Annotated in this window: 100 protein-coding genes and 2 tRNA genes (2 of these 102 cut by a window edge); 31 read left to right on the forward strand and 71 right to left on the reverse strand. The window is 55.5% G+C overall.

Annotated elements, in window-relative coordinates:
• The 12 genes from nlpD to cysG all read right to left on the reverse strand — a co-directional run.
• On the reverse strand, window positions 1–261 hold the 5' portion of the coding sequence (gene nlpD / locus IM294_RS04625) for a murein hydrolase activator NlpD (RefSeq protein ID WP_041908436.1). 864 nt of this gene lie to the left of the window's left edge; the window shows 261 of its 1125 coding nt (coding positions 1–261); its start codon is at window positions 259–261; its stop codon lies off the left edge, out of view.
• Between the two features lie 116 nt (window positions 262–377).
• Entirely contained in the window at window positions 378–1004 is a 627-nt protein-coding gene (locus IM294_RS04630; RefSeq protein ID WP_028014237.1) for a protein-L-isoaspartate(D-aspartate) O-methyltransferase, read from the reverse strand.
• Window positions 998–1759: a 5'/3'-nucleotidase SurE gene (gene surE / locus IM294_RS04635; protein ID WP_028014238.1), complete on the reverse strand. Its 762-nt coding sequence runs from the start codon at window positions 1757–1759 to the stop codon at window positions 998–1000. Before surE ends, IM294_RS04630 begins: the two co-directional genes overlap by 7 nt.
• Window positions 1740–2789, reverse strand: coding sequence for a tRNA pseudouridine(13) synthase TruD (gene truD / locus IM294_RS04640; RefSeq protein ID WP_048956588.1), 1050 nt, complete (start codon window positions 2787–2789; stop codon window positions 1740–1742). The genes surE and truD overlap by 20 nt, the downstream gene beginning before the upstream one ends.
• On the reverse strand, window positions 2786–3265 hold the full coding sequence (gene ispF / locus IM294_RS04645; protein WP_126817272.1) for a 2-C-methyl-D-erythritol 2,4-cyclodiphosphate synthase: 480 nt from the start codon (window positions 3263–3265) through the stop codon (window positions 2786–2788). Before ispF ends, truD begins: the two co-directional genes overlap by 4 nt.
• The gene (gene ispD, locus IM294_RS04650; protein WP_028014240.1) at window positions 3265–3975 is read right to left on the reverse strand and encodes a 2-C-methyl-D-erythritol 4-phosphate cytidylyltransferase; all 711 of its coding nucleotides are present in this window, start codon (window positions 3973–3975) and stop codon (window positions 3265–3267) included. Before ispD ends, ispF begins: the two co-directional genes overlap by 1 nt.
• Window positions 3976–3994: 19 nt before the next feature.
• The gene (gene ftsB, locus IM294_RS04655) at window positions 3995–4306 is read right to left on the reverse strand and encodes a cell division protein FtsB (RefSeq protein ID WP_003862095.1); all 312 of its coding nucleotides are present in this window, start codon (window positions 4304–4306) and stop codon (window positions 3995–3997) included.
• Window positions 4307–4385: 79 nt separating this feature from the next.
• Complete coding sequence (locus IM294_RS04660) at window positions 4386–4712, reverse strand: DUF3561 family protein (RefSeq protein WP_028014241.1); 327 nt, start codon at window positions 4710–4712, stop codon at window positions 4386–4388.
• A 58-nt stretch (window positions 4713–4770) separates the two neighbouring features.
• Window positions 4771–5376: an adenylyl-sulfate kinase gene (gene cysC / locus IM294_RS04665; protein WP_028014242.1), complete on the reverse strand. Its 606-nt coding sequence runs from the start codon at window positions 5374–5376 to the stop codon at window positions 4771–4773.
• Window positions 5376–6800, reverse strand: coding sequence for a sulfate adenylyltransferase subunit CysN (cysN, locus tag IM294_RS04670; RefSeq protein ID WP_126817270.1), 1425 nt, complete (start codon window positions 6798–6800; stop codon window positions 5376–5378). Before cysN ends, cysC begins: the two co-directional genes overlap by 1 nt.
• A gap of 9 nt (window positions 6801–6809) precedes the next feature.
• On the reverse strand, window positions 6810–7718 hold the full coding sequence (cysD, locus tag IM294_RS04675) for a sulfate adenylyltransferase subunit CysD (RefSeq protein WP_008499613.1): 909 nt from the start codon (window positions 7716–7718) through the stop codon (window positions 6810–6812).
• A 9-nt stretch (window positions 7719–7727) separates the two neighbouring features.
• The gene (gene cysG / locus IM294_RS04680; RefSeq protein ID WP_162269371.1) at window positions 7728–9077 is read right to left on the reverse strand and encodes a siroheme synthase CysG; all 1350 of its coding nucleotides are present in this window, start codon (window positions 9075–9077) and stop codon (window positions 7728–7730) included.
• Between the two features lie 246 nt (window positions 9078–9323).
• On the opposite strand from cysG, the gene IM294_RS04685 reads away from it, so the two are divergent.
• Window positions 9324–10367 (forward strand): aminopeptidase, encoded by a 1044-nt coding sequence (locus tag IM294_RS04685; RefSeq protein WP_028014245.1) that lies wholly within the window; start codon window positions 9324–9326, stop codon window positions 10365–10367.
• A 71-nt stretch (window positions 10368–10438) separates the two neighbouring features.
• On the opposite strand, the gene cysH is transcribed toward IM294_RS04685, so the two are convergent.
• From cysH to cysJ, 3 genes are read right to left on the reverse strand one after another with little or no spacing between them, the layout of a single operon-like run.
• A complete protein-coding gene (gene cysH / locus IM294_RS04690; protein ID WP_008499616.1) occupies window positions 10439–11173 on the reverse strand; it encodes a phosphoadenosine phosphosulfate reductase in 735 nt (244 codons plus the stop codon).
• A 15-nt stretch (window positions 11174–11188) separates the two neighbouring features.
• Window positions 11189–12901 carry an assimilatory sulfite reductase (NADPH) hemoprotein subunit gene (gene cysI / locus IM294_RS04695; RefSeq protein WP_045261277.1) on the reverse strand — a complete coding sequence of 571 codons (1713 nt, stop codon included), beginning with the start codon at window positions 12899–12901 and terminating at the stop codon, window positions 11189–11191.
• A complete protein-coding gene (cysJ, locus tag IM294_RS04700) occupies window positions 12901–14706 on the reverse strand; it encodes an NADPH-dependent assimilatory sulfite reductase flavoprotein subunit (RefSeq protein ID WP_041908421.1) in 1806 nt (601 codons plus the stop codon). The genes cysI and cysJ overlap by 1 nt, the downstream gene beginning before the upstream one ends.
• Window positions 14707–15012: 306 nt before the next feature.
• Between cysJ and queD the strand changes: the two genes are divergently transcribed.
• Window positions 15013–15375, forward strand: a complete 363-nt coding sequence (gene queD / locus IM294_RS04705; RefSeq protein WP_003862700.1) for a 6-carboxytetrahydropterin synthase QueD — start codon at window positions 15013–15015, stop codon at window positions 15373–15375.
• 29 nt (window positions 15376–15404) lie between these two features.
• Here the strand turns inward: queD and queE are convergent, their stop codons facing one another.
• Genes queE through IM294_RS04720 form a run of 3 tightly spaced genes read right to left on the reverse strand, consistent with a single transcriptional unit; the run spans window position 15405 to window position 18397 of the window.
• Entirely contained in the window at window positions 15405–16076 is a 672-nt protein-coding gene (queE, locus tag IM294_RS04710; protein WP_028014249.1) for a 7-carboxy-7-deazaguanine synthase QueE, read from the reverse strand.
• 54 nt (window positions 16077–16130) lie between these two features.
• Window positions 16131–16838, reverse strand: coding sequence for an N-acetylmannosamine-6-phosphate 2-epimerase (locus tag IM294_RS04715; RefSeq protein WP_045261276.1), 708 nt, complete (start codon window positions 16836–16838; stop codon window positions 16131–16133).
• Window positions 16838–18397 (reverse strand): maltose/glucose-specific PTS transporter subunit IIC, encoded by a 1560-nt coding sequence (locus tag IM294_RS04720; RefSeq protein ID WP_069732761.1) that lies wholly within the window; start codon window positions 18395–18397, stop codon window positions 16838–16840. Before IM294_RS04720 ends, IM294_RS04715 begins: the two co-directional genes overlap by 1 nt.
• A 165-nt stretch (window positions 18398–18562) precedes the next feature.
• Between IM294_RS04720 and IM294_RS04725 the strand changes: the two genes are divergently transcribed.
• Both IM294_RS04725 and IM294_RS04730 read left to right on the forward strand, forming a co-directional pair.
• Window positions 18563–19387, forward strand: coding sequence for a MurR/RpiR family transcriptional regulator (locus tag IM294_RS04725; protein ID WP_028014252.1), 825 nt, complete (start codon window positions 18563–18565; stop codon window positions 19385–19387).
• 347 nt (window positions 19388–19734) lie between these two features.
• A complete protein-coding gene (locus IM294_RS04730) occupies window positions 19735–20844 on the forward strand; it encodes an SDR family oxidoreductase (RefSeq protein WP_126817268.1) in 1110 nt (369 codons plus the stop codon).
• Between the two features lie 53 nt (window positions 20845–20897).
• Here the strand turns inward: IM294_RS04730 and eno are convergent, their stop codons facing one another.
• The 5 genes from eno to rlmD all read right to left on the reverse strand — a co-directional run bounded on the left by eno (window position 20898) and on the right by rlmD (window position 28578).
• Window positions 20898–22196 (reverse strand): phosphopyruvate hydratase, encoded by a 1299-nt coding sequence (eno, locus tag IM294_RS04735; protein WP_006811784.1) that lies wholly within the window; start codon window positions 22194–22196, stop codon window positions 20898–20900.
• 81 nt (window positions 22197–22277) lie between these two features.
• Complete coding sequence (gene pyrG, locus IM294_RS04740; RefSeq protein WP_028014254.1) at window positions 22278–23915, reverse strand: glutamine hydrolyzing CTP synthase; 1638 nt, start codon at window positions 23913–23915, stop codon at window positions 22278–22280.
• A 223-nt stretch (window positions 23916–24138) separates the two neighbouring features.
• On the reverse strand, window positions 24139–24930 hold the full coding sequence (gene mazG, locus IM294_RS04745; protein WP_045261274.1) for a nucleoside triphosphate pyrophosphohydrolase: 792 nt from the start codon (window positions 24928–24930) through the stop codon (window positions 24139–24141).
• 66 nt (window positions 24931–24996) lie between these two features.
• Complete coding sequence (gene relA / locus IM294_RS04750) at window positions 24997–27228, reverse strand: GTP diphosphokinase (RefSeq protein WP_028014256.1); 2232 nt, start codon at window positions 27226–27228, stop codon at window positions 24997–24999.
• 51 nt (window positions 27229–27279) lie between these two features.
• Window positions 27280–28578: a 23S rRNA (uracil(1939)-C(5))-methyltransferase RlmD gene (gene rlmD, locus IM294_RS04755; protein ID WP_100170803.1), complete on the reverse strand. Its 1299-nt coding sequence runs from the start codon at window positions 28576–28578 to the stop codon at window positions 27280–27282.
• A gap of 57 nt (window positions 28579–28635) precedes the next feature.
• Here rlmD and barA point away from each other — a divergent pair, with 57 nt between their 5' ends.
• Complete coding sequence (barA, locus tag IM294_RS04760) at window positions 28636–31395, forward strand: two-component sensor histidine kinase BarA (protein WP_041908411.1); 2760 nt, start codon at window positions 28636–28638, stop codon at window positions 31393–31395.
• Between the two features lie 89 nt (window positions 31396–31484).
• On the opposite strand, the gene IM294_RS04765 is transcribed toward barA, so the two are convergent.
• The 9 genes from IM294_RS04765 to syd form a co-directional block, all read right to left on the reverse strand.
• Window positions 31485–32624: a glycerate kinase gene (locus IM294_RS04765; RefSeq protein WP_028014259.1), complete on the reverse strand. Its 1140-nt coding sequence runs from the start codon at window positions 32622–32624 to the stop codon at window positions 31485–31487.
• Between the two features lie 77 nt (window positions 32625–32701).
• The gene (gene gudD, locus IM294_RS04770; protein WP_126817266.1) at window positions 32702–34039 is read right to left on the reverse strand and encodes a glucarate dehydratase; all 1338 of its coding nucleotides are present in this window, start codon (window positions 34037–34039) and stop codon (window positions 32702–32704) included.
• Between the two features lie 15 nt (window positions 34040–34054).
• On the reverse strand, window positions 34055–35395 hold the full coding sequence (locus IM294_RS04775; protein ID WP_126817390.1) for an enolase C-terminal domain-like protein: 1341 nt from the start codon (window positions 35393–35395) through the stop codon (window positions 34055–34057).
• The gene (gene gudP, locus IM294_RS04780; protein ID WP_126817264.1) at window positions 35395–36750 is read right to left on the reverse strand and encodes a galactarate/glucarate/glycerate transporter GudP; all 1356 of its coding nucleotides are present in this window, start codon (window positions 36748–36750) and stop codon (window positions 35395–35397) included. Before gudP ends, IM294_RS04775 begins: the two co-directional genes overlap by 1 nt.
• 292 nt (window positions 36751–37042) lie before the next feature.
• Complete coding sequence (locus IM294_RS04785) at window positions 37043–37492, reverse strand: flavodoxin (RefSeq protein WP_028014263.1); 450 nt, start codon at window positions 37490–37492, stop codon at window positions 37043–37045.
• Window positions 37493–37516: 24 nt separating this feature from the next.
• Window positions 37517–38293 carry a tRNA pseudouridine(65) synthase TruC gene (gene truC / locus IM294_RS04790; protein WP_126817262.1) on the reverse strand — a complete coding sequence of 259 codons (777 nt, stop codon included), beginning with the start codon at window positions 38291–38293 and terminating at the stop codon, window positions 37517–37519.
• Complete coding sequence (locus tag IM294_RS04795) at window positions 38290–38619, reverse strand: YqcC family protein (protein WP_028014265.1); 330 nt, start codon at window positions 38617–38619, stop codon at window positions 38290–38292. Before IM294_RS04795 ends, truC begins: the two co-directional genes overlap by 4 nt.
• Window positions 38620–38845: 226 nt before the next feature.
• A complete protein-coding gene (locus IM294_RS04800; protein WP_045261317.1) occupies window positions 38846–39028 on the reverse strand; it encodes a hypothetical protein in 183 nt (60 codons plus the stop codon).
• Window positions 39029–39255: 227 nt separating this feature from the next.
• Complete coding sequence (gene syd, locus IM294_RS04805; protein WP_126817260.1) at window positions 39256–39801, reverse strand: SecY-interacting protein; 546 nt, start codon at window positions 39799–39801, stop codon at window positions 39256–39258.
• Between the two features lie 69 nt (window positions 39802–39870).
• On the opposite strand from syd, the gene queF reads away from it, so the two are divergent.
• From queF to xni, 5 genes are all read left to right on the forward strand, one after another.
• A complete protein-coding gene (gene queF / locus IM294_RS04810) occupies window positions 39871–40713 on the forward strand; it encodes an NADPH-dependent 7-cyano-7-deazaguanine reductase QueF (protein WP_126817258.1) in 843 nt (280 codons plus the stop codon).
• A 114-nt stretch (window positions 40714–40827) separates the two neighbouring features.
• Window positions 40828–42192, forward strand: coding sequence for a nucleotide 5'-monophosphate nucleosidase PpnN (ppnN, locus tag IM294_RS04815; RefSeq protein ID WP_023309027.1), 1365 nt, complete (start codon window positions 40828–40830; stop codon window positions 42190–42192).
• 514 nt (window positions 42193–42706) lie between these two features.
• Window positions 42707–44002: an HAAAP family serine/threonine permease gene (locus tag IM294_RS04820; protein WP_126344950.1), complete on the forward strand. Its 1296-nt coding sequence runs from the start codon at window positions 42707–42709 to the stop codon at window positions 44000–44002.
• A gap of 65 nt (window positions 44003–44067) precedes the next feature.
• A complete protein-coding gene (gene sdaB / locus IM294_RS04825) occupies window positions 44068–45435 on the forward strand; it encodes an L-serine ammonia-lyase II (RefSeq protein ID WP_028014269.1) in 1368 nt (455 codons plus the stop codon).
• A 112-nt stretch (window positions 45436–45547) separates the two neighbouring features.
• Window positions 45548–46303, forward strand: coding sequence for a flap endonuclease Xni (gene xni, locus IM294_RS04830; protein WP_126817256.1), 756 nt, complete (start codon window positions 45548–45550; stop codon window positions 46301–46303).
• A 62-nt stretch (window positions 46304–46365) separates the two neighbouring features.
• Here the strand turns inward: xni and rlmM are convergent, their stop codons facing one another.
• The 4 genes from rlmM to IM294_RS04850 form a co-directional block, all read right to left on the reverse strand.
• On the reverse strand, window positions 46366–47466 hold the full coding sequence (rlmM, locus tag IM294_RS04835; protein ID WP_126817254.1) for a 23S rRNA (cytidine(2498)-2'-O)-methyltransferase RlmM: 1101 nt from the start codon (window positions 47464–47466) through the stop codon (window positions 46366–46368).
• Window positions 47459–47854: a DUF423 domain-containing protein gene (locus IM294_RS04840; protein WP_028014272.1), complete on the reverse strand. Its 396-nt coding sequence runs from the start codon at window positions 47852–47854 to the stop codon at window positions 47459–47461. The genes rlmM and IM294_RS04840 overlap by 8 nt, the downstream gene beginning before the upstream one ends.
• A gap of 39 nt (window positions 47855–47893) precedes the next feature.
• Entirely contained in the window at window positions 47894–48811 is a 918-nt protein-coding gene (gene gcvA / locus IM294_RS04845; RefSeq protein ID WP_014885066.1) for a glycine cleavage system transcriptional regulator GcvA, read from the reverse strand.
• A 349-nt stretch (window positions 48812–49160) separates the two neighbouring features.
• Window positions 49161–49388 carry a YgdI/YgdR family lipoprotein gene (locus tag IM294_RS04850; RefSeq protein ID WP_008499648.1) on the reverse strand — a complete coding sequence of 76 codons (228 nt, stop codon included), beginning with the start codon at window positions 49386–49388 and terminating at the stop codon, window positions 49161–49163.
• A gap of 192 nt (window positions 49389–49580) precedes the next feature.
• Here IM294_RS04850 and csdA point away from each other — a divergent pair, with 192 nt between their 5' ends.
• Window positions 49581–50786, forward strand: coding sequence for a cysteine desulfurase CsdA (gene csdA, locus IM294_RS04855; RefSeq protein ID WP_126817252.1), 1206 nt, complete (start codon window positions 49581–49583; stop codon window positions 50784–50786).
• The gene (gene csdE, locus IM294_RS04860) at window positions 50786–51232 is read left to right on the forward strand and encodes a cysteine desulfurase sulfur acceptor subunit CsdE (RefSeq protein WP_047364461.1); all 447 of its coding nucleotides are present in this window, start codon (window positions 50786–50788) and stop codon (window positions 51230–51232) included. The genes csdA and csdE overlap by 1 nt, the downstream gene beginning before the upstream one ends.
• On the opposite strand, the gene tcdA is transcribed toward csdE, so the two are convergent.
• Together tcdA and mltA are read right to left on the reverse strand one after the other, a co-directional pair.
• Entirely contained in the window at window positions 51223–52029 is an 807-nt protein-coding gene (tcdA, locus tag IM294_RS04865; protein ID WP_006811804.1) for a tRNA cyclic N6-threonylcarbamoyladenosine(37) synthase TcdA, read from the reverse strand. The genes csdE and tcdA overlap by 10 nt on opposite strands.
• 75 nt (window positions 52030–52104) lie before the next feature.
• On the reverse strand, window positions 52105–53202 hold the full coding sequence (mltA, locus tag IM294_RS04870; protein WP_028014275.1) for a murein transglycosylase A: 1098 nt from the start codon (window positions 53200–53202) through the stop codon (window positions 52105–52107).
• A gap of 209 nt (window positions 53203–53411) precedes the next feature.
• Here mltA and IM294_RS04875 point away from each other — a divergent pair.
• A tRNA-Met gene (locus IM294_RS04875) sits at window positions 53412–53488 on the forward strand.
• Window positions 53489–53576: 88 nt separating this feature from the next.
• Here the strand turns inward: IM294_RS04875 and amiC are convergent.
• The gene (amiC, locus tag IM294_RS04880; protein WP_014885071.1) at window positions 53577–54830 is read right to left on the reverse strand and encodes an N-acetylmuramoyl-L-alanine amidase AmiC; all 1254 of its coding nucleotides are present in this window, start codon (window positions 54828–54830) and stop codon (window positions 53577–53579) included.
• 226 nt (window positions 54831–55056) lie between these two features.
• Between amiC and argA the strand changes: the two genes are divergently transcribed.
• Window positions 55057–56388, forward strand: a complete 1332-nt coding sequence (gene argA, locus IM294_RS04885) for an amino-acid N-acetyltransferase (RefSeq protein ID WP_014885072.1) — start codon at window positions 55057–55059, stop codon at window positions 56386–56388.
• A 21-nt stretch (window positions 56389–56409) separates the two neighbouring features.
• Here argA and recD read toward each other — a convergent pair whose 3' ends face one another.
• The 12 genes from recD to rppH all read right to left on the reverse strand — a co-directional run bounded on the left by recD (window position 56410) and on the right by rppH (window position 74863).
• Entirely contained in the window at window positions 56410–58230 is a 1821-nt protein-coding gene (gene recD / locus IM294_RS04890) for an exodeoxyribonuclease V subunit alpha (RefSeq protein ID WP_126817250.1), read from the reverse strand.
• Window positions 58227–61769: an exodeoxyribonuclease V subunit beta gene (gene recB / locus IM294_RS04895; RefSeq protein ID WP_126817248.1), complete on the reverse strand. Its 3543-nt coding sequence runs from the start codon at window positions 61767–61769 to the stop codon at window positions 58227–58229. The genes recD and recB overlap by 4 nt, the downstream gene beginning before the upstream one ends.
• Complete coding sequence (ptrA, locus tag IM294_RS04900) at window positions 61766–64648, reverse strand: pitrilysin (protein WP_126817246.1); 2883 nt, start codon at window positions 64646–64648, stop codon at window positions 61766–61768. Before ptrA ends, recB begins: the two co-directional genes overlap by 4 nt.
• 263 nt (window positions 64649–64911) lie before the next feature.
• Complete coding sequence (gene recC, locus IM294_RS04905) at window positions 64912–68286, reverse strand: exodeoxyribonuclease V subunit gamma (RefSeq protein ID WP_062935758.1); 3375 nt, start codon at window positions 68284–68286, stop codon at window positions 64912–64914.
• 12 nt (window positions 68287–68298) lie between these two features.
• A complete protein-coding gene (locus IM294_RS04910; protein ID WP_048960720.1) occupies window positions 68299–68622 on the reverse strand; it encodes a prepilin-type N-terminal cleavage/methylation domain-containing protein in 324 nt (107 codons plus the stop codon).
• Window positions 68607–69008 carry a DUF2509 family protein gene (locus IM294_RS04915; RefSeq protein ID WP_047367465.1) on the reverse strand — a complete coding sequence of 134 codons (402 nt, stop codon included), beginning with the start codon at window positions 69006–69008 and terminating at the stop codon, window positions 68607–68609. The genes IM294_RS04910 and IM294_RS04915 overlap by 16 nt, the downstream gene beginning before the upstream one ends.
• Window positions 69005–69565 (reverse strand): prepilin peptidase-dependent protein, encoded by a 561-nt coding sequence (locus IM294_RS04920; protein ID WP_126817244.1) that lies wholly within the window; start codon window positions 69563–69565, stop codon window positions 69005–69007. Before IM294_RS04920 ends, IM294_RS04915 begins: the two co-directional genes overlap by 4 nt.
• The gene (locus IM294_RS04925) at window positions 69556–70020 is read right to left on the reverse strand and encodes a prepilin peptidase-dependent protein (RefSeq protein ID WP_126817242.1); all 465 of its coding nucleotides are present in this window, start codon (window positions 70018–70020) and stop codon (window positions 69556–69558) included. The genes IM294_RS04920 and IM294_RS04925 overlap by 10 nt, the downstream gene beginning before the upstream one ends.
• A gap of 184 nt (window positions 70021–70204) precedes the next feature.
• Entirely contained in the window at window positions 70205–70999 is a 795-nt protein-coding gene (gene thyA / locus IM294_RS04930) for a thymidylate synthase (protein ID WP_013098550.1), read from the reverse strand.
• A gap of 6 nt (window positions 71000–71005) precedes the next feature.
• The gene (lgt, locus tag IM294_RS04935; RefSeq protein WP_028014284.1) at window positions 71006–71881 is read right to left on the reverse strand and encodes a prolipoprotein diacylglyceryl transferase; all 876 of its coding nucleotides are present in this window, start codon (window positions 71879–71881) and stop codon (window positions 71006–71008) included.
• 192 nt (window positions 71882–72073) lie between these two features.
• Complete coding sequence (ptsP, locus tag IM294_RS04940) at window positions 72074–74320, reverse strand: phosphoenolpyruvate--protein phosphotransferase (protein ID WP_028014285.1); 2247 nt, start codon at window positions 74318–74320, stop codon at window positions 72074–72076.
• Window positions 74321–74332: 12 nt separating this feature from the next.
• Window positions 74333–74863, reverse strand: coding sequence for an RNA pyrophosphohydrolase (gene rppH, locus IM294_RS04945; RefSeq protein WP_013098553.1), 531 nt, complete (start codon window positions 74861–74863; stop codon window positions 74333–74335).
• A gap of 683 nt (window positions 74864–75546) precedes the next feature.
• On the opposite strand from rppH, the gene mutH reads away from it, so the two are divergent.
• The 3 genes from mutH (at window position 75547) to IM294_RS04960 (ending at window position 77758) form a co-directional block, all read left to right on the forward strand.
• Entirely contained in the window at window positions 75547–76239 is a 693-nt protein-coding gene (gene mutH / locus IM294_RS04950) for a DNA mismatch repair endonuclease MutH (protein WP_028014286.1), read from the forward strand.
• 128 nt (window positions 76240–76367) lie between these two features.
• Window positions 76368–76586, forward strand: coding sequence for a YgdI/YgdR family lipoprotein (locus tag IM294_RS04955; RefSeq protein ID WP_014885085.1), 219 nt, complete (start codon window positions 76368–76370; stop codon window positions 76584–76586).
• A gap of 131 nt (window positions 76587–76717) precedes the next feature.
• Window positions 76718–77758, forward strand: coding sequence for an NADP(H)-dependent aldo-keto reductase (locus tag IM294_RS04960; protein WP_028014287.1), 1041 nt, complete (start codon window positions 76718–76720; stop codon window positions 77756–77758).
• Between the two features lie 45 nt (window positions 77759–77803).
• Here the strand turns inward: IM294_RS04960 and lplT are convergent, their stop codons facing one another.
• Together lplT and aas are read right to left on the reverse strand one after the other, a co-directional pair.
• On the reverse strand, window positions 77804–78997 hold the full coding sequence (gene lplT, locus IM294_RS04965; protein ID WP_059358098.1) for a lysophospholipid transporter LplT: 1194 nt from the start codon (window positions 78995–78997) through the stop codon (window positions 77804–77806).
• Entirely contained in the window at window positions 78990–81149 is a 2160-nt protein-coding gene (gene aas / locus IM294_RS04970) for a bifunctional acyl-ACP--phospholipid O-acyltransferase/long-chain-fatty-acid--ACP ligase (protein WP_126817240.1), read from the reverse strand. Before aas ends, lplT begins: the two co-directional genes overlap by 8 nt.
• Before the next feature lie 624 nt (window positions 81150–81773).
• Here aas and galR point away from each other — a divergent pair.
• Window positions 81774–82790 carry an HTH-type transcriptional regulator GalR gene (gene galR / locus IM294_RS04975; RefSeq protein WP_028014290.1) on the forward strand — a complete coding sequence of 339 codons (1017 nt, stop codon included), beginning with the start codon at window positions 81774–81776 and terminating at the stop codon, window positions 82788–82790.
• Here the strand turns inward: galR and IM294_RS04980 are convergent.
• On the reverse strand, window positions 82751–83236 hold the full coding sequence (locus IM294_RS04980) for a GNAT family N-acetyltransferase (protein WP_041908378.1): 486 nt from the start codon (window positions 83234–83236) through the stop codon (window positions 82751–82753). The two genes, galR and IM294_RS04980, sit on opposite strands and share 40 nt — an antisense overlap.
• Window positions 83237–83455: 219 nt before the next feature.
• On the opposite strand from IM294_RS04980, the gene IM294_RS04985 reads away from it, so the two are divergent.
• The gene (locus IM294_RS04985) at window positions 83456–84493 is read left to right on the forward strand and encodes a LacI family DNA-binding transcriptional regulator (protein ID WP_028014292.1); all 1038 of its coding nucleotides are present in this window, start codon (window positions 83456–83458) and stop codon (window positions 84491–84493) included.
• Here IM294_RS04985 and lysA read toward each other — a convergent pair.
• Window positions 84463–85725: a diaminopimelate decarboxylase gene (lysA, locus tag IM294_RS04990; RefSeq protein WP_126817238.1), complete on the reverse strand. Its 1263-nt coding sequence runs from the start codon at window positions 85723–85725 to the stop codon at window positions 84463–84465. The two genes, IM294_RS04985 and lysA, sit on opposite strands and share 31 nt — an antisense overlap.
• Before the next feature lie 122 nt (window positions 85726–85847).
• Here lysA and IM294_RS04995 point away from each other — a divergent pair, with 122 nt between their 5' ends.
• A complete protein-coding gene (locus IM294_RS04995; protein ID WP_045260912.1) occupies window positions 85848–86774 on the forward strand; it encodes a LysR family transcriptional regulator in 927 nt (308 codons plus the stop codon).
• Here the strand turns inward: IM294_RS04995 and IM294_RS05000 are convergent.
• On the reverse strand, window positions 86769–87461 hold the full coding sequence (locus tag IM294_RS05000; protein WP_028014295.1) for an aspartate/glutamate racemase: 693 nt from the start codon (window positions 87459–87461) through the stop codon (window positions 86769–86771). The two genes, IM294_RS04995 and IM294_RS05000, sit on opposite strands and share 6 nt — an antisense overlap.
• A 133-nt stretch (window positions 87462–87594) precedes the next feature.
• On the opposite strand from IM294_RS05000, the gene IM294_RS05005 reads away from it, so the two are divergent.
• Entirely contained in the window at window positions 87595–87918 is a 324-nt protein-coding gene (locus IM294_RS05005; RefSeq protein WP_061097192.1) for a cupin domain-containing protein, read from the forward strand.
• A gap of 37 nt (window positions 87919–87955) precedes the next feature.
• Here IM294_RS05005 and wzz(fepE) read toward each other — a convergent pair whose 3' ends face one another.
• The 6 genes from wzz(fepE) to IM294_RS05035 all read right to left on the reverse strand — a co-directional run bounded on the left by wzz(fepE) (window position 87956) and on the right by IM294_RS05035 (window position 95031).
• Complete coding sequence (gene wzz(fepE) / locus IM294_RS05010) at window positions 87956–89080, reverse strand: LPS O-antigen length regulator Wzz(fepE) (protein WP_126817236.1); 1125 nt, start codon at window positions 89078–89080, stop codon at window positions 87956–87958.
• A gap of 186 nt (window positions 89081–89266) precedes the next feature.
• Window positions 89267–90682 (reverse strand): sugar porter family MFS transporter, encoded by a 1416-nt coding sequence (locus IM294_RS05015; RefSeq protein ID WP_028014298.1) that lies wholly within the window; start codon window positions 90680–90682, stop codon window positions 89267–89269.
• 313 nt (window positions 90683–90995) lie between these two features.
• On the reverse strand, window positions 90996–91757 hold the full coding sequence (gene kduD / locus IM294_RS05020; protein ID WP_003862835.1) for a 2-dehydro-3-deoxy-D-gluconate 5-dehydrogenase KduD: 762 nt from the start codon (window positions 91755–91757) through the stop codon (window positions 90996–90998).
• A 63-nt stretch (window positions 91758–91820) separates the two neighbouring features.
• On the reverse strand, window positions 91821–92657 hold the full coding sequence (kduI, locus tag IM294_RS05025) for a 5-dehydro-4-deoxy-D-glucuronate isomerase (protein WP_045260916.1): 837 nt from the start codon (window positions 92655–92657) through the stop codon (window positions 91821–91823).
• Window positions 92658–92892: 235 nt separating this feature from the next.
• Window positions 92893–94071, reverse strand: coding sequence for an acetyl-CoA C-acetyltransferase (locus IM294_RS05030; protein WP_028014300.1), 1179 nt, complete (start codon window positions 94069–94071; stop codon window positions 92893–92895).
• A 93-nt stretch (window positions 94072–94164) separates the two neighbouring features.
• Window positions 94165–95031, reverse strand: a complete 867-nt coding sequence (locus IM294_RS05035) for a LysR family transcriptional regulator (protein WP_045629969.1) — start codon at window positions 95029–95031, stop codon at window positions 94165–94167.
• 104 nt (window positions 95032–95135) lie between these two features.
• On the opposite strand from IM294_RS05035, the gene IM294_RS05040 reads away from it, so the two are divergent.
• Complete coding sequence (locus tag IM294_RS05040; protein ID WP_041908370.1) at window positions 95136–95597, forward strand: multidrug/biocide efflux PACE transporter; 462 nt, start codon at window positions 95136–95138, stop codon at window positions 95595–95597.
• A gap of 119 nt (window positions 95598–95716) precedes the next feature.
• Window positions 95717–96946, forward strand: coding sequence for an amino acid permease (locus IM294_RS05045; protein WP_049136424.1), 1230 nt, complete (start codon window positions 95717–95719; stop codon window positions 96944–96946).
• A gap of 36 nt (window positions 96947–96982) precedes the next feature.
• On the opposite strand, the gene IM294_RS05050 is transcribed toward IM294_RS05045, so the two are convergent.
• On the reverse strand, window positions 96983–97255 hold the full coding sequence (locus IM294_RS05050) for a GNAT family N-acetyltransferase (RefSeq protein ID WP_028014304.1): 273 nt from the start codon (window positions 97253–97255) through the stop codon (window positions 96983–96985).
• 10 nt (window positions 97256–97265) lie between these two features.
• Window positions 97266–97496, reverse strand: coding sequence for a 4Fe-4S mono-cluster protein YjdI (yjdI, locus tag IM294_RS05055; protein ID WP_008499689.1), 231 nt, complete (start codon window positions 97494–97496; stop codon window positions 97266–97268).
• Between the two features lie 178 nt (window positions 97497–97674).
• Between yjdI and IM294_RS05060 the strand changes: the two genes are divergently transcribed.
• The 5 genes from IM294_RS05060 to IM294_RS05080 all read left to right on the forward strand — a co-directional run bounded on the left by IM294_RS05060 (window position 97675) and on the right by IM294_RS05080 (window position 104163).
• Complete coding sequence (locus tag IM294_RS05060) at window positions 97675–99315, forward strand: sensor histidine kinase (RefSeq protein WP_126817234.1); 1641 nt, start codon at window positions 97675–97677, stop codon at window positions 99313–99315.
• Window positions 99299–99994, forward strand: a complete 696-nt coding sequence (locus tag IM294_RS05065) for a response regulator (RefSeq protein WP_126817232.1) — start codon at window positions 99299–99301, stop codon at window positions 99992–99994. The genes IM294_RS05060 and IM294_RS05065 overlap by 17 nt, the downstream gene beginning before the upstream one ends.
• A gap of 168 nt (window positions 99995–100162) precedes the next feature.
• The gene (locus tag IM294_RS05070; RefSeq protein ID WP_028014307.1) at window positions 100163–101251 is read left to right on the forward strand and encodes an ABC transporter substrate-binding protein; all 1089 of its coding nucleotides are present in this window, start codon (window positions 100163–100165) and stop codon (window positions 101249–101251) included.
• A gap of 79 nt (window positions 101252–101330) precedes the next feature.
• Window positions 101331–103100 carry an iron ABC transporter permease gene (locus tag IM294_RS05075; protein ID WP_126817230.1) on the forward strand — a complete coding sequence of 590 codons (1770 nt, stop codon included), beginning with the start codon at window positions 101331–101333 and terminating at the stop codon, window positions 103098–103100.
• Complete coding sequence (locus IM294_RS05080) at window positions 103093–104163, forward strand: ABC transporter ATP-binding protein (RefSeq protein ID WP_041908363.1); 1071 nt, start codon at window positions 103093–103095, stop codon at window positions 104161–104163. Before IM294_RS05075 ends, IM294_RS05080 begins: the two co-directional genes overlap by 8 nt.
• A gap of 211 nt (window positions 104164–104374) precedes the next feature.
• Here the strand turns inward: IM294_RS05080 and IM294_RS05085 are convergent, their stop codons facing one another.
• From IM294_RS05085 to IM294_RS05095, 3 genes are all read right to left on the reverse strand, one after another.
• Window positions 104375–107089 carry an autotransporter outer membrane beta-barrel domain-containing protein gene (locus tag IM294_RS05085; protein ID WP_126817227.1) on the reverse strand — a complete coding sequence of 905 codons (2715 nt, stop codon included), beginning with the start codon at window positions 107087–107089 and terminating at the stop codon, window positions 104375–104377.
• Window positions 107090–107152: 63 nt separating this feature from the next.
• Window positions 107153–107788, reverse strand: a complete 636-nt coding sequence (locus IM294_RS22225) for a helix-turn-helix transcriptional regulator (protein WP_126817225.1) — start codon at window positions 107786–107788, stop codon at window positions 107153–107155.
• Between the two features lie 77 nt (window positions 107789–107865).
• Window positions 107866–108252: a helix-turn-helix domain-containing protein gene (locus IM294_RS05095; protein ID WP_185860333.1), complete on the reverse strand. Its 387-nt coding sequence runs from the start codon at window positions 108250–108252 to the stop codon at window positions 107866–107868.
• Between the two features lie 594 nt (window positions 108253–108846).
• Between IM294_RS05095 and IM294_RS05100 the strand changes: the two genes are divergently transcribed.
• Window positions 108847–109689: a winged helix-turn-helix domain-containing protein gene (locus IM294_RS05100; RefSeq protein ID WP_126817221.1), complete on the forward strand. Its 843-nt coding sequence runs from the start codon at window positions 108847–108849 to the stop codon at window positions 109687–109689.
• Between the two features lie 229 nt (window positions 109690–109918).
• Window positions 109919–110893, forward strand: coding sequence for a diguanylate cyclase (locus IM294_RS05105; protein WP_126817219.1), 975 nt, complete (start codon window positions 109919–109921; stop codon window positions 110891–110893).
• Window positions 110894–111518: 625 nt separating this feature from the next.
• Here IM294_RS05105 and IM294_RS05110 read toward each other — a convergent pair.
• Together IM294_RS05110 and actS are read right to left on the reverse strand one after the other, a co-directional pair.
• A tRNA-Gly gene (locus IM294_RS05110) sits at window positions 111519–111592 on the reverse strand.
• Window positions 111593–111672: 80 nt separating this feature from the next.
• Entirely contained in the window at window positions 111673–112416 is a 744-nt protein-coding gene (gene actS / locus IM294_RS05115) for an amidase activator ActS (protein WP_041908359.1), read from the reverse strand.
• A 163-nt stretch (window positions 112417–112579) separates the two neighbouring features.
• Here actS and idi point away from each other — a divergent pair, with 163 nt between their 5' ends.
• Window positions 112580–113122, forward strand: coding sequence for an isopentenyl-diphosphate Delta-isomerase (gene idi / locus IM294_RS05120; RefSeq protein WP_028014315.1), 543 nt, complete (start codon window positions 112580–112582; stop codon window positions 113120–113122).
• A 38-nt stretch (window positions 113123–113160) separates the two neighbouring features.
• On the opposite strand, the gene lysS is transcribed toward idi, so the two are convergent.
• Both lysS and prfB read right to left on the reverse strand, forming a co-directional pair.
• Window positions 113161–114678, reverse strand: coding sequence for a lysine--tRNA ligase (lysS, locus tag IM294_RS05125; RefSeq protein WP_014885130.1), 1518 nt, complete (start codon window positions 114676–114678; stop codon window positions 113161–113163).
• A gap of 9 nt (window positions 114679–114687) precedes the next feature.
• Window positions 114688–115343, reverse strand: a protein-coding gene (prfB, locus tag IM294_RS05130; RefSeq protein ID WP_100170824.1) for a peptide chain release factor 2 (it continues 443 nt past the right edge of the window). Within the gene, window positions 114688–115343 belong to an annotated coding region that runs on past the window's edge; the region does not span the whole gene.

Raw genomic sequence — 115343 nt, forward strand, 5'->3', positions numbered from 1 at the left:
AACTGGCTGAATCTGCGTTGGCTGTGTAACAGGATGTTGCACAGGCTGAATTTGTGGTGTTTGCTGCGGCGCAGCAGTACCCATTTTAGGCGGAGGCGTGATTAACATTCCGCTGGACGTGTTACCGGAGCCGCTGTTTCCCCCGACGGAACTGACGGGCGCAGGCGCGTTGTTGGAACTTGTACAGCCTGCCAGCCAGAGCGAAACCAGTGATAATGCCGCAACACGGCTGATGGTGAATTTAGGGCTTCCCGCGCTCATTTATCCCCCAGGAATGTGTTAACTACCAGTGACTTAAAATTTACCGTGATGACACGAATCTTTCGCGCCACACCATACGCTGAATTTGCCTTAATAACCCTGGATAAATCCGAGTCTCAGGCCAACTCCCCCTTTACCAGAGGCACAAAGCGCACGGCTTCCACGGTGTCGATAATATACTCGCCGCCGCGCCGACGAACGCGCTTCAATAGCTGCTGCTCGTCCCCGACGGGCAGAACAAGAATGCCCCCCTCATCCAGCTGCGACAAGAGCGCAGCGGGAATTTCAGGCGGAGCCGCCGTCACGATGATAGCGTCAAACGGGGCGCGAGCCTGCCAACCCTGCCATCCATCACCGTGTCGTGTCGAAACATTATGTAAATCAAGTTGTTTCAGGCGACGACGCGCCTGCCATTGCAAACCTTTGATCCGCTCTACGGAACAGACATGGTGTACCAGATGCGCCAGGATGGCGGTCTGATACCCCGACCCGGTGCCAATCTCCAGCACGCGTGAGTCGGGCGTGAGCTCCAGCAGCTCCGTCATCCGCGCCACCATATAAGGCTGCGAAATCGTCTGGCCTTGCCCGATGGGCAGCGCTACGTTTTCCCACGCTTTGTGTTCAAACGCCTCGTCTACAAATTTCTCACGCGGGACCTGAGCGAGCGCTTCAAGCACGTGCTCGTCGCGGATCCCCTGTGCGCGAAGTTGTTCCAGAAGAGTTTGTACACGTTTGCTTACCATTGCGCGTTCACTCCTGCGCGATCCAGCCAGCCCGACACCACATCATGCGCGCTATACGCGGTTAAATCTACGTGCAGCGGAGTGACCGAGACATAGCCTTCATCCACGGCGGCAAAGTCGGTGTCCGGACCCGCATCGCACTTATCGCCAGGAGGCCCGATCCAGTAAAGCGTGTTGCCGCGAGGATCCTGCTGCGGGATCACCTGATCGGCCGGATGCCGGCTTCCGCAGCGCGTAACGCGAATACCCTTAATTTCATTGAGAGGAAGATCCGGCACGTTGATGTTGAGAATGCGCCCGGTACGCAGCGGCTCGCGGCCGAGCGCCCGCAGGATCGAGCAGGTCACCGCGGCGGCGGTATCGTAGTGCGTGTGCCCGTTTAACGAGACCGCCAGCGCCGGGAACCCCAGATGGCGCCCTTCCATTGCCGCCGCTACCGTTCCGGAGTAAATCACGTCATCGCCGAGGTTCGGCCCGGCGTTAATGCCGGAGACGACGATATCCGGACGCGGGCGCATCAGCGCGTTCACGCCCAGAAACACGCAGTCCGTCGGCGTGCCCATCTGCACGGCAATATCGCCATTTTCAAAGGTAAAGGTGCGAAGCGACGACTCCAGCGTCAGTGAGTTAGACGCTCCACTGCGGTTACGATCGGGGGCCACAACCTGCACATCCGCAAATTCACGGAGGTGCTTCGCCAGGGTCTGAATGCCCGGCGCGTGGATCCCGTCATCGTTACTCAGCAATATTCGCATAATCACCCGAGGTGTTGATTAGTTCCCTGACAACACTGGTGGCAAAGCTACCTGCCGGCAGCCAGAAGCGTAACTCGACGGTCACGTCATCCCACCAGTTCCAGCTTAACTGCTGCGGATAGAGCAGCATCGCGCGGCGCGCTGCTTCGACTTTTTCCCGCACCAGCAAGGATTGTAATTCCGGCGCATCCGCCACGGCGGACTGCTCAGCGCTCAACGCGTCGCCCTGGGTGCCCCAGTCGCCTGAGCCCGGCAAAGCTGCGGTAATCATCAGCGCTTTGGCGTCCACGCGCGACTGCACATCGGCCATTTCTTCGGCCGTTGCCACAAACCAGCTTCCGCGTCCCGCTAATTGTAGCGCATCGCCAACAACAACTTGATTCGCGTCCGGTTTTTTCAGCCTTTCGCTCACAATCTGATTAAACAACGCGCTGCGGGCCGCCGACAACCAAAAACTGCGTTTATTCCTGTCGCGCACCGGCGCATCGCTTTGCGCCCAGCGCAGCGCGCCCTGCAGGTTGCTGCCACCAATGCCAAAGCGCTGCGCGCCAAAGTAGTTCGGAACGCCGCGTTCATTAATGGCGTTGAGACGTTTTTCAACGTCTTCTCGATCGGTCACTTCGCGCAGCACCAGCGTAAACGCGTTGCCTTTCAACGCCCCCAGGCGCAGCTTGCGCTTGTGGCGGGCATACTCCAGCACCTTACAGCCTTCAAGCTCAAATTTGCTTAAATCAGGCATCGCATTGCCGGGCACGCGGGCGCAGAGCCACTGCTCGGTGACGGCATGTTTATCTTTCTGCCCGGCAAAGCTCACTTCCCGGGCGTGAATTTTGAGGAATTTTGCCAGCGCGTCGGCCACAAAGCGGGTGTTGCAGCCGTTTTTCAGAATACGCACCAGGATATGTTCGCCTTCGCCATCGGGCTCAAAGCCCAGATCCTCAACCACGAGGAAATCTTCGGGGCTGGCTTTCAGCACCCCGTTCCCCTGCGGCTTGCCGTGCAGGTATGTCAGGTTATCGAAGTCCGTCATTTTGCCGCCTTCACCAGCAGCGCCACGGCTTCACAGGCAATCCCTTCGCCACGACCGGTAAAGCCCAGCTTCTCCGTGGTGGTGGCTTTGACGTTGACGTCGTCCATATGGCAGCCCAGATCTTCAGCGATAAATACGCGCATCTGCGGAATGTGCGGCAGCATTTTCGGGGCCTGGGCAATAATCGTCACGTCGACGTTGCCGAGGGAGTAACCTTTCGCCTGAATACGGCGCCACGCTTCGCGCAGCAGTTCGCGGCTGTCCGCCCCTTTAAAGGCCGGGTCGGTGTCCGGGAACAGCTTGCCGATATCACCCAGCGCGGCAGCGCCGAGCAGCGCGTCGGTCAGCGCATGCAGCGCCACGTCGCCATCAGAATGCGCCAGCAGCCCTTTTTCGTAAGGAATACGTACGCCGCCAATGATAATTGGGCCTTCTCCGCCAAAGGCGTGTACATCAAAACCGTGTCCAATTCGCATTATGCCTTCTCCTGATGGGTCGAACGGGTAAGATAAAATTCCGCGAGCTGTAAATCTTCCGGGCGCGTCACTTTTATATTATCAGCGCGCCCTTCAACAAGCGTGGGGTGAAAACCGCAATACTCCAGCGCGGAGGCTTCGTCCGTGATGGTCGCGCCTTCATTAAGGGCACGCGTTAAGCAGTCGTGGAGCAGTTCGCGGGGGAAAAATTGCGGCGTCAGCGCGTGCCATAAGTCGACGCGCTCAACAGTGTGGGCGATAGCACGCTTGCCCGGCTCGGCACGCTTCATGGTGTCGCGCACCGGCGCGGCCAGAATGCCGCCCACTTTACTGGTTTCGCTCAGCGCCAGCAGGCGTGCCAGGTCGTCCTGATGCAGGCACGGACGTGCCGCGTCATGGACCAGCACCCACTGGGCGCTTCCGGCAGCCTGAATGCCCGCCAGCACGGAATCGGCGCGCTCGGCGCCGCCATCAACTACGGTAATCTGTGGGTGGTTTGCCAGCGGCAGTTGCGCAAAGCGGGCATCGCCGGGACTGATGGCGATGACCACGTGCGTCACCCGCGGGTGCGCCAGCAGCGCCGCCACGGCGTGCTCAAGGATCGTTTTATCGCCAATTGAGAGGTACTGCTTGGGACATTCTGTCTGCATGCGCCGGCCAAAACCTGCGGCCGGCACCACGGCACATACGTCCGAAAAAGTTGCTGCCATGTCGTAATCCTGGGCCTGATTATCGATTGTTTTGTGCTGAGCCCTGATTGCGTTTAGACGCATCCGGAACCAGACGATAAAAGGTTTCGCCCGGCTTAGTCATACTGAGTTCATTGCGTGCGCGCTCCTCAATCGCCTCCTGGCCGCCATTGAGGTCATCAATTTCAGCAAAGAGTTGATCGTTACGCGCCTTAAGTTTGGCATTTGTTGCCTGCTGAGCCGCGACGTCATCGCTCACCCGGCTGTAGTCGTGCAGCCCGTTCTTACCGAACCACAACGAATATTGCAGCCAGACCAGCAAAGCCAGCAACAGCAGCGTTAGTTTACCCATCCTGCCCCCTGAAAAAACGGCATCATCATCCCATAACTTTCCGTTCGACTCTACTGCGGGGTTTTAATTATGTCGCAAGTTAGCCCATCAGCCATAAAAACAGCAGGCCAAAGATGACGACAACGGTGGCAATCGTGATAACCGTACTGTACAGGAGCTTGCCGTTGAAAAGGGAGTGCAGCGCAACCCCGACAACGACCGCAACGGGCATCAGCGCCAGGAAGAAGGGCCAGGTGTAGAGAAAGAAGAAAAGGGTGTTACCACCATAGATCAAAAACGGGATACCCAGCGCCAGTAACCACGACGCAAAGCCGACTATCGCCCCAGGGAAGGACCAGGTCGTCTCATTGTCGGTGGTTAACGGTTCCGACCCGGTGGTGATAATGTAGTTTTCACTGTTGCGCATAGCTAATCCTGTGACCGTGACTCATCGTTCGGGAAGACAGCTCCCGAACGATACCGCCTCAGGATCTGATAATATCGTCCCGTCTGAGCAGGTCTAATAATTGGCTTACTAAATTTGTTACCAATTGTTGACCTTCCAGGTGAATCTCAGGCGATTCAGGCGCTTCGTAAACCGAGTCAATTCCGGTGAAGTTTCGCAGCTCGCCGGCACGCGCTTTTTTGTACAGCCCTTTCGGATCGCGCGCTTCGCAGATCTCCAGCGGCGTATCGACAAACACTTCGATAAAGCGATCCTGACCCACGCGCTCGCGCACCATCTGGCGCTCTGCGCGGTGCGGCGAGATAAACGCCGTCAGCACCACCAGCCCGGCGTCTGCCATCAGGCTGGCGACTTCACCTACCCGGCGAATGTTCTCTTTGCGGTCGTCGTCGCTGAACCCCAAATCGCTGCACAGGCCGTGACGCACGTTGTCGCCATCCAGCAGGTAGGTACTTACTCCCTGCTGATGCAGCGCCTCTTCCAGCGCGCCCGCCACCGTGGATTTACCGGAGCCAGACAGCCCGGTAAACCACAGCACCACCCCACGGTGGCCGTGGAGCTGTTCGCGCTGGGCGACGGTGACCGGATGAGGATGCCAGACGACGTTCTCATCATGGGCGGCCATTACTTGCCTCCCAACAGATCGCGTGCGCCCCAGTGCGGGAAGTGCTTACGCACCAGCGCGTTCAGCTCCAGCTCGAAGGCGCTGAACTCAGAGGTCACGCTCGCCTGCGCGTTAGGCTCGCGCACCATGCCCGCGCCGACGGTAACGTTGGTCAGGCGGTCAATAAAGATCAGCCCGCCCGTCACCGGGTTCTGCTGATACGGATCCAGCACCAGCGGCTCGTCGAAGGTCAGATCCACCAGGCCGATACCGTTCAGCGGCAGCTCGCTCACGTCACGGTGGGTCAGGTTGTTGATGTCCACCTGGAACTGAATGCCGTCCACGCGGGCGCGGGTTTTCTTGCCCGCAATTTTGATGTCGTAGCTCTGGCCTGCGGTCAGCGGCTGTTCGGCCATCCACACCACGTCCACGGAAGCGCCCTGCACCGCCGCCAGCGTCTCCTGCGCGTCGACCAGCAGGTCACCGCGGCTGATATCAATTTCGTCTTTCAGCACCAGCGTGACCGCTTCCCCTGCCCCGGCTTCCTGCAGGTCGCCGTCGAACGTCACGATGCGCGCAATTGCTGACTCCACGCCGGATGGCAGCACCTTCACGCGCTGCCCCACCTTCACGGAACCGGAAGCAATAGTGCCGGAGAAGCCGCGGAAATCGAGGTTTGGACGGTTCACGTACTGCACCGGGAAGCGCATTGGCTGAGTGTCGACCACGCGCTGGATCTCAACGGTCTCCAGCACTTCCAGCAGCGTCGGGCCGCTGTACCACAGCATGTTCGCGCTCTGGGAGGCGACGTTATCCCCTTCCAGCGCCGAGAGCGGCACAAAGCGAATATCCAGGTTGCCCGGCAGCTGTTCGGCAAAGGTCAGGTAGCTCTGGCGGATCTCCTCGAATTTTTCTTCGCTGAAGTTCACCAGATCCATCTTGTTGACCGCCACCACCAGGTGCTTGATCCCCAGCAAAGTGGAGATAAAGCTGTGGCGACGGGTTTGATCCAGCACGCCTTTACGGGCGTCCATCAGCAGGATCGCCAGATCGCAGGTGGATGCGCCGGTCGCCATATTGCGGGTGTACTGCTCGTGCCCCGGGGTGTCGGCGATAATAAACTTGCGCTTCTCGGTGGAGAAATAGCGATAGGCCACGTCAATAGTGATGCCCTGCTCGCGCTCCGCCTGCAGGCCGTCCACCAGCAGCGCCAGGTCAAGTTTTTCGCCCTGGGTGCCGTGACGCTTGCTGTCGTTATGCAGGGAAGAGAGCTGATCTTCATAAATCTGGCGCGTGTCGTGCAGCAGGCGGCCAATCAGGGTACTTTTCCCGTCATCCACGCTGCCGCAGGTCAGAAAGCGCAGCAGGCTTTTATGTTGTTGGGCGTGCAGATACGCTTCCACGCCGCCTTCGTTGGCAATTTGTTGAGCAATAGTGGTGTTCATGGCGGCTCCTTAGAAATAACCCTGACGTTTCTTCAGCTCCATGGAGCCTGCCTGGTCGCGGTCAATCACGCGCCCCTGTCGCTCGCTGGTGGTGGACACCAGCATCTCTTCGATGATCTCCGGCAGCGTCTGCGCGTTCGATTCCACCGCGCCGGTCAGCGGCCAGCAGCCGAGGGTACGGAAACGGACCATCTGTTTTTTGATCACTTCACCCGGCTGCAGGTCGATACGATCGTCGTCAATCATCATCAGCATGCCGTCGCGCTCCAGCACCGGGCGCTCGGCGGCCAGGTACAGCGGAACAATCTCGATGTTTTCCAGATAGATGTACTGCCAGATATCCAGCTCGGTCCAGTTAGAGAGCGGGAAGACACGAATGCTTTCGCCCTTGTTGATCTGGCCGTTGTAGTTATGCCACAGCTCCGGGCGCTGGTTTTTCGGATCCCAGCGATGGAAGCGGTCGCGGAAGGAGTAGATACGCTCTTTGGCGCGGGATTTTTCTTCGTCACGCCGCGCGCCGCCGAAGGCCGCGTCAAAACCGTACTTGTTCAGCGCCTGCTTCAGCCCTTCGGTTTTCATGATGTCGGTATGCTTGGCGCTGCCGTGGACGAACGGGTTAATGCCCATCGCCACCCCTTCCGGATTTTTGTGCACCAGCAGCTCGCAGCCGTAGGCTTTGGCGGTACGGTCGCGGAATTCGTACATTTCGCGGAATTTCCAGCCGGTATCCACGTGCAGCAGCGGGAACGGCAGCGTGCCCGGATAAAACGCTTTACGCGCCAGGTGCAGCATGACGCTGGAATCTTTACCGATGGAGTACATCATCACCGGGTTAGAGAACTCGGCGGCCACTTCGCGGATAATATGGATACTTTCCGCTTCGAGCTGCCGCAGGTGAGTAAGTCGTTTTTGGTCCATAACCGTTCCTTAAGCCAAATTTACAACAGAAGAACCAAAGCCTTCTGTATCGGTTGTGTGTTGGAACCAGGCGAGGGTGCTGTGCAGCTGCACCACCTCTCCCACCACGATCAGGGCAGGCATCGGGGCGTCTTTCGCCAGGGTTGCAAGGTCTTGTAATGTGCCGATAGCGACATGCTGATCGACGCGCGTACCGCGAGAAATGACGGCAACGGGCGTCGTCGCCTCGCGACCGTGCTGAATAAGCTGTTCGCTGATGTCCGCCGCCTTCATCGTGCCCATGTATATCGCCAGCGTTTGTCGGCTCTGGGCGAGGTGCGACCAGTCGAACGGCGTGCTGTCGGCCTTGTAGTGCCCGGTCACAAAGGTGACGCTCTGGGCGTAATCGCGATGGGTCAGCGGAATGCCGGCGTAGGCCGTGACGGCTGACGCCGCCGTGATGCCGGGCACCACCTGGAACGGTACGCCCGCCTCGGCTGCCGCCTGCAGTTCTTCACCGCCGCGACCGAAAATGAACGGGTCGCCCCCTTTCAGGCGCACCACGGTTTTGCCCGCTTTCGCGGCGGCAATCAGCATCTGGTTGGTATCGTGCTGCGGCACGGAGTGTTCCCCCGCCCGTTTGCCGACGCAGATTTGCTCCGCATCGCGACGGATCAGCTCGCGCACGCCATCGGTGACCAGGTGGTCGTAGAACACTACGTCCGCATCCTGCAGAACCTGCAGGCCGCGCAGCGTCAGCAAACCGGCATCGCCCGGCCCGGCTCCCACCAGAATAATTTCCCCGCCCGTACTGCCGGGGTTATCCAGTTCGTCTTCGAGAATTTTCTGCGCCGCCGTCTCATTGCCCGCCTGCATCAGGCTGGCAAAGCGGCCGCGAAATACGCGCTCCCAGAAGCGACGGCGTTCCGTCACGCTGGTCAGGCGGTTTTTTAAATGGTTGCGCCAGTAGCTGGCTTTCTCCGCCATGCGCCCGAGGCTGGTCGGCAGCAGCGCTTCGATCTTTTCCCGCAGCACGCGCGCCAGCACTGGCGCGGTGCCGCCGGAGGAGATCGCCACCAGCAGCGGCGAGCGATCAACGATCGACGGGAAGATAAACGAGCATAAAGGCTGGTCGTCCACCACGTTCACCAGACGGTAACGGGCCTGGGCCGCGTCGGAGACCCGCCGGTTAAGTTCCCGATTTTCAGTCGCCGCAATCACCAGCACCACGCTGTCGATCTGTGACTCGTCGAAATCCGCCTCTTCAACAACCCGCACCTGTGCCCCTGCGCGCTGCAAAAACGCGATTTTGCGATCGGCAATTTCTCCCGTGCCGACAACCAGTACCGGTCGGTCTTTTAAGGCGGCAAAAAGGGGCAGATAGTCCACAGGCAACAACTCACTAACAACGAGGAATAGAGGGACTATAGGGGGCGGCTTAGATCGAATGAAATTACGAATTGGAATGAGTAGTTACTCAATGGAATAACGCGGTGAAAAAGCAAATACCAAAAAATGCTTAACACGCGAAATTTCGGGCATTTAAGAGCAATTCAAATTGTGTATGGACGATCACAGTTTCATACTATGCACGTTATTATTTTGCTCTGTTTTTAAGGACTCACTATGTTTTCCGCAACGCGCCACCGTATTGCTGCCCTGGCGCTCGGCGTTTGCTTTATCCTTCCGGCTCAGGCAAAAAATCAACCTTATGGTGAAATCGCCACTATGCAGGCGCGACATATTGCGACGGTTTTCCCTGGCCGCATGACCGGTTCACCCGCGGAGATGCTCTCCGCCGACTATATTCGCCAGCAGTTTGCACAGATGGGCTACCAGAGTGACATACGCTCGTTTCACAGCCGCTACATCTATACCTCACGCAATAAAACGCAAAACTGGCATAACGTGACCGGCAGCACGGTGATTGCGGCGCATGAGGGGAAAGCGGCTGAGCAGATTATTATCATGGCGCACCTGGATACCTATGCGCCAATGAGCGACGCCGATATTGATAATAACCTCGGGGGACTGACGCTGCAGGGCATGGACGATAACGCAGCGGGTCTCGGTGTGATGCTTGAACTGGCTGAACGCCTTAAAAATATTCCGACGAAATACGGTATTCGCTTTGTGGCGACCAGCGGCGAAGAAGAAGGAAAACTCGGCGCTGAGAATCTCCTTAAACGGATGAGCGCTGAGGAGAAGAAAAATACGCTGCTGGTGATTAACCTCGATAACCTGATCGTGGGCGATAAGCTCTATTTTAATAGTGGACAGAGCACGCCGAGCAGCGTGCGTAAACTCACCCGCGACCGCGCGCTGGCGCTTGCCCGTACGCATGGCGTCTATGCTGCAACAAACCCAGGCGGTAACCCGGATTACCCAAAAGGCACTGGCTGTTGTAACGACGGGGAAGTGTTTGATAAAGCAGGCATTCCGGTGCTGTACGTCGAGGCGACGAACTGGGCGCTGGGCAAAAAGGATGGCTATCAGCAGCGCGCTAAATCGAAAGCGTTCCCGGACGGGACCAGCTGGCATGACGTGCGGCTGGATAATCAGCAGCACATTGATAAAACGCTGCCGCAGCGGATTGAGCACCGCAGCCGGGACGTGGTGAAAGTGATGCTGCCGCTGGTGAAGGAGCTGGCGAAAGCGGGCAAAGCCTGAGGTTTTTAAGTATAGCGGGGCCTGATGCCCTCACCCCAACCCTCTCCCACAGGGAGAGGGAGGATAAAGGATCACCCTTCGTGCAGCCCGCACTCGCGCTTCAGCCCAAAGAATCGCGTCTCTTCTTCAGCCATTCCCGGCTCCCATTTGCGCGTGGTGTGGGTGTCGCCCACGGACAGGTAGCCCTGATCCCATAGCGGATGGTACTTGAGCCCGTGTTTTTGCAGGTACTGATACACCGTGCGGTTATCCCAGTCGATAATCGGCAGCACTTTGAACACGCCGCGCTGTACCGCCAGTACCGGTAAGGTTGCGCGGCTCCCGGACTGCTCGCGGCGCAGGCCGGCAAACCACGTTTGGGCATTCAGCTCTTTCAGCGCCCGGTTCATCGGCTCAACTTTGTTGATCTCATTGTATTTTTCAATGCCCTCAACGCCCTGCTCCCACAGCTTGCCGTAGCGCGCCTCCTGCCAGGCCGCGCTTTCCGTTGCGCGGTAGACTTTGAGGTTCAGCCTGAGCTTGTCCGTCAGCTCGTCGATAAACTGGTAGGTTTCCGGGAACAGGTAGCCGGTATCGGTGAGGATCACCGGTATGTCCGGACGGATCTGATTCACCAGATGCAGGCTCACAGCCGCCTGAATACCAAAGCTCGACGAGAGCACATACTCTCCCGGCAGGTTTTCCAGCGCCCACGCCACGCGCCCTTCGGCGTCCAGCTTTTCAAGGTGAGCGTTAGTTTCTGCCAGGGCCAGAATGCGTTCGACTTTTGGCAGGTCATTAAGGGCGTTTAGATCGAGTACGGACATAATTACCTCTCGTGGTTACTCCCAGAAATCCCTGGCGGGATCGAGCACCGGGCGAATGATGCCCGCACGCACCGTAAAGTCGCCGAAGCCTTCACCCGCTTCGCGCTCTTTCGCCCAACGCCCGACAAGCTCGTCGATGGAATCAAGAATTTCCGGCTCGGTGATGTTCTCGCGGAACATGCGTGGAATACGCGTGCCGATACGGTTACCGCCCAGGTGCAGGTTATAACGACCCGGCGCTTTCCCCACCAGTCCCAGCTCGGCAAGCATCGCGCGACCGCAGCCGTTCGGGCAGCCCGTCACGCGCATAACAATATGCTCGTCCGGAATACCGTGTTTTTCCAGAATCGCTTCCACTTTGTCGGTGAATGACGGCAGGAAACGCTCGGCTTCGGCCATCGCCAGCGGACAGGTCGGGAACGACACGCAGGCCATCGAGTTTTCACGCTGTGGCTTCACCGCATTCATCAACCCGTGCTCGCGCGCCAGTTCCTCAATTTTCGCCTTTTCGCTTTCCGGCACGCTGGCGACGATCAGGTTCTGGTTAGCGGTGATACGGAACTCGCCTTTGTGGATCTTCGCGATTTCCAGCAGACCGGTTTTCAGCGGGCGGCCCGGATAATCCAGAATACGGCCATTTTCAATGAACAGCGTCAGGTGCCAGTTATTGTCGATGCCTTTCACCCAGCCGATGCGATCGCCGCGACCGGTGAATTCGTAAGGGCGGATCGGCTCAAATTTAATCCCCGCACGACGCTCCACTTCCTCTTTGAACGTTTCAACGCCCACGCGCTCCAGAGTGTACTTGGTTTTCGCGTTTTTACGGTCGGTACGGTTGCCCCAGTCGCGCTGGGTGGTCACTACCGCTTCCGCCACGGCCAGCGTGTGCTCCAGCGGCAGGAAGCCGAACTCGCTCGCGGTGCGGGCGTAGGTTTTCTTGTTACCGTGCTCAATTGACAGGCCGCCGCCCACCAGCAGGTTAAAGCCAATCAGCTTGCCGTTTTCGGCAATCGCCACGAAGTTCATGTCGTTGGCGTGCAGATCGATGTCGTTCTGCGGCGGGATGACCACCGTGGTTTTGAACTTACGCGGCAGGTAGGTCTGACCGAGGATCGGTTCTTCGTCAGTGGTGGCGACTTTCTCCTGATCGAGCCAGATCTCCGCATAGGCGCGGGTACGCGGCAGCAGGTGCTCGGAAATTTTCTTCGCCCACTCATACGCTTCGGCGTGCAGCTCGGACTCGTACGGGTTCGAGGTGCAGAGCACGTTACGGTTCATGTCGTTGGCGGTCGCCAGCGCGTCCAGACCCACGGAGTGGAGCATCTGGTGCACCGGCTTCACGTTCTTCTTCAGAATCCCGTGGAACTGGAAGGTCTGACGGTTGGTCAGGCGGATGCTGCCATAAATCGTGTTTTCACCCGCAAATTTGTCGATCGCCTGCCACTGTTTGGTGGTGATCACTCCACCCGGCAGGCGGCAGCGCAGCAGCATCGCGTGGCGCGGCTCCAGCTTCTGTTCTGCGCGCTCGGCGCGGATATCGCGGTCGTCCTGCTGATACATGCCGTGGAAACGGATCAGCAGGAAGTTGTCGCCTTTGAAACCGCCGGTCAGGCCGTCATTCAGATCTTCAGCAATGGTGCCGCGCAGATAGTTGCTTTCCAGCTTCATGCGCTCGGCGTCTGTCAGTTTACCTTCGACCACCAGTGGGCCAGGATGTTTTTCGCTCATTAGTAGACATCTCGCTGATAACGGCGCTCAACGCGCAGCTCACTTAAAAATTCATCCGCCGCTTCGGCATCCATACCGCCGAATTCGGCAATCACTTCCAGCAGTGCCTGCTCAACGTCTTTCGCCATGCGATTGGCGTCGCCGCAGACATAAATGTGGGCACCGTCATTGATCCAGCGCCACAGCTCTGCGCCCTGTTCGCGCAGTTTGTCTTGTACGTATACTTTTTCTTTCTGATCGCGGGACCAGGCCAGATCGATGCGGGTCAGTACGCCCTCTTTGACGTAGCGCTGCCACTCAACCTGGTAGAGGAAATCTTCAGTAAAGTGCGGGTTGCCGAAGAACAGCCAGTTTTTACCCGGCGCGTCGTCCGCGGCACGCTGCTGCATAAAGGCGCGGAACGGCGCGATGCCGGTGCCCGGGCCAATCATGATCACCGGAGTTTCCGGGTTCGCCGGCAGGCGGAAGTTGTCGTTGTGCTCGATAAAGACGCGCACCTCGCCCTCTTCTTCCACGCGGTCCGCCAGGAAGCTTGATGCCCCACCCGCGCGGGCGCGGCCTTCGATGTCGTAGCGCACCACGCCGACGGTAACGTGAACTTCGCTTTCCACTTCCGCCTGGGAAGAGGCTATAGAGTACAGGCGTGGGGTCAGCGGACGCAGCAGACCGATCAGCGCATCGGCATCCAGCTGTGCCGGCGAGAAACGCACCATATCGACAATCGGCGTCGTCGCGGCGTAATGCTGCAGCTTCGCTTTGTCGCCCACCAGCGGCAGCAGGGATTCGCTGCGCGTTAGGGTGGCATAATTCTCGACGATATTCGGAGTGTTCACCGTCAGCTCGAAATGCCACTGCAGCGCCTCTGAAAGTGGCTGGGTTTTGCCGTCAACGGTGACGGGCTCGTCACCCTTCAGCCACAGCAGTTCCACCAGCTCTTTCACCAGCGCCGGATCGTTCTGATACCAGACGCCCAGCGCATCGCCAGGCTGATAGCGCAGGCCGGAGTCGCCAAGATCGATTTCAATATGGCGCACGTCTTTTTCCGAGTCGCGGCCCGTAATTTTCTGGTTCACCGACAGGCTCGCCGTCAGCGGCGACTCTTTGGTGTACGGGCTGGTGTGGATCTCATTGACGGTGCCCGCAGCGGTCACCGCAGCCTGCGCTGGCGTCTCTTTCGGGACGCGGGCTTTCAACACCTCAACGATGCGCGCACGCCATTCAGCGGCGGCAGTCTGGTATTCCACATCCGCGTCCACGCGGTCCAGCAGGCGCTCCGCGCCCAGCTCCGCCAGCTTGCTGTCGAAGTCTTTACCGGACTGGCAGAAGAATTCATAGGAGGTATCGCCCAGGCCAAAGACGGCAAACGCCGTGCCGTTCAGCTTCGGCGCTTTTTTCGAGAACAGGAACTTGTGCAGCGCCACCGCTTCTTCAGCGGGTTCACCTTCACCCTGGGTCGAGGCGACCATCACCAGCAGTTTTTCTGACGCGATTTGTTTGAATTTATAATCCCCGGCGTTGACCAGGTTCACGTTCAGTTTGGCGGCCAGCAGATCATCACGCAGCGCTTCGGCCACGCGGCGGGCGTTGCCCGTCTGCGAGGCGCTAATCAGCGTAATGGCAGGAATTTCCACGGCCGTTGCCGGTGCGCCAGCCACAGCGCCAGGCTGCTGATTGAGCATTCCCCAGAAATAACCGGAGACCCAGGCAAGCTGAGTGGGAGAAAAATCAGAGGTGGCAGCCTGAAGGCGCGCCAGTTGCTCCGGGTTAAGGGGAAGCAAATTTGAAGGTGGGGCCTGTGTTGTCATGCGTCGTTATGTTCCAGTAGCCAAGCGGACTTTAAGCGAATAAATCCAAACTGAAGATAAGGTTAACGGCGTGGATAATAACAATTAAAGAAGGGATGGAAATAATAAATAACCAAATGGACTAACCTGTTTTAGTTATCGTTCTTAGCGATAAAAACGATTGAATAACCATTTGAAATAAAAGAATAAAAACCAATAATCACCCTGAATACCGGGCGTTCACCGTTCAGAGCCGTTTTAGTTAATGCTAAAAATTGTGCTTTCCGGTACTATGCGGCGGTTTTTTCCGCATTACTGAGAGCGATCATGTCCACCACACTGTTTAAAGATTTCACCTTCGAAGCCGCCCACCACCTTCCGCACGTTCCTGCAGGACATAAATGCGGCCGCCTGCACGGGCATTCGTTTATGGTGCGTCTTGAGATCACCGGTGAAGTTGATCCGCATACCGGTTGGATCATGGACTTTGCCGAGCTGAAGGCCGCGTTTAAGCCGACCTACGATCGTCTGGATCACTACTATCTCAACGATATTCCGGGCCTGGAAAACCCGACCAGCGAAGTGCTGGCAAAATGGATCTGGGATCAGATGAAGCCGCTGGTACCGCTGCTGAGCGCGGTGATGATCAAAGAAACCTGCACGGCAGGCTGCGTGTATCGCGGAGAGTAAAAAAAAGCCCGGCAAAACCGGGCTTTTTTCTAGGCAATATTCAGATACTTGTGCGTCTGCATCGACAGGCGCCAGTTGCGCGCAATGCAGGTTTCAATGCACAGGCGCGTCGCATCCTCTTTCTGGCTGATCGGCTGCAGGGCGATTACCCGCTGCTTCTCATCCGTCAGCGTTGCCAGCAGTTCATCCAGCGCTTCGATATCACGTACGCGTCCTACCGGATGCTTAATTTCATCCGCGCGCTCCAGCGCCTGAGACAGCACGTCATACCCGCCACGCATATTCACTTTTGGCGATACCGTCACCCAGGTGGTGTGTGAACAGCGCACTTCATGGGTGCCGCTGGTCTCAATCTGGCAGCTGTAGCCGTTCTTTTCGAGCAGCTCGGTCAGCGGCGTCAGATCGTGAATGCAGGGTTCGCCGCCGGTGATGACGACGTGGCGAGCCGTCCAGCCCTGGCGACCAATTATGGCCAGCAGGTCTTCTGCACTGCCCGCGCCCCACTTATCGCTCTCTTTGGTTTTCGCCAGAATGCTAAACAGCGACACTTCCCGATCTGCGAGCTTATCCCACGTATGTTTGGTATCACACCAGGCACAGCCAACCGGGCATCCCTGTAAACGAATAAAGATAGCGGGAACGCCGGTAAAGTAACCCTCGCCTTGCAGGGTCTGGAACATCTCGTTAATCGGGTACTGCATAGTCATCTCAGTAAAGGGGATAAACGATAAGTATCGCAGATCACCGTCGGATGGTCATGCTCCATCGGTGCTTTGCGCGCTAATCGCCGCCATAAAGCGCGCGGTAATTTGCTGTGGGCGGGTGATCGCCCCGCCGACAACGACCGTATGCGCGCCCAGCGCCAGACACCGGGCCGCGCGCTCGGGCGTATCCACGTTGCCTTCGGCAACCACGGGGACCGTCACGGCCGCCAGCACCGCTTTCAGGAACGCACAGTCATTCTCCGGAAGCGTATGGCCTGCCGTTTCCGCCGTATAGCCGTACAGCGTGGTGCCAACGCAGTCAAAGCCAAGCGTCTGCGCCGTCACGGCTTCGTCTACGGTGGAAATATCTGCCATCAGCAGTACCGAGGGGTAACGTGAGCGGATGGCCGTGACCAGTGTTTCCAGGGATTCACCGCCAGGACGTTCCCGCGCCGTCGCATCAAGGGCAATGATTTCCGGAGAGACGGCCATGAGCTCATCCACCTCTTTCATCGTAGCGGTGATAAATACTTCGCTCCCTGGGTAGTCCCGTTTGATGATGCCGATAACCGGTAAAGACACCTGCTGTTTAATGGCCTCGATATCTACCACGCTGTTGGCGCGAATGGCGAAGGCTCCACCCTGTGCCGCCGCCAGCGCCATTCGCGACATGATAAACGGGCTGTGCAGTGGTTCGTTTTCCAGCGCCTGACAGGAGACGACCAGTTTTCCCTTCAGGTTATCCAGTACATTTTTCATTACGATAAGATCTCTTCCACTTCGTTTTTGATAATCGTGACGTGCGGGCCATAAATGACCTGTACACCGTTACCGCGCACGATAACGCCGCGCGCGCCGGTGGCTTTCAGCGCCGCGTCATTCACTTTGCTGCCGTCTTTGACCGTCACGCGAAGCCGCGTGGCGCAGCAGTCCACCTCTTCCAGATTGTCTTTTCCGCCTAACCCGGCGATCACCGCCGCAGCGCGCTCGCTTTGCGGCAGGCTGACGTCATCAACCATCGCCTCCTTTTCACGGCCCGGCGTGGCGAAATCAAAGCGGTTAATCAGGTAGCGGAAAGTGAAGTAGTAGAGGAAGAACCACGGCACGCCGACCAGCGGAACGAACATCCAGTTGGTTTTGGCCTCCCCCTGCAAAATGCCGAACAGCACGAAGTCAATAAAACCACCGGAGAAGGTCTGCCCGATGGTGATGTGCAGCATGTGCGCGAGCATAAACGCCAGCCCGTCAAACAGCGCGTGAATGACGTAGAGCACCGGGGCAATGAACAGGAAGGAGAACTCGATGGGCTCGGTAATTCCCGTCAGGAATGAGGTTAACGCCGCCGAGAGCAGCAGCCCGGCAACGCGCTTTTTGTTCTCCGGTTTCGCCGTGTGATACATCGCCAGACACGCGCCGAGCAGGCCAAACATCATCGTGATAAAGCGCCCGGACATGAAGCGTGACGTGCCTTCATAGAAATGCTGCGTGTTCGGGTCGGCGAGCTGAGCGAAGAAGATCCGCTGCGTGCCCTCAACCAGGTGGCCGTTGACGATCTCGCTGCCGCCGAGCGCGGTGGTCCAGAACGGCAGATAGAAGATGTGGTGCAGACCAAACGGGCCAAGCATGCGCAAAATAAAGCCGTACAGCAGCGTGCCAAGATAACCGGTGGCATCCACCAGCCCGCCCAGACCAAAAATAAGCTTCTGGAAATGCGGCCAGACCACGGTCATGATCGCGCCAACGAGTATTGCCGCCAGCGAGCTGATAATCGGGACAAAGCGCGAGCCGCCAAAAAAGCCCAGGAACTGCGGAAGCGCTATCTTATTAAACCGATGATGCAGCGCGCAGGTCACGAGACCAATCACCACGCCGCCAAACACCCCGGTTTCCAGCGTCTGAATACCCAGCGTCATGCCCTGCCCTACAGCGCCCGGGTTCTCGTGCGCCAGTTTGCCGGTGAGGATCAGCAGCGCGTTGATGGTGGCGTTCATCACCAGAAACGCGAGTAGCGCTGCCAGCCCCGCCGTGCCCTTATCGTTTTTTGCCAGCCCGACGGCCACCCCAACCGCAAACAGCACCGAGAGGTTCGCAAACACAATCGAACCCGCACTGCTCATGATGGTGAAAATGGCCTGCAGCCAGCCAACATCTAAAAACGGATAGGCCGCCAGCGTATTAGGGTTCGATAACGCCCCGCCGATACCGAGCAGCAGACCCGCCGCGGGCAATACGGCGATAGGCAACATAAAGGATTTGCCAAAGCGCTGCGCTTTTTCAAACCATCCACCCGACGAAGCGCCACTGAATATTTGCATCATTTTTTCATCCCCCCATTAAAAGATGAAAATTTTTACCATATAAATATGTAATAGTGAAAATTATCATCACAAACCAGGAGGCCGATCATACTTTTTTAAAATGACTGGCATCTTTCCCCCGCTTTCCGCCACACTAGTCGCAGTGAAACACATTAAGGACGTGGCATGTCGGACCATGAAAACCTGCTGCTGAAGCTCCGCCAGGAGGCTTCCGGGTACAGCCCAACGCAACAAAAACTCGGTGAGTTTGTCCTCAGCGACCCTGCCCGGGTGCTCTACCTGACCATCACCGAACTGGCGCGAGAGAGCCACACCAGCGAGGCCAGCGTGACGCGTCTTTGCCGGACGCTGGGGTGCAAGGGGTATAACGAATTCAAAATGGCGCTGGCGCTGGATATTCAGCAGGGCCAGCCCGCGCGTCAGGCGGGGGATGAGATTGACAGCGTGGTGGATGAATCGGTGCAGGCTTTGCAGGATACCGCGAGACTCCTTGACCGCGCGCTGCTTGAAAAAGCCGCACTGGCGCTGCATCAGGCGCAGTCCGTGCAGATTTATGGCGTCGCGGCCAGCGCGATCCTCGGGGAGTATCTGCATTACAAGTTATTAAGGCTGGGTAAATCCGCACAGCTGTTTAGCGATATGCACCGCGCAGCCATGAATGCGACCACGCTTTCGGCAGAGACGCTGGTGGTGGCGATCTCCAGCTCCGGTTCAACGCGAGATTTACTTCACGTGGTGAAACTTGCCCGCAAGCGCGGGGTGAAGGTTCTGGCGCTCAGCAACACGCCCCGCAGCCCGCTGGCGTCTCTTAGCGATATGCTGCTGGTGGCCGCCAAGCCAGAAGGCCCTCTTAGCGCGGGTGCGCTCAATGCCAAAGTTGGGGTGATGCTGCTGGTCGAATTACTTACGACATCCATGATTGCGCTGGATGGTCATTACGCTGACGTCAGCCAGCAAACGGCCAGCGCCACGCTTCCTCTTCTGCTCTGAAAACCCTTCGCAGGCTAAATAAAATAGCCTGCGTTTTATTTTGCTTAATCAGGGCTCAATACATTTATATGATAAATGTTTGGTGTAACAAATTATTTTGTTTATTACAGTTTGAATTATTTCCCCCGCGCTAACCCAGCGACAAAAACAGTTTAAAATCATCAAGTTAAAATAAAAACATGAATAAATTGAATTTTTCCGCTTTCTGCAATGTCCAATATTTTCACCTGATTTCCTTTCCTTAAAATAAGCTTAAGACGCTGTCGGTCCCGACGTTTTATTATTTAAACGCCGTTTACTTTTGCGCGCCTACAATCCGCCTCATCAATCATAATGAGACGGTAATAATGAAGATGTTATTAATTACAGGCGTGACCGGGTTTCTGGGCGGTGCAGTACTTGAAAAAATCCTGACCAGCGATCAATCTGTAAAACTCCTTTTGCTTGCCCGTGCCGGCGATCCGCAAAGCGGGCTGGCGCGCGTGCAGGAGAACATGCGTAAGTTCAACATTTCTGAGGAGAAACTGGCCTCCCTGAGCGTGGATAATATCCTCATCGGCGACCTCAGCCAGCCGGAAGCCTTTCTGAACGATCCCCGTCTGGACCAGGTTACGCATGTCGTTAACTGCGCGGCAGTTGCGTCTTTTGGCAATAACCCGCTGATCTGGAAGGTGAACGTAGAGGGTACGCTAGCGCTGGCGCGCCGCATGGAGAAGGTCGCAGGGCTGCAGCGTTTCCTGCATGTAGGCACCGCAATGTCATGCACGCCGGAGCAGGATTCGCTGGTCGCCGAAAGTGCGGAATTCAGAGAAAACGCTGAGCACCTGGTGGAATATACGTATTCGAAGTCAACCATCGAACAGCTGATGCGCCAGGAATGTCCTAACCTGCCGCTGCTCATCGCCCGTCCGTCCATCGTCGTCGGCCATACCCGCCACGGCTGCACGCCGTCGAGCAGTATCTTTTGGGTCTTCAGCATGGGCCTGATGCTGCAGAAGTTTATGTGCTCGATGGAAGACCGGATCGACGTTGTCCCGGTAGATTATTGCGCCGACGCAATGTTAATGCTGCTGAGCAGCAACGCGCGTCCGGGGGAAGTGGTACACATTTCAGCCGGGGAAGAGAACAGCGTTCGCTTTGCGGATATCGATCGGGCAATGGCGCAGGCGCTGGAGAAAGCGCCCGTTGGCGATAAGTACGCGCAGGTCAGCTACGAAACGCTGGTCAAAATGCGCCGTGAACTGAAAACCATTTTTGGTCCGTGCAACGAACGTCTGATGCTGAGAGCGATGCGCTTATACGGTGCCTTTGCCACGCTGAACGTGCGCTTCAGCAACGATAAGCTGCTCAGCATGGGGATGCCGAAGCCACCTCGTTTTACGGATTATATCGCCCGCTGCGTGCAAACCACCCGGGGACTAACCATTCCCGAGCAGATGGCGGTCGATTTTAAATAACCAAAAAAAATGCCAGTCATTCGACTGGCATTTTCATGTTAAGGCTTAAGCAATTATGCCTGGCCTTTGATCTCTTTACGACCGTTGTAAGGTGCTTTTTCACCCAGCGCTTCTTCGATACGAATCAGCTGGTTGTATTTAGCAACACGGTCAGAACGGCTCATAGAACCGGTTTTGATCTGGCCAGCAGCGGTACCAACAGCCAGGTCGGCAATGGTCGCGTCTTCAGTTTCGCCAGAACGGTGAGAGATAACAGCGGTGTAGCCAGCGTCTTTCGCCATTTTGATCGCAGCCAGCGTTTCGGTCAGAGAACCGATCTGGTTGAATTTGATCAGGATGGAGTTAACGATGCCTTTCTCGATGCCTTCTTTCAGGATCTTAGTGTTGGTTACGAACAGATCGTCACCAACCAGCTGGATTTTGTCGCCCAGTACTTTGGTCTGGTATGCGAAACCATCCCAGTCAGACTCGTCCAGACCGTCTTCGATAGAAACGATTGGGTACTGTTTGGTCAGGTCTTCCAGGAAGTGAGTGAACTCTTCGGAGGTGAACGCTTTGTTGCCTTCGCCAGCCAGAACGTATTTACCGTCTTTGTAGAATTCAGATGCTGCACAGTCCATCGCCAGGGTGATGTCTTTGCCCAGCTCGTAGCCTGCTGCTTTAACCGCTTCAGCGATAACAGCCAGTGCTTCTGCGTTAGAACCCAGGTTTGGCGCGTAGCCACCTTCGTCACCAACAGCAGTGTTCATACCTTTAGCTTTCAGAACTTTAGCCAGGTTGTGGAACACTTCAGAACCCATACGAACCGCTTCTTTCAGGGTTTTCGCGCCAACTGGCTGAATCATGAATTCCTGAATATCAACGTTGTTGTCTGCGTGCTCACCACCGTTGATGATGTTCATCATTGGTACAGGCATAGAGTATTTGCCTGGGGTGCCGTTCAGTTCAGCGATGTGCTCGAACAGTGGCATACCTTTAGCAGCGGCTGCTGCTTTGGCGTTCGCCAGGGAAACGGCCAGGATTGCGTTCGCACCGAAGTTAGATTTGTTTTCAGTACCGTCCAGATCGATCATGATCTTGTCGATGCCAGCCTGATCTTTGGCATCTTTGCCAACGATAGCCTGAGCAATAGGACCGTTAACAGCGCCAACCGCTTTCAGTACGCCTTTGCCCATGAAACGGGATTTGTCGCCATCACGCAGTTCCAGCGCTTCACGGGAACCCGTAGAAGCACCTGATGGAGCAGCTGCCATACCGACGAAACCACCTTCCAGATGAACTTCGGCTTCAACGGTCGGGTTACCACGGGAGTCGATGATTTCACGACCGATGACTTTAACGATTTTGGACATTAGATTTTCCTCAGTACAAGTTAAACTAAAACTCCAGACAAACAACGCGTACCGTTGGTACGCGTTGCCGTTCTAACTTTTTTACTTCGCCTGACGCTTCTGGTACTCGCTGGCGGCTTTCACGAAGCCTGCAAACAGCGGATGTCCATCACGCGGCGTTGAAGTAAATTCCGGGTGGAACTGGCAGGCAACAAACCACGGATGGTTTGGCACCTCGATGATCTCGACTAACTGATCGTCCCCGGAGCGACCCGCAACACGCAGGCCCGCGGCTTCAATTTGTTTCAACAACATATTGTTGACTTCATAGCGGTGACGATGGCGCTCGGTGATGACCGGCTCGCCGTACAGCTTGCGAACCACGCTATCGTCGGACAGCTGGCAGGCCTGCGCGCCAAGACGCATAGTGCCACCCAGATCGCTCTTCTCGGTACGGACTTCGACGTTACCGTCTTCGTCGCGCCATTCCGTAATCAGCGCCACGACAGGGTACTTACAGTCTGGCACAAATTCCGTAGAGTTCGCGTTTTCCATTCCCGCTACGTTGCGCGCAAATTCGATCAGCGCAACCTGCATACCCAGGCAGATGCCGAGGTATGGAATATTGTTTTCACGCGCATAGCGTGCAGTGGCGATCTTGCCTTCAACACCACGGTAGCCGAAGCCGCCAGGGATGAGGATAGCATCCAGATCTTTCAGAATTTCAACGCCACGTGTTTCAACATCCTGCGAATCAATCAGCTTGATGTTGACGGAGACGCGGTTCTTCAGACCACCGTGCTTCAGCGCTTCGATAACGGACTTATAGGCGTCCGGCAGTTCGATGTACTTGCCGACCATACCGATAGTCACTTCGCCTGCCGGGTTCGCTTCTTCATAAATAACCTGTTCCCATTCAGACAGGTTAGCTTCCGGACAGTTCAAGCTGAATCGTTTACAAATATAATCGTCCAGACCCTGTGATTTCAACAGGCCCGGGATTTTATAAATGGAATCGACATCTTTCATTGAAATAACGGCTTTTTCAGGCACGTTACAGAACAATGCAATTTTCGCACGTTCGTTCGCTGGAATGGCACGATCGGAACGGCAAACCAGGATGTCAGGCTGAATACCGATGGAGAGCAGTTCTTTAACGGAGTGCTGAGTCGGTTTGGTTTTCACTTCACCTGCCGCCGCCATGTAAGGCACCAGCGTCAGGTGCATGAACAGCGCGTGTTCACGACCAATGTCTACCGCCAGCTGACGAATCGCTTCGAGGAACGGCAGGGATTCGATATCACCCACGGTACCACCGATTTCAACCAGCACAACGTCATGCCCTTCGCCACCGGCAAGGACACGCTCTTTGATGGCGTTAGTGATGTGTGGGATAACCTGCACGGTCGCGCCCAGGTAGTCACCGCGGCGCTCTTTACGCAGAACGTCAGAGTAGATGCGGCCAGTCGTAAAGTTGTTACGACGGGTCATTTTGGTACGAATGAAACGCTCGTAGTGGCCAAGATCCAGATCGGTTTCAGCGCCGTCTTCAGTAACGAACACTTCCCCGTGTTGGGTTGGGCTCATGGTGCCAGGATCGACGTTGATGTACGGATCCAGTTTCATCATGGTCACATTGAGGCCACGGGCTTCAAGAATGGCTGCGAGGGAGGCTGCGGCAATGCCTTTACCCAGAGAGGATACGACCCCGCCGGTCACAAAAATATAGTTCGTTGTCATGCTGAACCTGAGAAGTTAGGGTGAAACGATGGAATAACCAGGACGGGAAAGTAGTATACCCGAACACGGCGAGCGCCACAAACTTTCATTCTCCGTCTCCATTCCAGGCCATGACAAACATAAGGAGTGAGAAAATAGCCCCTTTTGGGTAAATGTTTTTGACGCAAATCAAGCGCTTGTCATTTAAAAAATCACACAAATTGCGCTTGATCGCAAAATTCCGTTAGAGATCAGATTCCTGGCGTTTTACTTCCTGCCAGACTTCTTCCATCGCGTCGAGGTCAATTCCGGTCATTTCCAGGCCGCGCGAGGCCACAATCCGCTCGACTTCACGAAAGCGTCGTTCGAATTTCAGGTTAGCTTTTTGCAGCGCGGTTTCCGCTTTTACCCCTAGATGGCGAGAAAGATTGACGGTGGCGAACAGCAGGTCGCCCATCTCTTCCTCCAGCTTTGCTTCATCGACCACTGCCTGCTGCGCTTCGTGCATCACTTCGTCGATCTCTTCATGCACTTTATCCAGCACGGGTCCCAGGGAATCCCAGTCAAATCCTACCGCCGAGCAGCGCTTTTGAATTTTGTGGGCGCGCATCAGCGCGGGCAGGCTCAGCGGGATGTCGTCCAGCGCAGAGTGTTGGGACTTTTCAGCGCGCTCGGCGCTTTTAATCTGCTCCCAGCGGGCCAGCACCTCTGCGCTGTTTCCTGCGGTGGCATCGCCAAAGATATGCGGATGGCGGCGCTCCAGCTTGTCGCTGATAGCGGCACAGATATCGTCAAAGTTAAAGCGCCCTTCCTCCTGCGCCATCTGGGCGTAGAACACTACCTGGAACAGCAGGTCGCCGAGTTCACCGCGCAGGTCATCGAAATCCTCGCGTGAAATGGCGTCCAGCACCTCATAGGTCTCTTCGAGGGTATAAGGTGCGATGGTCGCGAAAGTCTGCTCCTTGTCCCACGGGCAGCCGTTTTCCGGGTCGCGCAGGCGTTTCATGATGCCGAGCAGGCGGTCGATTTGAGTCATAGTTCTGTCCTGATGAAAAAATGCCGGGTGGCGGCGTTGCCTTACCCGGCCTACGGAAGAGGATGTTTAGCCGCCGTGCAGACGACGCGCGTCAATCACATCCGGCACCTGGTTCAGTTTGCCCAGCACGCGGCCGAGCACCTGCAGGTTGTAGATTTCGATGGTCATATCGATGGTGGCAAGCTGCTCGCGGGTATCGCTGCGGCTGGCAACGCCCAGCACGTTGACCTTCTCGTTGGCGAGAATGGTGGTGATGTCGCGCAGCAGCCCGCTGCGATCGTTGGCGGTGACGCGCACCACCAGCGAGTAACCGGCGGAATAGCTCTCACCCCAGACCGCTTCCACGATACGCTCCGGCGCGTGGGACTGCAGTTCGGCAAGCTGGTCGCAGTCGGAGCGGTGGATCGAGATCCCGCGCCCCTGGGTGATAAAGCCGACGATATCGTCCCCCGGAATCGGCTGGCAGCAGCGGGCAATGTGGTGCATCAGGTTGCCCACACCCTCGACCACCACGCGGCCGTTGTCTTTGCTGCGCTGCTGCGGGGCATAGGTTTTCTGCTGCAGCTGCTTCAGCGCCGCCGCGTCCTGCTCTTCCGCGCTAGGCTTGTTGAACTGGGCCTGCAGGAAGTTGACCATCTGATTCAGACGGATATCACCGCCGCCAATCGCCGCCAGCAGCTCGTCCAGCTCGTTGAAGTTGTAGCGCGGCAGCAGGAATTTCTCTGCTTCTTTCAGGCTGATCCCGATATGCTCCAGCTCGTCGTCAAGGATCTGGCGACCGGCAAGAATGTTTTTGTCACGATCCTGCTTGCGGAACCAGGCGTGAATTTTGGAGCGCCCGCGGCTGGTGGTGACGTAACCGAGGTTCGGGTTAAGCCAGTCGCGGCTCGGGTTTGGCTGCTTCTGGGTAATGATTTCAATCTGGTCGCCCATCTGCAGCTGATAGGTAAACGGCACGATACGTCCGCCGATCTTCGCCCCGATGCAGCGGTGCCCCACGTCGCTGTGAATGTGGTAGGCAAAATCGAGCGGCGTGGAGCCAGCCGGCAGGTCGACAACGTCCCCTTTCGGGGTAAAGACGTAGACACGGTCATCAAAGACCTGGCTGCGCACCTCGTCGAGCATTTCGCCGGAGTCGGCCATCTCCTCCTGCCACGCAATCAGCTTGCGCAGCCAGGCGATGCGGTCTTCGTGGCCGGAGCGTGCCCCGCCAGAAGTGCCCTCTTTGTACTTCCAGTGCGCGGCTACGCCCAGCTCGGCGTCTTCGTGCATCTGTTTGGTGCGGATTTGAATCTCGACCGTTTTGCCGCCGGGGCCAAGCACCACGGTATGAATGGACTGGTAGCCGTTCGGTTTTGGGTTCGCGACATAGTCGTCAAATTCATCCGGCAGGTGGCGGAAGTGAGTATGTACTATCCCCAGCGCGGCGTAGCAGTCCTGCAGACGCTCCGCCACGATACGCACGGCGCGCACGTCAAACAGCTCGTCAAAGGCGAGGTGTTTCTTCTGCATTTTGCGCCAGATGCTGTAGATGTGCTTAGGCCGGCCGTAAACTTCGGCACGCACATTCTCTTCTTTCATGGCCTGGCGCAGCCCGCTGACAAACTCGTCGATGTAGTGCTCACGATCGATACGGCGCTCATGCAGGAGTTTGGCAATGCGCTTGTATTCTGCCGGATGCAGATAGCGGAAGCAGTAATCTTCCAGCTCCCATTTCAGCTGACCAATACCTAAGCGGTTCGCCAGCGGCGCATAGATGTTCGTACACTCTTTGGCGGCCAGCACGCGCTCGTCTTCCGGCGCATCTTTCACTTCACGCAGGTGGGCAATACGCTCGGCCAGCTTGATGACCACGCAGCGAAAATCATCCACCATGGCCAGCAGCATCCGACGGACGTTATCAACCTGCTCAGAGGAGACAGAATCGGTATGCGCGGCTTTTAGCTGGCGAATGGCCGCCATATCGCGCACGCCGTGGATCAGCGCAACGACGGATTTGCCGACGCTGTCGCGCAGCACGTCTTCGCTGACCACATCCGCATCCGCGAGGGGGAAGAGCAGCGCGGCCTGCAGCGTTTCGATGTCCATGTTCAGCATGGACAAGATTTCAACCATCTCCACGCCGCGCCACAGGAGAAGATCGGCGTCGGGATGCCCCTGCGTGGTGCGCAGACAGTAGGCCCAGGTTTCGGTTAAGCGTTCACACGACTGCTGGCTGGAAATTCCCAGACTTGCGATCCATTTTTGTGGGTCAAACTCCCCAGCTTTATTGAGATGTGCACTTCTTACCGCAACCATTGTCCTCTCCTTTAGGGACCAGGGCCTGTCGAAGTCGACAAGCCAAACAAATTAGATGTGCTCGAACAACGCCATCGATTCCAGATGTCCAGTGTGCGGGAACATGTCCAGCATTGCCAGACGCCGAATCTGGTAACCCGCGCTGTTTAACGCCTCACTGTCACGGGCAAGCGTTGCCGGGTTACAGGAAACATAGACCACACGCCTGGGCGCGAGTTTAATAATATGCGCCATGACGCCTGGGGCACCTGCACGCGCCGGGTCGAGCAGGATTTTGTCGAAACCCTGCTTTGCCCACGGCTGTTGAGTGACATCTTCCTCAAGATTTTGATGAAAGAATGTCACATTTTGCAAGCCGTTCTGCTCTGCGTTTTCCTGGCCTTTGACCACCAGCGCCTCAACGCCTTCCACCCCGACCACGCTTGCCGCTCTGCGCGCCAGCGGCAGGGTAAAGTTACCCATGCCGCAGAACAGATCGAGCACACGGTCAGTGGGCTGTACGTCAAGCCATTCCAGGGCCTTCGCCACCATTTGCTGGTTTATGCCGTCGTTGACCTGGATAAAATCACGCGGACTGAACGTTAAGCGTAGCCCGTCTGACGCATACCAGGGAGCTTCGCCCGATACCTGTTCAAGTATCTCGCTTTGCGGCGCGAGGAAAAGCGCAAGCTCATGAGAATGCGAAAAGCGTTCCAGTTTTTCGCGATCTTTTTTCGACAGCGGCGCAGTGTGGCGCAGCACCATCAGCGGGCCGTTGTTCGCCAGCACCAGTTCAACGTGGCCCAATGAACGCACCCCGTCGAGCGATGCAAGACAGCGGTGCACGTCCGGAAGTAACGCCTCAAGATGGGGCACCAAAATGGGGCACCGCTTCACGTCAACAATATCGCTGGAGGCCGCTTTGCGAAAACCCATCTCCAGCCGCTCCGTTTTGGGCTGATAGCTCAGGCTCAGGCGCGCGCGGCGGCGATAGCCCCAGGGCTCATCGGCGATAATCTCGTCAACTTCGTGTTTAAGGAGGCGCGCCAGCGCGCGGCTTTTACTTTTTTGCTGTAATTCTGTGCTCGCATGCTGTTGCTGGCAGCCTCCGCACACGCCAAAATGTGGACAGCGGGGCTCCACGCGCTCCGGGCTCGCGTTGAGGCGACGCTTCACCTGTCCGCGCGCGTACTGACGCTTGTCTTCCGTCAGCGTAATTTCTGCTCGTTCTCCTGGCAGCAAACCTGTTATAAACAGAGTCTTACCGTTGTGACGAGCCACTCCCTGACCAAACGGATCAAGGTCCGTGGCTTCAACAGTAATGATTTGACGCGTCGTCACGCGTCGCTTTGCAGAGTAGAATTGCGCCATCGCCGAGATTTTTCTCACATAAACATAATTATCTTAATTGTCCCATAACGGAACGCCATGACCAACTACAGCCTGCGCGCGCGCATGATGATTTTGATCCTCGCCCCCACCGTGCTCATCGGTTTGCTGCTGAGTATCTTCTTTGTGGTGCACCGCTATAACGATTTGCAGCGACAGCTGGAGGACGCGGGCGCCAGCATTATCGAACCGCTCGCCGTCTCCAGCGAGTACGGCATGAACCTGCAAAACCGTGAATCCATTGGGCAGTTAATCAGCGTGCTTCACCGTCGCCACTCGGATATCGTCCGCGCCATTTCCGTCTACGACGAACATAACCGCCTGTTTGTCACCTCAAACTTTCATCTCGATCCGACCACGCTGAAGATCCCTGACGGTACGCCCTTCCCGCGCCATCTCACCGTGTTGCGGCGCGGCGACATCATGATCCTGCGCACGCCGATCGTGTCGGAAAGCTATTCACCCGATGAGTCTGCGCAATCCGATGCCAAATCCAGCAATAACATGCTGGGATATGTAGCGCTTGAGCTGGATCTCAAGTCGGTACGGCTGCAGCAGTACAAAGAAATTTTTATCTCCGGCGTGATGATGCTGTTCTGCATTGGTATTGCGCTGATCTTCGGCTGGCGTCTGATGCGCGACGTCACGGGCCCCATCCGCAACATGGTTAATACCGTTGACCGCATCCGCCGGGGACAGCTCGACAGCCGCGTGGAAGGGTTTATGCTGGGCGAGCTGGATATGCTGAAAAACGGTATTAACTCGATGGCGATGTCGCTGGCGGCCTATCACGAAGAGATGCAGCATAACGTTGACCAGGCCACCTCTGACCTGCGCGAAACGCTGGAGCAGATGGAGATCCAGAACGTTGAGCTGGATCTGGCGAAAAAGCGCGCTCAGGAAGCGGCGCGTATTAAGTCTGAGTTTCTGGCCAATATGTCGCACGAGCTGCGTACGCCGCTCAATGGCGTGATCGGCTTTACCCGCCTGACCCTGAAAAGCGAGCTGAATCCTACTCAGCGCGATCACCTGCACACCATTGAACGTTCGGCCAACAACCTGCTGGCGATCATTAACGACGTGCTGGACTTCTCCAAGCTGGAGGCCGGCAAACTGATTCTGGAGAGCATCCCGTTCCCGCTGCGCAGTACGCTCGATGAAGTAGTGACTCTGCTCGCGCACTCGTCGCACGACAAGGGCCTTGAGCTAACGCTCAATATTAAAAACGACGTGCCGGACAACGTTATTGGCGATCCGCTGCGCCTGCAGCAGGTCATTACCAATCTTGTCGGGAATGCCATTAAATTCACCGAAAGCGGCAACATCGACATCCTGGTAGAAAAACGCGCCATCAGTAATAACAAGGTGCAGATTGAGGTTCAAATCCGCGATACCGGTATCGGCATTCCGGAGCGGGATCAGTCGCGTCTGTTCCAGGCCTTCCGCCAGGCAGACGCCAGCATCTCCCGCCGCCATGGCGGCACCGGTCTGGGGCTGGTGATCACCCAGCGTCTGGTGAACGAAATGGGCGGCGATATCTCTTTCCACAGCCAGCCAAACCGCGGCTCAACCTTCTGGTTCCATATTAACCTCGACCTCAATCCGAACGTGCTGACCGACGGCCCGGTGACGGACTGTCTGAAAGGTAAGCGCCTGGCCTACGTCGAGCCTAACGCGGCAGCGGCGCAGTGCGCGCTGGATATCTTAAGCACCACGCCGCTGGAGGTGGTTTACAGTCCAACCTTCTCAGCCCTGGCCGTTGATCATTACGACATTCTGCTGATGGGGATCCCGGTGACCTTCACCGGCGAGCTGACCATGCAGCAGGAGCGGCTGGCGAAAGCCGCGTCGATGACCGACTATCTGCTGCTGGCGCTGCCCTGCCACGCCCAGCTTAATGCGGAAGAGTTGAAAAACGACGGGGCGGCCGCGTGCCTGCTTAAACCACTCACCGCGACCCGCCTGCTGCCCGCCCTTACGGAGTATTGCCGTCTTAGCCAGCACGCACTGCCGTTGATTAACGACGAGCAAAAACTGCCCATGAGCGTGATGGCGGTGGATGATAATCCGGCAAACCTGAAGCTAATCGGCGTATTGCTGGAAGACCAGGTTCAGCATGTTGAGCTGTGTACCAGCGGCGCCCAGGCGGTTGAACTGGCTAAACAGATGCAGTTCGATTTAATTCTGATGGATATTCAGATGCCGGGCATGGATGGCATTCGTGCCTGCGAGCTGATCCACCAGCTCCCGCATCAGCAGCAAACCCCGGTGATTGCGGTCACCGCGCATGCGATGGCCGGTCAGAAAGAGAAGCTGCTGAGCGCCGGGATGAATGATTACCTGGCGAAACCTATCGACGAAGAGAAGCTTCATAACCTGCTGTTACGCTATAAGCCGGGGCACATTGGCGGAACATATACGGTTTTCAGCGAGCCGGTTGAGGTAAGCGTTAATCAAAATGCGACCTTTGACTGGCAGCTGGCGCTGCGCCAGGCGGCAGGGAAACCCGATTTAGCACGAGAGATGCTGCAAATGCTGGTCGCGTTTCTGCCGGAGATCCGTAATAAGGTTGAAGAACAGCTGGTGGGCGAGAACCCGGAAGAGCTGCTGGAAGCGATCCACAAGCTGCACGGCAGCTGCGGCTACAGCGGCGTACCGCGGCTGAAAAACCTCTGCCAGCTGCTGGAGCAGCAGCTGCGCGCGGGTACGCCGGAATCGGAGCTTGAACCGGAGTTCCTGGAACTACTGGATGAGATGGATAACGTGACGCGGGAAGCGATGAAGGTGTTGGGTAGCTGAGGTAAAAGCCCGGCGGCGCTACGCTTACCGGGCCTACAGGTGCGCTAACGTAGGCCGGGTAAGGCGAAGCCACCACCCGGCAATCACAGTTAAAATGCCTGCCCTACTTTCAGCACCGCCGCGATATTCCTTGCGGCCATCTGTACATTCGCGCTGGCATTTTCCAGCGCGTCCTCCAGCGAGCAGATGGTGTAGATCACGCTAAACACCGCGTCTAAGCCGTGATCGTGTACCACGCCAACATCCGCCGTCAGGCTACCTGCAATGCCGATAACGGGCTTATTAAAGCGTTTCGCCACTTTCGCCACCCCTACCGGCACTTTGCCGTGGATCGTCTGGCTGTCGATGCGTCCTTCCCCGGTGATCACCAGATCCGCATCGGCCACCTGGTCGGCCAGGTGTAGCGCATCGGTCACAATCTCAATGCCCTGGCGCAACTGCGCGCCACAAAAAGCGTACAGCGCCGCGCCCATACCACCCGCCGCGCCGCCGCCAGCAAGGTTGAGAACATCAATGTCCAGATCCCGGGCAATGACTCTTGCATAGTGCGCAAGCGCGTTGTCCAGGGTGACGATCATCTCGGGTGTGGCGCCCTTTTGCGGGCCAAATACCGCTGACGCGCCATCCTTACCGGTGAGCGGATTCGTCACATCGCAGGCGACTTCTATCCGGCACTCCGCCAGACGCTGATCGAGGCCGCTCAGGTCGATCCGCGCAAGCTTATCCAGCTCGCCCCCGCCCTGCCCCAGCGGCTGTTCATTGTCGTCCAGCAGCTTCGCCCCCAGCGCCTGCACCATCCCGGCGCCGCCGTCATTGGTGGCGCTGCCACCGATACCGATGATGATATGCTTAACGCCCGCATCCAGCGCGTGGCGGATAAGTTCCCCCGTACCCCAGGAGGTCGTTTTCAGAGGGTCACGCAGTGAAGGGGCTACCAGTTCCAGACCGCTTGCCGCCGCCATTTCAATAAAGGCGCTCTGCTCGTCACCGGATATCCCATAAAACCCGTCCACGCGCTCGCCCAGCGGACCGGTCACCGGAACGTGCACAATGCGTCCCCGGGTTGCCGCGATCATCGCCTCAACCGTGCCTTCACCGCCATCAGCGACCGGCAATTTGACGTACTCCGCCTCAGGGAAAATCTCGCGAAAACCGCGCTCGATCGCTGTCGCAACCTCAAGCGCACTCAAACTTTCCTTATACGAGTCCGGTGCGATAACAATTTTCATAAGCCATCCTTACGCATAGTCGTTACGTTAAGCATACACCACGTAGGAAACCGCTCATGGGAGCGGTCCCAATGCGTTTATCGTACCATGCACGGACGTTTATTGTCGAATGTCCAGTCAGGGATCAGGTACTGCATCGCCATCGCGTCGTCGCGCGCGCCCAGACCGTGTTTTTGATATAGCTCGTGTGCTTTCATTACCTGATCCATATCCAGCTCAACGCCCAACCCCGGCATGGACGGCACCTGCACCATGCCTCCTTTGATCTCAAACGGCTCTTTGGTGAGGCGCTGGTTACCCTCCTGCCAGATCCAGTGCGTATCGATAGCGGTAATGGTGCCCGGCGCGGCGGCGGCAACGTGGGTAAACATCGCCAGCGACACGTCAAAATGGTTGTTGGAGTGAGAGCCCCAGGTCAGGCCAAACTCGTGGCACATCTGCGCCACGCGCACCGAGCCCTGCATTGTCCAGAAGTGCGGGTCCGCCAGTGGGATATCCACCGATTGCAGAGAGAGCGTGTGCCCCATCTGACGCCAGTCGGTGGCGATCATATTGGTCGCGGTCGGTAGCCCCGTAGCGCGACGGAATTCCGCCATGACTTCGCGGCCCGAAAAGCCTTGCTCAGCCCCGCACGGATCTTCCGCGTACGCCAGCACGCCTTTCAGCTGCTTGCCAATATCGATCGCTTCATCAAGCGACCACGCGCCGTTCGGATCCAGCGTCACGCGCGCCTGCGGGAAACGTTTTGCCAGCGCGGTAATGGCTTCCGCCTCCTCTTCCCCCGCCAGCACGCCGCCTTTCAGTTTGAAATCATTGAAGCCATATTTTTCATAAGCGGCTTCTGCCAGCCGCACCACTGCATCCGGGGTCATCGCTTCTTCGTGACGTACGCGGTACCAGTCACATTGCTCATCCGGCTGGCTCTGATACGGCAGCGGCGTCAGCTTGCGGTCGCCGACAAAGAACAGATAGCCGAGCATCTCCACTTCACTGCGCTGCTGGCCCTCGCCCAGCAGCGACGCGACGTTAACGCCCAGGTGCTGGCCCAGCAGATCCAGCATCGCGGCTTCAATGCCGGTCACCACGTGGATAGTGGTGCGCAAATCGAAGGTTTGCAGACCGCGGCCGCCGGCATCGCGGTCGGCAAAGGTGTTTCGCACGGTGTTGAGGACATTTTTGTACTCACCCAGCGTTTTGCCCACCACCAGCGGAATGGCATCCTCCAGCGTTTTGCGGATCTTCTCCCCGCCCGGAATTTCACCCACGCCGGTATGACCGGCATTGTCTTTGATAATGACAATATTGCGCGTGAAGAACGGCGCATGCGCCCCGCTCAGGTTCATCAGCATGCTGTCATGACCTGCGACCGGAATGATTTGCATGGAGGTGACGACAGGGGTCGTAAAAGTACTCATCGTGTAATCCTTTTATCAGTGACGTCCAAAAACAGGGCGCTTACGGTCAAATGTCCAGCCGGGGATAAGGTACTGCATCGGGCCCGCGTCGTTACGCGCGCCGCCCGGTAGCTTTTTATACGCCTCATGGGCTTGATGAACCTGATCCCAGTCAAGCTCCACGCCCAGCCCCGGCGCATCGGGTACGGCAATTTTACCGTTTTTGATCTCCAGCGGATTTTTCGTCAGGCGAGCTTCGCCTTCCTGCCAAATCCAGTGGGTGTCGATGGCGGTCGGGTTACCCGGCGCCGCCGCGCCAACGTGGGTAAACATTGCCAGCGAGATATCGAAATGGTTATTGGAGTGGCAGCCCCAGGTCAGGCCCCAGTCATCGCACAGCTGCGCCACGCGCACCGCGCCGGAGAGCGTCCAGAAGTGCGGATCTGCCAGCGGAATGTCGACGGCGTTCAGCATCACCGCGTGGCCCATTTCGCGCCAGTTGGTGGCGATCATATTGGTCGCAACCGGCAGCCCAGTTGCGCGGCGGAATTCGGCCATCACCTCGCGGCCTGAGAAGCCCTGCTCGGCGCCGCACGGGTCTTCCGCGTAGGTCAGCACGTCCCCGAGACCTTTACACAGGCTAATCGCCTCATCCAGCAGCCAGGCGCCGTTCGGGTCAACGGTGATGCGCGCCTCCGGGAAGCGTTTTTTCAGCGCCCGGGCCGTGTCAATCTCCTGCTCGCCGGGCAGCACGCCGCCTTTCAGCTTGAAATCCTTAAAGCCGTAGCGATCCTGCGCAGCTTCAGCCAGGCGCACAACCGTCTCGCTGGAGAGCGCTTCCTGATGGCGCAGCTGATACCAGTCGTGGTCGCCCGGTGAGCGAGCCAGATAGGGGAGATCGGTTTTATTGCGATCGCCAACGTAGAACAGATAGCCCAGCACGGTGACCGCATCGCGCTGTTTGCCCGGCCCCAGCAGTTCGCAGACCGGAACGTTAAGGGCTTTACCGAGTAAATCCAGCAGCGCCGCTTCCAGGGCGGCGACCGCATTGACGCGCAGTTCAAACGTCCACGCGCCCTTGCCGAAGGTATCAAAGTCCGCCGACTGATTGCCCTTATGCACCCGCTGAACCACCTTGTTCAGACGAGCCACTTCCTGACCCACGACCTGTGGAATAGCCTCTACCAGGGTCTGGTAGATCACTTCCCCGCCGGGGGCTTCACCTACCCCGGTATTGCCTGCACTATCGGTCAACACCACGATATTGCGGGTAAACCATGCGTTATGCGCGCCGCCAATATTGAGCAGCATGCTGTCCTGACCGGCCACCGGGATAACTTTCATTTCCGTGACGATAGGGCTTGATTGTGTTGTCATCATCCGCGCTCCACAAAAGGTTTAAGTTCGACGCGTTTAATATCGCCCACCAGCACCAGGTAACTCAGCACCGCCACCAGGGCATGCACACCAACGTAGATCAGCGCGCCGTTGAAAGACCCCGTGGTGCCGACGATGTAGCCGATAGCGATAGGTGTAACAATCCCGGAAACGTTGCCGAACATATTGAACAGACCGCCGCTCAGGCCGCTGATCTCTTTCGGTGCCGTATCCGCCATCACCGCCCAGCCCAGCGCGCCAATCCCTTTGCCGAAGAAGGCCATCGCCATAAAGCCGATAATCATCCACTCGGCACTGACGTAGTTACAGAACACCATGGTCATGGAGAGCAGCATGCCGAGCACAATCGGCGTTTTACGCGCGATGTTCAGCGAACCCGTGCGGCGCATCAGCCAGTCGGAAATGACCCCGCCAAGCACGCCGCCGATGAAGCCGCAGATTGCCGGGACCGAGGCAACAAATCCCGCTTTGAGGATCGACATGCCGCGCGCCTGCACCAGATAAACCGGGAACCAGGTGATAAAGAAGTAGGTTAAAGCGTTGATACAGTACTGACCGAGATAGATACCGATCATCATGCGCGAGCCGACGAGCTGCTTGATCTGCGCCCATTTCTGGCTGAAGGGGACTTTTGCTTTGTCAGATTTCTGATCCATATTGATCAGCGCCCCGCCCTCAGCAATGTATTCCAGCTCCTTCTTGTTCACGCCAGGGTGCTGATTCGGTTCGTGGATCACTTTCAGCCAGATAAAGCTGATGACGATCCCAAGCCCGCCCATAAAGAAGAAGACGTGCGACCAGCCCACCTCATGCGTCAGCCAGCCCATAATGGGCGCAAAGATCACCGTTGCGAAATACTGGGCGGAGTTAAAAATTGCCACCGCTGTTCCCCTCTCCTGCGCAGGAAACCAGGCCGCGACAATGCGGCTGTTGCCCGGGAAGGAAGGGGCTTCCGCCAGGCCTACCAGAAAGCGCAGCGTAAAGAGCGCCACGATAATGCCAAAGCCGCTGAAGATATCGACGAAACCCTGCAAAAGGGTAAAAGCAGACCAGATAAAGATGGACCAGAAATAGACGCGTTTAGAGCCAAAACGGTCCAGCAGCCAGCCGCCAGGAATTTGGCCGATGACGTAGGCCCACGAGAATGCAGAGAAAACGTAACCCATGCCCACCGGATCAAGGCCGATGTCTTTTGCCATTTCCGAGCCGGCAATCGACAGCGTGGCGCGGTCACCATAGTTAAAGGACGTGACGATAAACAGCATCACCACTATCCAGTAGCGGGCATTAGTGCGCTTTTCAGCGCTGCTCGCTGCGTGGCTTAATGTACTCATTGTTGCACTCCTGAAACATAGCTTTCGCCTGTTCATTCTGTACAGCACCGGTAGGGTAATCAGAATGAGATAAGTTTTGTCGTTTTAGTACGGCCTGAAGCCGTTTTATTGTGACCGGAAAAGTATATGAAGGAGTGACAGGTTCGCTCACCGTGCAGAAACACAACATTGAGGAGTGTGGGGAACGTGGTTTGAGGCATAAGCCCAAAGCAGTGGAAGATACTTCACGGAATTGAGGATTTGATGCGGCTTTGTTGCCGGGTGGCGGCTACGCCTTACCCGGCCTACGAAACTATTTAAGAAGCGTTGCCCAGTGTTCAACCCACGGGTTCGACTCGCTTTCGGGTTCAGGATGCTCACCGGCATCAATCAACAGCATCTCGCCGACGCGCTGGGCGCTCTGTTCCTGAAGAAGCGCATCGAACTGCTTGCCGCCGCCGCAGAAGTTGGCGTAAGAGCTATCGCCGAGGGCAATAATGCCGTAGTGGACGTCCGGCTGGTAGCCAAGCCGATCTTTAATGCCCTGGAAAAGCGGCACGATGCTGTCCGGGAGATCGCCCTGACCGGTGGTGGAGGTCACTACCAGAATGTATTTATCTTTATACTTTTCCCAGTCCGCCAGTTCCGGGTCTTCATAGACCGTGGCTTTATGGCCCTGGCTTGTCAAAATCGCCTCAGCCTCTTCTGCTACCAGCAGCGAGTTGCCGTACATTGTGCCGACAAAAATGCCTACTTCAGCCATGCTTTGCTCCCGTAATTATTGCGCTTACCGTTCATCCTGAACGTTGCCTGATACAAACTCAACCCTTTCATTTTCGGGGAGTTGCCCCCGCCAGCCAAACTGTGACAGCGCCTGCATCCAGACGTCGTCCAGCCCGGCACGAATAATCAGTGGTTCACCGGTAAACGGGTGAATCAGGCTAAGCTCGCTGGCGTGCAGCATCAGTCTGTTACAGCCAAAATGCTCTGCCGCGCTGCGGTTCTGGCGCAGATCGCCGTGCTTGCTGTCGCCAATAATCGGGTGGCGCAGGTGCGCAAGATGACGGCGAAGCTGGTGCTTGCGTCCGGTTTTGGGCAAAAGCTCAACCAGGCTGTAGCGTGTGGTGGGGAATTTGCTGGTTGCTACCGGCATTTCCGTTGTCGCCATGCCGCGATAATCCGTCACCGCGGGCTGCGGGCCTTTGTCATCGCGGGCAAATTTATCGGCGATTTTGTCCAGCTCCTCCACCAGCGGATAGTCCAGCGTGGCGAAGTCGGTCAGCCAGCCACGAACGATCGCGTGGTAGCGCTTCTGGATCTGGTGCTGTTCGAACTGCTGCGCCAGCAGGCGGCCCGCCTCGCTGGAAAGCCCCATCAGCAGCACGCCGGAAGTCGGTCTGTCGAGGCGGTGCGCGGTAAACACATGCTGACCAATCTGGTCGCGCACGGTTTGCATCACCACCACTTTCTCGTCGCGATCCAGCCAGCTGCGGTGCACCAGCCAGCCAGACGGTTTATTCACCGCCACCAGCCACTCGTCCTGATAGAGGATTTCCAGCGTCATGCCTCTTCACCGGCAAACAGGGCGTCCAGTTTTTCCAGTTCAACCAGCATCACATCGCGAGCTGGGTGCGTCGCCTCAAGCGCCATTTCATAGTAGGGAGAAACGGCGAACGCCTGCGGCAAAGGGTGGCCGCCTTCCAGCAGCGCGTGCATGCGCGGGATTAATACCCACTGGAGCCACTCGAACGGTGCCAGCGTATCCAGGCAGAATGGCTGGGTACTGGCAAACGCTTCCGGATTCGGCGCGGTCTCCTGCCACAGCTGATGCTGGCGCAAAAGGGCTTCGATGGCGTGCAACTGAGCACGAACGCTATCGTGTTGCGTCATAGTAACCTCAACTGAAAAAGTGAACGGCGCGCAGCATAGCATTGCGGAAGACAGAAATAAAAAAGGGAGCACTGTAAAAACAGTGCTCCCGGTTCGTTTCGCAGCATTCCAGCTACAATTCGTGCTCCCTGCTCTTCCGTGACAACTTTTCCTGATGCCCGAAGGCCTGGTCATCCTTATACCTTTACCTTTTGCATCCTGCACACATCTTCCTGACGTGTTTGTTTCATCCTGAAACGTCCTGGCCTTCCTGACCCACCGACCATCCTGTTCGGTTCTCGTTCTCCTTCCTGGAGGTGTCCCTTACGCGTCCTGCGTTATCCTTTTGCTTCATCCTGAAGCCTTCCTGCAGCGCCATCCTGACGTGTCCTGAGTAAGAAACGCCATCATCCTGATGTTCGTTTCTCATGTCGGCGTCCTGTCGACGGAGATAGAATCCGCTATTCCGCTTCGTCTTACAACCCACCCTTGCAGCACTGTAAGCCGTAAGAAATCCCTATAAAAGATGCGATGAACAACTAATTCTTTGAAAAACAGAGTGATATTAATCTGAATTAAATAAGGCAATACTGAATGATCCAGCGATCTCTCACAAACCTTGTAAGAGATCTCTCACACTCGTCGTAGCATCATGGATTACAGAAGTGGCTCAAGCCGGGTAAGGAAATCCGCAAGAGAGGGGGCGAGCGTTTCGCGATTGCGGGTGCCGATGGTCTCTTTAATCACTTCCCCGGACAGGTTGCAGACGGATATCACATCCAGTTCGCTGTCCAGCGTGGCAATAAAGAGCGTCGGAGAAAGCTTAAGGCGTTTTTGCGTGACCAGATGACCAATCAGGTTTTCCTGAACACGCTGCAGATCGTCTTCGCTCCAGGTCTGCAACAGCGTCAGCGTCAAATCACCCAAGCGCGCGGGCATATCCCCTGCAAACTGCGTGGCATAAAACGCGTTAACCGCTGGTTGTACCACAAGGTCCATAGCCCGTTCAACCGCATTTACATTTTGCTCAGCGGTATTGGGCTTCGGCTGCCAGATAACATAGTCATCCTGCGAAGAGATAATGCACGGCGACGGCACGCCATATAAATCAGCGCTTTGCGGCCATGTTCCGTGCTTTTCATGCCACGCGTCGCAATAGCGGGTTGTGAAGGTAGTAAGGGCATTTGCAGTTTCGATGTCCACCGATTTCTCTCTTCTTGTAAGACAGGATAAACTCTGCCCATAAGTGTACCTGTAAAGTGGCTATGAAACATGTCTTACGAAAATCATCAGGCGTTAACCGGCCTAACGCTGGGTAAATCGACCGATTACCGCGATACCTACGATGCAAGCCTGCTGCAGGGCGTGCCGCGCAGCCTGAACCGCGATCCTCTTGGACTGCATGCGGACGCGTTGCCGTTTGTCGGCGGCGATATCTGGACGCTGTACGAACTCTCCTGGCTTAACGCGCGCGGTTTGCCGCAGGTGGCCGTGGGCCACGTTGAGCTGGACTATGCCAGCGTGAACCTGGTGGAATCCAAAAGCTTTAAGCTCTATCTCAACAGCTTCAACCAGACTCGATTCAACAGCTGGGACGAGGTTCAGCAAACGCTGGAGCGGGATTTAGCCGCCTGCGCGCAGGGGAACGTGTCCGTCTCGTTATACCGCCTGCACGAGCTGGAAGGACAGCCCATCGCCCACTTCCACGGAACCTGCATCGACGAGCAGGACATCGAGGTGGAGAATTATGAATTCAGCGCCGATTACCTCGAAAACGCGGCGGGCGGAAAAGTGGTTGAAGAGACGCTGGTCAGCCATTTGCTGAAGTCCAACTGCCTGATTACCCACCAGCCGGACTGGGGTTCGGTGCAGATCGAGTACCGCGGCCCGAAAATTGACCGGGAAAAACTGCTGCGCTATCTGGTGTCGTTCCGCCATCACAACGAATTTCACGAGCAGTGCGTGGAGCGTATTTTTAACGATATTCAGCGTTTCTGCCAGCCGGAGAAACTGAGCGTTTATGCACGCTATACCCGCCGTGGCGGGCTGGACATTAACCCGTGGCGCACCAACACCGATTTTGTGCCAGCAACGGGCCGGCTGGTGCGTCAATAATATAAATATTTTCACAATATGCGTGCGGTATTCCGCCGAAGTGTTGTGAAACGTCACGCGCCAGGGCTATTGTAATCAAAGGGAATGACGATAATCGTCCCATAAGGAGCTCACTTGATTACACATATTAGCCCGCTTGGCTCAATGGATATGTTGTCGCAGCTGGAAGTGGACATGCTTAAACGCACGGCCAGCAGCGATCTTTATCAACTGTTTCGTAACTGTTCACTTGCCGTACTGAACTCCGGAAGCCTGACAGATAACAGTAAAGAACTGCTGTCCCGCTTCGAAAGCTTTGATATTAACGTGCTGCGCCGCGAGCGTGGCGTGAAACTGGAAGTGATCAACCCGCCGGAAGAGGCCTTTGTCGACGGACGTATCATTCGTTCCCTTCAGGCCAACCTGTTTGCCGTCCTGCGCGACATCCTGTTTGTTAACGGGCAGATTCACAACGCGGGCCGCTTCCAGCATCTCGACCTGGAAAGCTCCGTTCATATCACCAACCTGGTGTTCTCTATTCTGCGCAACGCCCGCGCCCTGCACGTTGGCGAAGCACCAAACATGGTCGTCTGCTGGGGCGGCCACTCGATTAACGAAACCGAATACCTCTATGCCCGTCGGGTCGGAACGCAGCTTGGCCTGCGCGAGCTGAATATCTGTACCGGCTGTGGTCCGGGTGCAATGGAAGCTCCAATGAAAGGTGCAGCCGTGGGTCATGCGCAGCAGCGTTACAAAGAGGGGCGGTTTATCGGCATGACCGAGCCGTCAATCATCGCCGCTGAGCCGCCTAACCCGCTGGTCAATGAGCTGATTATCATGCCGGATATCGAGAAGCGTCTTGAGGCGTTTGTTCGTATCGCTCACGGCATCATCATCTTCCCGGGCGGCGTGGGAACGGCGGAAGAGCTGCTCTATCTGCTGGGGATTCTGATGAACCCGGCCAACAAAGATCAGGTTCTACCGCTGATCCTGACCGGCCCGAAAGAGAGCGCCGACTACTTCCGCGTGCTGGACGAGTTTATCGTGCATACGCTGGGAGAAGCCGCGCGTCGTCACTATCGCATCATCATTGATGATGCGGCGGAAGTGGCGCGCCAGATGAAAAAAGCGATGCCACTGGTGAAAGAGAATCGTCGTGATACCGGTGATGCGTACAGCTTTAACTGGTCAATCCGTATTGCGCCTGACCTGCAGATCCCGTTCGAGCCGACCCATGAAAATATGGCGAACCTGAAACTCTACCCGGACCAGCCGGTGGAAGTGCTGGCCGCCGACCTGCGTCGCGCCTTCTCCGGGATTGTGGCGGGCAACGTGAAGGAGATGGGCATCCGCGCGATTGAGCAGTATGGTCCGTACAAGATCCACGGCGACCCGGAGATGATGCGCCGTATGGACGACATGCTTCAGGGCTTTGTGGCTCAACACCGCATGAAGTTGCCGGGTTCAGCCTACATTCCGTGCTACGAAATCTGCACGTAACGCTCAGTTTCTTCTTCTCAAAGCCGGGGCACCCTGTAGCGGGTCCCGGCTTTTTTATTAGCGAATCAATTCATAGGCCTCACTTATAACTTTAACAAACTTACGGCGAACGCAATCGATTACCTCCATTTAACAACCGTAATTTATCAGCCTTAAACTAAATTACCCGCAAGAAAATCCTAAAAAGCCATATCTTTACAGCGGAAGACACCTATATTGCGGGCCGCTCTTTTAGCCCACATGTCGTTGGTGGTAGCCTTCGCGCCCGTAAATTCTATTTGATGTTTTTTTAACAGATAAATGGTCTAAAGATGCCCACATCATAAGTGGATTATTGCATTTGGGATCGCGATCACTGATAGATTCATAACGAGAATGTATCTTTCCGCCCGCCAATAGTTACGGGCGAAAATTATTAAAAAACCGTCACTGAACGAATTTCATATTACCGTCAGGCATTTTTTCATCGGATTTGACTAAAAACCTGACAATTTGCTTCCTCCAGGAGATACAGATGGAAACCACTCAAACCAGCACCGTTGCTTCGATTGAATCCCGAAGTGGTTGGCGCAAAACGGATACCATGTGGATGCTGGGCCTTTACGGCACGGCAATCGGCGCTGGTGTACTGTTCCTTCCTATCAACGCAGGCGTCGGCGGTCTGATTCCGCTGATCATCATGGCCGTCATCGCCTTCCCGATGACCTACTTCGCACACCGCGGTCTGACCCGCTTCGTGCTGTCCGGTAAAAACCCGGGCGAAGACATCACCGAAGTGGTTGAAGAACATTTCGGCGTTGGCGCAGGTAAACTGATTACCCTGCTCTACTTCTTCGCGATTTACCCAATCCTGCTCGTCTACAGCGTGGCGATCACCAACACCGTTGAAAGCTTCATGACGCACCAGCTGCACATGACGCCGCCACCGCGTGCCATTCTGTCTCTGATCCTGATCGTCGGCATGATGACCATCGTGCGCTTCGGCGAGCAGATGATTGTTAAGGCCATGAGCGTGCTGGTCTTCCCGTTTGTGGCTGCGCTGATGCTGCTGGCCTGCTACCTGATCCCACAGTGGAACGGTGCAGCGCTGGAAACCCTGTCCCTGAGCAGCGCGTCTGCGACCGGTAACGGCCTGCTGATGACCCTGTGGCTGGCGATCCCGGTAATGGTCTTCTCCTTCAACCACTCCCCAATCATCTCCTCTTTCGCCGTGGCGAAACGCGAAGAGTACGGTAATGGTGCAGAGAAGAAGTGCTCCAGCATCCTGGCCCGCGCTCACGTGATGATGGTGCTGACCGTGATGTTCTTCGTCTTCAGCTGCGTACTGAGCCTCTCCCCGGCGGACCTGGCGGCAGCGAAAGAACAGAACATCTCTATTCTGTCTTACCTGGCGAACCACTTTAACGCACCGCTGATTGCGTGGATGGCACCGATCATCGCGATGATCGCCATCACCAAATCCTTCCTGGGCCACTATCTGGGCGCGCGTGAAGGCTTCAACGGTATGGTGATTAAATCTCTGCGCGGTAAAGGCAAGAGCATTGAAATCAACAAGCTGAACAAAATCACTGCACTGTTCATGCTGCTCACCACCTGGGCGGTAGCGACCCTGAACCCAAGCATCCTGGGCATGATTGAAACCCTGGGTGGCCCGGTTATCGCGATGATTCTGTTCCTGATGCCGATGTACGCGATTCAGAAAGTGCCTGCCATGCGCAAGTACAGCGGCCAGGTCAGCAACGTGTTTGTGGTTATCATGGGCCTTATCGCTATCTCTGCGATCTTCTACTCCCTGTACACCATGTTCTGATGAACGCCCGCGCCGCCTTCGGGCGGCGCACTCCTCCCCCTCTGACTGAAAGCAATGGACGCATCATGATTAGCGTATTCGATATTTTCAAAATCGGTATTGGTCCTTCCAGCTCTCACACCGTCGGACCAATGAAAGCCGGTAAGCAGTTCACGGATGACTTGATTGCACGCGGCATTCTGCACGACATCACCCGCGTGGTTGTCGATGTGTACGGCTCGCTTTCCCTGACCGGGAAAGGCCACCATACCGATATCGCCATTATCATGGGCCTGGCGGGAAATCTGCCGGATACCGTTGATATTGACGCGATCCCTGGCTTCATCCAGGACGTGAACACCCACGGTCGTTTGCTGCTGGCAAACGGTGAGCATGAGGTTGAATTCCCGGTTGACCACTGCATGAATTTCCATGCGGACAACCTGTCGCTGCACGAAAACGGCATGCGCATTACCGCGCTGGCCGGCGACAAAGCGGTTTACAGCCAGACGTATTACTCCATCGGCGGCGGCTTTATCGTCGACGAAGATCACTTTGGTCAAACCACCACCTCTTCTGTTGAGGTGCCGTATCCGTACAAAACCGCGGCAGATCTCCAGCGCCACTGCCAGGAGACGGGGCTTTCCCTCTCCGGCCTGATGATGAAAAACGAGCTGGCCCTTCACAGCAAAGAGGAGCTGGAACAGCATTTCGCTAGCGTCTGGGAAGTGATGCGCGGCGGCATTGAGCGCGGGATCACCACCGAAGGCGTTCTGCCGGGCAAGCTTCGCGTACCGCGTCGTGCGGCGGCGCTACGTCGTATGCTGGTGAGCACCGACAAAACGACAACGGACCCGATGGCCGTCGTCGACTGGATCAACATGTTCGCCCTGGCGGTGAACGAAGAGAACGCCGCAGGGGGCCGCGTCGTCACGGCGCCAACCAACGGTGCCTGCGGTATCGTTCCGGCCGTGCTGGCGTACTACGACAAGTTTATCCGTGAAGTGAACGCTAACTCCCTGGCGCGCTACCTGCTGGTCGCCAGCGCGATTGGTTCTCTGTATAAAATGAACGCCTCCATTTCCGGTGCGGAAGTAGGCTGTCAGGGCGAAGTCGGCGTGGCATGCTCCATGGCGGCGGCGGGCCTGGCGGAACTGTTGGGCGCAAGCCCGGCGCAGGTCTGCATCGCTGCGGAAATCGGCATGGAACATAACCTGGGGCTAACCTGCGATCCGGTTGCCGGACAGGTGCAGGTGCCGTGCATCGAGCGTAACGCCATCGCCTCCGTCAAGGCGGTGAACGCGGCGCGTATGGCGCTGCGCCGCACCAGTGAGCCGCGCGTCTGTCTCGATAAAGTTATCGAAACCATGTACGAAACCGGTAAAGATATGAACGCCAAATACCGCGAAACCTCTCGCGGCGGCCTGGCGATGAAGATCGTCACCTGCGATTAAGCCTCTCAGGAAGCCTCGTTTTGCGAGGCTTCTTCCTGTTTTCCCTCACGCTATTCGTTTCATCCTGCCGACAGTGATACCCTCTACCCATTAGATTTAAGGGAGAATATCTGTGGCTGTTCATTTGCTTATCGTCGACGCGCTCAATCTGATTCGCCGAATCCATGCGGTACAAGGCACGCCCTGCAAGGACACCTGCCTGCACGCGCTGGAGCAGCTTATTCGCCACAGCGAGCCGACGCACGTCGTGGCCGTGTTTGATGACGAAGCGCGCAACAGCGGCTGGCGACATCAGCGCCTGCCCGACTACAAAGCCGGACGCGCACCGATGCCGGACGATCTGCATGCCGAAATGCCCGCCCTGCGTGCCGCCTTTGAGCAGCGCGGCGTCCCCTGCTGGGGTGCACAGGGCAATGAAGCCGACGATCTCGCGGCCACCCTGGCCGTAAAAGTGGCAAGTGCCGGGCATCAGGCCACTATCGTTTCAACTGACAAAGGCTACTGCCAGCTGCTCTCCCCAACTATCCGCATTCGCGACTATTTTCAAAAACGCTGGCTGGACGCGCCGTTTATTGCCAGCGAGTTCGGCGTCTTGCCTGAGCAACTGCCGGATTATTGGGGTCTGGCAGGCATCAGCAGCTCTAAGGTTCCGGGTGTCGCCGGTATTGGACCAAAGAGCGCCGCCCAGTTGCTGACCGATTTTCAGAGTCTGGAAGGGATTTACGCCCGTCTGGATGAGGTGCCAGAAAAGTGGCGCAAGAAGCTGGAGGCGCATAAAGAGATGGCGTTTATCTGCCGCGAGGTGGCGACGCTAAAGACAGATTTACAGCTGGACGGGAATTTACAGCAGTTGCGGTTAGAACGTTAAAACGTCAACACCGTTTTGTAGGCCCGGTAAGCGCAGCGCCACCGGGCAAAACAAAGCACGCACTATCGCTCGTCGCGACGTCCGCCTACAGCCGCCCACCAGCGACGGATGTGTACCGTCACCTCTTCGCGGTCGTGGTACAACTGACGCGCCTGGATCTCCACGTTAATACCGTGCTCATCCAGCTGTGCCTGAATATAGGCCAGGTTCTGGGATACCTCCTCGTAGCGCTTTTTCATCGGCAGCTTGAGGTTGAAAATGGTCTCACGGCACCAGCCGTTCACCAGCCAGGAGGCCATCAGCGCGGCCACTTTCGCCGGCTTCTCCACCATGTCGCACACCATCCACGAGATGTTGTTGCGGGTTGGGCGATAGCGGAAACCGTCCTCTCGCAGCCAGGTGACCTGTCCGGTGTCCATCAGGCTTTGCGCCATTGGGCCGTTATCCACAGACGACACCCACATGTTGCGTTTCACCAGCTGATAGGTCCAGCCGCCCGGGCACGCGCCAAGGTCGACGGCATACATGCCGTTAGCCAGACGCTCGTCCCACTCATCTGCCGGGATAAAGACGTGAAACGCCTCTTCCAGCTTCAGGGTTGAACGGCTCGGCGCATCTGCCGGGAACTTCAGGCGCGGGATGCCCATAAAGAATGGCGAATTGTTATTGGTGTACGAATAGCCCGCATAGCAGCAGCCCGGTGCGATAAAGAAGATATGCACCACCGGACGCTTCGGCGTTTCGTAGTTTGTCAGTATGCCCGCGTCACGCAGCGCTGCGCGCAGCGGCACGGTGAACTTACGGCAAAACTTCATCAGCTCTTTGCTTTCGTTGGTATCGGCAACCTCAACGCGCAGGTCGCCGCCCTTCTCCACCACGCCCTGCAGCATGCCCACAATCGGCGTGATGCGATCTTCCGGCGGAAGATCTTTCAGCAACTCACCCGCGACGAACATCTGGCGGGCGAAAATCAGCGAGCTGAACGGCAGCTCGCGCACCAGCTTGTCGGCGTCTTCAGGCTGATAACACTCGAATACCACATAGCCCGCATTTTCTTTTACGCGAGCAAAGCCGAAGACTTCGCGCTTCGCCGCTTTATCGGTAATTTCCGCGGCGCACTCTTTCTCAAACCCCGGGCGACAATATAAAACAACCTTATTCATGAACAACGCCCTTGCGTTTCAGACGGATAGCTCCGATAAACATTAATACCCAACCCGCCAGGAAGCTCACGCCGCCGACAGGTGTAACAAACGCCCACAGGCGCAAATGCGAGAGGGCCAGACAGTAAAGGCTGCCGCTAAACAGCACGGTACCCAGCGCCATAAATACGCTACTCCAGTAAAACCAGATGCTTATCCGGCGCTGCATCGCCACCGCCAGCCCAAAAATAGCCAGCGTATGAAACGCCTGGTATTCAAGGCCGGTCTGGATCCAGCCCATCTCGACGGCGCCCAAAGACTTGCTCAATACGTGCGCGCCAAAGGCGCCCAGTGCAACAAAAATAAAGCCACTCACCGCGGCAAAAATCAGCATGAATCGGCTGGTCATGTTTAAGTCCTGAATTAATGCGTGCCCGGCACACAAACGTTATTGTTCATACCTGAAGCGGAATTTTTCTTGCTCGCTTGCCGCTTTCGCCAGTATCCACTGCCGGAAGGCGGCTATTTTACCCAGTTCTGCCTGACTGTCATGACAAACCAGATAAAATGCATTCTTACTGACCAGTACATCATTAAAAGGGCAAACCAGACGGCCTGCCTCAATTTCGGACTGCGCCATCACGTTGTTCGCCAACGCCACGCCCTGTCCGTGAATGGCAGCCTGTAGCACCATCGCACTATGGCTAAAAATGGGGCCCTGCTGCACGTTTATATGACTAAGACCTAATTGACGGGTATAAGTTTGCCAGTCGCGGCGAGAGGCATCATGTAAAAGCGTATGCTGCGCCAGGTCAGCGGGTGTTTTCAGCGCCTTGTCGCCTGTTAAAAGCAGAGGCGAACAGACCGGCAGCAGATATTCTGCGTATAATTTCTCGACACGCAAGCCCGGCCAGTTGCCGCGACCATAAAAAATGGCGACATCCACATCATCGGCCAGCTTGTCTTCCTGACGATCCACCGCCTGGATTCGAACGTCGATCCCCGGATAAGCTGAGTTAAAGCTTGAGAGTCTTGGCACCAACCACTGAATGGCAAAACTGGGCAATAAACTAACAGTCAGGGCACCTTTTGCACTGCGTGCCTGCAGCTTACGCGTGGCTTCCGTGAGCTGGGAAAAAATCTCTTTAATATCCTGAAAATAGCTCTGCCCCTCTTCGGTCAGCAGCAAGGAACGATTGCGTCGGCGGAACAGCTTAAGGCCCAGGAAATCCTCCAGGGACTTGATTTGGTGACTTACTGCGGCCTGTGTCACAAAAAGCTCATCTGCCGCACGGGTGAAGCTCAGGTGACGTGCTGCTGCATCAAAAACGCGTAATGCATTAAGGGGTGGCAATCGCTTTGACATGGTTATCTGGCTTAGATGTTAACGGAATTTAACAAACAGGAAACAACGTTTAACCTATTAGTTTTTTTTATCTGAGCCATTATAATTTGTCCGTTGAGGAACTACCAGCAAATACCTATAGTGGCGGCACTTCCTGAGCCGGAACGAAGAGCTTTTTTCGGAATGCGTGTTCTGAAGGGCTTTTGGCTTACGGTTGTGATGTTGTGTTGTTGTGTTTGCAATTGGTCTGCGATTCAGACCACGGTAGCAACGCTACCAATTTTTCACTTCCTGTACATTTACCCTGTCTGTCCATAGTGATTAATGTAGCACCGCCAATTTGCGGTGCTTTTTTTTCGCCTGCGATCGGTTAATGCTCGATCTCTTTCATCTCTTTCACGTCCGTGCGGTTGATCTGCTGCTTGTTCCCGTTAGCATCTTTGTACGAAATCATCCCGGTATCGTTATCGGTAGTCGGTTTCCCTTCCGAAACGATAGAACGACCATCGTTTGTGTGCATCACGTAGTTGTTACCAGAACAGGCGCTCAGGGCAAAAGTAAACGCACAGGCAGAAATGATTGCAGCTGTCTTATTCATGATTATTCTCCTTTAGCAATTAATGCTATTCAAACCTCGATTTATAACAGGCTAAAACATCCGCCTAACACTATTTAGCATAACCTGCTTTTTCGAGGTCGCCAGGATAAGCAGACAAATCTGATAGATATCAACCTCCTTGCCCTGCCGCTGAAATTGCGCGACGATCTCTCTATCGACACGAGGAATCCCATGAACGCTTTCAGTCCTGCGCAGTTTCGCGCACAGTTTCCGGCGCTGGCCGATGCCGGTATTTATCTTGATAGCGCCGCCACGGCCCTGAAGCCCAAGGCGGTGATCGAGGCCACGCAGCAGTTCTACAGCCTGAGCGCCGGCAACGTACATCGCAGCCAGTTTGCCGAAGCGCAGCGCCTGACCGCGCGCTATGAAGCCGCACGCGATCAGGTTGCACGCCTGATCAATGCCGAAAGCGGAAAAAACATCGTCTGGACGCGCGGTACGACTGAAGCCATCAATATGGTGGCCCAGTGCTATGCCCGCCCGCTGCTGCAGCCAGGGGACGAAATCATTGTCAGCGAAGCAGAGCATCACGCTAACCTGGTGCCGTGGCTGATGGTGGCTGAGCAAACGGGCGCGCGCGTTATTAAGCTCCCGTTGAGTGCAGACTTTCTGCCTGACGTGGCCCGTCTCCCTGAGCTGATTACCCCCCGCAGCCGTATTCTGGCGCTGGGGCAGATGTCCAACGTCACCGGCGGCTGTCCGGATCTGGCTCGCGCCATTGAGATTGCCCATGCCAGCGGCGTGGTGGTGATGGTCGACGGTGCTCAGGGCGTGGTTCATTTCCCCGCTGATGTGCAGGCGCTGGATATCGACTTCTACGCCTTCTCCGGGCACAAACTCTACGGGCCAACCGGGATTGGCGCGCTGTACGGTAAACCGGAACTGCTGGCAAAAATGACGCCGTGGCTCGGCGGCGGCAAAATGATTACCGAAGTGACCTTCGACGGTTTTAAAACGCAGGAGGTGCCTTACCGTCTGGAAGCGGGCACGCCGAACGTGGCCGGGGTCATCGGCCTCAGCGCCGCACTTGAATGGCTGGCGGAAACGGACGCGGTTCAGGCGGAAAGCTGGAGCCGAGGGCTGGCGACGCTGGCTGAGGAAGAACTGAAAAAACGCCCGGGTTTCCGCTCGTTCCGCGTTCAGGATTCCAGCCTGCTCGCCTTTGATTTTGCTGGCGTGCATCATAGCGATATGGTGACGCTGCTGGCCGGATACGGCATTGCCCTGCGCGCAGGACAGCACTGCGCCCAGCCGCTGCTGGCGGCGCTCGGCGTCAGCGGTACGCTGCGCGCCTCGTTTGCGCCGTATAATACCCAAAGCGATGTCGACGCGCTGGTTAGCGCCGTTGACCGCGCCCTTGAAATACTGGTGGATTAATGACTAGCGCTGCTTTAGCCGGACATCCGTTTGGCACGGTCATCACTGAAGAGACCTTAAAACAGACCTTCGCCCCGCTCCAGCAGTGGGAAGATAAATATCGTCAGCTGATCCTGCTGGGTAAACAGCTCCCAGCTCTTTCCGACGATCTTAAAGCGCAGGCGAAAGAGATTGCGGGCTGTGAAAACCGCGTCTGGCTGGGCGTGAGCGTCTCCGGCGAGAAGCTGCATTTCTTCGGCGACAGCGAAGGGCGCATCGTCCGGGGCCTGCTGGCGGTCCTGTTAACCGCCATTGAGGGGAAAAGCGCGGCGGAATTGTTAACGCACTCGCCGCTGGCGCTGTTCGACGAGCTGGGGCTGCGCGCACAGCTTAGCGCCTCGCGCGGTCAGGGCCTGATCGCGCTCAGCGACGCGGTGCTGGACGCCGCACGTCAGGCTCAGGCCTGACGTTCCGCCTTCGCCATCATCTTCTTCAGGGCGTGAGAGACCGCCACAAAGCCAAAAGAGGCGGTTACCATGGTGGCCGCCCCAAAGCCTGACGCGCAGTCCATGCGTTTTGGCCCTTCCGCCGTGCTTTTCATCGCACAAACTGAACCATCCGCCTGCGGGTAGACCAGCGCTTCGGTGGAGAACACGCAGTCGACGCCCAGCTTGCCCTTGCTGTTCTTCACCACATTGAAGTCGCTCTTCAGGCGTTCACGCAGCTTGGCAGCCAGCGGATCCTGAATGGTTTTCGCCAGATCGGCAACCTGGATCTGCGTGGGATCGATTTGCCCGCCCGCGCCGCCGGTCGTGACCAGCGGCACCTTGTAACGACGGCAGTATGCGATCAGCGCCGCTTTAGGCCGCACGCTGTCGATGGCGTCAATCACATAGCTGTAGCCTTTGCTCATGTACTCCGCGACGTTATCTGCCGTCACAAAGTCGTCGATCACCGTCACCCGACACTCCGGATTGATGAGGCGAATGCGCTCCGCCATCACCTCGGACTTCGCCAGGCCGACGTTATCACGCAGGGCGTGGATCTGACGGTTAGTGTTGGTCACACAAACGTCATCCATATCAATCAGCGTGATTGCGCCAATCCCGGTTCTCGCCAGCGCTTCCGCCGCCCAGGAGCCGACACCGCCAATGCCCACGACGCAGACGTGCGCATCCGCAAACAGCTGCAGGGCTTTTTCACCATAGAGACGTGCCGTGCCGCCAAAACGCTGGCGCCAGGCATCGCTGATTACCACAGACATAAAACCTCAGATGTAAAAAGGGTGAGGTTTTCCTCACCCTGAACAGTAATCCGTATTGCGCTCAGAATACCACAATCAGCCGCTGAATACGTTTCCGGTGCCCGGCGCGGCCTTCAGCACCCATACGCGTCCGTAGTGGTTATACCAGCCTGCACGGTGACCGGCATCCGGGCCAATGCCCTGATAGATATCAAAGTGCTGTCCCTTAATCGCTCCGCCAACATCCAGGGCTACCATCAGACGCAGCTCATATTTGCCGTTGAACTTGCCGTTGTTGTCGAGCAGAGGGACTTCCGCCAGCAGCGTGGTACCCGCAGGAATGATAGAACGATCCGATGCCACCGACGCGCGGCCAATCAGCGGCACGGCGCTGGCCCCTTTCACCGGGGCGAAGTTTTGCGGCTTGAAGAAGACGAACGATGGGTTCTGCTCCAGCAGCTCGCGCACCTCGGCTTCACTGTGCTTTTCGCCCCACTCGCGGATCGCCTGCATCGACATATCTTCTTTTTTCACTTCGCCGCGGTCAATCAGCACCTTACCGATGCTGCGGTAGGCATGGCCGTTTTTCCCGGCATAGCTGAAGAAGTTGAGCGGTGAACCGTCGCCAAAATCAATGTAGCCGCTGCCCTGCACGTCCATGATGAAATTATCCATCAGGGAGTTGCTGTAGGCCAGGACGTAGTTTTCGCTCAGCGCACCGGCGTAGATTTCGGCGCGGGACGGCAGACGGCCGCGTTTTGGCGGCATACGGTAGATAGGGTACTGGAACTCGCCCTGGCGCGTGTGTCGCGCCTGAACCACGGGCGTGTAATAGCCGGTGAACTGGACGTTGCCGTAGTTATCCGCCCCTTCCATTTGCCAGGCATCAATACCAAACTGGCGCATGTTGCGCGTATCGCCGCCCGCCTTCAGCCAGTCCTGTACCGCGCTATAAACATTGTTCTGTGAGCTATACAGACGCGGCGACGCATTGCGGATCTGGTAGACCTGCTCGGAGAAATCACCGGCGTTGATCGGCGCGCCAACGGCGTCAGGCTGATTAACTAAAGAGAAAGGCTGGGATAACTTCCCGTCTTTATACTGCTGACCGCGATCGGTCGGTTTGGAAGAACAGGCCGCAAGAATCGCTACCATTGCGCCCGCCATCAGATACTTCGCCCAACGTCCTTTCATTATATCTCGTCTTTAAGTTGCCCATTTCCGCGTGATGAAGATAACAAACCGACAAAGCGAATGAAATGCGATCGCATGCCCTTTGGCAAATTCAGAGCAAAAAATAGTCTAAATGTCGCAATGCCGTTCACTTTACATACAAAGTTAATGATTTATGTGAAAAAGGGGTTGCATCACAAACCTATCCGAGTATAGTGCGCTTCCACGGACGCGGGGTGGAGCAGCCTGGTAGCTCGTCGGGCTCATAACCCGAAGGTCGTCGGTTCAAATCCGGCCCCCGCAACCAACACTTCTAAAAACAATAAACACCCTTAAGGGTGTTTTTTTGTATCTGACGTTTGTGAATTTTCCGGGCATTTCACCCGGCTAAAAACCTACCCGCGCCGCGCCAGCGTCGCCCCGTCTGAGAAATACGCCCGTATCCCCGCCAGAATCGACTCCGCCACCTCCTGCTGGAACTTTGCCGTCTTGAGCTTACGCTCTTCTTCAACGTTACTGATAAACGCGGTTTCTACCAGAATGGACGGGATATCCGGTGCCTTCAGCACCGCAAACCCGGCCTGCTCAACGCTGTTTTTGTGCAGCTTATTGATGTTCCCCAGCTTGCCCAGCACCGCTTTACCAAACTTCAGGCTGTCGTTAATGGTCAGGGACTGCACCATGTCGAACATGGTGTGGTCGACGTAGCGGTCGCCGCTTTTGCTCACGCCACCGATCAGGTCCGAGGCGTTCTGGGTGTCCGCAAGGTATCGCGCCGCGGTACTGGTCGCGCCCTTGGTTGAGAGCGCAAACACCGACGAGCCGCTCGGCTGGCGGCTGGTAAAGGCATCCGCATGGATCGAGACGAACAGATCGGCACGCTGCTTCTGCGCTTTCGCCACCCTCACCTTCAGCGGGATAAAGACATCCTCATTGCGCGTCATGTAGGCGCGCATATTGCCCTCTTTATCAATTAACGCCTTCAGACGACGGGCAATTTGCAGCACCACGTCTTTTTCACGCGTATGGTATTTCCCCACCGCACCGGAGTCTTCGCCGCCGTGGCCGGGATCGAGCATGATCACAATCGGACGATCGCGCCCTGCTTTCCCCGGCTGCGGGCCGCTTTGCGCAGGCGGCACCTGACGCTGAAGATCGCCTTTGTTGTAATCCTCCAGCAGGGCGAGAAGCGGATCCTGAATATCCGTCGCATTCGCCGGGTAAAGATCCATCACCAGACGCTCTTTAAACGTCGCGACGGGCGCCAGGGCGAACAGCTGCGGCTTAACGTTCTGCTTAAGCTCAAACACCATGCGCACGGTTTGCGGATCAAACTGACCGACGCGCGCCGATTTAATAAACGGATCGTCACCGCGGATCTGCGCCGCCATGCCTTTCAGCACGGAGTTGAGGTTCACCCCTTCGAGATCCACCACCACGCGTTCAGGGTTGCTGAGGGCAAATTGCTTATATTTCAGCACGCGATTGGATTCAACCGTCACGCGCGTATAGGTCGACGACGGCCAGACGCGCACCGCCACCACCTGACTCGTGGCGGCAAGACCGACCTGGCTGACGCTAAGCAACCACATTGCCCCGGCCCCTTTTAACAAACGGCGGCGGCTTATTGCTGAATTGGATCCCGACATGCTTCTCCCGAGCAAGAAAACAAACTGATATACAAAAGTGCAGATTGACCGAAAACTTTAACGAATGACGCATAAACTGTCATCTATAAAAGGGTAAACAATCATACGTTAACGCACGGATTACTTATTAATTTCTGTAGGTCGCAGAAAATTTGCACTTGCACACGCGCCCACAATCGAATAAAAATACATAAATTACGAATAAACATTCATTAAGGGTTGTGCCATGGTGAAGGAACGTAGAACCGAACTGGTCCAGGGATTCCGCCATTCTGTTCCCTATATCAACGCCCACCGGGGAAAAACGTTTGTCATCATGCTGGGCGGCGAAGCCATTGAGCATGAAAATTTTTCCAGCATCGTCAATGACATTGGCCTGCTGCACAGCCTCGGGATCCGCCTGGTGGTGGTCTATGGCGCGCGCCCGCAGATCGACGCCAACCTGGCCGCTCACCACCACGAGCCGATTTACCACAAACATACCCGCGTCACGGATGCCAAAACCCTGGAGCTGGTGAAGCAGGCGGCGGGTCTGCTGCAGCTGGATATCACCGCTCGCCTGTCGATGAGCCTGAACAACACGCCGCTACAGGGCGCGCATATCAACGTCGTGAGCGGCAACTTTATCATTGCCCAGCCGCTCGGCGTGGACGATGGCGTGGATTACTGCCACAGCGGCCGCATTCGTCGTATTGATGAAGAGGCCATTCACCGTCAGCTCGACAGCGGTGCCATTGTGCTGATGGGGCCGGTGGCGGTTTCCGTAACCGGTGAAAGCTTTAACCTGACGTCCGAAGAGATTGCCACCCAGCTGGCGATCAAGCTGAAGGCGGAAAAAATGATTGGGTTTTGCTCCTCCCAGGGCGTCGTAAACGATGAAGGGGTGATTGTGCCGGAACTCTTCCCGAATGAAGCGCAGGCCCGCGTTGAAGCGCTGGAAGCCGAAGGGGATTACCACTCCGGCACCGTCCGCTTCCTGCGTGGCGCCGTGAAGGCCTGCCGCAGCGGCGTGCGCCGTAGTCACCTGATCAGCTATCAGGAAGACGGAGCTCTGCTGCAGGAGCTGTTCTCCCGCGACGGTATTGGCACCCAGATTGTGATGGAAAGTGCGGAGCAGATTCGCCGCGCGACCATCAACGATATCGGCGGCATTCTGGAGCTGATCCGTCCGCTGGAACAGCAGGGTATTCTGGTTCGTCGCTCCCGCGAGCAGCTGGAGATGGAGATCGACAAATTCACCATTATCCAGCGCGATAACCTGACCATTGCCTGCGCCGCCCTCTATCCGTTCCCGGAAGAGAAAATCGGAGAAATGGCCTGCGTGGCGGTGCACCCGGATTACCGCAGCTCTTCACGCGGCGAAATGCTGCTTGAGCGCGTGGCGGCACAGGCGCGTCAGATGGGGCTGAGCAAGCTGTTCGTCCTGACGACGCGCAGTATTCACTGGTTCCAGGAACGCGGGTTCACGCCGGTGGATATTGATTCTCTGCCGGAAACGAAGAAAGAGATGTACAACTATCAGCGCCGTTCGAAAGTGCTGATGGCCGACCTGGGGTAATCCTTTCTTTGCCGGCGTCGTTCAGAGGGAGTCAAATATCGCGCTCAGCCCGCTTCGGCGTTCCGTGCGGGTGGCAATCGCCTGTACCAGCACCCGTTCATCGGTATACAGCGACAGGCGCTGACGCGCGCGCGTAATGGCGGTATAGATCAGCTCGCGGGTAACGACGGGGGAAAGCTGTGTGGGCAGGATAAGTGCCGCATGGTTAAACTCAGAACCCTGGGATTTATGCACCGTCATCGCCCAGGCAGTTTCATGCTCGGGCAAACGGCTCGGCTGGAAGGACTTCACGCTACCGTCCGGCATCTGGAACCAGACGCGAAGCCCCTGCCCGCGATCGAGCGCAATCCCGATATCCCCGTTAAACAACCCCAGCGCGCTGTCGTTGCGGGAGATCATCACCGGCCGGCCTTCATACCAGCGCGAGTGCGGAGTACGGTTGATTTTACGCTTTTGCGCCAGCAGCTGTTCCAGCCTGTCGTTCAGGCCGCTGACGCCAAAGGGCCCTTCCCTCAACGCGCAGAGCAGCTGGTATTCGCCAAACGCGGCAATGACCTGCTCCGGCGTGCTTTGCTGCTGTACGCCCGTCAGAAAATGTTGGTACCCCAGCAGGGCGTCATCCAGCATCTCCTGATACTCTTCCCCGGTTTGCAGCGATTTTTTCTCAATATCGGTAAAGGTACCGTCAAATACCGCACAGGTAGCGTGCCGGTCGCCCCGGTTCACCGCCGCCGCAAGCTGACCAATGCCGGAGTCGCTGCCAAAACGGTAGCTTTTTTGCAGCAGACACAGGCTGTCGCGCAGCGCCCCCGCAAGTAAATGGTTTTCAGCCGCGAGCGAACATCCGGTCAGGCGCGCCAGCTCCTCAGCGCGTTCAGCGGTATACCCCAGGCTGGCATAGGTGCAGATATCGCCCAGCACGGCCCCGGCCTCCACGGAGGCAAGCTGATCGCGGTCGCCGAGGAAAATGACGCGCGCGTGCGGCGGTAACGCATCAATCAAACGCGACATCATCGTCAGGTCAATCATCGATGCTTCATCCACCACCAGCACGTCCAGATGCAGCGGGTTACCGGCATGGTAGCGCAGACGCTGGCTACCCGGCTGCGCGCCGAGCAAGCGGTGCAGCGTGCTGGCTTCGTTAGGGAAAAGCGCAAGCCGCTCCCCGGTGAGCGGCAGTTTTTGCAGCGCGCCGCCTAACGACTCCGTCAGACGTGCAGCCGCTTTACCGGTGGGTGCCGCCAGGCGGATACGACACTTTTGCTCACCCGATAACTGAATCAGCGCGGCAAGCAGCTTAGCCACGGTGGTCGTTTTACCGGTGCCAGGCCCGCCCGAAATCACCGATATCCGCCGCGTTAACGCCACTGCTGCCGCCACTTTCTGCCAGTCTGTCTCGTCGTCAGAGGTAAACAGCGTATCCAGCGTTTGCCGGAGCAGTGCTTCATCGCACGGGAGCGGAGCATTGGTCTCGCTGAAGAAGCGCGCCACCGTCAGTTCGTTACGCCACAGCCGGTTCAGATACAAACGTTCACCCGTCAAAATCATTGGCGTACCGGTATCGGCGCTGCCGACGGCGGGCGAGCGGAGTAATATTTCTTGCCAGTCCACAGCCTCACCCAGAAGCGCGAAACACGCCTGTAAAGCCGGCGGCATTTTCTCATCCACCACCAGACGTGAAAGCGGCAGACAGACATGCCCTTCTCCCGCATCTTTACTCAGGATCGCCGCGGCAAGCATGACGGCAGGCTCTTCGCCCGCCACCATCATGGCAAATTGTACGTCCAGGTGGCGAAGTGCACGTTGTTCAATTGCGTCCAGCAGTAGCGCCTGCATCGTCATGCTACTTCCTCCGTGCTTGCAGCAAACAGGTTATCCATCTTTTCAATCAACTCCGCAGCCGGACGGGTGCTGAAGATACCCGAACGCGGGTTGTTAGCATCCACGCCGCGCAGAAACAGGTAAATGACGCCGCCAAAATGATCTTCATAGCGATAATCGGCCATGCGATGGCGCAGGTAACGGTGCAGCGCCAGGGTGTAAAGCTGATACTGCAGATCGTAGCGATGCATTTGCATCGCTGAGGCCATCGCCTGCTGGGTATAGGCTTCGCTGTTTGCCCCCAGCCAGTTCGATTTGTAATCCAGCAGGTAGTAGCGCCCTTCGTGGCGGAAAACCAGGTCGATAAAGCCTTTCAGCATCCCCTGCACCTGGCGAAAATTCAGCGGCGGACACCCGGCGGATAACGGATCGTACTCGCGGATCAGCGCATCAAGCGCCTCGGCCCTGAGCGGGCTGGCGATGGGAAGGTAAAACTCCATCTCCACCTGCTTATCTTTGGCGGTCAGCTGGCTCAGCGAGATCCCCTGCACCGTGAGCGGCGCGTGCAGAACAGCGCGGATCCATTCAGTGAGAACCGGCTGCCACTGTGCGTCGTAGCCGCCGCTCTGTAACATCTTCAGCACCCACTCTTCTGATACCGGCTGGGTAAAATCCAGCTCTTCAAACAGGCTGTGCAAAAACGTGCCCGGCGAGGCGCCGCGCGGAAACTGATGCGGCGTGAGCGCCGGCTCGACGGGCACGCTCCCGGCCCCAGCGGCATCCACGTCCAGTTTTGGCATCAGATCCTGCGCAATACTCTGTCCGTGCTGCTGTAAACCGGAGTAACTGGTAACGCGCCAGTCGTCAGCGATTGTGCGAGCCACCTCGCGGGCATGCAGCGCTGACTCTCCCTGCTCCGGCGTCTGCCAGCGGCTGCTGTCGGGCTGGGAGGGAATATGCAGGGCAACATGCTCTGAGCAAAGTGATTCGATGCACTGGCGCAGCCCTGCGGCATCTTTAGGCTCGCCGCGCTGAATAAGCCGCCCCAGCGCGCTCAGATGAAAATCACTCTCGCCGCTCTTTTCGCCACGGCGACGGAACAGCGGCGCGACGCCCAGGGAACAGTGCCAGACCGAACGGGTCAGCGCCACGTATAGCAGGCGCAGGTCTTCCGCGAGACGCTCGGCTTCGGCCAGCTCGACGCTGGACTCCGCGTTGCTGAGGTCGAGTACCGCTTCGAACGACTCGCGATCGTGGTAAAAAGCCTGGTCCTGTACGCGATAATTGGCGATAAACGGCAGCCAGACCAGCGGATACTCCAGGCCTTTCGACTTGTGAATGGTGACGATCTGCACCAGATGTTTATCGCTCTCGAGGCGCATCTGCTGGCTGGAAGAATTGCTGTTAGGGTCGGCAATCTGCTGGGCCAGCCAGCGCACCAGAGCATGCTCGCTCTCCAGCTGCGTACCCGCTTCCTGGAGCAGCTCGCTGATGTGCAAAATATCGGTCAGACGGCGCTCGCCGCCCGCTGTCGCCAGCATGTTTTCCGCAATGTGACGCTGTGCCATGAGCTCGCGCACCATCGCCATCACGCCGCGCTTCTGCCATTTTTCACGGTAGCGCACAAACTCTTCTACCACGGCATCCCACGCGGATTCGTCAGTATTAAGCGCATCAATGTCACGCGCGTTCAGCCCGAGCATCGCGCTCGCTAAGGCGCTGCGGAGCGTGCTTTCACGCTCCGGGGCCAGCACAGCCTGCAGCAGCCATAGCATCTCGAGGGCTTCCAGCGTTTCAAAAACGCTGTCGCGGTTGGAGAGGTAGACGGACGGTATATTCAATAGCGTCAGGGCGTCGCGGATAAGCGCGGCCTCCTGACGGCTGCGCACCAGCACCGTGATATCGGATGCCTTTACCGGGGCTGGTTTATCCTCCTTCCACAGCAGCGCATCGCCGCGCGCGCCTGCGCTGAGCCAGTCCCTAATTTGCGCCGCACAGTGCTGGGCCATAGCATTTTGATAGTCCGCGACGCCCCAGCCTTCCCCATCAAGTAGCCAGAAGTTCATGGCTGGCTGAGTTTCGCCATTAACCTCGAAGCGCAACGCGGTATTTTTAGGGGCGAACTTGACCGGCTGGAAAGGGATCTCCCGGAACATAAACGCCGTATCCATGCGGCTAAAGAGCGCATTGACGCTTTCCACCATGCCGGGAGAAGAGCGCCAGTTGGTGTCTAGCGTGTAGTGCGCGTCAACCTCGCTGCGGGCTTTCATGTAGGTGAAAATATCCGCACCGCGGAAGGCGTAAATGGCCTGCTTAGGATCGCCGATTAACAACAGCGCGGTGCCGGGCTGCTGGCGCCAGATACGGCGGAAAATGCGGTACTGCTGAGGGTCGGTATCCTGAAATTCGTCAATCATTGCCACCGGGAAGCGGGTGCGAATCGCAGCGGCAAGCGCTTCGCCATTTTCACTGCACAGCGCCGCATCAAGTCGGCTCAGCATATCGTCGAAACCCAGTTCCCCCCGGCGGCGTTTCTCGCGCGCCACGGCTTCACGAATTTCGGTCATGGCGCGGACGATCATCAGATCGTTGAGCGTGAGGGGCTCCGCCAGCAGGGTTTCGATCGCTACAAACAGGGGATGCTCAGGTACAATGCCGTCGGCTTTTGTCCGCTCAGCCAGGAAACGTTGGGAGAATTTCTCCAGCGCGTCCGGGAGCTGGTAGCCCCGCGTCTCTTCCTGCGCCCACGCGCTGATCTTCTCGATCCATTTGCCCTGGTTGCCGCGATTGAACTTACGTCGATCGATCCCGGAATTCTCGATGATCGCGTCAATCTCACCGACTGACTCAATCCATTTTTGTTTGATGTCGGCAATTTTAGCGATGATTTTTTCATGGCGTGAGGCCAGGGTTTCATCCGCCGGGGGCGGAGATTTGATAACCGGCGCTTCCCCCTGAAGATAACGATCGATGGCGCGCAGCAGTGCTTCGGGCCCCTTCCACAACGCATGTACAGCTTCCGCAATATCCCGCTGTAACGGATAGCAGTGGCGACGCCAGAAATCCGCGCAGGCCTGATAGCGAAGCACGGATTCATCTTCAATAAGCTGCTGCTCAAACAGCATGCCGGATTCAAACGCATTCAGGCTAAGCATGCGCTGGCAAAAACCGTGAATGGTGAAGACGGACGCTTCGTCCATCTGCCTTTCAGCGAGGAGCAGCCACTGGGCTGCCTGTTGCTTATCGGCAATCTCTTCCAGAAGGCTCGCGTAGAGAGGGTTATCCGTGCTCTGGCGCAGACAGGCGATGCGCAGTTCGTGGATATTGGTCCGAATACGGCCGCGCAGCTCAGCGGTGGCGGCCTCGGTAAAGGTAACGACCAGCAGCTCTTCAACGCTCAAAGGACGAGGAAAAGCGGCATTACCGCCAAGGCCTAACAGCAGGCGCAGATAGAGCGCGGCGATGGTGAAGGTTTTTCCCGTTCCCGCTGAGGCTTCAATCAATCGTTCACCCTGCAGAGGTAAACGTAAGGGATCAAGGGACTCAGCGGTATCGGTCATTCTTTCTTACTCCAGGGCATAGATTGCTGCAACGCGCTGACGCTCTTCCAGACTTTCCAGCCTTTAGGGTTCACGTAGTCCGTTTTCCCGTTCTGGCTACCGGAAACCTGAGACAGGATAGTGATGCCCTGCGGCTTAATCACGGCCTGATGGAAGAAATCGGCAGCCTTCTGCGGCGTCAGCTGTTTTATCTCGGCCACTACTTTATCACGCGAATCAAATTTCAGATTACCGCGATCGAAATCTTTGCTCAGCTGTGACGCCTCTTCGCCCAGCGTCTGCGGCGGCTGCATCACCTGCGCGATGACGGCCTGCTGGATCTGAGCAAACTCTTCCGGCTTCATGGCCCGCAGTTTTGCTTCCACCTGCGGGAAGAACGCCTGATAGCGGTGCCAGAGATAGGCTGGCTGTTTGTCGCTGCTTTGCAGCAGGAAGCCCAGCCCCCATTGACGCCCCACGTTCATTGAGAAAGCAAATACCGCATAGCCAAGCTGCTCTTCTGTGCGCAGCTGGTTATAGAACCACGGCTGAATAATCTGACCCAGAACGGCGCTCTGCGCAGAGCTTGCGAATTCATCATAGCCCGTTGGCACAAACACCGCGGCCAGCGCGGAATCGGTGCTGCTCCCCGCTTTTTCAAAGATCACATTCTGTTTTTTCTCAACAAGCACGTCCTGGTTACGGCACCACTCGTCCCCTTTCGAACCGAGCTGCGTGCGAACATTTTCTGCCAGCGTTTTGGCCTGATCTTCGCTCATGTTGCCGACGATAAGAAACTCCGGGCGCGTGTTGGTTTTTAGCGAGCCACGGTAAGCCAGCACCTCTTTTAATGAGATTGATGGCAGCAAGGCACGGCGTTCTTCACGCTGGAAATAAGGTATTTGCGACAGCATTTGCGCCGGCATAAGCGCCTGATCGTAAGCTTTGCCCTTTTCTGCAGAATCCATCATCTGCGCATACCAGGATTTAGCCTGCTCAAGCTGCTCTTCCGTTGGCGTGTAGCTGAAGTAACCCTCGAGCAGTGCCTTGAAAAGCTGAGGCAGACGCTGAGTATAGCCATTTGCATTAAGCATCAAACCGTTGTTGGCGTTGGTGGAGAAACTGATCCCGCCCACGGCCGCCTGGTTGCTGAGCTGATCGAGCGCGATACCGGCCAGATAGTCATTGAGCGCGAACATTACCTGATTTTTGGCGCTGTTCATCGCTTTCGGGTTACGCAGGACCACGCTGACATCGGCCTTTGGCTCGCTCGCAAAATAACGGCTTGGGGTATACACCACGCGCAGCGTCGGTTCATCAATAATGAGCTCCGGGTGCGGATAATCCTTAGTCGTTTTGATCAGCGAGAAATCATCCGGGATATAGGGGTTCAGCTCCGGCAACTTCAACGCAATCTCACCGGCCTTCTTCTGCCAGTCGGCGAAGGTCTGGTCGCTGATTTTGTCTACCTGATAAGGGGCATCAACAAAGTATGCCGTCTTGTTATGCGGTTCGTTCGGGCTGATGTACCAGATGCGGGCATTTTGCGGCGTCATCATTGCCAGGCGCGCTTTTACCGCCTCGGCATCATAACGATCGGCAATATTGACCGCGTCGAGCGTGTGCGCCACCGGCACGCGGATCATGGTATCCGCCAGCCACTCCACGTAATCCATATCGCGGGTAATGGACGGATAACGGAAATCGAGATCCAGCACGTGCGCCAGTTCATCAAAATAGCGCTTATCGACGCCTTTCTCGCGCAGTAAAGAGAGGTAGCTAAAGATAGCCGCCACCACTTCATCACGGTTGGCCTGACCTTTGTCGGTCAGGGTGGCGGAGATCGCCAGCACGCCGCTGTTGCCGTTTACCACGGGATCGGAATCGGCGCGGATCCCTTCCACCAGCCCCTGTTTTTGCAGCCAGTCAGATAAGGTTCCCGGGCTGCGGTTACCAATCAGGTAGGTCACCAGCTCGTCGGTTTTACTGCGAAACTGGGCTGTGTTGTTATCAATGCGGAACTCAACGCGCAGCACTTTGCGGGGCATGGCAGGGACGTAGTGGATGACGATCCCTTTTTGCGCGTCCGTGACAACCGGTACGTCTATCTTCGGCAGGTCAATATTTTTATTCGCCACCCGGCCAAACGTTTGTGCCGCCAGTCCGGCAAGCTCCGGCAACGGTTTGTTGCTGTAAATAACCGCCTTCATCAGGTTGGCGGAGTAGTATTTGTCACGAAACGCATGCAGGGCGTCAATGACCGGGCTTCCCGGTTTATCGCTCAGCGTCTCCAGGTTACCGCCCGAGAAACGTGAGCCCGGATGCGCCGGGTTGATGGTCTCGGCGCTGACCTGCGCCATACGCATACCGTCCCGAGTACGGGCCATGGTCAGCTCCGCATTGACGGCATTGCGCTCGCGGTCGGCGTATTTTTTATCCAGCAGCGGCGCGGCGATAGCATCGGCAAGACGATCAACCGCCCCTGCCAGCGCGTCATTTTCGACTTCGAGATAAAAGGCCGTGCGGTACGGTGCCGTGCTGGCGTTGTGGCTGCCGCCGTGCATTTTCAGGAATTCTGAAAGGCTATCCGGCTGCGGATATTTTTTAGAGCCCATCAGCGTCATGTGTTCGAGGTAATGCGCCAGCCCCGGATGCGCCTCAGGATCTTCGAGCGATCCAACCGGCACCACTAACGCCGAGAGGGATTTCACCGCCTGCGGATCGGAAACCAGCAGCACGGTCATACCGTTATCAAGGCGGATAGCCTGATACTGTCGGGTATCTTTTTCGCTCTTACGGATAGTTTCCTGAACGGGTTGCCAACCGGAGTCTGCCTGAGTGACGGGAGCCCAAAGGGCGACAAACAAAACAAACGCTTTGAACAAGGTGCTGCCTGGCATTACGACCTCTTTATCACGGCTATCCCGTCATACTTCAAGTTGCATGTGCGTCGGCTGCATGCGTTCACCCCAGTCACTTACTCATGTAAGCTCCCGGAGATTCACGCCCTTGCCGCCTTCCTGCAACTCGAATTATTTAGGGCAAACATCATTAACAAACTGCGTGCTGGACACGCCAACATCTCTTTATTTAGGTACATCAGTCCGTGATAAGAAGTGCATCATAAATGAACACCCCATACTGCGCAATTTTTATACAGCGCTCAGGACTGATTAAACTTAAACAACGGTAACAGGTAGCGCTGTGCCTCTTCCGTAATAGCCTCGAAGTATTCTGGCTCAAGCGTTCGCCATAGACGTTGATACCAGACATCCTCACCTTCACCGCGTACCATCATGTTTCCTTCATAGGCCTGCATAAATTTACTGCGCGCTTTCTGCAGCGAAGCCTCATCCGTTAACATCGCATCATTCTGCGCGTCATAACAGGCTTTTATCCACGCACCGCCACTTTCGGGCAGTAACAGGAGGGGTTTGTTCATTCCCTGAAGATAGCCCTCAATATACAAAGACAGATAGCGTAACGCCTGTTCTGCCTCCATAGGTGGGAAGCGCCATTCGCCCTCTTTGCGCACGAAGATCCGGCTTTCACCTTTATTCCCACCCGCACTGTAGACAAGATGTTCCAGCCAGAGTTGCAATCCTTGTGAAACGCTGAGCAGAGAAGGCCGCCAGCGCAGTAGCCCATCTGGCTGAACCTGGGTTAGCCAGCCCGTGAGCTGTATGCCCTTGCAGCTGAGATCGATTTCGATGCTTTGTCCGGGCTGGCGGTGCTCCCTGACGCGCTCCGCCAGAGCGGTCATCTCCTGGCACTGCGCCTCCCAGACGATTTCCCCAAACGCACCGTAAGGTAGTTGTCCTGCGGCACGGTAGCGGCGGTAAAGTTTGTCTGCATCTTCCTCTTCAACCAGCGCATTAAGCAGCTGGAGGTTTAGCTGATAGCGCTCCAGCCCTTCCAGAGTAAAGGGTTCTGCATCAGGAATTTCGCTCTCTTCAGAGCGGAAGTTGACCTGTAATCGCTGCTGGAAGAAGGCGCGCACCGGATGCGCCCAAAACCGCTGAAGCTGTTCGAAAGTCAAAGTATTAATGGGCAGCGGATCAAGCGGCTGAATAAAATCCGTATGGGCTCTCCCCTCTTTTTTCGCTGCTGGCAGCCATTCGCGGGCATAGCTCTGCTGTTCGCTGACAATATAGTTTACCGGGTCAAACGGCATGCGGCTGTGGATACAGGTAATGTGCGCCTTCACCCGCTGCTCGCTTTCATCGCAGTTAAGCGCCTCATCCCCAGCCAGATAGTGGCTCTGGCCGATATAGTCCACCAGTTCCTGCACCAGAACGGAGGGGAAGCGCTCGCTGTTGTCCTGAATGGAACGACCGATATAGCTGATATAGAGCTTACTTTGAGCAGAGATGAGCGCTTCAAGGAAGAGATAGCGGTCATCATCACGACGGCTACGGTCACCCCGCTTTGGATCTGCGTTCATCAAATCGAACCCCAGCGGTGCCAGGGCCCGAGGATAAATACCGTCGTTCATGCCGAGCAGGCAGACCACCTTAAAGGGAATTGAGCGCATTGGCATCAGGGTACAGATATTGATGGGGCCTGCCAGGAAACGCTGGCTGATTCGCTCCTGGTCAAGGCGCTGCGTCAACTCATCTCTCAGCAGCGACAAAGGAATCGCTTCGCGATAGTGGGAATTCACGCCCTCATCAACGATAGCCTGCCACTGCGTTTCAATGAGCGCCATCGCCGCTTCGGTGTCGTTGTCTGGCAGGAAGAAATCATTAAGTAACGCCCTGCACACCGGGAGCCACTCTTCAAGCGGACGCGGCTGCATTAGCTCACGGCGCCAGCGGTTAAGCTGCATCAGCAGAGAAGCTAAATGCCCTACCAGGTCAGCAATCAAACCGCTGGACTCATCGTAAGGCAGCACTTCGTTCCACTCGCCCTGGCTGCTCTCCATGGCGTAGCCCAGCAGCATACGCGTCAGGCCAAACCGCCAGGTATGCTGGCCGGTTGGGGGAAGCTCGAACTCCTGAACGTTATCGTCATCGATGCCCCAGCGAACGCCTGATTCGTTTACCCACTGGCGAAGGTAGCGCAGCCCTTCTTCATTGATGTTGAAGCGGGCTGCCAGCACGGGAACATCCAGTAACGCCAGAACATCTTCGGAGATAAACCGGCTATCCGGCAGTGAAAGCAGGGTGATAAATGCCTGCAATGCCGGGTGCGACTGACGGGCACGACGGTCAGAGATAGCGTAAGGCAGATATCGCTCACCCGTCGCACTGCCGAAGACGGCCTGAATAAAGGGACTGTAGCTGTCGATGTCCGCCACCATCACCACGATATCGCGCGGCGTCAGTTCAGGGTCGTCCTGCAGCATCGCCAGCAGTCGATCGTGAAGCACTTCGACCTCACGCTGCGGGCTATGACAAACATGGATCGTGATACTGCGATCCTCAGCGTCCAGCTTCCGCTTGCTGTCGCTGCGCTCAAACTCTTTCGCCGTCACGCCCATGACGGCGCGGTTCTCCAGATCCAGAATATCTAACTGAATATTATGCAGCAGACTATCCGGGGCGATCTCGACAAAGGCGTCAACGTCACCTTCGCCTGATGACGTAATATCGGAGAGCATGTGAATGTAATCACGCCCCAGCTTCCCCCATGAGGCAAGCAGTGGATTGGGCAGGTTCTGGATGCCGTCTTCATCAAAAAGCTGCCCGGCAGTCGAGCCGTCTTTAAACAGCGGGACGGATCGTTCTTCAAAAAGGCGCTTTCGCTGGCGAGTCACCAGCCGCGCAAGCCAACGTTCGTCGAGGATATCCCCCCAATACTGTCGGCAAGGGTTGGTGAACAAAATATGAATATCGATATGTTTACCCAGCGCATTCAACGCTTTCAGATAAACAGGCGGTAATGCGGATATCCCACAGATAAAAACGCGTGACGGCAGTCGGGCTGGACGCGCCGACGCATTCTCGAGTATTGAGATAAACCGATCGTAGAGGTTGGCACGGTGCCACTTAGGCTGCCCAAGTTTCTCCGTATGCTCGACCAGCGCTTTCCAAAGCGGTGCCTGCCATATTTGCGCCTCCGGTAACCCTTCAACCAGTTCGCCCGCTTCCCAGCGAATTAACCAGTCAGAACGGTAAACAAGATATTGGTCGTAGAGATCGGCGGTGCGCGACGCCAGCTGGAACAGCTTGCGCTTATCGGTATCATCATTGAGGTAGTGGCGCAGCATGGCGAATTCATCGTGCTGGAGCATTTCCGGCAGCAGCGCCATCAGCTTCCAGCTCATGCCCTGCTTGTTGAAGGCGCTCTGCTCGGGGATGTCCGGTAACACGCGAACAAACATCTCCCAGATAAAGCTCGCGGGCAGCGGGAAATCAATATTCGCGGCAATGCCAAACTTACGGGAAAGCGACATTTGCAGCCACTGTGCCATACCGGTGCTCTGCACCAGCACCATTTCAGGCTCAAAAGGATCGTCGAGCCGCTCGCGCTCAACGATAAATTCCATCAGTGCTTCCAGCACATCCAGACGATTTGAGTGGTAGACCCTTAACATAGACGCTCCCGACTACTGGCTAACCGGGCAATGCAGACGCGTTATTTCACCGCGTCGCCCCAGAGGAGAAATAAGTGTAACCGTGATGCTGACACATCCTGCGTGCGTTGTCTGCACCCGACTGGCCTGCCAGCCTGCGGGCAGAACATTTGTTGAGAGCTGAGCCTGATTCCAGGCGTGGTGCCAGAGCTGACGATACTGGTTAAACAGCGTAAACCGCGCCGCCAGCGCCCGATGATAGCCGGCCAGTGCCGTGACGATGATGACCAGCAGCATCATCGCCAGCAGAACCTCAACCATGCTAAATCCTTTTTCTTTGCTTACGGCAGCTGGCATAGCGAACGTTCCTTTAGCGGGCAAAAATCACTCCAGCCGTGAGGCGAAAAGCGAATATTACCGTCAATAATCTCTCCTGAACGCCAGAGCAGCAGGTCGTTGACTCCGGCAATCAGTAAAACAGTGGTCTCACTCAGCCGCCGCAAACACACTTGCCAGGCGGGTGCCTTTTTGCACTGGACTTCAGGATCGGGTGACCAGCTCTGAACGCGTCCCCACTCAAGCGCTGACTGTACAGAAGCCTGCTGTTGCAGCGAACGGCTCTCACCGCCAACGAGCGCGCTGAACGTTGTCAGCTGCTGGTTAAGGCCGGTGAGGATCAGCGTACCAAGCACCAGTAAAAGTAGAACCAGCGCCAGCGAAGACATACCGCGTTGACGGTTCACAGGTTGTACCCCGTGACCGTATACAAAGCCTGATAAGGCTCTCCTTGATCGCCGTTGCGCAGGGCGGACAGTTCGATATTCAGCTCCGGCGCAAACCCGGTGTGTGTTACTTTCCTCACCACAAAATGCACGATGGCGAGCCTGTCCGGGTCCGTGAGCTTTTCCCATCCCTGACCTTCACACGAGGTTGCCCCACGAAGCGTTTCCAGCGCGCCCGATTCCAGACGAAAACCGGTGCTGTCGTTTTCTGATGCACTGCGATCCCAGCGACCGTTACTGTTGGCATCCCACCGAACAATGACGCAGCTGCCCTGTCTTGCGATCGCCAGCCCTTGCCCCTGGCAGTTCCCCGCACAGTAACCCGCACGCTGAAGCTGTTTACCGAGAGCAAACAGGCGCTGCCAGACCTCTTCTTCCAGCTCTCTCTGGCCGGATTGCAGTAATACCGCCTGATGCAATCCGGGTAGAAAGCGCGATGCGCCAATCAACAACAGGCTACTGATGGCTGTAGCAATCAGAACTTCTGTCAGCGAGAAACCGCGTTGTCTCATCGACATGAACCTCCTTGTGAGACCTTACACATTCTGATGCGCCCTCCGTCTGAGACCAGGATAAGCCATTCTCCGGCACGGCTTTGCACGCGTATCCGCCCCGCCCATGCCGTATCCCTTAACCCATAGAAGCCTAATGACGGTGTGACCTCGCTCACCGCGACCTCTGGCCAGAGTGGAATCAGAACAAAGGGGCTGCCCTTCTCACAGCCTTGTACGGCAGCGCTCACCAGACACTCCTGTCCCCCAACCCGCAGCTGGGTTATGTGATGGTCGCGGTTGTACCGGTTGGCATCATTTCGCAGAAACACCAGATAGTCGCGCACCTGGCCGGCGGTTTGCCACAGCCGCTGCTGCCGCTGCCAGCTGTCCCAGCCGTACAGACCTGAGGCGCTGAGTATGACAACCAGCGAGACTGCCACCAGCGTTTCGATAAGCGTAAAGCCGTTCTCTTTTTTCATGCAGGAAGTGTGGCGCTTCGCCGTGGGCGTGGCGAGCGGTGAATAATGGTTTTACGAGGCGTTATCCGAAGTATCAGGAGAGTTGCAGCGCGTTGCACGTTTTCTGGATAACGCCTCGGAAAACGGAATAAAGACGAAAAAAAACCGGCGCTAAACAGCACCGGTTATGTCACGCTTTACCGCATCAGATAGCGACGGGCGCTTTGATACCAGGGTGCGGGTCGTAGCCCTCAATCTCAAAATCATCAAAGCGGTAATCGAAGATCGATTCCGGTTTGCGTTTGATAATCAGCTTCGGCAGCGCGCGCGGTTCACGAGTGAGCTGAAGATGCGTCTGTTCCATATGATTGCTGTAAAGATGGGTGTCCCCACCTGTCCAGACGAAATCACCCACTTCCAGGTCGCACTGCTGCGCCATCATGTGGACTAACAGCGCATAGCTGGCAATGTTAAACGGCAGGCCGAGGAACACGTCACAGGAGCGCTGGTAGAGCTGGCAGGAGAGCTTGCCGTCTGCGACATAGAACTGGAAGAACGCGTGGCACGGAGCCAGCGCCATTTTATCCAGCTCGCCCACGTTCCAGGCGGAAACGATGATTCGGCGCGAGTCCGGATCGTTTTTCAGCTGGTTCATCACGGTGGTGATCTGGTCAATATGGCGGCCATCAGGCGTTGGCCATGCGCGCCACTGCTTGCCGTAAACCGGGCCCAGGTTGCCGTTTTCATCTGCCCATTCGTCCCAGATGGAGACGTTATTTTCGTGCAGATACGCAACGTTAGTGTCGCCTTGCAGGAACCAGAGCAGTTCATGAATGATCGAGCGCAGGTGGCAGCGCTTCGTCGTCACCAGAGGGAAGCCTTCTTGCAGATTGAAGCGCATCTGGTGGCCAAAAATGGAGAGCGTACCGGTACCGGTACGGTCGTTTTTCGGCGTGCCCTCATCGAGCACTTTTTTCATCAATTCAAGATACTGTTTCATGGTTCCTCAGGAAAGTTGTTGCTGTGGACGACGACGATACGCCCAAATCATCATAATGGCACCCGCGACAATCATCGGAATGGAGAGGATCTGCCCCATGCTGATGTACTGTACCCATTCGCCGGTAAACTGCGCATCCGGCTGGCGGAAGAATTCAACGATGATGCGGAACGCGCCATAGCCAATCAGGAACAGTCCGGAAACAGCTCCCATCGGGCGCGGCTTGCGAATAAACAGGTTGAGGATGATAAACAGCACCACGCCTTCCAGCGCCAGCTCATACAGCTGGGACATATGACGCGGCAGCACGCCGTAGGTATCGAAAATGGACTGCCACTCCGGGTGCGACGGCAGCAGCGCGATATCCTCCGCGCGGGAGCCCGGGAAGAGCATCGTGTACGGCACGCTTGGGTCAACGCGGCCCCACAGCTCACCGTTAATAAAGTTGCCCAGACGACCCGCCCCCAGACCAAACGGGATCAGCGGTGCGATAAAATCTGACACCTGGAAGAAGTTGCGTTTGGTGCGTTTGGCAAAAATCACCATCACCAGGATCACCCCAATCAGGCCGCCGTGGAAGGACATGCCGCCGTCCCAGACGCGGAACAGGTAGAGGGGATCGTTCAGGAACACCGGGAAGTTATAGAACAGTACATACCCAATACGGCCACCGAGGAACACGCCGAGGAAGCCCGCGTACAGCAGGTTTTCAACTTCGTTTTTGGTCCAGCCGCTGCCAGGACGGCTGGCGCGACGGCCCGCGAGCCACATGGCAAAAATAAAGCCCACCAGGTACATCAGACCGTACCAGTGAAGCGAAACAGGTCCTACTGAGAAAATGACCGGATCAAATTCCGGAAAATGCAGATAACCACTGTTCATCTGTCACCACAAGATGTTGTTATTCCGCTGAAAGTGGACAGCGGTAGACATGCGATTCTGCCTTAAGCAGAGGCTCCAAAGTTGCGAATCATAGCATAAGGCGGGCGCGGAGGATGCGCCAGAGATGTAAAAGATGTGTATAGGTTTTTGTGCGCACTGGCGCCCTCTCCACAAGGAGAGGACGAAAGACGATTAGCGACCACCGCGGATCAGGCCGCCCATACCGCGCCGTTCCATAAATGCCGCCACCTGGTGACGAACCTCTGCGGCCAGCTGCGCCTCAAGGCTGCGCTCAGCCAGCTCGCGGGCATCATTGATGTCGATATGCCGCAACAAATACTTCACGCGCGCTACTGCGCGGCCGTTCATTGACAGATGGCGATACCCCAGACCAATCAGGATCGCGACGCACATCGAGTCTCCGGCCATTTCACCGCACAGGCGGAGATCAATACCGTACTGTTCAGCCTCACGGGCAATCATCGCCAGCGCGCGAATGATCGCCGGGTGCAGGCTATCGTAGATACTGGCGACGCGGGTGTTGTTCCGGTCGACGGCCAGAATATATTGCGTCAGGTCGTTGGTACCGACAGAGATAAAATCAACGCGATTTGCCAGCTGCGGCAGCATAAAGACCATAGATGGCACTTCGAGCATGACGCCGATCCGTGGTTTCGGGATCGCATAGCCAATCATCTCTTCCACTTCACGACCAGCACGTTCGATCAGGCGCCGCGCTTCGTCGATTTCATCTATGCTGGTGACCATCGGCAGCAGGATACTGAGATTGCCCGTCGCGGCGTTGGCGCGCAGCATCGCGCGCACCTGGATCAGGAAGATCTCCGGCTGATCGAGCGTAATGCGGATCCCGCGCCAGCCCAGACACGGGTTCTCTTCGCTGATGGGCATATACGGCAGCTGTTTATCCGCCCCGACATCCAGGGTTCGCAGGGTGACAGGCTTGTCGTTGAACATCTGCAACATCCCCTGATACTGCGCCACCTGCTCCTCTTCGGAGGGGAAACCGCTCTGCAGCATGAAGGGGATTTCAGTGCGGTATAAACCGATCCCGTCGATTCGGCTGCCAAGCTTCTCTTCGTGCTCGGGGCTTAAGCCGGCGTTGAGCATGACTTTGATCCGCTCTCCGCTTTTCAGCTGCGCGGGCAGGTTAACGTCATCTTCCGCCAGCTTGCTTAATTCATTCTCTTCGCTGATGAGACGCTGATATTCCTGGAGCAGAACCGGCTCAGGATCGACCAGCAGTTCACCGCGGTAACCATCAACCACCAGCGTGCGGCGATGCAGCACCGAAGGCTGAATATCCGCCCCCATAACGGTAGGGATACCGAGCGCGCGCACCATAATGGCGGCATGGGAGTTCGCTGCACCATCACGTACGACAACCCCGGCGAGTCTGTCCTGCGGCAGCTCGGCCAGTGTTGTTGCCGAAAGTTCATCGGCCACCAGCACAAACCGTTTTGGCCAGGCATTCGGCCCCTGAATGGTATCATCGAGGTGGAACAGCAGGCGCTGTCCCAGCGCGCGGAGATCTCCCGCCCGCTCTTTCAGATAACCGTCGGTCAGGGCAGCGAACTGCTCGGCAAATTTTTCGATGACCTTTTTAACCGCCCACTCCGCGACTGCGCCTTTATCAACCTCAGCAAAAAGCTCACGGCGCAGACGAGCGTCGGAAAGCAGGTGCGAGTAGAGGTCGAAGATGGCCGCCGTCTCTTTTTGCGCACCAGCGGCAAAGCGCTTGCTGTAGCGACGGAACTCATTGGCCGCCTCTTCCAGCGCGGCGGTAAGACGCTCGCGCTCCAGCGCTTCATCAAGCGTAGAGGCTTCGTAGACCTGCTCCATCAATGGCAGCGTGGCGTCCATCCAGCCTTCCGCAATCGCCACCCCTGGCGATGCCGGAAGGGCGCGAATGCGCGTATGGCGGTACTGACCAAAGAGCGCAGCAAGCTGAGACTGAGAGAGGATCGCCGCCATCTGTGTCGCCAGCGTGACGAGGAAGGACTCTTCGCTTTCATCATACTGACGCAGCTCGCGCTGCTGGACGACCAGCACACCGAGTAGCTGACGACGCTGAATAATCGGCACACCCAGAAACGCGCGGAAGCGTTCTTCTTTTACGGAAGGGATGTATTTAAAGCTGGGATGTTTTTGCGCGTCGGCAAGGTTGATAGGTTCAGCCAGCCGCCCAACCAGACCGACGATACCTTCATCAAATGCGAGCGTTACTGTGCGCCCCCGCGGCTTTTTCAAACCGCGGGTCGCCATCAGGTAATAGCAGCGCCGATCGTGGTCGGCCAGATACACCGAACAGACCTCGGTCTCCATCGCAAGACAGATGTCAGTGACCAGAATATTCAGCGCCTCGTTGAGGCGCGGAGCGCTGGCCACCTTCTCGACTATTTCTCGCAAGCGGGTGAGCATGATTTGCGTAGCTTAACCTCTTTTACGTCGCCAGGCAGGTGCGCTCTGCGGCTTAGGCGGGATCTCCTGAAGCTGCATCACCACACTTGCAAACTCTTTCATCACCCTACGGTAAACATCGCGCTTAAATGACACGACCTGACGAACAGGATACCAATAGCTCACCCAGCGCCAGCCATCGAACTCCGGCGTACTGCTGGTTTGCATATTGATGTCCGAATCGTTGCCCACCAACTGCAGAAGAAACCACTTCTGTTTCTGGCCGATACAAACCGGCTTTGTGTCCCAACGCACCAAACGTTTCGGTAACTTGTAACGCAACCAGTTGCGGGTCGAGGCAAGGATGCGAACATCTTTTCGGCTTAAACCGACCTCTTCAAAAAGCTCCCGGTACATCGCTTGTTCTGGGGACTCTCCCGGATTGATCCCGCCTTGCGGGAACTGCCAGGAGTGCTGACCATATCGACGGGCCCACATGACCTGGCCCTGACGATTACAAATTACTATTCCTACGTTCGGGCGGTAGCCATCGTCATCAATCACCGGACTACCCCAAACTAAACCTTATATATGAATGATTGTTTCACACTACAGTGAGGCGGTAAACCACTCTCTTACAGGCCTGCAACCTAATAACATTTGAATAACTCACAAATAAGCGCAGAGTTATAAACAGATATGCGGTCTCAAGGGCAATTTTATTCACCTTTTCTGTGGATATAGTTGTGAAGAAGTGTCTGATTACCGATGAACAACCTGAAATGGCCTCTGCCCTCCCGTTTCTCACCTTCATCATAAAGCTATATTTTTCATGATGTTATATTCATATCAACAAACAAAATGCAGAATAGCGTGACGATCGTCACAGCAGGGATCGTCGTGCTGATGAAAGATCGAACAGCGTCGGTTTTATCCACAGATTGTGCCAATAAGTTAGGCACAATTTGTCTGAAATTTGGATTTTCGTCGCACGTCAAGGCTGTAAATTGAAACAGTAGTCAGGGTTATGCCCAGTTATCCCATTTTTCTGTGGATAACATGGTGTAAGATCCTGTTTATTGTCAGTGACCAGATTTGAACAACCCGTTTTGCGTCCCTGATGAAACCGTGAAAAATTCATAAAAAAACCTATAAATCATGCACATGGAATATTGGTACAGAAAAAGTTAAACTCTATCCACAGGGGACTGTTTCTTCGTTTATTTTTTAATCAAAAGGTTATCGTCATGCATCCGCTTTCACCCTTGCTCTCACCGCCTTCGAGCGAAAGTCAGTTGCTACAGCAGGCTCAGCGCCTTGCAGGCTTCTCGCTGGGCGAACTGGCGGCGATGGCAGGGCTACAGATCCCGAAGGATCTGAAACGAGATAAGGGCTGGATCGGCATGCTTCTGGAGCTGTGGCTGGGGGCAAGCGCCGGGAGCAAGCCAGAGCAAGATTTCGCGGCCCTTGGCGTAGAGTTAAAAACTATTCCTATCGACCGCCAGGGTCGGCCCCTGGAGACTACCTTTGTCTGCGTTGCGCCTTTAACCGGCAATACCGGCGTAACGTGGGAAACCAGCCACGTGCGCCATAAGCTGAATCGCGTGCTTTGGGTTCCGGTTGAAGGCGAAAGGCAGATCCCGTTAGCTGAACGCCGCGTTGGCGCGCCGCTGCTCTGGAGCCCGGATGAAGAAGAGGAGCATCAGTTGCGCCTGGACTGGGAAGAACTGATGGACATGATTGTGCTCGGTCAGGTCGAGCGAATTACCGCCCGGCACGGAGAAGTGTTACAGCTGCGCCCGAAAGCGGCAAACAGCAAAGCGCTTACCGAGGCGATCGGCGCGATGGGCGAACCCATACTGACGCTGCCGCGCGGTTTTTATCTCAAAAAAAATTTCACCGGCGCGCTGCTTGCTCGTCATTTCTTACTTAAAACATAGTTTTTTACTTATTTTGCGAGCTCACAAACATAATCGCCTGGTTTTTAAGATTTTACCGCTTCACCCTGTTGCTATAACGGGTTAATACTACACTATGATTTGATACGAGCCAGATGAGGACGATAACGATGAAAAAATGGGCGGTGTTAATTTCAGCAGTCGGGTTGGCGTTTGCCGTTTCGGGCTGCAGCAGTGATTATGTCATGGCGACGAAAGACGGCCGGATGATCCTGACTGACGGTAAACCTGAAGTCGACGATGATACCGGTCTGGTCAGCTACCACGACCAGGCAGGCAATAAAATGCAGATCAATCGCGACGAAGTCTCGCAAATTATTGAGCGATAACAGTCGGAGGTCAGTAGCCTACTGGCCTTTTTGATTTTTTTCTTCCCCTTTTGCTTCCCCTCTGCCATGTTTATATTCCTTTGTCGGGAGGTTCCTGACGCGGTCTACATGTCTATTGAAGGAAGCCGGCTATGCATTATCACCGTATCCCCCACAGCGCTCTGGAGATAAGTCAACTGGGGTTGGGCACGATGACATTTGGTGAACAAAACAGCGAAGCCGATGCCCATGCACAACTCGATTATGCCGTCAGCCAGGGGATTAACCTGATTGATGTCGCAGAGATGTACCCTGTGCCTCCACGCCCTGAAACGCAGGGACTTACCGAAACCTACGTCGGTAACTGGCTGGCAAAACGCGGTAACCGAGAAAAGCTGGTTATCGCCTCGAAAGTGAGTGGCCCCGCGCGAAACAACGATGCCGGGATCCGCCCAAACCAAATCCTCGATCGCAAAAATATCCGCGCCGCGCTGGACGCGAGCCTGAAGCGCCTGCAAACCGACTATCTCGACCTTTACCAGGTCCACTGGCCGCAGCGTCCAACCAACTGTTTTGGCAAGCTCGGCTACAGCTGGAATGAGAGCGCCCCCGCCGTTACGCTGCTGGAAACGCTGGAGGCGCTGACCGAATGCCAGCGCGCGGGAAAAATCCGCTACATTGGCGTGTCCAACGAAACGGCCTTTGGCGTAATGCGCTATCTGCACCTGGCGGATAAACACGATCTGCCTCGCATCGTCACCATCCAGAACCCGTACAGCCTGCTTAACCGCAGCTACGAGGTGGGGCTGGCTGAAGTGACGCAATATGAGGAAGTGGAACTGCTCGCCTATTCATGCCTCGGTTTCGGCACCCTGACGGGGAAATACCTGAACGGTGCGAAACCGGCCGGGGCGCGTAATACCCTCTTTAGCCGCTTTACCCGCTACAGCGGCGAGCAGACGCAAAAAGCCGTTGCTGCCTATGTGGATATCGCGAAGCGCCACGGCCTGGATCCGGCGCAGATGGCGCTGGCCTTCGTGCGCCGTCAGCCGTTTGTTGCCAGTACCCTGCTTGGCGCGACGACCATGGAACAGCTGAAAACTAACATTGAGAGTTTCCATCTGAACCTGAGTGAAGAGGTGTTAGCGGAGATTGAAGCGGTGCATCAGGTTTATACCTATCCTGCGCCGTAGCTGATGCTTTTGCCGGGTAAGGCGAAGCCGCCACCCGGCTACTTATTAACGGCGACGCTGCCAGACCCACAATCCCGCAATCGCCGCCGCGAACAGCCCACCAAATCCGACGCCAATCGCCACCACCGGGACACCCACTTTTACCGCCAGCGAGTAGAGCCCCAGCATTAACAGCATGGCCAGGTTTTCACCGAGATTTTGAACCGCAATGGCATTCCCCGCCCCGACGGTCTGCTTGCCACGCTCCTGGAGTAACGCATTCAGCGGTACCACAAAGAAGCCCCCCAGAATACCAATCAGGATCAACAGAGCATAAGCGGGCAATAACGCATGTTGTAGCGAGAAGATAAGCACCACGAGGCCAATCAGGATCCCCGCTGGCATGCAGCGTGCAACCGTTTCAAGCGTCACCAGCTTCGCCGCCGCGCCCGCCCCAGCCACAATGCCGATCGCCACCATCGCATTAAGATAGGTCGGCGTCGCATTGTCCGTAATCCCCAGCGCCACCGGTACCCACAGAACCAGCAGGAAGCGCAGCGTGACGCCCGCCCCCCAGAACATACTGGTTCCCATCAGGGAGAAACGCGTTTCCCCGTTACGCCAGAGCACGCGGCACGCGTTAAAGAAACTGCCGGTCATTGGTTTAAAGCGCCAGGACTGGCCCGGGCGAGCCACCGGCAGCTTCGGAATAAACAGGTTAGCCACGACCGCCCCACCATACACCACTGCACACACGCCCAGGGCCGCCAGAACATGCCAGTCGGCCAGCACGCCACCCGCGACGGAGCCGAGGAGGATAGCGGCAATCGTTGACGACTCCATCAGGCCGTTGGCTTTCACCAGTTTATCGCCCGTGGTCAGTTCTCCGAGAATGCCATACTTCGCTGGGGAGTAGGCGGCAGCACCGATGCCCACCAGCGTATAGCCAACAAACGGATTAAAACCAAAACATATACTGGCAGCGCCCAGCAGCTTGAGACCGTTGGCAAACATCATCACCCGGCCTTTCGGGAAGCTGTCCGCCACCTGCCCCACAAACGGGGCAAAGATAATGTAAGCGCCCACAAACACCATCTGCAGGATCGGCTGACTCCAGTCAGGGTAAAACTCGGCTTTCAGCAGCGCCAGCGTGGCAAACAGCAGCGCGTTATCACCGAATGCAGAGAGAAATTGCGCGGCGATGACCGCCATCATGCCTTTTGAACGCAGCGAGGTGTTAGTGTGTACTGACTCACGCATTTTGCTGTTCCGCCTCTTCAATCATACCTTTCAGGGTCACGAAATCGGGCTTCCCGCTTCCCAGCACCGGAAGCTGCTTCAGGTGGCGGATATCGCGCGGCACGGCCAGTTCAGGAATACCGTGTTCACGCGCGTAGCTCAGTAACCTGTCGCGCTTAAGCTCAGCATCAGTGGTAAACAGCACCAGCGCCTCGCCTTTGCTGGCATCGCTCTTCACGACCGTGGCGTGCATCTTCTCGGCGGACACGGCCGTCGCCAGTTGTTCAACCATTTCCAGAGAGACCATCTCACCGGCGATTTTGGCGAAGCGTTTTGCGCGCCCCTGAATCTGTACAAAGCCTTGCTCATCGAAACGAACGATGTCACCGGTGTCGTACCAGCCGGTTTCAATCTCGCCGTTGACGTTTTCCGCCGTTGGCGCTTCCAGCACGCCTGGGTTTTCCACGCGCAGGTAACCGTTCATCACGTTCGGCCCTTTCAGCTGCAGGCGGCCACCGTCCTCGATGCCCGGCACCGCCAGCAAGCGCGCATCCATCCCCGGCAGAATTCGGCCCACCGTTCCCGGTTTCGCCGCCATCGGTACGTTGATCGAGACCACGGGCGCACACTCGGTAACGCCATAACCTTCAAGAATGCGCAGGCCAAACTTATCCTGCCAGATCTGACGCGTGCTCTCCTGCAGCTTTTCCGCACCGGCCACCACGTACCGAACGCGGAAGAAATCATACGGATTGGCGAAACGGGCATAGTTACCCAGGAAGGTTGAGGTCCCGAACAGGACGGTGCAGTTACGGTCATACACCAGCTCCGGCACGATGCGGTAGTGCAGCGGGCTGGGATAGAGGAACACCTCGGCACCGGTCAGCAGCGGCGTGAACAGCCCCACCGTCAGGCCAAAGGAGTGGAACAGCGGCAGCGCCGACATAAAACGGTCATTCGCGGTAAAGTCGGCAATGCTTTTGATCTGCTCAACGTTCGCCAGAATACTCTTGTGGCTGTGGACGACGCCTTTCGGGTTACCCTCCGAACCCGACGTGAAAAGGATAATCGCGTCATCTTCCGGCTGCTGTTTGACCTGCGCCAGATGCGGCATCAGCAGATGCGCAAAAATCCACAGCTTGTCGCCGGTGGTCACGTCCGCTTTTAGATCTTCCAGGAAGACCCAGCGTACCTGGGTCAGCTGTTCCGGCAGATGCCACAGCTTGCCTTTGTCCAGAAACTGTCGGGAGGTAAAGATGGTATTGATTTGGGCGGCGGTAATGGCGCTGGTCAGCCCTTTCACGCCCGCCGTGTAGTTCATCATCGCCGGTATACGGCCACGGGAAACCGCACCAAAAATCACCGCCGCGCTGATGCCCGCGTTTGGCAGCATCAGGCCGATCTTTTCGCCCTTTTTGCTGTACTTCTCAAGAATGCGGCCCACGAACAGCGTCTTGGTCAGCAGTTTACGATAGGTATCCGGGGTAAAGTTGATGTCTTCAATGCAGTTTTTCTTCGCGCCGTAGCGGTACTGCGCCGAAAGCAGGGATTCATACAGCGTTTCGCGCGGACGAACGGCCATGCGCGCTTCCATCATAATCTGGTGCAGCATTTCCCCGGCGATTTTACGGCGATCGCGGGCACGCGGCGCTTCCGGCATCGGTAACGACGTTGGCGGCAGGATATGCAGGGTAATTTTGGGGAACAGACGCTGCTTCACCAGCCCCTTAAGGCGGCTGAAATGGGTCAACTCTGCGCCTTCAATGCGCAGCGGCACTACGGTCGCGTTTGATTTCGCCGCGACAAACCCCGCGCCGTCGTAGATTTTCATCAGCGAACCGGTCACTGAAATGCGCCCTTCCGGGAAAATGACCACCGGACGCCCCTGCTCTACCAGACGTACCAGGTGTTTAATCATCATCGGCTTTGTCGGGTCAAGCGGTACGAAATCAATCAGTGGGGTGAGCCAGCGCATATACCACTGCTGGCTGATGGAGGTATAGACCGCAAACACCGGACGCACGGGCAGAAACAGCGCAAGCAGGATGCCGTCTATAAAGGAAACATGATTGGGTGTGATAAGAACGCGCTCGCCACGAAGCGCCTGGGCATCGCCAGTGACGCGGATGCGAAAAAGAATACGGAACAGTGTACGGAAAAACCCAAATAGCATCTCAACTCCCTTTGCCAGACAGTGTGGTGGGTTGACAGTAAATGGTGGCAGATTACACGAGAAGTGATATGGGAGCGACAGCAAAAATGGAGGCGAAAAAAAACCTGCGCATCCGCGCAGGTTGGTGCAAGAGATGAGTACGAAACCGTACTAAGAATTCTCACCAATCAATACCTCTGGGATCTTGATTGTGGCTGTTGACCCTGCGCTTCGCCAGCAGGAAAACGCAAGGGAATGAGCCGAAATGCAACCAGGTGTGAATATTCTCTTTTGCTGTTACAGGTTGAACTATCAGGCAAAAAAAAACCTGCGTAAGAACGCAGGCTGGTGTAAGTCGTGTTAATCAACCGGAGTTGATTCCACCTATCAATACCTCTGGGATCTCGACTCTACCAACCTCTTTAACGTCATCGCCACCGGACAATCGCAACAGCCTGAGGCAAAGTGTAACTAAAGGTTCAGAATGACATTCTTCTGACATGACCAGGCGTGTAACGATTACACTACCAGGGTTGGTCTGCGTCACGTTTGTGGCGCGCGAAAACCGGCTTCCCTTGAATGGACGTCACTTTTCCGCAACACTATTCACTGTGTAAACGCTTACCCCAAATAAGAAGGTTATAAATGGCGACAATAAAGGATGTGGCTCGTCTGGCAGGTGTGTCGGTAGCCACCGTCTCCCGCGTGATTAATGATTCACCCAAAGCCAGTGACGCATCACGCCAGGCGGTACAAAGCGCCATGGAAACCCTGAACTACCATCCGAATGCCAACGCCCGCGCGCTCGCCCAGCAGTCAACAGAAACTATTGGGCTGGTGGTGGGAGACGTTTCCGACCCCTTTTTCGGTGCCATGGTTAAAGCGGTTGAACAGGTCTCTTATCAGACGGGTAATTTTTTGCTGATCGGCAATGGCTATCATAATGAACAAAAAGAACGCCAGGCCATCGAGCAGCTGATCCGCCACCGCTGCGCTGCGCTGGTGGTACACGCCAAAATGATCCCGGATGCCGAGCTAATTCACCTGATGAAGCAGATGCCCGGCATGGTGATTATCAACCGTATTATCCCCGGCTTTGAAAAACGCTGTGTAGCCCTCGACGACCGCTACGGCGCCTGGCTTGCGACCCGTCATCTGATTCAACAGGGTCATACCCGGATTGGCTATCTCTGCTCCAATCACCCCATTTCTGATGCGGAAGACCGCCTGCAGGGCTACTACGACGCCCTGCGCGAAAACGGTCTGCCGTGCAATGACCGTCTGGTGGCCTACGGTGAACCGGATGAGAGCGGCGGCGAACAGGCCATGACGGAGCTGCTGGGTCGCGGACGGAATTTCACCGCGGTCGCCAGCTATAACGATTCGATGGCTGCCGGGGCAATGGGCGTCATGAATGACAACGGGATCGAGGTGCCGGCGGAAATCTCGCTGATTGGCTTCGACGATGTTTTGGTCTCCCGGTACGTGCGCCCGCGCCTGACCACCGTACGCTACCCCATCATCACGATGGCCACCCAGGCCGCAGAGCTGGCGCTGGCGCTGGCCGAACAACGCCAGCCGCCGGAGATTACCCATCTCTTCAGCCCAACGTTAGTGCGCCGTCACTCCGTTGCTGCGCCCGCTGACGCGCAGAGCGAATAGCGATACAGGTGTACCGTTTTATCCGGATACTCCAGCCCATCGCCAATATACTGCCAGCCGTAACGTTCATAGAAATCGCGGCAGGCAGACCAGAGATGAAGTTCCTCGTACCCGGCCCGTGCGGCGAAGCGTATAACATGCTGCTGTAACTTTCCTGCCAGCCCCTTGCCGCGCGCCGCGTCGTCAACGTAGAGCGCCGCCAGCCACGGACAGAGATCCTGACGGGTAATCAAATCACAGCGCCAGAGTCCCACCGTCCCGAGAAGCCGTTCATCCTCTACGGCGATAAAGGTCAGCGGCAGGGCACCCGGCGTCTGGCTGTGCTCGACGATGCTATGGAAAAAATCCCGCGCAAGCCCCTCGCCAAAGGCCTGCCAGAGCCAGTCGGTGACCTGCTCCGCATAGCGCGGTGCCTCGTAAAGCGGGAGAATGACGGTCTTTTTCACGTTTCACCTGCGTTTTTAATGAATATGCTGGCCTGACGCCTCCAGCCCGGTTTGGCGATTATTTTACCAGAGTCAGACTATTTAGTTTTACTTCCGGCAGGCCAGGCGAATCGTGACCAAAAGCGTGATCGTGGCAGAAGTTTTGCGCTTCCCGCATCGCTTATACGCTGTCAGGTCTGTGTTAAACTGCAAACCATTACGTGGAAGCAGGAATGTAGAATGGCAACAATGCTGGATGTCTCACTGCGCGCGGGCGTGTCGAAGGCTACCGTCTCGCGCGTGCTGAACGGCACAGGTCAGGTTAAAGAGAGCACGCGTCAGCAGGTCTTTGCTGCGATGGAAGAGCTGGGCTACCGCCCAAACTTTCTCGCGCGTTCGCTGGCTAACCAGACCAGCAACAGCATTGGTCTGGTCGTCTCTACCTTCGACGGCTTTTACTTTGGTCGTCTTTTGCAGCAGGCGTCGCGGCAGACCGAAACCCACGGGAAACAGCTGATCGTCACCGACGGTCACGACGCGCCAGAGCAGGAAGAGCAGGCGGTGCAAATGCTGGCCGACCGCCAGTGCGATGCCATCGTGCTTTACACGCGCTATATGAGCGAAAAAGCGATCATCAAGCTGATTAATACCGTGCAAACGCCGCTGGTGGTCATCAACCGTGAAGTCAGCCAGGCACCGGAGCGCTGCGTGTTCTTCGAACAACAGGATGCCGCGTTTAAGGCGGTGGATTACCTGATCAATCAGGGCCACCGGGAGATCGCCTGCATTACCGTTCCGATCCACACCCCCACGGGTAAAGCACGGCTGATGGGCTACCGTAAGGCGCTTGAAAAGCACGGCATTCGTCTGGATGAGCGTCGAATAAAGTACGGTGATGCGGGAATGACGCGGGGCTATGAGCTGTGTAAGGAGCTGATTGCTGAAGGGGTGTCGTTCAGCGCGCTGTTTGCCTGTAACGATGATATGGCACTGGGCGCGTCCAAAGCGCTGCATCAGGCAGGGCTTAAAATCCCGCAGGATATCTCCCTGTTCGGCTTTGACGATGCCCCAAGCGCAAAGTGGCTGGAGCCTGCGCTGTCGTCGGTTTATCTGCCGATAGATAACATGATCGTCACGGCTATCGATCAGGCGATCCGGCTGGCGAAGAACCAGCCGGTCGATGCGATCCCGCCGTTTACCGGCACGCTGGTATTACGCGATTCGGTCACAACGGGGCCGTACTTTAATCAAACGAGTTCCAGCGCCAGCAGTTCCTGAATGGTCTGACGACGACGGATCAGCCGCGCCTTGCCGTTATCAAACAGCACTTCCGGCAGCAGCGGACGGCTGTTGTAGTTTGAGGACATAGACGCCCCGTACGCCCCGGTGTCGTGCAGCACCAGGTAATCGCCCGGCTTCACCTCGGGCAGCGCGCGAGTTTCAACTTTGCCACCTTCCTGCTGGGTAAACACATCACCGGATTCACACAGCGGGCCTGCGACCACCGTCTCGCGGCGCGGCGCGTGCGTTAAATCGCGGCCATCGGCAGCCAGGGCGGTAATGTGATGGTAGCTGCCGTACATGGACGGACGCATCAGGTCGTTAAAGCCCGCATCAATCAGCACGAAGTGGCGGGAGCCCATCTCTTTGACGCTGCGTACCTGCGCCACCAGCACGCCGGCTTCGGCTACCAGGAAACGACCCGGCTCAATTTCCAGCTTCACGGCATGGCCCAGATGCGCGGCAATTTGATCGCGCGCGGCGCTCCACAGGCCGTAATAGTGATCGGTGTCGATCGCCTCTTCCCCTTCACGATAAGGAATGGAAAGACCGCCACCGGCGGAGATCGCCTCCAGCTCCTGACCGAAGTCGACAACCTGGCGCACCATCGCCCCGCACACCTGCTCCAGGTGCCCGTAATCGACGCCGGAGCCAATGTGCATATGAATACCGACCAGCTTCAGGCTGTAGCGCTGCAGTACCTCAAGCGCGGCAGGCATATCGGCATACCAGATCCCGTGCTTGCTGTTTTCGCCCCCAGTGTTGGTTTTTTGGCTATGGCCATGTCCAAAGCCCGGGTTGACGCGCAGCCAGACGCGATGGCCGGGTGAAACCTGCCCAAGCTGCTCCAGCATATCCACAGAACCGGCGTTCACCGGCACCTGCAGTTCATGCACGCGCGCAAGCGTTGCGTCGTCGATCACATCCGCGGTAAAGACGATCGCGTCAGGATCGGTTTTCGTATCAAAGCCTGCCGCCAGCGCACGTTCGATTTCACCCAGCGATACGGAGTCAACCTTCACGCCCTGCTCGCGCATCAGGCGCAGAATATGAATATTGGAGCAGGCCTTCTGGGCAAAACGCACCACGTCAAACTGATGCAGGGCGGCGATCTTCTCGCGAACGATCTGCGCGTCGTAGACCCATACCGGGCAGCCAAACTCGGCGGGCAGGCGCAGCAGGTTTTCAGCGTTCAAATCGGTATCCGTCTGGTTGAGCGGGCGTGGCATGGTCTTCTCCGGTTCAATTCATTTTTTATGATTACGCCACAGCGGAAGCAGAATAAAAAATATCGTTTTATCGCGAGTCTATGCAAAAATGATATGGACAGTTCCTTGCTTTCAGGTGCCCTATGCCCGCCGTCAATTTACGCCACATCGAGATTTTTCACGCCGTGATGACCGCCGGCAATCTCACCGAAGCCGCGCAGATGCTGCATACCTCGCAGCCGACGGTCAGCCGCGAGCTGGCGCGCTTCGAGAAAGTGCTGGGGCTGAAGCTGTTCGAACGCGCCCGGGGCAGGCTTCACCCGACGGTGCAGGGGTTGCGCCTGTTTGAGGAAGTGCAGCGCTCATGGTACGGGCTGGACAGAATCGTCAGCGCGGCGGAAAGCCTGCGCGAGTTTCGTCAGGGCGAGCTGTCGATTGTCTGCCTGCCCGTCTTCTCTCAGTCCTTTTTACCGACGCTGCTCCAGCCTTTTCTGGCCCGCTATCCTGAGGTCAATCTCACCATCGTCCCGCAGGAGTCGCCTCTGCTTGAAGAGTGGCTGTCGGCACAGCGGCACGATCTCGGGTTAACCGAAACCCTCTCGACACCCGCAGGAACGGCGCGCACGGAACTGCTCGCGCTGGATGAAGTGTGCGTTCTGCCCGCCGGGCATCGGCTTGCCCACAAAGCAGTGCTGACGCCCGCGGATTTTCATGGTGAAAACTACATTAGCCTGTCGCAAACGGACAGCTACCGGCAGCTGCTGGATACGCTTTTTTCTGAGCATCAGGTGAAGCGGCGGATGGTCGTTGAAACCCACAGCGCGGCGTCAATATGCGCGATGGTGCGCGCGGGCGTTGGCGTTGCGGTCGTCAATCCGCTTACGGCGCTGGACTATGCAGGAAGCGGGATCGTCATCCGCCGTTTTAGCGTTTCCGTCCCGTTCACCGTAAGCCTTATCCGCCCGCTGCACCGTCCGGCTTCCGCGCTGGTGGACGCATTCACCGAACACTTAGTTGAGCATGCGCGTCAGGTGGCGCTTCGCTTACCTGACCTGCAAAACCCGTTATGACAGCATAAATTCCACGGCATCTGCCGCGTGAATGGCCGCGGTATCAAACACCGGGATGGGGCTTCGTTCGGCCGGCACCAGCAAACCGATCTCCGTGCAGCCGAAAATCACCCCTTCAGCCCCCTGCTGCGCCAGTTTATCTATTACGCTGACGTAATATGCGCGGGAGGTTTCGCTGAAGGTTCCGAGGCAGAGCTCGTCGAAGATAATCTGATTGATGCGCGCCCGGTCCCCCTCATCCGGGATCAGGCTTTCAATCCCAAACTCGCTGTGCAAGCGCCCGCGATAGAAATCCTGCTCCATGGTGTAACGTGTGCCCAGCAAGGCCACGCGCGACATTCCCGAAGCGCGAATGGCGCGTCCGGTGGCGTCCGCGATGTGCAGGAACGGCAGCGAACAGCGCGCTTCAATGTGCGAGGCCACTTTGTGCATCGTGTTGGTACACAGCAGAATGCCCTGCGCCCCCGCACGCTCCAGCCCCAGCGCGGCATCAGCCAGGATTTCTCCGGCTTTATCCCATTCGCCGCTCGACTGGCAGGCTTCGATTTCATGAAAATCAACGCTGTGCAGCAGCAGGCTCGCGGAGTGCAGGCCGCCCAGACGCTGCTTTACGCCTTCGTTAATCAGGCGGTAATAAGGGATTGTCGATTCCCAGCTCATCCCACCTATCAGGCCAATCGTTTTCATCATCGCTCCTTATCTGTTTAAGCCAGTGAAGCAAACTTGTGATCCTGTTTCCAGTTCTTTATTACGTCGTTTTCTTTTTAAGCTGGCCAAAGTAAATTAAATAAAACACTGTTTTATTATGAAGGGCAAAGCCATGTTTATGTTCCACAAAGAGACCGCGTCTGAAGATCTGGGGAACGGCGTTACGCGTCGCGTGCTGGCCCACGGCGGCAGAATGATGGCGGTTGAAGTACATTTTGAGCAGGGCGCGATTGGCCCACTGCATAACCACCCGCACGAACAGTTAACCTATGTTCTCTCTGGTGAATTTGAGTTTACCATTGGTGAAGAGAAGCATGTCGTGACGGCGGGAGATACGCTCTACAAAAAACCTCATGTGATGCACGGCTGCGTCTGCCTCAGAGCCGGCACGCTGCTGGACACCTTTACGCCTGTTCGCGAGGATTTCCTGAAATAAAAAAGGCGCTGTTGCAGCGCCTTCATGTGTGCAGAATTTATTCCGTTACCGGCTCTGGCAATGGGTTTCGGCTGAGCATGGCCTCACGGAGTAATACGCTGCCGCAGGCAAACAGAGCGCCAAGGATCGCCGCCAGAATGACAATCATGCCTGTGCCCGGGCCGTCTTTTTTCACCGGCATCGATGGCGAAAGCTGATACCTGAATGGCTCAAGCTTAACGTCTGCGAAGGAGAGTTGTTTCAGCTGCGCCAGGTAATATTCCCGGTTCTGGAAGTCCGCGTTCAGCTCCGTCACATCCTTCAGATTTTTTTCAATCCTTAGCTTTTCCGCGATACCGTCAGCCCCGAGCGCAACGGAGTAATCCGGATCGTCTTTTATCCCCTGTCCGTTGCTATAAACGGGCTTCTTAATGCCCGCCGCATTCGCCACTTCCAGCGAATAGTTCAGCCGCTGCAGGTTGGTGTTATGTACATTGGTCAGACGAACGCGGTCGAGCGTCAGCTGCTGCTCTACCTCGTTCGTTTTGAGGGCGATCTGGTTGCGGATATTCTGCACCGTTTCTTTCTCAACAATTGCCGAGATATAATTGATATACCCCTCCAGAACGGATTGGGCATCGGCTGCGGTCGGCGCGGTGAAGCTCAATGTCCAGGAGACGAAAGGCGCTTTATCCGCATCTTTTCCCTGAACATCATTCACCGCTTTCATTTTGTCTGCAATATTGACAACCGCACGGTGCAGTTCAAGCGGGTCCACTTGCGCATTCTTGAGCTGCGCCATCACGTAAGGGGAAGAGGTCATATACTCTTCAAGCAATGACTGCGACTGGAATTTTTTAATAAACAGGTCAAAGACTTCCTGACGGGTAACCGGCACCTTCACATCAAGAACCTGCAGCGCAACCATCATCTGGCTCAGCGGGTTCCACTGTGTCTGTTCCGCCGGAGTGATCACCGCTTTACTGGTCCATTTTTGCGGCAGTAGAAGCGCAATTGCCAGACCTGCCAGCGCGAAAACAAAGATAATGGTGGCAATGCTTTTTTTCGCGGTAATCAGAATATCTAACAGGCCCAGAAGATCGATCTCTTTTGAACTGACTGCTGGAGGAGCATATGAGGAAAAATCGAGGTCCGTATTTTTTTTGAAATCCATTGCTGACATAGCCGTTCTTCTGTTTCGGGTGCAGTAAATTCCTGCCGGGTGAGTTCAGTTGCCCGATAATACAAGAAACTAAGAATAATCTGAACGCGAGAATGGACTATCTGAGGAATTGCTATCAAAGTTGGTAGTTATTCAGCATCACGCTAACAAAACGCCGGGTGGCGCTGCGCTTACCCGGCATTAACCTTACACGCCGATATTTCGCAGTTTCTCCCCGCTCATCAGCTTGCGTTCAATATGTTCCAGCGTCACGCCTTTGGTTTCTGGAATTAGCCAGAATGTCACGCCAATAAACGCCACGTTCAGCACCGTATAGAGCCAGAAGGTTCCCGCCGCGCCAATCGCATCCAGCAGCGTCAGGAAGGTCGCACCGATGATCATGTTCGACACCCAGTTGGTGGTGGTGGAACAGGTGATACCAAAATCGCGACATTTCAGCGGCTGAATTTCAGAGCACAGGATCCACACCACCGGCGCGGCGCTCATCGCGTAGCCAGCAATACACATCATGGTCATGCCCACGGAGAGCCAGGAGAGGCCGCTGGACGCCGTGCCGTTATCAAACTGCATCAGGCAGTAGCCGAGGATCAGGGTGCCGAGTGCCATCACGCTAAAGCCAATCTTCAGCGCCGGTTTACGTCCGGCTTTATCGACGGTGAACACCGCGATAAAGGTGGCGAACATAAAGGTAAGCCCCACCACCAGCGTGGCGATCATCTGCTGTTCGGTGGTGGTAAAACCGGCCATTTTGAAGATGCGCGGGGCGTAATACATGATGATGTTCATCCCCGTGAACTGCTGCATCGCCTGCAGCAACATACCGAGGAACACCGCGCGGCGCACGTTGCGGTTAGCCTTAAACAGCGACCAGCCGCCCTGCTTCAGCTTCAGGCTTTCGCGGATCTCGTTCAGCTCTTCACGCGCTTTCTCAGACGTGTCGCGCAGCATGCGCAGCACCTCTTCCGCTTCCACGTGACGCCCTTTTTGCGCCAGCCAGCGCGGACTGTTGGGCAGGAAGATCACTAAAACAATCAGCACTACCGCAGGCAGCGCCAGCACGCCGAGCATCGCCCGCCAGTTACCGCTGTAGCTGAAGTACGTATCGGACAGGAACGCCAGCACGATGCCCAGCGTCACCATCAGCTGGTACATACTAATCATCTTGCCGCGCACGTTCTCGCTCGCCATTTCGGAGAGATACAGCGGCGCGGTGTAGGAGGCAATCCCCACCGCCACGCCCAGCAGTACGCGGGAGAGCAGCAGCACTTCAACGTTAGTGGCAAACGCCGAACCAATGGACCCGGCAACAAACAGGACCGCCCCGACCATCAGGCTGTATTTACGCCCAAGGCGGAACGAAAGCCAGCCGTTAAACAGCGCGCCGATGGCCGCGCCGAGCATCATGCTGCTCACCACCCACTCCTGCAGGCGGTTACTCAGCGTAAAGTGATCGGTAATAAACGGCAGCGCCCCGGCGATAACGCCGATATCCAGGCCGAACAACAAACCGGCCACGGCTGCCGCAATGGAGACAAACTGGTTCATGCGGCGGGTATCGCGCAGCGCGGCGGGCATCAGGGTAGAGTCATTTATAGATGTCATATTTTTCCTGCCTCAACAGCAAAATTCGTTAAATGAAATTACGAGATAGCGGGGAAAAGTGTCAGGCCGGAATTCGTGAAGATATGGATTATTTCGCTATGGCATAGCGATCTGTGATGGACATTACAATTTCAACTAATGCTGGATAATCACCTTATTTTACTAACGCCTTAATTTTTCAATAATAAAAATGTGATGGCAGTCATCTATGATTTTTAAGTATGGATTTTTCGTGTTTATCAATATGGACTTTGACAAATTTTAAGCAAAAAAAACCTCCGCCGAAGAGCAGAGGTATTTGTCATAAGTTAGGTTATCGCGCCAGCCAGCCGCCATCAACCGCGACGGTATAACCATTGATATAGTCCGATGCCGGGGAAGCCAGGAACACTACCGGCCCCATCAGATCGCTCGGCAGCCCCCAGCGGCCCGCCGGAATACGCTCCAGGATCGCCGCACTGCGTTCTTCGTCCGCGCGAAGCTGCTGGGTGTTGTTGGTGGCCATGTAGCCCGGCGCAATCGCGTTGACGTTGATGTTGTGCTGCGCCCATTCGTTCGCCAGCAGGCGGGTCACGCCCATCACCGCGCTTTTCGACGCGGTGTAAGACGGCACGCGGATGCCGCCCTGGAAGGAAAGCATCGAGGCGATGTTAATGATCTTGCCGCCCTTGCCCTGCGCGATGAAGTGCTTCGCCGCCGCCTGGGACATAAAGAACACGCTCTTGATGTTCAGGTTCATGACGTCGTCCCAGTCGGTCTCGCTGAAGTTAATCGCGTCCTCACGGCGGATCAGCCCCGCGTTGTTGACCAGAATGTCGATATGACCAAATTCCGCCACCGCGCGATCCAGCAGCTCCGGAATGGCGTCGATTTTACGCAGGTCGGCGGTCAGGCTGAGAAAACGGCGGCCCAGCGCGGTTACGCGTTCGATGGTTTCCGTGGGCTCAACGATGTTAATCCCGACGATATCACAGCCCGCTTCCGCCAGGCCTAACGCCATCCCCTGGCCCAGTCCGGTGTCACACCCGGAAACCACGGCCACTTTACCCTGCAGAGAAAATGCATCCAGAATCATGTTTGTTCCTTACTCTTTCAGCGCCTGTCATCAACAGGCAGATGTATGCTTAACTGCCCGCGACTAGCGCAGATCCTTAACCGCAACGTGGTCCATGTCATCGAAGACCTGGTTTTCTCCAACCATCCCCCAGATGAAGGTATAGGCTTTCGTTCCCACGCCGGAGTGAATAGACCAGCTGGGTGAAATCACCGCCTGCTCGTTATGCATGACGATATGACGGGTTTCCTGAGGCTGTCCCATCATGTGGAACACGCAGGCGTCTTCATCCATATTGAAGTAGAAGTAGACTTCCATGCGGCGTTCGTGGGTATGGCACGGCATGGTGTTCCACAGGTTGCCTGGCGCAAGCTCGGTCAGCCCCATGCTGAGCTGGCAGGTTTCCAGCACATCCGGCACGAAGTATTTATTGATGGTGCGGCGGTTGCTGGTGAGGTTGTCGCCCAGCGTCACGGGCGCAACGTCTGCGGGCGTTACTTTTTTGGTTGGATAAGCGGTGTGCGCCGGGGCGCAGTTGTAGTAAAACTTCGCGGGTTTACCGCCGTCGATGCTGGCAAAGACCACCTCTTTCGCCCCTTTGCCGACGTACAGCCCGTCGCGGTGGCCAATCTCGTAGCACTGGCCGTCCACGGTAATCGTGCCCGGCCCGCCAATATTAATCACGCCCAGTTCACGACGCTCCAGGAAGTAGCTTACGCCCAGCTGCTTGCCTACTTCACCGCCCACGGAGACGGTTTTCGCCACCGGCATAATGCCGCCCACGATAATGCGGTCGATGTGGCTATAGACCATGGTGTACTTATCGGCTTCGAACACCTGCTCAACTAAAAACTCGCTGCGCAGTCCCTGAGTATCCAGCGTTTTGGCGTGCGCGCTGTGGATGCTTTGTCTGACGTCCACGGTAACCTCCAGATGTGGTCATGCCCGAAGGCAGAAATTAAACGAAACGACGTTTCGTTTTATGATGAGCACATACTAGCGGCATAAAATAGGGTTTTCAATTGCAATTAAAACAACGTTTCATTTTTTATTTTTGTTTATAACAGAAATGACGCGCGGATCACGATTACTTCCCATGAAGAGAACAACACGATAAAAAAAACCTCCCGAAGGAGGTTTTTTAAGTGAGGAGAAATTAGCGTTCGATGGCGAGCGCCACGCCCTGTCCGCCGCCTATACAGAGGGTAGCGATCCCTTTGCGCGCGTTTCGCTTTTTCATTTCGTGGACCAGCGAAACCAGGATTCGGCAGCCGGACGCGCCGATGGGATGACCCAGCGCAATTGCACCGCCGTTCACGTTGACCCGCAGCGGATCCCACTCCAGCATTTTGCCGACCGAGATCGCCTGCGCGGCAAAGGCTTCATTCACTTCAATCAGATCGACATCCGAAAGCTGCCACCCTGCGCGCTCCAGGCAGCGACGGGTAGCGTAGACCGGCGCAATCCCCATCAACGCAGGATCCACGCCCACGCTGGCAAACGCCTTAATGCGGGCCAGCACGGGGAGATCGAGCTCAAGGGCTTTACTTTCGCTCATCATCATCACGGCGGCGGCACCGTCGTTAATGGACGAGGCATTGCCTGCGGTGACCGAGCCCTGCGTTTCAAACGCGGGGTTCAGTCTCGCCAGGCCTTCCGCGCTGGCATCCGTGCGCGGCTGTTCATCGGTATCGACGACGATCGCCTCGCCGTTCTGACGCTGCGTGCTGACCGGGACAATCTCGTCGCGAAAGCGACCGGAATCAATCGCGGCACGCGCTTTTTGCTGCGAACTGAGCGCATAAGCGTCCTGCAATTCGCGGCTAATGCCGTACTCGCGCGCCAGGTTTTCTGCCGTCACGCCCATATGATAGTCGTTGAACGCATCCCACAGCCCGTCATGCACGAGGCTGTCGAGCAGCTGGCTGTTGCCCAGCTGCGCGCCGGTTCGGCTATCGGTGAGAACGTGCGGCGCGCGGCTCATGTTCTCTTGTCCGCCAGCGATAACCACATCCGCTTCACCGCACTGAATGGCCTGGGTGGCGAGATGCAGCGCTTTTAACCCTGAACCACAGACGTCGTTGATGGTAATGGCGGAGACGGTATTGGGCAGCCCGCCCTTCAGCGCCGCCTGACGCGCAGGGTTTTGCCCGGCACCGGCCGTGAGAACCTGCCCCAGGATCACCTCATCAACTTCATGGGCTGCGATCCCGCTACGTTCCACCAGCGCTTTAACGACCACGCTGCCCAGGTCAACCGCCGAGTGACGCGCAAGCGCTCCCTGAAAACAGCCGATAGCCGTACGCAACGCACCCACTATTACGACATCTTTCATCACGACCTCTGTGTTAAATGACATGACGATAGTAGAGGATTGTTACTGGCAATTATCTTAATTGTTTAAAAATAGTGAGTTTAATCACAAGGATTAGCGTGCATCCTGCAGATACTGCCGCAGCCAGCTTCCGGCCACGCCGGGAGGGGATCGTTTATTCCACAGCAGATCGATGCCGATCGCCCGTGGCCAGCCGGGAACATTGAGCTGTACCAGCGACTTCGCGGCGGCGAATTCATCCACCAGCGCGCACGGCAGCACGCACCAGCCGAACCCCTGGACGGCCATACTCAGCAGTAACAGGTAGTTCGGCGCTGACCAGACGGGCCCGCGCGCGATCTCAGCCTCGCGCTCAAGGTAGGTGCTGAGCCTCAGCTCCCGCCAGCCGTGCAGCTCGTCGCTCTGCACCTCGTGTTGTCCGGCGAGCGGATGCGTGGTCGCGGCATATATCGCCATTCGGGTCTGCACCGGCAGCCGGGTAGCGCCAATATCCGTAGGATAACCGTCTCGCGCTTCCGTCAGCCCCACCTGCGCGCGCTCCTTTTGCAGCAGATCGATCACGTCCTCTTCCTCGCCAATCAGGCATTCGAATTCCGTGTGGGGAAAGCGAGCGTCAAACTGCTTCATCAGATCTTCAAGCACGTCGGGGTTGAGGGTATCGGAGAGGACAAACGTCAGACGCGCCTCCGTTTGTGCCGTTAACGACACCGCCAGCTCATCCAGCCGCGTGCTGGCGGCGAGAATGGCCTGCACATAGCCCAGCACCTGTTCTCCCTGGACCGTTAACACCGGCTGGCGCGCCGAGCGGTCAAACAGTTCGAAACCCAGATCGGCTTCAAGGTTGGCAATGGAGGTGCTGATCGTCGACTGGCTTTTACGCAGCCTGCGCGCGGCAGCAGAGAAAGAGCCTGCCGCAACGGTCTCAACAAATGCGGTAAGAGCTTCAGGTGAATAGCGCATAAACTATCTACTTTATCGATGGATACTATCTTTAATATATCAGCTTTAGCGATAAAAATAGGCAGCATCAACGCCCATACCGGTGAATAAATGAGGTCTACACTATGCAACATCAGGATGCACTCCAACGTAAGCTGCCGGAGCGGATCTTTCATGCTGTCTGTTTCGAAGGGATTGCCACGGCAATTCTCGCCCCCACGGCGGCATGGCTGATGCAGCGCTCGGTGGTGGAGATGGGTGGGTTAACCATTATCCTGGCTACCACCGCCATGCTCTGGAACATTATCTATAACTTCGGCTTCGACCGTTTCTGGCCTGTCCAGCGCGTAAAACGTACGGCAAAAGTGCGCGCGCTGCACGCCCTGGGGTTCGAATGCGGGTTTATTGTAATCGGCGTGTCGATTGTCGCCGCCGTGCTGGGCGTGACCCTGCTTGAGGCATTCACGTTAGAAATTGGTTTCTTCCTGTTCTTCCTGCCATACACCATGTTCTATAACTGGGCATACGATAACCTGCGTGAGAAATTCCTTAAGCGTCGCCAGCAACGACGCGCTCTGGCAGGCTAAACCCTCGCTGGCCGGACGCCTGTTCCGGCCAAACTCCGTCGAAGCAACTGCGCTCTTCAGGCATAACTATGGTAAATTGCACGCCATTCTGATGGTTTGTTAGTTGAAACGTTGCTCTAATGTCGAAAATTTGGTCAAAAGATGAGACTCTCTGGAGTTTCGCTCTCTATGGCACGGCCGTGGGCGCAGGAACGCTGTTCTTGCCCATTCAGCTGGGCTCCGCAGGCGCTATTGTCCTGTTTATCACCGCCCTCGTGGCCTATCCGTTAACCTACTGGCCGCACCGGGCGCTGGCGCAATTTATTCTCTCGTCAAACACAAAAGGTAATGAAGGGATCACCGGCGCCGTCTCCCACTACTATGGTAAGAAGATTGGCAATCTGATCACCACGCTCTATTTCATCGCCTTTTTTGTGGTGGTGCAGATTTATGCGGTGGCCATTACCAACTCGTTAACCGAGCAGCTGGCAAAACACCTGACGGTGGATACCGCCGTTCGCGTGCTGGTCAGCCTGGGGGTGGTGCTGGTATTGAATCTGATTTTCCTGATGGGACGGCATATCACCATAAAAGTGATGGGCTTCCTGGTGTTTCCGCTGATTGCCTATTTCCTGTTTGTCTCGATCTATCTCACCGGAAGCTGGCAGCCCTCGTTGCTCACCAGCCAGATGGCTTTCGATCGCCAAACGCTGCATCAGGTATGGATTTCAATTCCGGTGATGGTGTTTGCCTTTAGCCATACCCCGATTATCTCAACGTTTGCCGTTGACCGTCGCGAGAAGTTTGCCGACGGTGCCATGGATAAATGCAAGAAGATCATGAAGGTGGCGTACCTGATTATCTGCCTGAGCGTGCTGTTCTTTGTCTTCAGTTGCCTGCTCTCTATCCCACCGTCCTATATTATGGCCGCCAAAGAGCAGGGGGTGACGATTCTGTCAGCGCTGTCGATGATGCCGTCTTCCCCAGCCTGGCTCGGCATTTCCGGGATTATCGTGGCGATCGTAGCGATGTCGAAATCGTTCCTCGGCACCTATTTTGGGGTGATTGAAGGGGCGACGGAGATCGTGAAGTCGTCGCTAAATCAGGTGGGGATTAAAAAGAGCCGCGCCTTTAACCGCGCGATTTCCATTATGGGGGTGTCGTTAATCACCTTTGCGGTCTGCTGCATTAACCCGAACGCCATCTCAATGATTTACGCCATCAGCGGCCCGCTTATCGCCATGATCCTGTTTATCATGCCGACGCTGTCGACGTATCTGATCCCTTCCCTGAAACCGTACCGCTCAATTGGCAGCCTGCTGACGCTGGTCGTCGGCGTGCTGTGTGTGTCGGTGATGTTTGTTGGCTAGACGTACTCGTGCCCGGCGTGCTGCCGGGCGCGTTATTTACGCCCGAATATCGTCATATTCCCGCGTCTTATCAAACTCATGCTTCGCAAACGGGCACAGCGGAATAATTTTGCGGTTCTCACCGCGCATCTTCTCCACCACTTTCGCCACCAGCTGTTTACCGACGCCCTGCCCTTTCAGGCTCTCATCCACATCGGTATGCTCGATAATGCTCAGGTGCTCGCCGGTCGGCACGAAGACAATCTCTGCGACCTGGTTGCCGTTCTCATCATTCACGTAAAACTTGTTATGGCCTTCCAGAATATCCATGGTTCCTCGCTTATTTTTGGCGATACTTCAGCGCACCGCTCGGGCAGGTATCAATCACGCGTACAACCGTTTCAACGTCCACTTCATCGGGAATGATCCACGGCTTACGTTTCAGATTAAACAGCTTTGCGCTCCCACGCACGCAGTTACCTGAGTGTTTGCAGATCCCGGTATTAAAGTAAACGTCAATTTTCTCGCCGGTATAGGCCCGATACCCCGCATCCAGTAGTTCTTTATCCATGACATTGCCTCTGTAATTATTATCTTGCTGAATGAAGCATAGCCTTACGGGATCCTGATGGCTATAACGCCGAAAACGAAAAGCCAGGTCACAACTCTTTTCTCGCCAGATTGCGTCCGCTATTGGCACATGTCAGGCTCCGCAAATCTCTCACTTTCATAGGGCTAGCACAGGTTGAATGAAACGCAGACTCTCTTTTCAGGTAAAGCTGTTTTTAGCGCTGGTGTGCTTCTCCTGCCTGCTGTTAGTTCTGCTGGGAACGATCCTGTTTCATTTTATTGACCGACAGCTACACCACGATTTGGGCCAGCGCGCCCGGGTTCAAGCCAGTGAAATCGCCCTGATACCGGGTCTGGCGGAAATGGTGGCAGCCAGAGATATCCCCGGTATCGCCCGCTTAATACAGCCGCTGCGTGCCGAAAGCGATGCCAGCTATATTGTGATTGGCGATACCCGGGAACAGCACCTTTATCATTCGGAATCACCGGAGCGCATTAATTTACCGATGATTGGAGGGGATAATGCGGAGGTGTTAAAAGGCAAAACCATTATTTCCGTGCGTCAGGGCGGGATTGGGGTGTCGCTGCGCAGCAAAGCGCCAATCTTTAATGCGCAGCATCAGGTAATTGGCATCGTCTCGGTCGGCTATCTGACCTCGTATATCGCCAATATTAACGCCCGCATTCTCTGGCAGGCTGGACTGTACGGCATTGCCCTTCTGCTGTTGCTGTTTATTTTCTCCTGGCTGTTTACCCGCAATCTTAAAAAGCAGATGTTCCGCCTTGAGCCGAAAGATATCGCCCAGTTGGTTTTGCAGCAACGCGCGCTATTAGAAGCGATGTACGAGGGGGTATTTGCCATCAATGAAGAGAAGCGGCTGATTTTAATTAACCGGGCAGCCAGGGAGATGCTGGATATTCATCAAAGTGAGAAAGAACTTATCGGCAAACCGCTGGAAGACGTTCTGCAGACGTCGCCGGGCTTTTTATCCCAGCGCTACGCCTCGGTAAGCGCTGGTCGCCACGACCAGATCGCAGTGCTTAACCAGCGAGAGGTGATCGTTAACCGCGTGGCGATTGAGGTCGAACCCGGCGTTGAAAGCGGCTGGGTGTACAGCTTTCGCGACAAAAACGACATTAACACCCTCAGCAGCCAACTGAGCCAGATCAAGCGCTATGCGGACAACCTGCGCATTATGCGCCACGAGCAGTTGAACTGGACCGCCACGCTGGTGGGGCTGCTGCAGATGAAACACTATGACGAGGCGATCCGTTACATCCAGATGCAGTCAGAAGGCGCGCAGCGCGTGCTGGATTTTGTCTCCGCCCATTTTGTCTCTCCGGCCCTGTGCGGGCTGCTGTTAGGAAAATACGTTAGCGCGCGCGAAAAAGGCGTTGAACTGCTGTTTGATCCGGCCTGTCAGCTCACCCGCATGCCCGGCACGCTCAACGAAACGGAGCTGATGTCCATTATTGGTAACCTGCTGGATAACGCGGTGGACGCGACCCTTAAGGCACCGGTCCCCGCGCCGGTGGAACTCTACATTTCTGACCGCAACCAGGAGTTGTTGATAGAGGTGGCAGACAAAGGCTGCGGTGTGGATGAGGCGGTGAAGCCACACATTTTCCGCCAGGGATTCAGCAGCAAACCGGAAAGTGAAAACGACATTGTGGGTACCGAGCACGGTATTGGCCTGTTTCTGGTGGCAGGCTATATCAGGAAAGCGGGCGGCAGCATAGAGATCGCCGACAACACGCCGCAGGGCACCATTTTTTCTGTATTTATTCCCAATGGACAACCGCATGACCCAACCACTTGACGTTGTGATCGTTGAAGATGAACCGCACCTGGCGGAGCTGCATCGCGAGTATATCGAGCAGAATTTTCACTTGCGCGTGGTGGGCATCGCCGCGTCGATTGAGCAGGCATGCAGCCTGATTCGTCAGCATCAGCCGCGGCTTATCCTGCTGGACAACTATCTCCCGGACGGTAAAGGCGTGGAGCTCATCGATAACCCGCTGTTGAAAAGCTATGAATGCTCGGTGATCTTCATCACCGCCGCCAGCGATATGCAGACCTGCAGCCATGCCATGCGCAGCGGCGCGTTTGACTACCTGATCAAGCCCGTCTTTTTCCAGCGCCTGCACGCCTCGCTGGAGCGGTTTATGCGCTTCGTCCACACCGTGCAGCAGGTGAAGGTGGTCGACCAGCACGCGCTGGATCGTCTGTTTAATCTACCTGCCGCGGAAGCCTCCATTACGCCGTCGACGAAGGGCATTGAACCCCAAACGCTGGAAAGGATTAAACGCCTGTTCGCCGAACATCCCGACTGCGCGATGTCGGTTGAAGAGGTGGTGGAAAACGTGGGGATCAGCAAAACCACGGGGCGTCGCTACCTGGAATACTGCGTGGAGAGCGGGTTAATCATCGTCGAAATGCTGTATGGCAATATTGGTCATCCACGGCGGCTATACCGCAAAGCCGACGATAAACCGTAATCCGAAACCGTTCGCAGGCAAACGTTCGCGGATTTTATGGTGTTAATTGCTGAAACGATGGTGACAGTCACACTTCGGAATCATTGCCCGCGCCTCCCTATTGTCGGAGGCGCGCTTTACGCTATGTTGACAATTAGTTCCTCAAATGTAACTAAAAGGTTAACTATAATGTCGAACACGTTCCGAATTTCTCTGCTTACCGCTACCGTACTGTTCTCTGCTTCTGCACTCTCTGCCCTGCCGCAGGGCTATCCTGCTGAGTATCAAAAAGTTGTCGATGCCGCCACCAAAGAGGGCAAGGTGGTGATTTACTCCACCACCGACACCAAAGCCGCCGGGCCGCTGATTGCGGGCTTCGAAAAAACCTACCCGGGCATCAAAGTTGAATACAACGACATGAACAGCACCGAGCTGTACAACCGTTTTATCAGCGAACAGGCCTCCGGTGGCGGTAGCGGCGACGTGGTCTGGAGCTCCTCAATGGACACCGGGCTGAAACTCGCCACCGACTACGCCATGGAGTACAAATCGCCGGAGCAAAGTCAGCTGCCGAAATGGGCAGTCTGGAAAGATAAGGCATACGGCACCACCTATGAGCCAGTGGTCTTTATCTACAACAAGCGCCTGATCCCGGCTGGCGACGTGCCGGATTCTCACGCCGCGCTGGCGAAGCTGATTGCCAGCCAGACGGACAAATTCAAGAGCAAAGTCACCACCTACGACATCGAAAAATCGGGTCTTGGCTTTATGCTTTCCGTGCAGGATCACAAGGCCGATCCAAACTACTTTAAAACCCTGGCCGACGTCGCCAAAGGCGGCTTAGCGGTGCAGTCATCAACGGGCACCATGATGGAGAGGGTTTCCTCCGGTGAAAACCTGATCGGCTTTAACATCCTCGGATCCTATGCTGAAGCCCGCGCGAAGAACGATCCTTCTCTCGGCATTTCGTACCCGAAAGATTACACGCTGGTGCTCTCGCGCGTGTCGTTCATCAGCCAGCAGGCGCAAAACAGCAATGCGGCAAAACTGTGGCTGGACTATGTGCTGTCTGAAAAAGGGCAAAGCATTCTGGCCAGTCAGGCGGATATTCCCTCCATCCGTAACGATATCGAAGGCAAAAATGATATTGACGGCCTGACCAAAATCCTCGGTAACGCGCTGAAGCCGATCCCGGTTGATGAAACGCTGCTGGAGTACCTGCAGCCGAAAAAACGCCTGGAGTACATCAAAGAGTGGCGTGCAGCCGCCGCCAAATAAGCGTTCGGGCGCGGCGCACGCCGTCGCGCTCCCTGTCGACTGAGTTCGTTTTATTGGGCTGCAACACCAGGGATACCCCATGAATACATTACGCAGAAAGTGGCAAAGCCTGCCGCGCGGCTTCGTCGTGCTGATAACCGCTCTGGTTATCTACACGCCGCTGTCATTTATCGTGATACAGAGCTTCCTGTCCGCTCCGTTCTTTTCTCCGGCAAAAGAGTGGAGCCTTGAATCATTTGGCTTTATCTTCACCGACCCTGATTTCTATAAGGCCCTGAGAAGCGGCTTTATTCTCGCCTTCGGGCTGGTCATCATCGCCATTCCGCTGGGTGGCGTGCTGGCGTTTCTGATGGTTCGCACCGACCTGCCCGGCCGCCGCCTGATTGAACCGCTGATCCTGGTCCCCATTTTCGTATCGCCGATGGTGCTCGGCTTTGGCTATGTGGTGGCCGCCGGTCCGGTGGGCTTTCTGTCCCTGTGGGCGCAGGCGCTGATCGGCTTTGTGCCGTGGAACATCTACGATATGTCGAGCATCGTGGTCATTGCTGGCCTGACGCACGTGCCGCATGCCTATCTCTATATTTCATCCGCGCTGCGCAGCGTCGGCTCTGATGTGGAAGAAGCCGCGCGCATTGCGGGTGCCTCTCCGCTGCAGGTGATGACCTCCGTCAGCCTGCCGATGGTGCGCCCGTCGATCCTGTACGCCATCGTGCTGCTGTTCTTCCTCGGGCTGGAAGTATTTGGCCTGATGCTGGTGCTCGGCGATCCGGAAGGCAATATGGTGCTGGCAACCTACCTGTACCAGCTGACGAACAAGCTCGGCACGCCTTCCTATCACCTGATGGCGGCGGTTGCCGTGGTGCTGATTTGCATCACCATCCCGCTGGTGATGCTCCAGCGTCGTCTGATGCGCACCGCCAACCGCTTCGTCACTATGAAAGGGAAAGCCTCACAGGCTCGCGCGTTACCGCTGGGCAAATGGCGCTGGGTTGCCGGGGCGGTGGTTGCCTTCTGGCTCACCGTCACCATCGGCGTGCCGCTGCTCGGCGTGGTGCTGCGCGCGTTTATCTCCAACTGGGGTGTGGGCGTTTCGCTGTGGGATGAGCTTTCGCTGAGCACTTTCCGCACCATCTGGGCACAGCCCAACCTGCTGCGCGCCATCGTCAACTCCATGGCAATTGGGGTGATTGGCGGCGCACTGGCCGTGGCGTGCTACCTGTTCGTCGGGATTGCGATGCACCGTAAACCGGATAACACCACGCGCTTCCTGGACTACAGCGTGCTGGTGCCGCGCGCCGTGCCTGGCCTGCTTGCCGGTCTGGCGTTCCTGTGGGTGTTCCTGTTCCTGCCGATGTGGCTGGACAACTCGCTGAAATCCGGCTGGCTTTCCGGGTTCGCCTGGACCGACTGGATGCGCGAGAACGTCATCGTCTGGCTGCGTTCGCTGCGCAGCACCATTTTCAGCGTCTGGCTGGCCTATACCGTGGTGTGGATGGCTTACGGGCTGAGGCTTATCTCTTCCACGCTGCTGCAGGTGGGGCCAGAGCTTGAAGAAGCCGCGCGCAGCACCGGGGCGACGCGCGGGCAGATCACCCGCCATGTGACCATTCCCCTCTCCCGCTACGGTCTTATTGGTTCGTGGCTGCTGATGTTTCTGATCTTTGAGCGCGAATACTCAACGGGTGTGTATCTGCTTTCCCCCGGCACGGAGACCATCGGTTCAATGCTGGTTTCCCTCTGGGCCGCGGGTGCCATTGATATCGTGGCGGCGCTCTCTTTCATTAACATCCTGCTGGTCGTGGTAGGTCTGGGCATTGCCCTTCGTTTCGGAGTGAAAATACATGATTGAATTAGCGGTTGACGATCTGCACTTAACCTACGGCGACAATCCTGTTTTAAAAGGTGTCTCCATGAACCTGAAGCGCGGCGAAGTGGTCTCCCTGTTAGGCCCCTCCGGCAGCGGTAAAACCACCCTGCTGCGTGCCGTCGCGGGTCTGGAAAAACCGACGCAGGGGTCGATTGTCATTGGCAACAATAAAGTTTACGACGGCACGCCGCGCAGTGAGATCCCGGCAGAAGAGCGTAACCTGGGGCTGGTGTTCCAGTCCTATGCCCTATGGCCGCACAAAACCGTGTTTGAGAACGTGGCCTATCCGCTCAAGCTGCGTAAAGTTCCGGCCAAAGAGATCCAGCAGCGCGTACAGGACGTGCTGGACCAGCTGGGTCTGGGCCATCTTGGCAAACGACACCCGCACCAGCTCTCCGGCGGGCAACAGCAGCGCGTGGCGATTGGCCGGGCGCTGGTGTACAACCCACCGGTGATTTTGCTGGACGAGCCGCTTTCCAACCTCGACGCCAAGCTGCGCGAAGAGGCCCGCGTGTTCCTGCGCGAGCTGATTATCAAGCTCGGGTTATCCGCGCTGATGGTGACGCACGACCAGAACGAAGCGATGTCCATATCCGACCGCATCCTGCTGCTTAACAACGGCAAAATTGAGCAACAGGGCACGCCGCAGGAGATGTACGGCTCGCCAAAAACGCTGTTTACCGCCGAGTTTATGGGCAGCAACAACCGCCTGCACGGTAAGGTCACCGAAGTGCGCGACGGCAGAGCGCGTATCGAAGGAAAAGGCTGGGTGCTGTGGGGCCAGGCGGGCGAAGGGGTGCAGAGCGGTGATGACGCTACGGCGGTGATCCGGGTCGAACGCGTGGCGGTGGTTGAGGGGCCAGGGGAAAATCAGCTTGAGCTGCCGCTGCTCACCAGCATGTATCTTGGCGACCGCTGGGAGTACCTGTTCCGCACGCCGGGAGATGATTTTGTCATTCGCGCGTATGGGCATGAGGTTCGGGATCCGCAGCACTGCCATCTTTCGCTGCCGGAGAAGCATGTTTGGGTGTTCCCGAAAGGGTGAGTGTGAGAGGAAAGGCTGCAGGATGCGGCCTTTTCTTTAGGTGTATTATGAATGCATGCAAACATATCTTATGTTAAATTTTGTTTAGCCGTTATTAAGTATCACCATCGCTGTATATGGCAACATTTCATGCCTGTGTCGTTTGCATATAAAATTGTGGACATCGTATGTCCTACGATATCCACAACTAACCCAGGATTTAGGTCAAAAATTAAAAACTATACCCAATATTTAATACTCCAGAAATATTTCGATATCCCTGACTGCCGTTTTGATGAATACCTTCTACAGAAACCGAGAAATTATCTGCGATGTTCCCGGTAATTCCGACCCGCATGTCGAGCACATCTTTTGCTCCCTCAAACCCGACTTTTGTAGTATCCATTCGCACGGTATCTCCACTGGATTTACTGATCCAGTTTGCCTCAATATACGGCACCACACTACTCTTCCCTGTGGTTGGTACTTTATAGCTGAATCTGCTACCCAGGCGATAGGTGGCACTACCCTGATCTGTTTCAATACGGGTTCCATTTTTCTCTCTGAAAGTGTCACCTTTAATGTTATTCCATACGATCTGAGCGTTAGGTGTAATGGTAAATCTGTCGGTGGCTTTCCAGATGAATCCCCCTTCAACGGAACCACTCAGTCCAGCACTGGTATATTTTTCGGTACTAATGTCATCCCCGTTTACCTTATTTGTAAAGTGATTATATAACATCCATGATTCAAGATAGGTGCTGCCGGTGTCAGAAAGGTTATGGCTCCAGTTAGCATAAACCCCACCACTGTACCCGGTGACACTTCCTTCAGATTTATAACCGTTCACGCGAGAGTGACTTTTACTGTTTTGCCTGCCATACCCCGTCATGACGCCCACATTGATTACATCTTTTTTAGCGTTCTCATACGTTAATAAATCACCTCCCAGCTGAACTGTATAGCGAGAATAGCTGTTGTCCAGCTGTCCACCTGCTGCATCAAAATCGGTATCATGGCCGGTTTGACGTAGCCATATCCCCGGATGGTCTGATGCGCCCGTCACATAATCTTGCGAGTCGATTTTGCCGTAACGGTCTTTGTAGCGGGTGGAAAACATATCGGTTGCCATGATGTTTGCCAGGTAGCTTCCGCTTTCAGGCCGAATAACGTGTCTTGCTTCCGGTGGCGTCACATCCGGCGGCGTTACATCCGGTGGCGTTATATCCGGTGGCGTTATATCCGGTGGCGTTATATCCGGTGGCGTTACATCCGGCGGCGGCGATGACGTGTCTACACTCGTCAGATGCCAGTCTTTACCGTTTTCAGCACGTTTAAGTGAATAGTCCCATGCGCCCGCTACAATACGTTCTTTTTGAACAAAATCGCCCTGTGACGTACCGGCTACGGTAATTAATGGAATACCATTAAGGGTTTCGGCACCTTTCCCCCCCAGGTTATTTACAACGACCTGCGTGGTGCCGGAAGTGTTGCCCTGCACTTCTAACATGTCGGTAAGGGAGTCATCTCCTGCGAGCTGACTGTTGAAACGCAGTGTGCCATTGTTGCCGCTGTAATCTCCCAGCACCGTTAACTGCCGACCTACTGTGTCACCACTAAATGTCACATCACCGTTGTTGTTGAGTGCCCCCAAGGTTGTGTCCGTAACAATCCGCCAGTTGCCTCCTTCATTAACAGTCATCTTACGAACATTCTCTGCTGTCCCCTGCAAGGTACCGCCAGAATGCAATGTTACGTCAATATTACGGGCTGCCGAAAAAATATCTCCGCTGACCGTGCTGTTGCTAACAGAGAAATCAATGGTCTGCTTACTATTAGTGCTTTCACTTCTTAATAAGCTGTTATTTTCACTTACTACCTGAGTGCCACCATTGATTGCAATATTGACATCAGACTGAAAATCCTGAGCAATACGGAATACCGCGTCACTCGCAGACAAATCACTACCAGTTATATTGACTGTACTGGATTGACTTACATTATCATTAAAACTTATTGGATTATCGAAGTTAAGTACATGGCCGGAGGCGCCGCTGGCCGAACCTGTAACCCCCGTGAGTGATATGTCAACAGCCTCATTCGTTCTGATTAGCGAAGCTCCTTCACCTTCAGTACTAAGGGTAGCAGAATTGATATTCAATGATGTTTTATGATCACCATAGGCTTGAATAAAGACCGAATCACTACCCTTACCATGCGTAGTTAGCCTCCCGCCGCTTATTTCTGCATTGTGGCTGTGTTTACCATCTTGATCATAATCTGCAAAAAGTAGTGCGTATGAGTACTCCCCTGAAGTTTCAATGGTACTATCTTTCAACAATGTATTCCGGCCTTCTTGCCCTTCATGAGAAAGCCCAACGCCGTGATCACCTGTAACAGAAATAGATGAATCTATGAGTGAAAGATTATTATTAAAATGACGCAATGCGTACCCATATTCATACGAATCTGCATGAGCACGTGTCAAGTTTAAATTAATAGTGCTGTCAGTGATTTTTCCATTACTGTTAACCGCGTGAATAGCATCTGTATTACCCGCAGCATTAATTGTCACGTTATTAAATTCATAATCACCGGGTAACGCAGAGGTGTAGTTTATATTAACAGCTCTGCCTGGGGTTTCTCTTTTCTCTGCATTATAGTTTATGACTCCACCGCCCAGAAGTTTTAAAGATCCGGAACCATTAACATACAACGCATCATTTTGGTCGGGGTCAGCAGTTAAATTGAAACTACCTTCGCTAGTATAGTTGCTGTTTTCAATGTGTGCATAACGAAACTCTTGATCATTGCTATGTATGACATTTTCATTTGCAATATGTAAATCTTGAAGCGTTTCACTTTTAGCAAAATTTGCATACAGTGAATGCATAATACCTAACGCAACAATAGAAATAGACTTTGGAATAAAATATTTTTCTTTCATATATCAGTCCTGAAGAGAAAATTGATTGTTAATATGGACATACAAGTAAAAAACAAATTGATATCACAATGACTCAGCCCCCCTCTTTCTAATTATTTCAATCAAATTATGAGCTGATTTAATTCCAAGCTTCGCATAAACGTGATCTTTATGACTGTAACATGTCTTATGATTGATCTTCATCAGTCGTGAAATTTGTCTGATCGACATACCACTACAAAAATAACAAATCACTTTTAATTCTTGCTCAGAAAATCGCACGCATTTACATATATCACAATTATATCTTGTCCCACTTATTTTTGTGGGTTCTCTAAGCACCCGCCTGATGCAATTCTTAGTTATGCGGATGCTTGCCTGACTGTTCAAAACCAGCGCATCTCTGTAGCAACTGGGTCCTCGAGGAGCTATATCATGCAACCGGTCTACTATCATTATATTCATCGAATTTAGACAATTGCATATCATGGCGTTACACATTCTCTCTTCACCCCGGACTAGTTTTATTATATTTATCTCTCGTTCTTGATAATTCTCGAAGTTAGACTGAATGTTATTTTTTGAACATCTATTTAACAGAAATATTTCGTTGGCCACGTCACTTATACATGCCCGAAGTCCATGAATAAAAAACTGATCATCAACATAAAAATTGAATTTGATACACCCTATACGCATTGAATTCATCAAACCCACCATGAACGTAACATTTCAGAATGATACTTAATTAAGATCCATTAGTACTGAGAGTGAAAATTGTTGATAACAAAAATTAGTTAATACCCTTTAAAGAGAGGCATGATGATTGAATCATCTATACGATATCCATTGCCATAGATGTTTTTTATAAATGTCTCAGGCATGCCTATGTAAGATAGTTTTTTTCTTACGTCATTCATCGTTTGCCAAAGCCGCTGATTTGATGATGAGTAATTTTCGTTATCCCAAACGCATCTCATTATTTCTTCCTTATCAAGATAACTTCGCTTCCGGTTCATCAGCAAATAAGATAACAATCTTGATTGTGTATCGTTAAGAGAAACCACCTTTACAGTTAATGGCGAATCTGCTTTCCCCAAGCGACAAAGTATTATTCGCTTCTTATCGATTTCGTAGAGTGTATCTTCCTTCAGAAGGAAACCGAAAATGGTAGTATTCTTCATATCTCTGCCATTCATTAATCAGTTTAAAAACCACACTTTAACCAAGGCCATTGTAAGAAATCTCTTACAAACGACAACTCCTCAAACAGGCGTAGTAAGTTTCATATGAACCGTCTTTCATGCAATATTTAAAACCATAAAAACACCTTAAACAGGATAAAATCTTACAAAAAAACACTCTCACAGTTCATCAAACAAGAAAAACTACTTCGTTTAGAATTAGCATATGTGCCTTTTTTATAAGCTCTTTACCATTTAATGTAATGAAAAACCCATAACCAGTTGATTTAAAAAGAGTAACATCCTCGAGTAAGTAACAACCAAAGGGCTCTTCTGCTGTTTCACGAGCCTAGAATAGGCATGAACAAGGGATTTTTGGAGTGACTAAAATTGATTATTTTTCTTAATTGTTTTTATCTATTATAATCAATAAGATATGGTTTATTCTTAACCTTTTACCCCACCTTTCTCAGCTGTGTTATTTGGAGTTAAGAAAACCTCGTAACCATCTGAAAAAAAATAAATATTCAGCAAACTCCTAACTCTGTACTCTATACTTTCATTAGCATTCATAACTATGCACAGGCTTTTACTATGCCGTCAGCTTATATCCTTAATGACGTTGTCCTTTTTATACCTGAAGAAAATTGTCTTAGGCCCCTGGGAGCCCGAGGGAAGGAAGTGGTACTTCATGCCCCGGCAAGCCGGCTTCTTGAGCACCTGCTAAAGCACAGCGGAAAAATTGTTAGCTATGATGATTTGATGCATTCGGTCTGGGAATCTAAGGGGCAAATCGTCACGGTCAATACGCTGTACCAGAATATATCGCTGCTGAGGAAAGGTTTAAAAAAAGCAGGTCTCGTATTGCCAGTCATACGTACCCATCCCAAAGCCGGGATTTCATATCGGGGGCAAGTTGAACCTGGAGATGAAATTATTCAAGTTCCTGACCGGGAAGTTATGTCTGATACGGATTTATCTTCTGTTGAGTTACCCTCACCGACCGCAAGCACTGTGAATGATGATGATTCGGATCATTCATTTATCAGCAATCAGATGTCTTCATCAACCGTTTCGCCCGCTTCAGGAAGGTTTTGGAGTCGACAGATACCCAGATCTATTTATGCTTTAATAATTCTTTTTGTGATTGTTGCAGTAGTGTTGATTTCTTTCCGGTCTGACAAATCAACTTTCTCAGTCGCACATATCATCGCTGCACACGTTAACCATTGTCCGGTTTACGTTAATAAAGAGAACAGCAATAAAAATATAGGGCCCCTTATCGAATTTATACGGGATAGCGGAATCGAATGTAAACCCGGAGAATATCTTTATCTTGCAAGGAATATGAATCATGAAGAGATGCTGATATTCAGATGCTCCAGACAAAAAAATGGTGAGCATCAATGTGTGACAGCAATGAGGCTACCCTTATAATTGTTCCTGTTTTTATTACATATTATTCAACCTGCTCCCAAAAATAGTCTTTGCCAACCTCCCTTTTTCCGTAGTGTATTTAACGATTGAGGACGGGATGTTCGCATCCTGACCGTGGATCCAGGAGAAGAAGTGCGGTCAGCCAACGGCCAAAGCGCGGTGAACTATACTTTGTCAGATCCAGTAATATTTTCATCTACTGTATAATCTCAACATTCCAGGAGATCACATGCAGGCACCCGGTATTCCGGAGAATGAACAACAAAGGCTCAAGTCTCTGTATATTACCGGCCTTCTTGATACCCGCGACGATGAGCGTTTTGAGCGTCTGACGCGGCTGGCCCGGAGAGTCTTTCAGGTACCGGTGGCCCTGATAAGCCTGCTGGATCGCGAGCGCCAGTGGCTCCTCGCCTGTCAGGGAGTGGGGACTCGCGAAACCCCGCGCAGTATATCGTTTTGCGGGCATGCCATTCTGCAGGAGGGGCCCTTCATCATTCACGATGCGGCGGCCGATGAGCGGTTCCACGATAATCCCCTGGTCACCGGTGAACCCCACATCCGGTTCTATGCCGGCCAGCCGGTGAGCCTGCCGGACGGCACGATTGCTGGCACGCTGTGCCTGATCCACACCTCTCCCCGCGGCTTCACGGATGAGGACATTGCGTCACTCCGGGACCTGGCCTGTATTGTGGAGGACGAATTCCAGGCCATCAGCATGGCCATGACGGACAGCCTGACGGGGATACCCAACCGGCGCGGGTTTTACCGTGCCGGAGAAAAACTCTTCCACACGATGAACCAGCATGACGCGACGTTCAGCCTCATCTATTTCGATCTGGACAAGTTCAAGCCGGTTAACGATCTCTGGGGGCATGCTGAGGGTGACGAGGTGCTTAAGGTCTTTGCCGGATTTTTACATCAGCACCTCGAACCGGGCGAAGTAGCAGGCCGCCTCGGCGGGGATGAGTTTGCTGCCCTGATCCGGCGAAACGGGAACACGAGTTCTTTTCTGCACGCGCTGAGTGCCAGTCTGGATCATTACAATGACACCTCGGGTAAGCCCTACAACATCAATTATTCCTTTGGCGAACTGATCAATAACGCAGACCAGTACGCGACGCTGGCAGAAATGATCGGTAAATGTGACGAAGTGATGTACCTGAAGAAAAAACGAAAGACCCTGTCACAGAAAACGGAATCGTGACCCCTTCCTTCCCGACTGACCCTGGTCTCCGGACCCGGGGTTCAGCCGTACTCGATAAAACATCATTTTTAACATCAGTTTGCATAAAGTCATTTTAAGTTGCGCTCAGAGCAATAATGCCCTGTCCGCACTAGTTTCCGTACATTTCTGCTTTATCTGCACCAGTCTCACTCTTCCTCCGCCAGGATCCGAAAATTATCAGTTTCGGATCTTTAATATCCACACTGCTACATTTTCGTGAAGCAATTACCATTTACCCCGTATAGATCAATTTTAACAGGGAGTTAGCGGTAATTCTCACCTCTGATAACGACTCTGGTCTTAAGCAACTGTTACCGCTTTGCACATTACCTCACCGAAGTATATTTCCGGAAGAGTGCTCTATGTCGGAAAGTCGGATCTCATAAAGGTAGTTGTCCGGTAATTACATGATGTTGTTATTTGAATGATTATTATCAGGAAGGAAAGGATGGTGACAGGAAAACCAAACGACTGAGGGTCTGGAGCTTTGATAGAGAAATATTTCAGAGCGGAAATATTCCATGTGTAAGAGGCTCTTAAAAGACTTTAAACGCTGTTTTTTCGAATGAAAATTGAGTCTGGAAGACTTCTGAAGAGTTGAAACTGGAGCGGGCGAAGGGAATCGAACCCTCGTATAGAGCTTGGGAAGCTCTCGTTCTACCATTGAACTACGCCCGCTTTGAGGTGCGTAAGGCATTATAGACCTTACGCACCTTCATACAAGCCTCTTCACAACTAACAGGCGATTAAATAATCACTTAGCACTTCGGTTTGCTGCCGGGCGCAGGAAGGTAACGCTGCGGATCGATGGCCGTCGCCTTATAGCGGATCTGGAAGTGCAGCTTCACCGAATCGGTACCGGTGCTGCCCATGGTGGCTATCTTCTGCCCCGCCTTCACGTTCTGCCCGTTGTTGACCAGCATCGTGTCGTTATGCGCGTAGGCGGTGATGTAATCTTCGCCATGCTTAATCATGATGAGGTTACCGTAGCCGCGCAGCTGGTTACCGACGTAAACCACCTTCCCTGCCCCGGAGGCATAAACCGGCGTACCGCGCGCAGCGGCGATATCAATACCCTTGTTGCCACCTTCAGAGAGTGAGTAAGGGGCGACCACTTTACCGCTGGCAGGCCAAATCCAGCAGCGCTGTCCAACCGGCGGCCATGACGATTGCGGTACCTGATAGGACGGCGTCACTTTGGCGGTTTTGCCTTTCGATGAGGATTTTTTGCCCGAGGACGAACTGCCGTTCACCTTGAGCTTTTGTCCCACTTCGATGGTGTACGGCGGAGAGATGTTATTCAGGCGCGCCAGATCCTTCACGCTGGTCCCCGTTGCGCGCGAAATCCGGTACAGCGTATCCCCGCGCTTAACGGTATAGACCGAACCGGAATAGCTACCCATATCCGACGATTTGCTTCCTGAACAGCCAGCCAAGAATAGCGTCAGCGTCAGGCAAAAGATGGCGATGATGGGGTTTCTCGTCAGGCTTCCTGCAAACAAAACAGATCCTCGGTCAGCGTGAATGGCGCACTATGATACCAGCCCGGAGAGATATGGGTCAGCCCTTTTCCGCTCCTGGAAACAAACCGTTCGTATAAGATTGCCGTATAATGCTCCCTGTTGATGGTGCAGAACCATCCGCATCGTTGGCTCTGGAGCATGAATGAGTATTCAAGAACACGTTATTTTGGTTAATGACCAGGGAATGGTGATTGGCACTCAGGAAAAATACGCCGCGCACACCACCCAAACCCCGCTGCATCTGGCGTTCTCATCCTGGCTGTTTAACGCCGAAGGCGAGTGTCTGGTAACCCGACGCGCACTAAGTAAAAAAGCCTGGCCGGGCGTCTGGACGAACTCCGTCTGCGGTCACCCTCAATCTGGTGAACGGACGGAAGAGGCAATTATCCGTCGCTGCCGCGATGAGATTGGCGCAGAAATTACCGCGATTACGCCTGTCGCCTCAGAATTCCGCTACCGCGAAACGGATCCTTCCGGGATCGTGGAAAACGAGATTTGCCCGGTCTTCGCTGCCCGCGTCACCAGCGAACTGCGAATTAACCATGATGAAGTGATGGCATTTGAATGGGTGACGCTGGAGTCGTTATTCCGCGCGCTGGACGCCGCCCCATGGAGCTTTAGCCCGTGGATGGTGCAGGAAGCAACGGTCGCGCGAGACGCGCTGAGAGCGTTCGCGGCGCAATAAAAAAGCCCCTTTCGGGGCTTTTTTAGCAACGTAACGCCTTATTTCACCGGGCGCATTGCCGGGAACAGGATCACGTCACGAATGGTGTGGCTGTTGGTGAACAGCATCACCATACGGTCGATACCAATACCCAAACCTGCGGTTGGCGGCAGGCCATGCTCCAGCGCGGTCACATAGTCTTCATCGAAGAACATCGCTTCGTCATCGCCTGCTGCTTTCGCGTCAACCTGATCCTGGAAACGCTGCGCCTGGTCTTCCGCATCGTTCAGCTCGCTAAAACCGTTGCCGATTTCACGGCCGCCGATAAAGAATTCGAAACGGTCAGTGATTTCCGGGTTCTCGTCATTACGACGCGCCAGCGGAGAGACTTCCGCCGGGTATTCGGTAATGAAGGTCGGCTGAATCAGGTGTGCTTCCGCCACTTCTTCGAAGATCTCGGTCACGATGCGGCCCAGACCCCAGCTCTTCTCAACCTTGATGCCGATGCTTTCAGCGATGGCCTTCGCAGAGTCGAAGTTATCCAGATCCGCCATGTTGGTTTCCGGACGGTATTTCTTGATCGCTTCGCGCATGGTCAGTTTTTCGAACGGCTTGCCGAAGTCGAAGACTTCTTCACCGTAAGGAACCTGCGTGGTGCCCAGAATATCCTGCGCCAGGGTACGGAACAGGGATTCGGTCAGCTCGATCAGATCTTTGTAATCCGCGTACGCCATATAGAGTTCCATCATGGTGAACTCTGGGTTATGGCGAACGGAGATACCTTCGTTACGGAAGTTACGGTTGATTTCAAACACGCGGTCGAAACCACCGACCACCAGACGCTTCAGGTACAGTTCCGGCGCGATACGCAGGTACATGTCCAGGTCCAGGGCGTTGTGATGGGTGATGAACGGACGCGCAGACGCGCCACCAGGGATCACCTGCATCATCGGGGTTTCCACTTCCATAAAGTCGCGGTTGACCATGAACTGGCGAATACCGGCCATGATCTGGGAGCGAATTTTGAAGGTCTTGCGGGATTCATCGTTAGAGATGAGATCCAGGTAACGCTGACGGTAGCGCGCTTCCTGATCCTGCAGGCCGTGGAACTTGTCCGGCAGCGGGCGCAGGGCTTTGGTCAGCAGACGCAGCTCGGTGCAGTGGATAGACAGTTCACCGGTTTTAGTTTTAAACAGTTTACCTTTCGCGCCCAGGATATCGCCCAGGTCCCACTTTTTGAACTGCTCGTTGTAGATGCCTTCCGGCAGGTCGTCACGGGAAACGTACAGCTGAATACGGCCACCCACGTCCTGCAAGGTCACGAAGGAGGCTTTACCCATGATACGGCGGGTCATCATACGGCCTGCAACGGCCACTTCGATGTTCAGCGCTTCCAGCTCTTCGTTCTCTTTACCGTCGAAGTCAGCGTGCAGTTGGTCTGAGGTGTGGTCACGACGAAAATCGTTCGGGAACGGCACGCCCTGCTCGCGCAGCGCTGCCAGCTTCTCGCGGCGGGTTTTCAGTTCGTTGTTAAGATCGACTACCGCGTCAGCGCCCTGTGCTTGTTGTTCAGACATGTTGGTTCCTCATAACCCTGCTTTCAAACTTGCTTCGATAAATTGGTCCAGGCTGCCGTCCAGCACCGCCTGCGTGTTGCGGGTTTCAACCCCGGTACGCAGGTCTTTGATGCGGGAGTCATCAAGGACGTAAGAACGGATCTGGCTGCCCCAACCGATGTCGGACTTGTTGTCTTCCATCGCCTGTTTCTCAGCATTTTTCTTCTGCATCTCCAGCTCATAAAGCTTCGCTTTCATCTGCTTCATGGCCTGGTCTTTGTTCTTATGCTGGGAACGGTCGTTCTGGCACTGTGTTACCAGCCCGGTTGGAATGTGGGTAATACGCACCGCAGATTCCGTACGGTTAACGTGCTGACCACCCGCGCCGGACGCGCGGTAAACGTCAATACGCAGGTCCGCCGGGTTAATTTCGATATCGATATCTTCGTCAACTTCCGGGTAAACAAACGCAGAGCTGAAGGAGGTATGACGACGGCCACCGGAGTCGAACGGGCTCTTACGCACCAGGCGGTGAACGCCGGTTTCGGTACGCAGCCAGCCGTAGGCGTAGTCGCCAATGATCTTGATAGTGACGGATTTAATACCGGCCACTTCACCTTCAGACTCTTCGATAATTTCGGTTTTGAAGCCGCGCGCTTCCGCCCAACGCAGATACATACGCGTCA

Source organism: Enterobacter cloacae complex sp. P43RS (assembly GCF_014930585.1).
Lineage (GTDB): Bacteria > Pseudomonadota > Gammaproteobacteria > Enterobacterales > Enterobacteriaceae > Enterobacter > Enterobacter bugandensis.

What these genes read in the sequence shown, in the direction of transcription:
- IM294_RS04800 (WP_045261317.1), bottom strand. Translation starts at nt 39,028, where the DNA reads ATGAGAAACGAACATCAGGATGATGGCGTTTCTTACTCAGGACACGTC.
- IM294_RS04955 (WP_014885085.1), top strand. Translation starts at nt 76,368, where the DNA reads ATGAAAAAATGGGCGGTGTTAATTTCAGCAGTCGGGTTGGCGTTTGCC.
- queF (WP_126817258.1), top strand. Translation starts at nt 39,871, where the DNA reads ATGTCTTACGAAAATCATCAGGCGTTAACCGGCCTAACGCTGGGTAAA.
- cysN (WP_126817270.1), bottom strand. Translation starts at nt 6,800, where the DNA reads ATGAACACCACTATTGCTCAACAAATTGCCAACGAAGGCGGCGTGGAA.
- sdaB (WP_028014269.1), top strand. Translation starts at nt 44,068, where the DNA reads ATGATTAGCGTATTCGATATTTTCAAAATCGGTATTGGTCCTTCCAGC.
- IM294_RS04850 (WP_008499648.1), bottom strand. Translation starts at nt 49,388, where the DNA reads ATGAATAAGACAGCTGCAATCATTTCTGCCTGTGCGTTTACTTTTGCC.
- IM294_RS05085 (WP_126817227.1), bottom strand. Translation starts at nt 107,089, where the DNA reads ATGAAAGAAAAATATTTTATTCCAAAGTCTATTTCTATTGTTGCGTTA.
- mutH (WP_028014286.1), top strand. Translation starts at nt 75,547, where the DNA reads ATGCATCCGCTTTCACCCTTGCTCTCACCGCCTTCGAGCGAAAGTCAG.
- ftsB (WP_003862095.1), bottom strand. Translation starts at nt 4,306, where the DNA reads ATGGGTAAACTAACGCTGCTGTTGCTGGCTTTGCTGGTCTGGCTGCAA.
- cysC (WP_028014242.1), bottom strand. Translation starts at nt 5,376, where the DNA reads ATGGCCGCCCATGATGAGAACGTCGTCTGGCATCCTCATCCGGTCACC.
- IM294_RS04995 (WP_045260912.1), top strand. Translation starts at nt 85,848, where the DNA reads ATGCCCGCCGTCAATTTACGCCACATCGAGATTTTTCACGCCGTGATG.
- IM294_RS04730 (WP_126817268.1), top strand. Translation starts at nt 19,735, where the DNA reads ATGAAGATGTTATTAATTACAGGCGTGACCGGGTTTCTGGGCGGTGCA.
- queE (WP_028014249.1), bottom strand. Translation starts at nt 16,076, where the DNA reads ATGCAGTACCCGATTAACGAGATGTTCCAGACCCTGCAAGGCGAGGGT.
- lplT (WP_059358098.1), bottom strand. Translation starts at nt 78,997, where the DNA reads ATGCGTGAGTCAGTACACACTAACACCTCGCTGCGTTCAAAAGGCATG.
- IM294_RS05080 (WP_041908363.1), top strand. Translation starts at nt 103,093, where the DNA reads ATGATTGAATTAGCGGTTGACGATCTGCACTTAACCTACGGCGACAAT.
- cysD (WP_008499613.1), bottom strand. Translation starts at nt 7,718, where the DNA reads ATGGACCAAAAACGACTTACTCACCTGCGGCAGCTCGAAGCGGAAAGT.
- csdE (WP_047364461.1), top strand. Translation starts at nt 50,786, where the DNA reads ATGACTAGCGCTGCTTTAGCCGGACATCCGTTTGGCACGGTCATCACT.
- IM294_RS05005 (WP_061097192.1), top strand. Translation starts at nt 87,595, where the DNA reads ATGTTTATGTTCCACAAAGAGACCGCGTCTGAAGATCTGGGGAACGGC.
- thyA (WP_013098550.1), bottom strand. Translation starts at nt 70,999, where the DNA reads ATGAAACAGTATCTTGAATTGATGAAAAAAGTGCTCGATGAGGGCACG.
- IM294_RS04925 (WP_126817242.1), bottom strand. Translation starts at nt 70,020, where the DNA reads ATGAAAAAAGAGAACGGCTTTACGCTTATCGAAACGCTGGTGGCAGTC.
- IM294_RS04795 (WP_028014265.1), bottom strand. Translation starts at nt 38,619, where the DNA reads ATGACGCAACACGATAGCGTTCGTGCTCAGTTGCACGCCATCGAAGCC.
- galR (WP_028014290.1), top strand. Translation starts at nt 81,774, where the DNA reads ATGGCGACAATAAAGGATGTGGCTCGTCTGGCAGGTGTGTCGGTAGCC.
- mazG (WP_045261274.1), bottom strand. Translation starts at nt 24,930, where the DNA reads ATGACTCAAATCGACCGCCTGCTCGGCATCATGAAACGCCTGCGCGAC.
- barA (WP_041908411.1), top strand. Translation starts at nt 28,636, where the DNA reads ATGACCAACTACAGCCTGCGCGCGCGCATGATGATTTTGATCCTCGCC.
- idi (WP_028014315.1), top strand. Translation starts at nt 112,580, where the DNA reads ATGAGTATTCAAGAACACGTTATTTTGGTTAATGACCAGGGAATGGTG.
- IM294_RS04715 (WP_045261276.1), bottom strand. Translation starts at nt 16,838, where the DNA reads ATGAAAAATGTACTGGATAACCTGAAGGGAAAACTGGTCGTCTCCTGT.
- eno (WP_006811784.1), bottom strand. Translation starts at nt 22,196, where the DNA reads ATGTCCAAAATCGTTAAAGTCATCGGTCGTGAAATCATCGACTCCCGT.
- gudD (WP_126817266.1), bottom strand. Translation starts at nt 34,039, where the DNA reads ATGAGTACTTTTACGACCCCTGTCGTCACCTCCATGCAAATCATTCCG.
- ptrA (WP_126817246.1), bottom strand. Translation starts at nt 64,648, where the DNA reads ATGCCAGGCAGCACCTTGTTCAAAGCGTTTGTTTTGTTTGTCGCCCTT.
- IM294_RS04820 (WP_126344950.1), top strand. Translation starts at nt 42,707, where the DNA reads ATGGAAACCACTCAAACCAGCACCGTTGCTTCGATTGAATCCCGAAGT.
- recC (WP_062935758.1), bottom strand. Translation starts at nt 68,286, where the DNA reads ATGTTAAGGGTCTACCACTCAAATCGTCTGGATGTGCTGGAAGCACTG.
- ptsP (WP_028014285.1), bottom strand. Translation starts at nt 74,320, where the DNA reads ATGCTCACCCGCTTGCGAGAAATAGTCGAGAAGGTGGCCAGCGCTCCG.
- IM294_RS04660 (WP_028014241.1), bottom strand. Translation starts at nt 4,712, where the DNA reads ATGCGCAACAGTGAAAACTACATTATCACCACCGGGTCGGAACCGTTA.
- IM294_RS22225 (WP_126817225.1), bottom strand. Translation starts at nt 107,788, where the DNA reads ATGGTGGGTTTGATGAATTCAATGCGTATAGGGTGTATCAAATTCAAT.
- amiC (WP_014885071.1), bottom strand. Translation starts at nt 54,830, where the DNA reads ATGTCGGGATCCAATTCAGCAATAAGCCGCCGCCGTTTGTTAAAAGGG.
- csdA (WP_126817252.1), top strand. Translation starts at nt 49,581, where the DNA reads ATGAACGCTTTCAGTCCTGCGCAGTTTCGCGCACAGTTTCCGGCGCTG.
- IM294_RS04910 (WP_048960720.1), bottom strand. Translation starts at nt 68,622, where the DNA reads ATGCCAGCTGCCGTAAGCAAAGAAAAAGGATTTAGCATGGTTGAGGTT.
- lysA (WP_126817238.1), bottom strand. Translation starts at nt 85,725, where the DNA reads ATGCCACGCCCGCTCAACCAGACGGATACCGATTTGAACGCTGAAAAC.
- IM294_RS04765 (WP_028014259.1), bottom strand. Translation starts at nt 32,624, where the DNA reads ATGAAAATTGTTATCGCACCGGACTCGTATAAGGAAAGTTTGAGTGCG.
- ispD (WP_028014240.1), bottom strand. Translation starts at nt 3,975, where the DNA reads ATGGCAGCAACTTTTTCGGACGTATGTGCCGTGGTGCCGGCCGCAGGT.
- truC (WP_126817262.1), bottom strand. Translation starts at nt 38,293, where the DNA reads ATGACGCTGGAAATCCTCTATCAGGACGAGTGGCTGGTGGCGGTGAAT.
- IM294_RS04720 (WP_069732761.1), bottom strand. Translation starts at nt 18,397, where the DNA reads ATGATGCAAATATTCAGTGGCGCTTCGTCGGGTGGATGGTTTGAAAAA.
- lgt (WP_028014284.1), bottom strand. Translation starts at nt 71,881, where the DNA reads ATGAACAGTGGTTATCTGCATTTTCCGGAATTTGATCCGGTCATTTTC.
- IM294_RS05030 (WP_028014300.1), bottom strand. Translation starts at nt 94,071, where the DNA reads ATGAAAGATGTCGTAATAGTGGGTGCGTTGCGTACGGCTATCGGCTGT.
- recD (WP_126817250.1), bottom strand. Translation starts at nt 58,230, where the DNA reads ATGACGATGCAGGCGCTACTGCTGGACGCAATTGAACAACGTGCACTT.
- cysH (WP_008499616.1), bottom strand. Translation starts at nt 11,173, where the DNA reads ATGTCCGTACTCGATCTAAACGCCCTTAATGACCTGCCAAAAGTCGAA.
- recB (WP_126817248.1), bottom strand. Translation starts at nt 61,769, where the DNA reads ATGACCGATACCGCTGAGTCCCTTGATCCCTTACGTTTACCTCTGCAG.
- IM294_RS05060 (WP_126817234.1), top strand. Translation starts at nt 97,675, where the DNA reads ATGAAACGCAGACTCTCTTTTCAGGTAAAGCTGTTTTTAGCGCTGGTG.
- IM294_RS04840 (WP_028014272.1), bottom strand. Translation starts at nt 47,854, where the DNA reads ATGACCAGCCGATTCATGCTGATTTTTGCCGCGGTGAGTGGCTTTATT.
- argA (WP_014885072.1), top strand. Translation starts at nt 55,057, where the DNA reads ATGGTGAAGGAACGTAGAACCGAACTGGTCCAGGGATTCCGCCATTCT.
- IM294_RS05015 (WP_028014298.1), bottom strand. Translation starts at nt 90,682, where the DNA reads ATGACATCTATAAATGACTCTACCCTGATGCCCGCCGCGCTGCGCGAT.
- yjdI (WP_008499689.1), bottom strand. Translation starts at nt 97,496, where the DNA reads ATGGATAAAGAACTACTGGATGCGGGGTATCGGGCCTATACCGGCGAG.
- relA (WP_028014256.1), bottom strand. Translation starts at nt 27,228, where the DNA reads ATGGTTGCGGTAAGAAGTGCACATCTCAATAAAGCTGGGGAGTTTGAC.
- gcvA (WP_014885066.1), bottom strand. Translation starts at nt 48,811, where the DNA reads ATGTCAAAGCGATTGCCACCCCTTAATGCATTACGCGTTTTTGATGCA.
- IM294_RS05035 (WP_045629969.1), bottom strand. Translation starts at nt 95,031, where the DNA reads ATGCGCTATTCACCTGAAGCTCTTACCGCATTTGTTGAGACCGTTGCG.
- IM294_RS04685 (WP_028014245.1), top strand. Translation starts at nt 9,324, where the DNA reads ATGTTTTCCGCAACGCGCCACCGTATTGCTGCCCTGGCGCTCGGCGTT.
- gudP (WP_126817264.1), bottom strand. Translation starts at nt 36,750, where the DNA reads ATGAGTACATTAAGCCACGCAGCGAGCAGCGCTGAAAAGCGCACTAAT.
- IM294_RS05070 (WP_028014307.1), top strand. Translation starts at nt 100,163, where the DNA reads ATGTCGAACACGTTCCGAATTTCTCTGCTTACCGCTACCGTACTGTTC.
- IM294_RS04785 (WP_028014263.1), bottom strand. Translation starts at nt 37,492, where the DNA reads ATGGCTGAAGTAGGCATTTTTGTCGGCACAATGTACGGCAACTCGCTG.
- IM294_RS04725 (WP_028014252.1), top strand. Translation starts at nt 18,563, where the DNA reads ATGTCGGACCATGAAAACCTGCTGCTGAAGCTCCGCCAGGAGGCTTCC.
- IM294_RS05045 (WP_049136424.1), top strand. Translation starts at nt 95,717, where the DNA reads ATGTCGAAAATTTGGTCAAAAGATGAGACTCTCTGGAGTTTCGCTCTC.
- mltA (WP_028014275.1), bottom strand. Translation starts at nt 53,202, where the DNA reads ATGAAAGGACGTTGGGCGAAGTATCTGATGGCGGGCGCAATGGTAGCG.
- rlmD (WP_100170803.1), bottom strand. Translation starts at nt 28,578, where the DNA reads ATGGCGCAATTCTACTCTGCAAAGCGACGCGTGACGACGCGTCAAATC.
- IM294_RS04775 (WP_126817390.1), bottom strand. Translation starts at nt 35,395, where the DNA reads ATGACAACACAATCAAGCCCTATCGTCACGGAAATGAAAGTTATCCCG.
- IM294_RS05050 (WP_028014304.1), bottom strand. Translation starts at nt 97,255, where the DNA reads ATGGATATTCTGGAAGGCCATAACAAGTTTTACGTGAATGATGAGAAC.
- kduD (WP_003862835.1), bottom strand. Translation starts at nt 91,757, where the DNA reads ATGATTCTGGATGCATTTTCTCTGCAGGGTAAAGTGGCCGTGGTTTCC.
- cysJ (WP_041908421.1), bottom strand. Translation starts at nt 14,706, where the DNA reads ATGACAACACAGGCCCCACCTTCAAATTTGCTTCCCCTTAACCCGGAG.
- IM294_RS05040 (WP_041908370.1), top strand. Translation starts at nt 95,136, where the DNA reads ATGCAACATCAGGATGCACTCCAACGTAAGCTGCCGGAGCGGATCTTT.
- aas (WP_126817240.1), bottom strand. Translation starts at nt 81,149, where the DNA reads ATGCTATTTGGGTTTTTCCGTACACTGTTCCGTATTCTTTTTCGCATC.
- lysS (WP_014885130.1), bottom strand. Translation starts at nt 114,678, where the DNA reads ATGTCTGAACAACAAGCACAGGGCGCTGACGCGGTAGTCGATCTTAAC.
- IM294_RS05095 (WP_185860333.1), bottom strand. Translation starts at nt 108,252, where the DNA reads ATGAAGAATACTACCATTTTCGGTTTCCTTCTGAAGGAAGATACACTC.
- IM294_RS05065 (WP_126817232.1), top strand. Translation starts at nt 99,299, where the DNA reads ATGACCCAACCACTTGACGTTGTGATCGTTGAAGATGAACCGCACCTG.
- rlmM (WP_126817254.1), bottom strand. Translation starts at nt 47,466, where the DNA reads ATGAATAAGGTTGTTTTATATTGTCGCCCGGGGTTTGAGAAAGAGTGC.
- IM294_RS05075 (WP_126817230.1), top strand. Translation starts at nt 101,331, where the DNA reads ATGAATACATTACGCAGAAAGTGGCAAAGCCTGCCGCGCGGCTTCGTC.
- IM294_RS05105 (WP_126817219.1), top strand. Translation starts at nt 109,919, where the DNA reads ATGCAGGCACCCGGTATTCCGGAGAATGAACAACAAAGGCTCAAGTCT.
- pyrG (WP_028014254.1), bottom strand. Translation starts at nt 23,915, where the DNA reads ATGACAACGAACTATATTTTTGTGACCGGCGGGGTCGTATCCTCTCTG.
- IM294_RS05000 (WP_028014295.1), bottom strand. Translation starts at nt 87,461, where the DNA reads ATGAAAACGATTGGCCTGATAGGTGGGATGAGCTGGGAATCGACAATC.
- ispF (WP_126817272.1), bottom strand. Translation starts at nt 3,265, where the DNA reads ATGCGAATTGGACACGGTTTTGATGTACACGCCTTTGGCGGAGAAGGC.
- truD (WP_048956588.1), bottom strand. Translation starts at nt 2,789, where the DNA reads ATGACGGACTTCGATAACCTGACATACCTGCACGGCAAGCCGCAGGGG.
- IM294_RS05100 (WP_126817221.1), top strand. Translation starts at nt 108,847, where the DNA reads ATGCCGTCAGCTTATATCCTTAATGACGTTGTCCTTTTTATACCTGAA.
- queD (WP_003862700.1), top strand. Translation starts at nt 15,013, where the DNA reads ATGTCCACCACACTGTTTAAAGATTTCACCTTCGAAGCCGCCCACCAC.
- cysI (WP_045261277.1), bottom strand. Translation starts at nt 12,901, where the DNA reads ATGAGCGAAAAACATCCTGGCCCACTGGTGGTCGAAGGTAAACTGACA.
- IM294_RS04960 (WP_028014287.1), top strand. Translation starts at nt 76,718, where the DNA reads ATGCATTATCACCGTATCCCCCACAGCGCTCTGGAGATAAGTCAACTG.
- surE (WP_028014238.1), bottom strand. Translation starts at nt 1,759, where the DNA reads ATGCGAATATTGCTGAGTAACGATGACGGGATCCACGCGCCGGGCATT.
- tcdA (WP_006811804.1), bottom strand. Translation starts at nt 52,029, where the DNA reads ATGTCTGTGGTAATCAGCGATGCCTGGCGCCAGCGTTTTGGCGGCACG.
- IM294_RS04985 (WP_028014292.1), top strand. Translation starts at nt 83,456, where the DNA reads ATGGCAACAATGCTGGATGTCTCACTGCGCGCGGGCGTGTCGAAGGCT.
- IM294_RS04630 (WP_028014237.1), bottom strand. Translation starts at nt 1,004, where the DNA reads ATGGTAAGCAAACGTGTACAAACTCTTCTGGAACAACTTCGCGCACAG.
- IM294_RS04920 (WP_126817244.1), bottom strand. Translation starts at nt 69,565, where the DNA reads ATGTCGATGAGACAACGCGGTTTCTCGCTGACAGAAGTTCTGATTGCT.